The sequence below is a fragment of the Flavobacterium sp. W20_MBD1_R3 genome, assembly GCF_052119725.1.
Lineage (GTDB): Bacteria > Bacteroidota > Bacteroidia > Flavobacteriales > Flavobacteriaceae > Flavobacterium.
The window spans coordinates 1-115343 of the sequence record NZ_JBGQOR010000002.1; the positions used below are offsets into that span (position 1 = coordinate 1).

Annotated in this window: 100 protein-coding genes, 3 tRNA genes and 1 pseudogene (1 of these 104 running past the window's edge); 48 read left to right on the forward strand and 56 right to left on the reverse strand. The window is 34.9% G+C overall.

From position 1 onward, the window contains the following. A partial coding sequence (locus ACEN2F_RS03100; protein WP_441735942.1) for a TonB-dependent receptor plug domain-containing protein occupies window positions 1–988 on the reverse strand: 988 nt, incomplete at its 3' end. 833 nt (window positions 989–1821) lie between these two features. Between ACEN2F_RS03100 and ACEN2F_RS03105 the strand changes: the two genes are divergently transcribed. Next, window positions 1822–2481: a ribonuclease HII gene (locus ACEN2F_RS03105; RefSeq protein WP_441735944.1), complete on the forward strand. Its 660-nt coding sequence runs from the start codon at window positions 1822–1824 to the stop codon at window positions 2479–2481. 131 nt (window positions 2482–2612) lie between these two features. Here the strand turns inward: ACEN2F_RS03105 and lipB are convergent, their stop codons facing one another. Then, window positions 2613–3311, reverse strand: coding sequence for a lipoyl(octanoyl) transferase LipB (lipB, locus tag ACEN2F_RS03110; protein ID WP_441735946.1), 699 nt, complete (start codon window positions 3309–3311; stop codon window positions 2613–2615). Window positions 3312–3393: 82 nt separating this feature from the next. Next, on the reverse strand, window positions 3394–4149 hold the full coding sequence (locus ACEN2F_RS03115) for a hypothetical protein (protein ID WP_441735949.1): 756 nt from the start codon (window positions 4147–4149) through the stop codon (window positions 3394–3396). A gap of 236 nt (window positions 4150–4385) precedes the next feature. On the opposite strand from ACEN2F_RS03115, the gene lysS reads away from it, so the two are divergent. Then, window positions 4386–6095: a lysine--tRNA ligase gene (gene lysS / locus ACEN2F_RS03120; protein WP_441735952.1), complete on the forward strand. Its 1710-nt coding sequence runs from the start codon at window positions 4386–4388 to the stop codon at window positions 6093–6095. A 60-nt stretch (window positions 6096–6155) separates the two neighbouring features. Here the strand turns inward: lysS and ACEN2F_RS03125 are convergent, their stop codons facing one another. The 6 genes from ACEN2F_RS03125 to ACEN2F_RS03150 all read right to left on the reverse strand — a co-directional run bounded on the left by ACEN2F_RS03125 (window position 6156) and on the right by ACEN2F_RS03150 (window position 12595). Next, a complete protein-coding gene (locus ACEN2F_RS03125; protein ID WP_441735954.1) occupies window positions 6156–7001 on the reverse strand; it encodes a glycerophosphodiester phosphodiesterase family protein in 846 nt (281 codons plus the stop codon). 166 nt (window positions 7002–7167) lie between these two features. Beyond that, window positions 7168–8127 (reverse strand): transporter, encoded by a 960-nt coding sequence (locus tag ACEN2F_RS03130; RefSeq protein ID WP_441735956.1) that lies wholly within the window; start codon window positions 8125–8127, stop codon window positions 7168–7170. A 160-nt stretch (window positions 8128–8287) separates the two neighbouring features. Then, window positions 8288–9328, reverse strand: a complete 1041-nt coding sequence (locus ACEN2F_RS03135; RefSeq protein ID WP_441735959.1) for a cytochrome-c peroxidase — start codon at window positions 9326–9328, stop codon at window positions 8288–8290. A 61-nt stretch (window positions 9329–9389) separates the two neighbouring features. After that, window positions 9390–10172 carry an MbnP family protein gene (locus ACEN2F_RS03140; RefSeq protein ID WP_441735961.1) on the reverse strand — a complete coding sequence of 261 codons (783 nt, stop codon included), beginning with the start codon at window positions 10170–10172 and terminating at the stop codon, window positions 9390–9392. Window positions 10173–10308: 136 nt separating this feature from the next. Then, a complete protein-coding gene (locus tag ACEN2F_RS03145; RefSeq protein WP_441735963.1) occupies window positions 10309–10650 on the reverse strand; it encodes a hypothetical protein in 342 nt (113 codons plus the stop codon). Between the two features lie 130 nt (window positions 10651–10780). Then, window positions 10781–12595: a hypothetical protein gene (locus ACEN2F_RS03150; RefSeq protein ID WP_441735965.1), complete on the reverse strand. Its 1815-nt coding sequence runs from the start codon at window positions 12593–12595 to the stop codon at window positions 10781–10783. A gap of 231 nt (window positions 12596–12826) precedes the next feature. Between ACEN2F_RS03150 and ACEN2F_RS03155 the strand changes: the two genes are divergently transcribed. After that, window positions 12827–13291, forward strand: coding sequence for a hypothetical protein (locus ACEN2F_RS03155; RefSeq protein WP_441735968.1), 465 nt, complete (start codon window positions 12827–12829; stop codon window positions 13289–13291). 66 nt (window positions 13292–13357) lie between these two features. Here ACEN2F_RS03155 and hemL read toward each other — a convergent pair whose 3' ends face one another. From hemL to ACEN2F_RS03180, 5 genes are all read right to left on the reverse strand, one after another. Continuing rightward, entirely contained in the window at window positions 13358–14644 is a 1287-nt protein-coding gene (gene hemL, locus ACEN2F_RS03160; RefSeq protein WP_441735971.1) for a glutamate-1-semialdehyde 2,1-aminomutase, read from the reverse strand. A 30-nt stretch (window positions 14645–14674) separates the two neighbouring features. Next, window positions 14675–15580, reverse strand: coding sequence for a glucosaminidase domain-containing protein (locus tag ACEN2F_RS03165; RefSeq protein WP_441735973.1), 906 nt, complete (start codon window positions 15578–15580; stop codon window positions 14675–14677). Next, the gene (locus ACEN2F_RS03170) at window positions 15573–16469 is read right to left on the reverse strand and encodes a 1-aminocyclopropane-1-carboxylate deaminase/D-cysteine desulfhydrase (RefSeq protein ID WP_441735976.1); all 897 of its coding nucleotides are present in this window, start codon (window positions 16467–16469) and stop codon (window positions 15573–15575) included. The genes ACEN2F_RS03165 and ACEN2F_RS03170 overlap by 8 nt, the downstream gene beginning before the upstream one ends. Before the next feature lie 88 nt (window positions 16470–16557). Further along, window positions 16558–18384, reverse strand: coding sequence for a T9SS type A sorting domain-containing protein (locus ACEN2F_RS03175; protein WP_441735979.1), 1827 nt, complete (start codon window positions 18382–18384; stop codon window positions 16558–16560). A 410-nt stretch (window positions 18385–18794) separates the two neighbouring features. Continuing rightward, complete coding sequence (locus ACEN2F_RS03180) at window positions 18795–19130, reverse strand: hypothetical protein (RefSeq protein WP_441735982.1); 336 nt, start codon at window positions 19128–19130, stop codon at window positions 18795–18797. Window positions 19131–19253: 123 nt separating this feature from the next. Here ACEN2F_RS03180 and ACEN2F_RS03185 point away from each other — a divergent pair, with 123 nt between their 5' ends. From ACEN2F_RS03185 to ACEN2F_RS03210, 6 genes are all read left to right on the forward strand, one after another. After that, window positions 19254–19430, forward strand: coding sequence for a DUF5522 domain-containing protein (locus tag ACEN2F_RS03185; RefSeq protein ID WP_441735985.1), 177 nt, complete (start codon window positions 19254–19256; stop codon window positions 19428–19430). Window positions 19431–19509: 79 nt separating this feature from the next. Continuing rightward, a complete protein-coding gene (locus ACEN2F_RS03190; protein ID WP_441735988.1) occupies window positions 19510–21492 on the forward strand; it encodes a urocanate hydratase in 1983 nt (660 codons plus the stop codon). Window positions 21493–21541: 49 nt separating this feature from the next. Beyond that, window positions 21542–22078, forward strand: coding sequence for a DUF4136 domain-containing protein (locus ACEN2F_RS03195; protein ID WP_441735990.1), 537 nt, complete (start codon window positions 21542–21544; stop codon window positions 22076–22078). Window positions 22079–22138: 60 nt separating this feature from the next. Further along, a complete protein-coding gene (locus ACEN2F_RS03200; protein ID WP_441735992.1) occupies window positions 22139–22540 on the forward strand; it encodes a group III truncated hemoglobin in 402 nt (133 codons plus the stop codon). A gap of 20 nt (window positions 22541–22560) precedes the next feature. Continuing rightward, window positions 22561–23718: an esterase-like activity of phytase family protein gene (locus tag ACEN2F_RS03205; RefSeq protein WP_441735994.1), complete on the forward strand. Its 1158-nt coding sequence runs from the start codon at window positions 22561–22563 to the stop codon at window positions 23716–23718. A 224-nt stretch (window positions 23719–23942) separates the two neighbouring features. Further along, the gene (locus ACEN2F_RS03210; RefSeq protein WP_441735996.1) at window positions 23943–25700 is read left to right on the forward strand and encodes an aromatic amino acid hydroxylase; all 1758 of its coding nucleotides are present in this window, start codon (window positions 23943–23945) and stop codon (window positions 25698–25700) included. A 59-nt stretch (window positions 25701–25759) separates the two neighbouring features. Here the strand turns inward: ACEN2F_RS03210 and ACEN2F_RS03215 are convergent, their stop codons facing one another. The 5 genes from ACEN2F_RS03215 to alaS all read right to left on the reverse strand — a co-directional run bounded on the left by ACEN2F_RS03215 (window position 25760) and on the right by alaS (window position 32138). Continuing rightward, entirely contained in the window at window positions 25760–26383 is a 624-nt protein-coding gene (locus ACEN2F_RS03215) for a DUF4230 domain-containing protein (RefSeq protein WP_441735997.1), read from the reverse strand. Window positions 26384–26385: 2 nt separating this feature from the next. Further along, complete coding sequence (locus ACEN2F_RS03220) at window positions 26386–27342, reverse strand: GSCFA domain-containing protein (protein ID WP_441736000.1); 957 nt, start codon at window positions 27340–27342, stop codon at window positions 26386–26388. A gap of 135 nt (window positions 27343–27477) precedes the next feature. Further along, complete coding sequence (locus ACEN2F_RS03225) at window positions 27478–28335, reverse strand: hypothetical protein (protein ID WP_441736002.1); 858 nt, start codon at window positions 28333–28335, stop codon at window positions 27478–27480. Between the two features lie 18 nt (window positions 28336–28353). After that, window positions 28354–29250, reverse strand: coding sequence for a hypothetical protein (locus ACEN2F_RS03230; RefSeq protein ID WP_441736004.1), 897 nt, complete (start codon window positions 29248–29250; stop codon window positions 28354–28356). Between the two features lie 233 nt (window positions 29251–29483). Then, a complete protein-coding gene (gene alaS / locus ACEN2F_RS03235) occupies window positions 29484–32138 on the reverse strand; it encodes an alanine--tRNA ligase (protein WP_441736007.1) in 2655 nt (884 codons plus the stop codon). 320 nt (window positions 32139–32458) lie between these two features. Here alaS and ACEN2F_RS03240 point away from each other — a divergent pair, with 320 nt between their 5' ends. The 7 genes from ACEN2F_RS03240 to ACEN2F_RS03270 all read left to right on the forward strand — a co-directional run bounded on the left by ACEN2F_RS03240 (window position 32459) and on the right by ACEN2F_RS03270 (window position 36980). Beyond that, window positions 32459–33436, forward strand: a complete 978-nt coding sequence (locus tag ACEN2F_RS03240; protein ID WP_441736010.1) for a M23 family metallopeptidase — start codon at window positions 32459–32461, stop codon at window positions 33434–33436. Between the two features lie 98 nt (window positions 33437–33534). Next, entirely contained in the window at window positions 33535–33867 is a 333-nt protein-coding gene (locus ACEN2F_RS03245) for a MerR family transcriptional regulator (RefSeq protein ID WP_441736012.1), read from the forward strand. A 68-nt stretch (window positions 33868–33935) separates the two neighbouring features. Beyond that, on the forward strand, window positions 33936–34523 hold the full coding sequence (locus ACEN2F_RS03250) for a LemA family protein (protein WP_441736015.1): 588 nt from the start codon (window positions 33936–33938) through the stop codon (window positions 34521–34523). 41 nt (window positions 34524–34564) lie between these two features. After that, complete coding sequence (locus ACEN2F_RS03255; protein ID WP_441736018.1) at window positions 34565–35002, forward strand: TPM domain-containing protein; 438 nt, start codon at window positions 34565–34567, stop codon at window positions 35000–35002. Continuing rightward, entirely contained in the window at window positions 35002–35802 is an 801-nt protein-coding gene (locus tag ACEN2F_RS03260) for a TPM domain-containing protein (protein WP_441736021.1), read from the forward strand. Before ACEN2F_RS03255 ends, ACEN2F_RS03260 begins: the two co-directional genes overlap by 1 nt. Before the next feature lie 77 nt (window positions 35803–35879). After that, window positions 35880–36626, forward strand: a complete 747-nt coding sequence (locus ACEN2F_RS03265; protein ID WP_441736023.1) for a DUF2490 domain-containing protein — start codon at window positions 35880–35882, stop codon at window positions 36624–36626. Between the two features lie 111 nt (window positions 36627–36737). Then, on the forward strand, window positions 36738–36980 hold the full coding sequence (locus ACEN2F_RS03270) for a hypothetical protein (RefSeq protein ID WP_441736025.1): 243 nt from the start codon (window positions 36738–36740) through the stop codon (window positions 36978–36980). A 50-nt stretch (window positions 36981–37030) separates the two neighbouring features. Here the strand turns inward: ACEN2F_RS03270 and der are convergent, their stop codons facing one another. Then, window positions 37031–38341 (reverse strand): ribosome biogenesis GTPase Der, encoded by a 1311-nt coding sequence (gene der, locus ACEN2F_RS03275; protein ID WP_441736027.1) that lies wholly within the window; start codon window positions 38339–38341, stop codon window positions 37031–37033. Between the two features lie 41 nt (window positions 38342–38382). On the opposite strand from der, the gene ACEN2F_RS03280 reads away from it, so the two are divergent. Then, on the forward strand, window positions 38383–38946 hold the full coding sequence (locus ACEN2F_RS03280; RefSeq protein WP_441736029.1) for a hypothetical protein: 564 nt from the start codon (window positions 38383–38385) through the stop codon (window positions 38944–38946). Window positions 38947–39102: 156 nt separating this feature from the next. Here ACEN2F_RS03280 and era read toward each other — a convergent pair whose 3' ends face one another. Next, window positions 39103–39984 carry a GTPase Era gene (era, locus tag ACEN2F_RS03285; RefSeq protein WP_441736032.1) on the reverse strand — a complete coding sequence of 294 codons (882 nt, stop codon included), beginning with the start codon at window positions 39982–39984 and terminating at the stop codon, window positions 39103–39105. 117 nt (window positions 39985–40101) lie between these two features. Here era and ACEN2F_RS03290 point away from each other — a divergent pair. Further along, a tRNA-Met gene (locus ACEN2F_RS03290) sits at window positions 40102–40174 on the forward strand. A gap of 35 nt (window positions 40175–40209) precedes the next feature. Then, a tRNA-Met gene (locus ACEN2F_RS03295) sits at window positions 40210–40282 on the forward strand. A 798-nt stretch (window positions 40283–41080) separates the two neighbouring features. On the opposite strand, the gene ACEN2F_RS03300 is transcribed toward ACEN2F_RS03295, so the two are convergent. Both ACEN2F_RS03300 and ACEN2F_RS03305 read right to left on the reverse strand, forming a co-directional pair. Further along, window positions 41081–41935: a leucine-rich repeat domain-containing protein gene (locus ACEN2F_RS03300; RefSeq protein WP_441736034.1), complete on the reverse strand. Its 855-nt coding sequence runs from the start codon at window positions 41933–41935 to the stop codon at window positions 41081–41083. 211 nt (window positions 41936–42146) lie between these two features. Then, window positions 42147–42422 carry a 4a-hydroxytetrahydrobiopterin dehydratase gene (locus ACEN2F_RS03305; protein WP_441736037.1) on the reverse strand — a complete coding sequence of 92 codons (276 nt, stop codon included), beginning with the start codon at window positions 42420–42422 and terminating at the stop codon, window positions 42147–42149. Between the two features lie 97 nt (window positions 42423–42519). Here ACEN2F_RS03305 and ACEN2F_RS03310 point away from each other — a divergent pair, with 97 nt between their 5' ends. Beyond that, window positions 42520–43668 (forward strand): 8-amino-7-oxononanoate synthase, encoded by a 1149-nt coding sequence (locus tag ACEN2F_RS03310; RefSeq protein WP_441736039.1) that lies wholly within the window; start codon window positions 42520–42522, stop codon window positions 43666–43668. On the opposite strand, the gene ACEN2F_RS03315 is transcribed toward ACEN2F_RS03310, so the two are convergent. Continuing rightward, window positions 43661–44551 carry a diacylglycerol/lipid kinase family protein gene (locus ACEN2F_RS03315; protein WP_441736041.1) on the reverse strand — a complete coding sequence of 297 codons (891 nt, stop codon included), beginning with the start codon at window positions 44549–44551 and terminating at the stop codon, window positions 43661–43663. The genes ACEN2F_RS03310 and ACEN2F_RS03315 overlap by 8 nt on opposite strands. A 64-nt stretch (window positions 44552–44615) precedes the next feature. Here ACEN2F_RS03315 and ACEN2F_RS03320 point away from each other — a divergent pair, with 64 nt between their 5' ends. Next, window positions 44616–45584 carry an App1 family protein gene (locus tag ACEN2F_RS03320; RefSeq protein WP_441736044.1) on the forward strand — a complete coding sequence of 323 codons (969 nt, stop codon included), beginning with the start codon at window positions 44616–44618 and terminating at the stop codon, window positions 45582–45584. Window positions 45585–45615: 31 nt separating this feature from the next. Here the strand turns inward: ACEN2F_RS03320 and ACEN2F_RS03325 are convergent, their stop codons facing one another. After that, window positions 45616–47523 (reverse strand): ABC-F family ATP-binding cassette domain-containing protein, encoded by a 1908-nt coding sequence (locus ACEN2F_RS03325; RefSeq protein ID WP_441736046.1) that lies wholly within the window; start codon window positions 47521–47523, stop codon window positions 45616–45618. 73 nt (window positions 47524–47596) lie between these two features. On the opposite strand from ACEN2F_RS03325, the gene ACEN2F_RS03330 reads away from it, so the two are divergent. After that, on the forward strand, window positions 47597–47980 hold the full coding sequence (locus ACEN2F_RS03330; RefSeq protein WP_441736049.1) for a DUF983 domain-containing protein: 384 nt from the start codon (window positions 47597–47599) through the stop codon (window positions 47978–47980). 2 nt (window positions 47981–47982) lie between these two features. Here ACEN2F_RS03330 and ACEN2F_RS03335 read toward each other — a convergent pair whose 3' ends face one another. The 8 genes from ACEN2F_RS03335 to ACEN2F_RS03370 all read right to left on the reverse strand — a co-directional run bounded on the left by ACEN2F_RS03335 (window position 47983) and on the right by ACEN2F_RS03370 (window position 58632). After that, a complete protein-coding gene (locus ACEN2F_RS03335) occupies window positions 47983–49035 on the reverse strand; it encodes an NAD(P)/FAD-dependent oxidoreductase (protein ID WP_441736052.1) in 1053 nt (350 codons plus the stop codon). A gap of 98 nt (window positions 49036–49133) precedes the next feature. Next, a complete protein-coding gene (gene gldN / locus ACEN2F_RS03340) occupies window positions 49134–50024 on the reverse strand; it encodes a gliding motility protein GldN (RefSeq protein ID WP_441736823.1) in 891 nt (296 codons plus the stop codon). Window positions 50025–50074: 50 nt separating this feature from the next. Further along, the gene (gene gldM, locus ACEN2F_RS03345) at window positions 50075–51619 is read right to left on the reverse strand and encodes a gliding motility protein GldM (RefSeq protein ID WP_441736055.1); all 1545 of its coding nucleotides are present in this window, start codon (window positions 51617–51619) and stop codon (window positions 50075–50077) included. A gap of 46 nt (window positions 51620–51665) precedes the next feature. Continuing rightward, on the reverse strand, window positions 51666–52313 hold the full coding sequence (gldL, locus tag ACEN2F_RS03350) for a gliding motility protein GldL (protein WP_441736058.1): 648 nt from the start codon (window positions 52311–52313) through the stop codon (window positions 51666–51668). A 40-nt stretch (window positions 52314–52353) separates the two neighbouring features. Beyond that, the gene (gene gldK / locus ACEN2F_RS03355; RefSeq protein ID WP_441736061.1) at window positions 52354–53757 is read right to left on the reverse strand and encodes a gliding motility lipoprotein GldK; all 1404 of its coding nucleotides are present in this window, start codon (window positions 53755–53757) and stop codon (window positions 52354–52356) included. Window positions 53758–53884: 127 nt separating this feature from the next. Then, window positions 53885–55036: a formimidoylglutamase gene (locus ACEN2F_RS03360; RefSeq protein WP_441736063.1), complete on the reverse strand. Its 1152-nt coding sequence runs from the start codon at window positions 55034–55036 to the stop codon at window positions 53885–53887. A 65-nt stretch (window positions 55037–55101) separates the two neighbouring features. Continuing rightward, the gene (gene topA / locus ACEN2F_RS03365; RefSeq protein WP_441736065.1) at window positions 55102–57630 is read right to left on the reverse strand and encodes a type I DNA topoisomerase; all 2529 of its coding nucleotides are present in this window, start codon (window positions 57628–57630) and stop codon (window positions 55102–55104) included. 237 nt (window positions 57631–57867) lie between these two features. Continuing rightward, window positions 57868–58632, reverse strand: a complete 765-nt coding sequence (locus ACEN2F_RS03370; protein ID WP_441736068.1) for a DeoR/GlpR family DNA-binding transcription regulator — start codon at window positions 58630–58632, stop codon at window positions 57868–57870. A gap of 148 nt (window positions 58633–58780) precedes the next feature. On the opposite strand from ACEN2F_RS03370, the gene ACEN2F_RS03375 reads away from it, so the two are divergent. From ACEN2F_RS03375 to groL, 13 genes are all read left to right on the forward strand, one after another. After that, window positions 58781–60364, forward strand: a complete 1584-nt coding sequence (locus ACEN2F_RS03375) for an FAD-dependent oxidoreductase (RefSeq protein WP_441736071.1) — start codon at window positions 58781–58783, stop codon at window positions 60362–60364. 33 nt (window positions 60365–60397) lie between these two features. Continuing rightward, complete coding sequence (glpK, locus tag ACEN2F_RS03380) at window positions 60398–61894, forward strand: glycerol kinase GlpK (RefSeq protein ID WP_441736074.1); 1497 nt, start codon at window positions 60398–60400, stop codon at window positions 61892–61894. Window positions 61895–61912: 18 nt separating this feature from the next. Next, window positions 61913–62644 carry an MIP/aquaporin family protein gene (locus ACEN2F_RS03385; RefSeq protein ID WP_441736077.1) on the forward strand — a complete coding sequence of 244 codons (732 nt, stop codon included), beginning with the start codon at window positions 61913–61915 and terminating at the stop codon, window positions 62642–62644. Between the two features lie 23 nt (window positions 62645–62667). Then, a complete protein-coding gene (locus ACEN2F_RS03390; protein ID WP_441736080.1) occupies window positions 62668–63453 on the forward strand; it encodes a hypothetical protein in 786 nt (261 codons plus the stop codon). 164 nt (window positions 63454–63617) lie between these two features. Next, window positions 63618–65063: a tRNA (N6-isopentenyl adenosine(37)-C2)-methylthiotransferase MiaB gene (miaB, locus tag ACEN2F_RS03395; protein ID WP_441736083.1), complete on the forward strand. Its 1446-nt coding sequence runs from the start codon at window positions 63618–63620 to the stop codon at window positions 65061–65063. Window positions 65064–65143: 80 nt separating this feature from the next. After that, window positions 65144–65287, forward strand: a complete 144-nt coding sequence (locus ACEN2F_RS03400; protein WP_441736086.1) for a GxxExxY protein — start codon at window positions 65144–65146, stop codon at window positions 65285–65287. Further along, window positions 65256–65516, forward strand: coding sequence for a GxxExxY protein (locus tag ACEN2F_RS03405; protein ID WP_441736089.1), 261 nt, complete (start codon window positions 65256–65258; stop codon window positions 65514–65516). The genes ACEN2F_RS03400 and ACEN2F_RS03405 overlap by 32 nt, the downstream gene beginning before the upstream one ends. Before the next feature lie 62 nt (window positions 65517–65578). Continuing rightward, window positions 65579–66835 (forward strand): sigma-54 interaction domain-containing protein, encoded by a 1257-nt coding sequence (locus ACEN2F_RS03410; protein WP_441736092.1) that lies wholly within the window; start codon window positions 65579–65581, stop codon window positions 66833–66835. A gap of 100 nt (window positions 66836–66935) precedes the next feature. After that, window positions 66936–67439 carry an LptE family protein gene (locus ACEN2F_RS03415; RefSeq protein ID WP_441736095.1) on the forward strand — a complete coding sequence of 168 codons (504 nt, stop codon included), beginning with the start codon at window positions 66936–66938 and terminating at the stop codon, window positions 67437–67439. Window positions 67440–67501: 62 nt separating this feature from the next. Further along, the gene (locus tag ACEN2F_RS03420; protein ID WP_441736097.1) at window positions 67502–68350 is read left to right on the forward strand and encodes a tetratricopeptide repeat protein; all 849 of its coding nucleotides are present in this window, start codon (window positions 67502–67504) and stop codon (window positions 68348–68350) included. A gap of 3 nt (window positions 68351–68353) precedes the next feature. Beyond that, a complete protein-coding gene (secG, locus tag ACEN2F_RS03425; RefSeq protein ID WP_441736100.1) occupies window positions 68354–68698 on the forward strand; it encodes a preprotein translocase subunit SecG in 345 nt (114 codons plus the stop codon). A gap of 140 nt (window positions 68699–68838) precedes the next feature. Beyond that, on the forward strand, window positions 68839–69114 hold the full coding sequence (locus tag ACEN2F_RS03430) for a co-chaperone GroES (RefSeq protein WP_441736103.1): 276 nt from the start codon (window positions 68839–68841) through the stop codon (window positions 69112–69114). Between the two features lie 80 nt (window positions 69115–69194). Next, window positions 69195–70823, forward strand: coding sequence for a chaperonin GroEL (groL, locus tag ACEN2F_RS03435; RefSeq protein WP_441736106.1), 1629 nt, complete (start codon window positions 69195–69197; stop codon window positions 70821–70823). A 73-nt stretch (window positions 70824–70896) separates the two neighbouring features. Here groL and ACEN2F_RS03440 read toward each other — a convergent pair whose 3' ends face one another. From ACEN2F_RS03440 to xrtF, 8 genes and pseudogenes are all read right to left on the reverse strand, one after another. After that, window positions 70897–71577 carry a DedA family protein gene (locus ACEN2F_RS03440; protein WP_441736109.1) on the reverse strand — a complete coding sequence of 227 codons (681 nt, stop codon included), beginning with the start codon at window positions 71575–71577 and terminating at the stop codon, window positions 70897–70899. Window positions 71578–71843: 266 nt separating this feature from the next. Next, the gene (locus tag ACEN2F_RS03445; RefSeq protein ID WP_441736111.1) at window positions 71844–72185 is read right to left on the reverse strand and encodes a heavy-metal-associated domain-containing protein; all 342 of its coding nucleotides are present in this window, start codon (window positions 72183–72185) and stop codon (window positions 71844–71846) included. 15 nt (window positions 72186–72200) lie between these two features. Continuing rightward, window positions 72201–74215 (reverse strand): annotated as a pseudogene (locus ACEN2F_RS03450) (TonB-dependent receptor plug domain-containing protein). A gap of 69 nt (window positions 74216–74284) precedes the next feature. Further along, window positions 74285–74746 carry an HYC_CC_PP family protein gene (locus ACEN2F_RS03455; protein WP_441736825.1) on the reverse strand — a complete coding sequence of 154 codons (462 nt, stop codon included), beginning with the start codon at window positions 74744–74746 and terminating at the stop codon, window positions 74285–74287. Beyond that, on the reverse strand, window positions 74740–76095 hold the full coding sequence (locus ACEN2F_RS03460) for an MBL fold metallo-hydrolase RNA specificity domain-containing protein (protein WP_441736114.1): 1356 nt from the start codon (window positions 76093–76095) through the stop codon (window positions 74740–74742). Before ACEN2F_RS03460 ends, ACEN2F_RS03455 begins: the two co-directional genes overlap by 7 nt. A 43-nt stretch (window positions 76096–76138) precedes the next feature. Further along, entirely contained in the window at window positions 76139–76969 is an 831-nt protein-coding gene (locus tag ACEN2F_RS03465; protein ID WP_441736116.1) for a restriction endonuclease, read from the reverse strand. Window positions 76970–77027: 58 nt separating this feature from the next. Next, the gene (locus ACEN2F_RS03470) at window positions 77028–77471 is read right to left on the reverse strand and encodes an exosortase F system-associated membrane protein (protein ID WP_441736119.1); all 444 of its coding nucleotides are present in this window, start codon (window positions 77469–77471) and stop codon (window positions 77028–77030) included. Beyond that, the gene (xrtF, locus tag ACEN2F_RS03475; protein ID WP_441736120.1) at window positions 77449–77997 is read right to left on the reverse strand and encodes an exosortase family protein XrtF; all 549 of its coding nucleotides are present in this window, start codon (window positions 77995–77997) and stop codon (window positions 77449–77451) included. Before xrtF ends, ACEN2F_RS03470 begins: the two co-directional genes overlap by 23 nt. A gap of 76 nt (window positions 77998–78073) precedes the next feature. Here xrtF and ACEN2F_RS03480 point away from each other — a divergent pair, with 76 nt between their 5' ends. The 9 genes from ACEN2F_RS03480 to ACEN2F_RS03520 all read left to right on the forward strand — a co-directional run bounded on the left by ACEN2F_RS03480 (window position 78074) and on the right by ACEN2F_RS03520 (window position 86880). Further along, window positions 78074–78529: a GAF domain-containing protein gene (locus tag ACEN2F_RS03480; protein ID WP_441736122.1), complete on the forward strand. Its 456-nt coding sequence runs from the start codon at window positions 78074–78076 to the stop codon at window positions 78527–78529. A gap of 112 nt (window positions 78530–78641) precedes the next feature. Then, window positions 78642–78908: a 30S ribosomal protein S15 gene (rpsO, locus tag ACEN2F_RS03485; protein WP_441736124.1), complete on the forward strand. Its 267-nt coding sequence runs from the start codon at window positions 78642–78644 to the stop codon at window positions 78906–78908. Between the two features lie 232 nt (window positions 78909–79140). After that, on the forward strand, window positions 79141–81282 hold the full coding sequence (locus tag ACEN2F_RS03490) for a polyribonucleotide nucleotidyltransferase (RefSeq protein WP_441736127.1): 2142 nt from the start codon (window positions 79141–79143) through the stop codon (window positions 81280–81282). Window positions 81283–81452: 170 nt separating this feature from the next. After that, a complete protein-coding gene (crtD, locus tag ACEN2F_RS03495) occupies window positions 81453–82925 on the forward strand; it encodes a 1-hydroxycarotenoid 3,4-desaturase CrtD (RefSeq protein ID WP_441736130.1) in 1473 nt (490 codons plus the stop codon). Further along, window positions 82922–83548, forward strand: coding sequence for a carotenoid biosynthesis protein (locus tag ACEN2F_RS03500; protein WP_441736132.1), 627 nt, complete (start codon window positions 82922–82924; stop codon window positions 83546–83548). The genes crtD and ACEN2F_RS03500 overlap by 4 nt, the downstream gene beginning before the upstream one ends. Before the next feature lies 1 nt (window position 83549). Continuing rightward, on the forward strand, window positions 83550–84029 hold the full coding sequence (locus ACEN2F_RS03505) for a sterol desaturase family protein (protein ID WP_441736134.1): 480 nt from the start codon (window positions 83550–83552) through the stop codon (window positions 84027–84029). 109 nt (window positions 84030–84138) lie between these two features. After that, complete coding sequence (locus ACEN2F_RS03510; RefSeq protein WP_441736136.1) at window positions 84139–85074, forward strand: class I SAM-dependent methyltransferase; 936 nt, start codon at window positions 84139–84141, stop codon at window positions 85072–85074. A gap of 44 nt (window positions 85075–85118) precedes the next feature. After that, on the forward strand, window positions 85119–85826 hold the full coding sequence (locus ACEN2F_RS03515; RefSeq protein WP_441736139.1) for a DUF3291 domain-containing protein: 708 nt from the start codon (window positions 85119–85121) through the stop codon (window positions 85824–85826). Between the two features lie 190 nt (window positions 85827–86016). After that, window positions 86017–86880, forward strand: a complete 864-nt coding sequence (locus ACEN2F_RS03520) for a sigma-70 family RNA polymerase sigma factor (protein WP_007137700.1) — start codon at window positions 86017–86019, stop codon at window positions 86878–86880. A gap of 182 nt (window positions 86881–87062) precedes the next feature. Here ACEN2F_RS03520 and ACEN2F_RS03525 read toward each other — a convergent pair whose 3' ends face one another. Continuing rightward, window positions 87063–87263, reverse strand: coding sequence for a hypothetical protein (locus ACEN2F_RS03525; protein ID WP_441736141.1), 201 nt, complete (start codon window positions 87261–87263; stop codon window positions 87063–87065). 30 nt (window positions 87264–87293) lie between these two features. On the opposite strand from ACEN2F_RS03525, the gene rpe reads away from it, so the two are divergent. Then, complete coding sequence (gene rpe / locus ACEN2F_RS03530) at window positions 87294–87956, forward strand: ribulose-phosphate 3-epimerase (protein ID WP_441736143.1); 663 nt, start codon at window positions 87294–87296, stop codon at window positions 87954–87956. Window positions 87957–88173: 217 nt separating this feature from the next. Here the strand turns inward: rpe and ACEN2F_RS03535 are convergent, their stop codons facing one another. After that, window positions 88174–88845, reverse strand: a complete 672-nt coding sequence (locus ACEN2F_RS03535; RefSeq protein WP_441736146.1) for a helix-turn-helix domain-containing protein — start codon at window positions 88843–88845, stop codon at window positions 88174–88176. A 552-nt stretch (window positions 88846–89397) separates the two neighbouring features. Here ACEN2F_RS03535 and ACEN2F_RS03540 point away from each other — a divergent pair. From ACEN2F_RS03540 to ACEN2F_RS03550, 3 genes are read left to right on the forward strand one after another with little or no spacing between them, the layout of a single operon-like run. After that, entirely contained in the window at window positions 89398–90291 is an 894-nt protein-coding gene (locus ACEN2F_RS03540; protein WP_441736148.1) for a tail fiber protein, read from the forward strand. Between the two features lie 54 nt (window positions 90292–90345). Continuing rightward, on the forward strand, window positions 90346–98943 hold the full coding sequence (locus ACEN2F_RS03545) for a LamG-like jellyroll fold domain-containing protein (protein ID WP_441736150.1): 8598 nt from the start codon (window positions 90346–90348) through the stop codon (window positions 98941–98943). Window positions 98944–99003: 60 nt separating this feature from the next. Further along, complete coding sequence (locus tag ACEN2F_RS03550) at window positions 99004–99921, forward strand: hypothetical protein (protein ID WP_441736153.1); 918 nt, start codon at window positions 99004–99006, stop codon at window positions 99919–99921. 360 nt (window positions 99922–100281) lie between these two features. Here ACEN2F_RS03550 and ACEN2F_RS03555 read toward each other — a convergent pair whose 3' ends face one another. From ACEN2F_RS03555 to ACEN2F_RS03615, 13 genes are all read right to left on the reverse strand, one after another. Further along, entirely contained in the window at window positions 100282–101091 is an 810-nt protein-coding gene (locus ACEN2F_RS03555; protein ID WP_441736156.1) for a zinc-dependent peptidase, read from the reverse strand. Between the two features lie 84 nt (window positions 101092–101175). After that, window positions 101176–101249, reverse strand: a tRNA-Arg gene (locus ACEN2F_RS03560). A 72-nt stretch (window positions 101250–101321) separates the two neighbouring features. Beyond that, window positions 101322–101771 carry a GatB/YqeY domain-containing protein gene (locus ACEN2F_RS03565; protein WP_441736159.1) on the reverse strand — a complete coding sequence of 150 codons (450 nt, stop codon included), beginning with the start codon at window positions 101769–101771 and terminating at the stop codon, window positions 101322–101324. Between the two features lie 263 nt (window positions 101772–102034). Further along, a complete protein-coding gene (gene ftsZ, locus ACEN2F_RS03570) occupies window positions 102035–103969 on the reverse strand; it encodes a cell division protein FtsZ (RefSeq protein WP_441736161.1) in 1935 nt (644 codons plus the stop codon). Between the two features lie 51 nt (window positions 103970–104020). After that, complete coding sequence (gene ftsA / locus ACEN2F_RS03575; RefSeq protein ID WP_441736164.1) at window positions 104021–105403, reverse strand: cell division protein FtsA; 1383 nt, start codon at window positions 105401–105403, stop codon at window positions 104021–104023. Window positions 105404–105409: 6 nt separating this feature from the next. Then, window positions 105410–106132, reverse strand: coding sequence for a cell division protein FtsQ/DivIB (locus ACEN2F_RS03580; protein WP_441736166.1), 723 nt, complete (start codon window positions 106130–106132; stop codon window positions 105410–105412). Continuing rightward, a complete protein-coding gene (murC, locus tag ACEN2F_RS03585; protein ID WP_441736168.1) occupies window positions 106119–107468 on the reverse strand; it encodes a UDP-N-acetylmuramate--L-alanine ligase in 1350 nt (449 codons plus the stop codon). The genes ACEN2F_RS03580 and murC overlap by 14 nt, the downstream gene beginning before the upstream one ends. 35 nt (window positions 107469–107503) lie before the next feature. Further along, the gene (gene murG / locus ACEN2F_RS03590) at window positions 107504–108610 is read right to left on the reverse strand and encodes an undecaprenyldiphospho-muramoylpentapeptide beta-N-acetylglucosaminyltransferase (RefSeq protein ID WP_441736171.1); all 1107 of its coding nucleotides are present in this window, start codon (window positions 108608–108610) and stop codon (window positions 107504–107506) included. A gap of 39 nt (window positions 108611–108649) precedes the next feature. Then, window positions 108650–109939, reverse strand: a complete 1290-nt coding sequence (locus ACEN2F_RS03595; protein WP_441736173.1) for an FtsW/RodA/SpoVE family cell cycle protein — start codon at window positions 109937–109939, stop codon at window positions 108650–108652. Between the two features lie 70 nt (window positions 109940–110009). Beyond that, entirely contained in the window at window positions 110010–111341 is a 1332-nt protein-coding gene (murD, locus tag ACEN2F_RS03600) for a UDP-N-acetylmuramoyl-L-alanine--D-glutamate ligase (protein ID WP_441736176.1), read from the reverse strand. 1 nt (window position 111342) lies between these two features. Continuing rightward, window positions 111343–112572: a phospho-N-acetylmuramoyl-pentapeptide-transferase gene (gene mraY / locus ACEN2F_RS03605; RefSeq protein WP_441736178.1), complete on the reverse strand. Its 1230-nt coding sequence runs from the start codon at window positions 112570–112572 to the stop codon at window positions 111343–111345. 73 nt (window positions 112573–112645) lie between these two features. Beyond that, complete coding sequence (locus ACEN2F_RS03610) at window positions 112646–114109, reverse strand: UDP-N-acetylmuramoyl-L-alanyl-D-glutamate--2,6-diaminopimelate ligase (protein WP_441736181.1); 1464 nt, start codon at window positions 114107–114109, stop codon at window positions 112646–112648. Then, on the reverse strand, window positions 114106–115343 hold the 3' portion of the coding sequence (locus tag ACEN2F_RS03615) for a penicillin-binding protein (RefSeq protein ID WP_441736183.1). The gene runs 766 nt beyond the window's last position; only the last 1238 of its 2004 coding nucleotides appear in the window; its start codon lies beyond the right edge, outside the window; it ends in the stop codon at window positions 114106–114108. The genes ACEN2F_RS03610 and ACEN2F_RS03615 overlap by 4 nt, the downstream gene beginning before the upstream one ends.

Consider the following 115343-nt stretch of genomic DNA (forward strand, 5'->3'; position numbering starts at 1 on the left):
TCTTGTAAGCTTGCAATACTTCAGGTTGACCATATGAGTTTGTAATTGCTTGACCCATAATCTTAGGGCCCCATGAAGTCGATACCATAAGTCCTGTGGAATTTGATCTATTAGGCACTAAAGCAGAACCAATTTGAGCAGATGTTAACGTACCGTTTAAACCTTGCGCATATTCATTTTGATAATCTGGTAAACGATTTACATTTCCTATATTGAAACTTGAGTCAAAAGTAATCGATGATTTCTCTCCTTTTCTACCTTTTTTAGTAGTAATTACAATAACACCAGATGCACCTCTAGATCCATAAAGAACTGTTGAAGCAGCATCTTTTAAAACAACCACGCTTTCAATGTCTTCAGGATTAATATCGATAGCGCGATTTGACGGCGATGCACCTCTTTGTAATGCAGCACCTCCACCACTATTATCGATAGGCACCCCATCCACAACATACAATGGTTGATTACTACCAGTAAAAGTAGTAAGTCCCCTTATTATTACACTAGATCCCGTAAAAGCTCCTCCTGACCCAGTTACGCGTACACCAGCAACCTTACCTACAAGTTGGTTGGTTACGTTTGTAGCTTTTGCGGCAGTAAGTTCTTTTGCTTGGATTTTTGGTGTAGAATAACCCAGAGATTTTTTATCTCTTTTTATTCCAAATGATGTTACTACAACTTCTTCTAAAGCGTTATCAGCCTGTACTAACCTCATGTTAATTACTGATGCACCTGTAACCTTCATAGTAGCCTCTTTCATTCCAATAAATGAAAAAACCAAAGTTTGTCCAACAGCTGCCTTTATGGAGTACTTACCATCGAAATTAGTTTGCACTCCTGTCTTTGTACCCATAATTAAAACATTTGCACCAGGAACAGGACCAAATGGGTCAGAAACTATACCCGTAATCGTTTTCTCTTGCGCAAACGCAAATTGCATGGACAATGCCAATAGCAATGAAAAAATCCATTTGAATTTTGATCTCATATTAATTTGTTTTGAATTAGTTATTTTACAAAAATCTTAATAATTTCTTAAAGAAACAAATTTATTTCACAAATAAAGAAACTAACATTTGTTAAATTTTCTACTCAAACAAACAGATTTTCTCAAAAATTTGGATAATTAATACCTATTATATGTTGATAATGCTACTAAAAAATACGTTTTTATTAAAATTAATTTAATGTTAATTCATTTTATTTTAACAACATATTTAGAAACATCGCAAATGCAAAAATCAATAACTCCAGCACTCAAGAAGGATTTAATGCTTATTACAAAACTTCGCAGCATTAGATAGTAGACAAAGTATTTAGTAGCATTACTTTATTTCACTATTATAAAAAATCTGTAGATTGTACATCAAAAAAGCTTGTAATGAAACAAATCCCTAATTGTCCCACAGTTTTGTCTTACTCTTTGGATTAAGTGCGAATTCATTCCTGAGATGCATTGTCTACAAAAATTTTAAATTGTCATTCAGAATAGCATTTACAACAGAACAGTCTGAACGCTAATTTCCTATCGTAAAATGCTTCTAAAGAAAAAACCATACTAGAAAACACTCCAGCAATAGCTTTCTCAGACACACCAAATAGTAACATAGAATTTTCATTTTGAAACTGTTGGCCTTTGCAAAGACTGCCTTCTGCCACTTACTCCATTTTAGTTTGAAACAATCCTAGAATAATTTTTGATATAACACACAGCTAAAATTAAAGCTACAGAAACGTTTAATTTTTTCTCAGTACTTTGTTAGTGGGAATAGTATGCTTTAGAATGGATCTGTTTTACTTACTTTTGTCAAAATCAATTTAATGTTAAGTCCTTTCTTTTTAACACAATATTTAGAAGCTGGAACAGATGAAGCAGGTCGAGGTTGTCTGGCAGGTCCTGTCACCGCGGCCGCTGTGATATTACCCGTAAATTTTCAAAATGAGTTATTGAATGACAGTAAACAATTGTCTGAAAAAGTGAGAGAAAAACTAAGACCTGTTATAGAGCGGGAATGCATTTCATTTGCCGTAACGCATCTGGAACCGTTGATTATTGATCAAATCAACATTCTGAATGCCTCCATAAAAGCAATGCAGGAATGTATTATAAAACTAAATCCAAGACCTGAATCCATAATTATTGATGGAAACAGTCCTTTTATTCCAAAAGGTGGAATTAAAAATAAAAACGGGAAAATTTTCACTGATGCTGAAATTGAAATCCTAAATTCGATTCCAAATACTAGTATTGTAAAAGGAGATTCAAAGTACATGAGTATTGCTGCCGCTTCGGTACTGGCAAAAACGTATCGAGATGAGTATATGAATCGGATTCACGAAGAATTCCCAATGTACAATTGGAAACAAAACAAAGGATATCCCACCAAAGAACACCGAGAGGCGATTCGAATTTATGGGGTCACAAAATACCACCGAATGACGTTTCGATTGTTGCCTGAACAATATTCATTTGATTTTTGATTTAAAGTAAATCGTTTGGCATCAAAAACTGATTTAAGATCTTTAAAAAAAATTTCTTTGATGTTATAGCACTATTAAAATTTATAAGTCTATGAGACATCTGAAATGAAAAATCTTTATTCTAAAAATACTCAATTAAACTTCGCTTCAAATAATTGTGCAAAATGTTTCAGGATTTTCTCTTTGACTTCTTCTTCATCAACTTTTTCTAAGCCAAGTTCTACATTCAAAGAAGTTACGGCTTTCCCTCTAATCCCACACGGAATAATATTGTCAAAATAACCCAAATCAGCATTTACGTTTAAAGCAAATCCGTGCATGGTTACCCAACGGGAAGCGCGAACGCCCATCGCACAAATTTTTCTGGCAAATGGTGTTCCTGCGCCTAACCAAACACCAGTCTCACCTTCGCTTCTACCACAAACGACTCCATATTCTTGAAGGGTCAGAATAATAACTTCCTCCAAAAAACGCAAATATTTATGAATATCCGTAAAGAAATTTTCTAAATCTATAATGGGATAGCCTACAATTTGTCCCGGTCCGTGATACGTGATATCGCCACCACGATTGATTTTGTAGAAGGTCGCTCCTTTGGCTTCGAGCTGCTTTTCAGACAGCAATAAATTACTCAAATCACCACTTTTACCCAGAGTATAAACATGTGGATGCTCTACAAAAAGAAAGTAATTTGGAGTTTCCAATTCGAGTTCTTCTCTGCGATTTCTAATTTTTAAATCAACGATTCCTTTGAACAATTCTTCTTGGTATTCCCAAGTTTCTTTGTAATCTTTAGTTCCTAAATCTTGAAGTTGGATTGTTTTGTTCATTTCTTGAAAGATGCAACGGTTAAGAGCTACAAAGGTACAATGTTTTTAAGAGAAGTTACCGAGAACAAAAGCTTCCACTGAATTACTCTAAAATAACTTCCAGATTAGTGCTCTCCGGATCTACCAAACAATCCGCTATCAGAAATTGTAATTCTAATGATTTTTTGTCATCGCTGATTTTTACATCTGGATTCGATACTGATTTTATTTTTCGAGGGAAATGATATTTCAAAATAAAATTTTGAACGGCTTTAAATTTAGAGAAGCGTATTTTTAATCTTTCAATTTCTTCTTGTTGCTTTTTTAATTCTACTGCGTCAGTAATTTTGACAATTCTTTTAAATGTATTTCCATCAAAAGTAAAGAACACACTATAATAATGTTCTTCGGCAACCAATGCATAATTATTTTCTATATCATCCGCATATTCTTCGGTCTTGTATAAATCCGCAACTTCTTCTATTGTGCTGAAATTTTGAGTGATTGCTGTGCTAAATTCTTTCTCGAAGGAGCTTTTCTTGAGGTGTACTATTACCGTGTTGAATTTTTGAAAAATAGCTTTTTCAAATGCTGGTAGTCGCGAAAATGTTTCTGAATATTTAGCGATCAAATCTTTGAAAACATAGGTTGTATCTTGAAATATTTCTTCTGTAGAATAGTCCTCTCCCAGCAATTGCATATAACTGTACTCTTCCCGTAGTTTGCTGACTTCAATTTCTCCGCTGCCATTTTCCTCTAAATGAATTGTTTCTGTGACTTGACAACTGGTTAAGAATAGGATTAGAAATAAGGTGATGTATTTTTTCATTGGGCTATTTACGTAATGATTTAATTTCAAATATACAGGTTTTGTACTATTTTTCACGTTCTTAAGTAAGATAAAAGTTGTGACCTAGCCCCGATAGTAGCAGCATCCTTTTTTTCTTGTTTTTTTGAACAAGGAAAAAAGATAGAGCGAATAGCGGGACGAATCGTCTTGAAAAAACAAAATTTTCTGCTCCAAAAAACGGTACATTTTAAACTTTAAATTTTAAAACTTATATAGTATCTTTGCGCTCTTAAAAACAGCATAAAATGGCATTATCCGAACAAGAAATATTACGCAGAGAAGCTCTTACTGAATTACGTACTTTAGGCATTGAGCCTTATCCTGCAGCCGAATTTATCACAACCGCTTATTCCAGCGAAATCCTTGCTGATTTCGACAAGTATGACGGAAAAGAAGTAGTTTTAGCGGGCCGTTTGATGGGAAAGCGTATCATGGGGAAAGCGTCATTTGCGGAATTGAAAGATGCTGAAGGACGGATTCAAATCTATGTTTCGAGAGATGATATTTCGACGGATGAGGAGAAAACCATGTACAATGTAGTTTTCAAAAAACTGTTGGATATTGGCGACTTTATTGGGGTTCGCGGAACGGTTTTCAAAACGCAAGTGGGAGAAATTTCGGTTCATGTTTACGGATTGACGGTTTTGGCAAAAGCCTTGAAACCACTTCCTGTTGTAAAAACGGATGCTGATGGAAAAACGTACGACGCATTTGCTGATCCGGAACAAAGATACCGTCGCCGTTATGTAGATTTAACAGTAAACGATCATGTGAAACAAACCTTTATCAAAAGAACCAAATTGTTCAATGCGATGCGTTCGTTTTTTAACGACAAGGGATATCTTGAGGTAGAAACACCTGTTTTACAACCGATTCCAGGTGGTGCTGCAGCACGTCCTTTTGTTACGCACCACAACTCGCTTGACATTCCGCTGTACATGCGTATTGCAAACGAATTGTACTTAAAAAGATTAATTGTTGGTGGTTTTGAAGGGGTATATGAGTTTTCGAAAAATTTCCGAAATGAAGGAATGGATCGCACACACAACCCAGAATTTACCGCTATGGAAATATATGTGGCCTACAAAGACTACAACTGGATGATGAAATTTGCCGAAGACCTTTTGGAGCACTGCGCTATTGCCGTAAATGGTAGTTCCGAAGTTACTTTTGGGGAACACACTATCAATTTTAAAGCGCCTTATGCTCGAGTAACAATGACAGACTCTATTAGGCATTTTACTGGTTTTGATATTTCAGGAAAAAGTGAAACTGAGTTATTTGACGCCGCAAGAGAGATGGGAATTGATGTTGATGCAACCATGGGAAAAGGAAAACTGATTGATGAGATTTTTGGCGCGAAATGCGAAGGAAATTACATTCAGCCTACTTACATCACGGATTATCCAAAGGAAATGTCTCCGCTTTGCAAACAACACCGTGACAATCCGGAATTGACAGAGCGTTTTGAATTAATGATTTGCGGTAAAGAAGTAGCCAATGCGTATTCAGAATTGAATGATCCAATTGACCAAAGAGCCCGTTTTGAAGACCAAATGCGTTTGGCTGAAAAAGGAGATGATGAAGCTACCGGAATTATCGATGAAGATTTCTTGAGAGCGCTTGAATACGGAATGCCCCCAACCTCTGGAATGGGAATAGGAATGGATCGATTGATTATGTATTTGACAAATAATGCCTCTATCCAAGAAGTATTATTGTTTCCACAAATGCGACCTGAGAAAAAACAGATCAAAATTGAACTAGAAGATGACGAAAAATTGATCGTTTCCTTATTACAAGGAAATGAAAACCAAATGGAGTTTGGTTTACTAAAAATCAAATCGGAATTGAGCGGTAAAAAGTGGGATAAAGCCATGAAAAACTTATCTTCTTTGGGATTGACTGAGGTTATCGTGAATGGCGATACTAAAGCGTGTAGATTGAAAGAATAAATTTATTCGAGAATAGTACATTTATAAAAAAAGGAGCTTCAAATAAAGCTCCTTTTACATTTATCTTCTTATAATTTTGATATGTCTTGATTTTAGCTTTTTGTCGTTAGTGAATTTTGCTACTTGTTTTCCTGCTTGAACAGGCCGATCAGACGAAAGTATAGTTGCGCCATTTTCAATTAATTTATAATATAAAGCATCTCCATTTGCGGCAGCGCTTTTATCGATATTGCCCATAGTACCTAAAATACAAGCTATTCCTCGGCCATGTAAATACTGATACACTTCTGCCCTTGGCTCTGCCGTACCCACAAACGCAATCATTTTATCTACTTTGACACCAAGATTTTCCATACGCTCCACATCTTCTTTTCCTCTTGCCGAAACCGAAATCATTAAATCGGGAGCCAGTTGCGCTACTTCGGCGGCTTGAGTTGCATTGTATGTAATAATAACGGAGTAGGCTTCCGCATTATTCCTGCGCACTGCATCTACAATCATTTTCATTGGAACTCCTTTTTTAACGTCAAGGTTATAAATTACTTTGCCTTTTCCCCATTGTAAAACCTGATCTAAAGTTTCTATTTTATAAAGGGTTTGATTGCCTTCATTATCCTCCAGAAATAATTGTTGCAGTTCTTTGTAAGTGTAGTTTTCTATCTTACCGGTACCTGTAGTGGTTCTATCCAGCTTGTTATCATGCATCATAACCAAGACAGAATCTTTACTCAGCGCAATATCCGTTTCTATAATTGTAGGATTGTATCGAATAGAATTTGCAAATGTTCCTATACAATTTTCTGGAAATCCAGTCGTTGGACCTCCTCTATGCGCACTTATCAAGGGGATACTTTTATTCGAATATTTTAAAAAACGATGCAATTCTGATGGTGTTTTAAATTGCAAAACATATTCTTTTGCTTGTGCAAAACTGAGAGCGCTAATTATTAAGAAGCAAAACGAAAAACAAAAATTCTTATTTTGAAACATATACTTTTTTTTAATTGGACTGTAAAAGTAAGGATTTGGAATGGTATCAAACGGCATCTCCAACTTAAAAGAAACTTAGTAACTACAAACTATAATTCAAATTTACACTCCATCTGTAATTTGCTTCAACATTACCGCCAGTAAGATTTTGATTGATGGGTAACATGGCATTAGCTCCAAAAGAAAGTCTGTCTTTCCCAACCTCAAAACCAACTTTCCCGAAAAAAATATCACCTTTTGTATTTCGTAATTTTTGATTGTACTGGTAATTGCTTTCATAGACTTCACCGGCAAAACCAAGTTGCGGGACAATAGAAAAACTATTTTTTTCGTATAAATAGAAAAAAGTTCCGGCGTAATTCAATTGATTTCCAAAACGGTAACTCTTTTGGTTTTCTGTTTTTATCACATAATTCAGCATAGAGTTTAAACCAAATTGTTTTCTTTTAACGACATATTCGGTTGCCAAAAGATAATCCCAACTTCCCGTTCCTACCTGAAAACTTGGATTAATACTCCCTGAATTTGCCTCATTAAATTTTCCGGTCGGCGCTTTTATCCCACCTCCCAATTGTAATGTATGTACCAAAAACGTACTGTCTTTATGGGTTTGATACAAACGATACATTGCCAAAACAGTAATATCGCCAATCCCATTAATGCTTTTGTTGCCAGTTGCGGTTTCTCTTTCATGAAAATGAAAGGGCAATAATGCCGAAACCTGAACCTTTTCGCTAAGCGGGATTCGGCCCCAAACCTGAACGGTATTGAAATTTTCTTTGTACCAAGGTGAATTGCTGTACAAGCCATCCATGGATTTGTATTGTTGATTGAAATACCGAATCCCAACGAAATTAGAATTCAACATCGAGGCGAATCCCATGCTTCCGCCACTGGCGGAGCAACCGCAGGCATCGCAGAAATCCTCTTCTTCAAGGAAGGAATGGTATTTTGTAAATGGATTTACGGTATTTAAACTGTCTTTTTCGGTGGCGCTTGCCAATTGAAAAAGAAGTACTAAAAGCAATGTGTATTTTTTCATGTTTGTTGTTTTTAGCCCTGATGGAAACGTAAAGCCCGGAGCGGTAAAAGCTTGTTTTTCTTGTCCTGAAAAAGCGACCGGAGGAAGCTCTTTTCAGAACATAGAAAAACGGCTTTTGTAGCGAGGACTTGCAGAGTACAGCAGGAAATAGTTTCTAAAATTAATATTCAGAAAAGCGCTTGTCTGTTAGGTATTGCGTGTCCGTCAATGTCTTTAGAAAAGCAATAATTTTTAATTTTTCTGTCGCTGTCAAAGGGATTCCGAGTGACCCGTTTTTATTCAAAATTGGGTCTAAAGTTGCTGAATTGACTACACCGGAATTGTAATGATCCATCACGGCTTCTAATGTAAATAAGCGTCCATCATGCATGTAAGGCGCTGTTTTTTCTATGTTTCTAAGACTTGGCACTTTAAATTTATACTTATCCTGAGGCAACTCCGTCACGCGAAAACGACCGATATCATTGTACGCGGGATCAATTGGCAAGCCATTGTTTCTAAAAGAATTGTCCGTAAACAAATCCGTGGCGTGACAACTGGAGCATTTTTGGTTGAAAATGGCATAACCGTCCTTCTCGTCTTGTATGAGCGTTCCGCCAGATTCATTGCGGCGGTACTTATCAAAACGGGAATTCGAGGACGTTACCATAACCATAAATTGTCCCAAGGCTTTGAGCATGTTTTCGGAATTGATTTGTCCATCCGTAAAAGCAATTTTGAATAGCTTTTGATAGGCTGAATCGCCTTTCATCATAGCAATCGCTTTCGCAAAATCGCCATTCATTTCTATAGGACTTGTGAACGGAATAATAGGCTGCAAATCCAAATGTGTGGTTGCTCCATCGTACATAAAAGTGGTTTGATAGGCCAAATTCTGGATTGGTGGCGTGTTTCGGGTTCCAATAGCGTCATCTACTCCATGACTCAAAGTATGGCCGTGATGCGTAAATGCATCTTCCTGAATGTGACAAAATCCACAGGAAACAATCCCATCCGAGGCCAATCGACCGTCATAAAAAAGTTTTTTCCCAAGTTCAAATCCTTTTTCGGTGGGTGGATTATTCGCCAGATCGTATGCCAAAGGCGGGAAATTTGCCGGAACCTGAAAGTTCAGAGGAACGTCCTGATAGTCTTCGCTTTCATCAGCAGAACAAGACCACAGCAACGGAAAAATGAGCAATATGATATATTTTGCTTTCATTTTATATTTTTTTAAAAAAGCGGTCGGAGATTTAATTTCCAACCGCTTTTTGATTAAAAAATTAATCGTTGTGAACGTGATCTATTTTGAACATAGAAGAAACGTTAGTAGTAACCAAAGCCAGTTTAGCGCCACCCATAACGGTTGCCGCTTCCGTAAGATTGATTTTATTAGTTCCATCTATAACTTGAGACAAGTCAGTCATGATGTGTACTTGAGGCGTAATTGTAGTTCGTACCAAAGCATTTTCAGGAAAACTCAAAGTAACTTCAGCATAATTATAATCGGTTCCGGTTTGTCCGGTATGTACTTTAAATTCTTTTGCCGTTGTTACCGTAGGAGCTGTAAAAGTACCTTCGAAAGCAACAAACTTATAACCTGCACTCCATGACCACATCATTCCTGCGGTTTGGGCTGTTGCCAAGAAATCTCCTTGACCCGTTGCTCCTGCTTCCCACTGCGTTTTATCGACTCCAATTCCGTATTTTACTTTAGTGTAATTTCCGGCCGGAATATTTGAAAGATTCAATAGTAATGTTGCAGGCGTCGCTTCATCTACAATAAAATAGCTTTGACTTTTTGGGTACGTAAAGGTAGTTCCATCCTCTTTTGTCAAGACAATATTACTCACGATGTACTTCACTTTTGAAACCGCTACAACCTCAGCATTCGAATTGGTGTAGTTCGTATTAAAAGCAAAATTAGCCGATTTGTATACGTTGTCAAATTCTAATTTTAAATTTCCGTTTCCGGTAATCATTTCATTATCATCGTCATTAGAGCAAGAAAACAAGGTAACTGAGATAGCCATTACAGCTAGTATATTTTTTAATTGAAATTTCATTTCTTAAAGTTTTTTATTTTGAATATAAGTACTGTTTCGCATGCTATTTTTGGGTTATTATTTCCAAAAAAAGCAAACAAATTTTCATCTGTTGTATAGAACAGAAGAAATAAAGCATACTACATGCTTAAAAAATTTATGAAATGAAAGTGGGTGGGTGAAAAATAGAAGCACTATTCAAATGAATGTATAAATTAGAATAGTATGGGTTTATTTTTTCTTTCGTATCAAAAAAAACTGTTGCAATTTCGAAAGATTTGATTTCCTCAAAAATGATCACATCAAGTATAGGAGCATTTCCTTTTTTATCGGAAGAAAGTGGTTTTTCAGCCTCAGAAGCTTTGGCTAATTCTTTCATCAAATGACATTTTCCGTTACATTGCATTTTAGGTTTGTCCTTATTGATACAAAGAACTTTTGAAATGTATTCATAATTCACGACATACTCTAAAACCGGAAGAACGGGTTTTACAAGCATGATTAATACAATTATGAATATGATTTTTTTCACCGTGCAAAATTACTAAATGATTGTTTGATAAAAAATAGTTTTGAATAGAATAATCATAAATAAAATCACTCTATTCAAAACCAAATACTTGAATGCTTTACGTCAATTTTAATTCGGGGATTTCAATCTCGTTTAATTCCGTTTTATAGCAATCAAACTGACTCAGAATCTCATTTTTAGTGCTTTCGAAAAAAGGAGTTGCTGCGAATAAATCCTCATAATATCCGATTCCTGAGAGCAAATTATTTTTGAACGAATTCCATTTTTTGGTTTGTCCCAAAGTTATTTCTTCAGTAACCGCTGAAATTTCATTTTTCAGATAATCCAAATACATTTTTAACTCCTTCACAAATAGATTTGGGCGATTAGTAACCGTCAATACTGATGCGTTTCCATAAATGTGCTGCACCATTTTAGACAGCGAAACTTCTTGATCAAAATACGCCATATTAGGTCCCGGACAAATGATTACTCCTTGCGCTTGCCCTTTTATTTTAATGTCGTTTTCAAGATAGGAAGCATTGGCTAAACCCACACAAAGACAGGCTTTCTCCGTAATACTGTTTTTCTTTTTTTCGAAAATTTCAGCAGTTAAAATATCTTTTTGAAGCAGTAATTCTTCCAGTTTTAAGTCTTGGTATTTCTTGGAAGATGTACAAATTCCTTGTGCATCGTATTCTTTGCTTAGCGCCAAAAATCGTTTTGGACACGAACTTCCCGCTTTGCTTTCCTCAATTCGTTTCAATTTCAACTTTTCATTCGTCGTTCCTCGTAACGTATTGAAAGGAATTCCCAATGGCGAAATGTGACTTAAATATAAATCATCTTCTTTGGCTCCAGCCAATAAATCTCTCGTGTGTTTATCTACCGAAGTGGCTTCAGGAACCAATAAAAATGGCGAACCCCAACCCACAGAATCCACTTCATAAAGATCCAATAGAAAATCGTGTTCTTCAGCAGTTCCTACTCCGCCCTGAACTGTGATTTTCAAATCCAAAGGCTGTTCTGGAACATGCATTTCTTTTTGTCCCAATGCTTTCACCATCAACTCATGTGCGGATTGAATCAATTGCTCCTTTTTCTGTTTGAATTCTTCTAGAATCGGTCCTAATAAATAGCCTTCAGTCGCAAAAGCATGACCTCCACAATTCAGTCCGGATTCGATTCGATATTCAGAAACCCAAAGTCCTTTTTTAGCTAAAAAATTCCCTTGAATCATCGCCGAACGAAAGTCGCTTACTTTCAGGGTAATTTTCTTTTTCAATACATTATTCACATCCGGAAAAAAAGCCGAAAAACTTTCGAAATAGCTGTATAATCTTGGATTCATCCCTGCTGATAAAACTACCGAAGATTCTAATGTGCTATTCACAAAACCACGAAGCGCCGCATGTGCATCATTAAAAATAATGGGTAATTGTTCGTCTTTGATGAAATTATCCTTATCCAATTTGGTCATAATATTGACATCAATATCGCCCGAATAAAGATTTTTCTCCAGATAATTCTTGATGTTTTCTTTGAAAGCGAAACCGTCTTCTATCAAGTTTTGTAAACCGGATTTAATCTCAGATTTATTGGGCAGCATGGCGATGTAATTTTCTAAAGCGGATTTGCTTTCGGATAATTCCGTCTTAAAGTTTTCGAATTTTTCCTTCACGATTTTGTCTACCAAATTCAGATAAGAAGTAATGCGTTCTGCGCGGTAATCATGTATTTTTTGGGTAATTTCCTGATATGGTAAATCGAATTTCTTGCTGTAAAAAGCATTCATTTTTTCGATAAGTTCATCATCCATAATTGAAATCACAGAAGAAATTCCATATTTGGCTACTCGTATCGGACTATCAATTGTGTAGGCAAGTCCCATAACGGGAATATGAAAAGTATGAAGTGGATTAGTCTTTGTCATGCTGAAATAATTTAATAAATAAACCACAAAAGTCGAGAAACAAAACTGTAAAAAAACTGATAAATGTCATGCTTTAGTATCTCTGAAGTTTCCTTTTTTAGAATTTTAGAGCACCAAAAAATCAAATAGATGCATTTTTAAACAGTACGAATTAAACGATAAATTTTTGTTAATGATTAAACTTTTAAATAAAAACATGGTCTTATGTCGATAAAACTTAAAACACTCAAAATGAAAAAATTATTTATCGTAGCATTATTGGTTGTCGGAATGACAAGCTTTGCACAAGAAAGAAAAGCAAAATCAGAAAGAGTTCAAATGGAGCAAATGACTTTAGAACAAAGGAATCAATTGCATCTAAAAAAAATGACTTTAGAATTAGATTTGAATGCTTCTCAACAAAAAGAAATGAGTACACTTATCGCTGAACAAAGTACAAAAAGAGAAGCTAGAATAGCGGAGAGAAAAGCGACTAAAGATTCTGCTAAAAAACAACTTACTTCTGATGAACTTTTTGCCAAAAAAAGCCAAATGTTAGACGATCAAATTATGATGAAAGGGAAAATGAAAAAAATTCTTTCAGCGGATCAGTATAAAAAATGGGATGACATGAAAGGAAAAAGACACAACGGAATGAAAAAAAGAATGATGCATCATAAAGATAGAAAAATAGCAAAAATGGGAGATAAAAAATAATCCATCCACCTGAAATATTTCATCTTATTTCACAAAAAAGCCCCAAATTTTTGGGGCTTTTTTCATTTAAAATGTTTTCGATATTTTATCTATGGCTCGGATGGTAAAATCCAAATCCTCATAGGTTAAAGCATCAGTAATAAACCATGTTTCATAAGCGGAAGGCGCAATATAAATTCCCTCCTGCAATAATCCGTGGAAGAATTTCCTGAATGTTTCGTTATCACCGTTTGCAGCCGTTTGAAAATCAACCACACGGGCAGCGTCAAAGTGAATCGAAATCATTGAGCCAATAGTGTTTATTGTAAACGTAACGTTATTTGCTTTCAGCACTTTGTCAATGCCTGCAGCCAAATACGCTGTTTTGTCTTCTAGTCTTTTAAAAATAGCACGATCACTATCTAAAGCTTGCAACATGGCTAATCCTGCAGCCATTGCCAATGGATTTCCAGATAATGTTCCTGCTTGATAAACAGGGCCTAGCGGAGCCAAATAATCCATGATTTCTGCACGGGCAGCAAAAGCGCCAACAGGCAATCCTCCACCAATTACTTTTCCGAAGCAAACGATATCAGCATTTACATTTAGTAATTCTTGAACTCCACCTGCAGCTAACCTGAATCCTGTCATAACCTCATCAAAGATTAATAGAATATCGTTGTCAGTACACATTTGGCGTAAGCCCTCTAGAAAGCCTTTGTTTGGCGGAATACAACCCATATTCCCTGCAACTGGTTCAACTATTATCGCTGCAATTTCATTTTTATTCGCTTCAATTAAAGCCGCTACATTTTCTAAATCGTTGTATGTTGCCAGCAAAGTATCTTTGGCCGTTCCTGCAGTAACTCCCGGACTATTTGGCGAACCAAAAGTGATTGCTCCACTTCCTGCTTGGATTAAAAAAGAATCCGAGTGACCGTGATAACAACCTGCAAACTTGATTATTTTATCTTTTTTGGCAAATCCACGAGCAAGCCTGACTGCACTCATACAGGCTTCGGTACCGGAATTTACAAATCTAATTTTATCGATATTTGGAACCATCGCAACAGCTAAAGCTGCAATTTGGGTTTCCAATTCTGTTGGCATTCCAAACGAGGTTCCTAGCTTTGCTTTCTCAATCACGGCTTGTACAACTGGTTCGTAAGCGTGTCCTAAAATCATTGGTCCCCAAGAATTGATATAATCAATTAACCGGTTTCCGTCTTCATCGTACAAATAAGCCCCTTTGGCACTTTTTACAAAAATTGGCGTTCCGCCTACTGCTTTAAATGCTCTTACCGGCGAATTCACGCCTCCTGGAATTACTTTTTCTGCCTCAGCAAAAAGCTGACTACTTCTTTTATATAACATTTATGAATTATGAGTTATCGTTATTTTTATTTAGTTTACTACTAACCTTTGTCCAATCGAAAGTGTATTGTCCGAAAGATTGTTTTTTTGTTTTAGATCTTCAATCCTTAATTCGAATTTTTTCGAAATAGAATACAGCGTATCGCCTTTTTGAACGACATAAGAAGCCAGGCTATTACTGACTATAGTTCTGGATTCAATTGTTAATTCCTCCACCAGTTGTTTTTCATTCGAAACATAATTGACATCTAAAACCTGATTGTCATATTGATCCAAATTGTAGCGCTCAATATAAGAAATTAATTTATCCGGATATTTCGGGTCTGTTGCATATCCTGCTGCTCTTAGGCCTTTTGCCCACGCTTTATAATCGCCTTTTGAAAATCCGAAGAGCTTAGCATACCTGCTTCTTCCCGTTAGGAACAAAGCGTGATCTTTGAATGACTCCGAAGGATTATCATATTTCCTAAAGCATTCCTGCGCTGAATCATCATCGTGTTTCACACTTTCTCCTGTCCAGCCAACATGGCATTTTATGCCAAAATGATTGTTTGCGTCTTTTGCTAAATCACCTCTTCCGGCTCCTGATTCTAAAATTGCCTGAGCTAAAATAATACTTGCCGGAATACCATAATTTCTCATGTTTCCCATTGCAATATCCTTAAATTGATAGATATAAGTTGTAATCACATCATTGGTGACAGCTGTTCTTGAAGTTGAAACGATAACTTCCGTTTTACCATTGTTGTGTTCTTTCCCTGCTGATTTTTCAGTGACAGGCCTAACTGTTTTAGTTTTTTTTCCATACCCTTTTTTAGTGGTCGAAGTAACTTTTGATTTTGAAGGCGCTTTTTTTGTAGTTACAATAACTGGTTTAGTGGCATTACAACTTACCAAGGTTATTAGTATGAATAGCAGTAGGATTTTTTTAATCATTGATCTCAATTATTGGTAATTTTTTGTTTCGCAGTTTCATATTCATTCCCTGAATTCCCTGAATTCCACCCGTATGAATTAGTAAAATTTTTGATTGAGCGGGAAAAAAATTTTTTTGTATTAAATCAATAACGCCAAAAACCATCTTTCCAGTATAAATAGGGTCCAAAGGAATTTTATTTTTTTGGTAAAAAGAGTTTATAAATCCGATTAATACTTCATTTACTTTTCCGTAGCCTCCAAAATGATAGTCCGTTAATAGTTCCCAATTCTCCTTATTGACAAAACTACGAATTTCCTCTTTCAAAAAATCACCTTTTAAAGCCGGAAATCCTAAAACTTTTTGATGCGGCAAAGCGCTGTTTATAATTCCGGAAATAGTTCCTCCAGTTCCTATTGAGCAACAAATATAATCAAATTCAGCATCTTCCGGAGTTAGAATTTCTTGACACCCTTTGATTGCTAGCGCATTTGTCCCGCCTTCCGGTATCAAATAAAAATCGCCAAATTTTGCTTTTAAATTTTCGATAAAAGACAATTCACTTTTCAATCGATATTCTTCCCGAGATATAAATTCCAATTGCATTCCGCAATTTTCAGCAAATGACAACGTAGGATTCTCCGATATTTTACTCCCTAATTCATCGCCACGAATTATCCCGATGGTTTTAAATCCCTTTTCTTTTCCTGCATAAGCTACTGCTGCAATATGATTCGAAAAGGCACCACCAAAAGTCAGCAGTGTTTTGTACTGCTGCGTTTCAGCTTGCAACAGATTGTATTTCAGTTTTCTGAATTTATTTCCGGAAACAAAAGGATGAATCAAATCCTCTCTTTTGATAGTCAAAGAAATAGCGTTTGGAAATAATAGTGGTAGCTGTTGATTCAATCGAAATGGTTTTGGGACAAAGATAAAGTTTATATATAAAAAAATGCAACCTTTAGAGATTGCATTTTTTTATCCTTTTCAGGTTGTATTAGTTTTTAACGATAATTTTATGTCCAACCTCTATTTTATCTTTTGTAACCAATTTTACGATGTAAATTCCATCACGAAGTCCTACAGTAGAAAACTCATAGTTTGCACTTGTTTCTAAATTTTCTTTACTGAAAATTAATTTTCCGGCGACATCGTATAAACCACAAGTAGAAAGATCCAACAGCAATGGATTATTGATTTTTAGTTTCTTAGCTGCATTATTTTGATAAATCACAAAATTTTCACGTGCTTCCTCATCAACTCCTAAACTAGAATTATTTTTAAATGTAATTTCAAACTGGGTGTTGTTGACACCGGCTGGCAATGACAATTCATGAAAATTATTTTTGATATCAAAATAACTATCCGCTTCTTTGTCATGCAAATAAATAGTTTCAGCCTCTGTGAAATTCAAAATTTCTTTCACCGTAATTTTATAACTGGCTGGTTTGTCATTTTTAAAACCTATAGGAATTTTTTTATCCCTGTCAAAACGAATTGCACTTATAACAAACTCAGAATCTTCCAAGACAAAATAAATATCTGCCGGAGTACTGTCACTAGAAGACATGGCATCCATAGCCCGATCAATACCATCAGTAGCTTCAGGAATTAATGCCAAAGCCAATTGACGTACACCTTGATTGTTCATCAATGTATTAAATCGGATTTGCGGAGTAATTACTAAACTATCCGTTGCTGGATCTAATCTGGACTCTATTGAAGTCTTACGTTCTGTATTATTTTTTGTTTTAGAAACACCCATTGTTCTTTGAATAGCCTCATTACTTGCTATTTCTTTAACAAATCTTCTGTAGCTGTTTTTCATCTCAACAAAACCGTTTGCTAAGCCATCAATCAAAAAACCTTGTCCAATTGGAGAAAAACGTCGCTGATAATCTCCTCCTGTTACTCCGGCAGTCCCTTCATTTCCAGAACCGTCATACGAATAAAAAGTAGCTGGCACATAAATTCCCGTACTTCCTAAATCACCTGGAGAAAAGGCACCATAACCTCCTTTATAATCCGCTATATAATGTGAATTCACTGTCGCATCTTGTTCCCAAAAATAGGCGATTCCGGTACAGTTTGTTTCAGCCAGTAAAAAAGCTGATAAATCAATTGCGGATGGGTACGGATTTCCAGTCAATGTAAATTGCTCAACTGCAACAGGTATTGCAATCGTTCCGTCATTTGGTTTTCCTCTAAAATCATAGCGCTGTTGACTTCCCGGATTATTTTGAACGCCGTTTACAGTAAATCCATTTGTCCCTGATGTTCCTTTCATTGTAAAACCTTCCCCTGCGTTCAAACTGGCACTAGATCCTACTTGAACCCAATTAGAATATTCTGAAGAGGCTATTAATTTATTGATCCAAAATGGCGCGATCGCTAAAGGACTTGCCATACCATTATAATTATTCATTGACAAAATTGACGGTTCTTTAAAAGCAATTAAACCATCAACATCCTTGAGCTGAGTTATTCCAAAAGGGGAATTCCCTACAGCATCAATAAATCCGCCTACCGGCGAACACCAATAGTCATATTGAAAATTATTAGTTGTTCCCTCCTGAAAAACAGACAAACTACCCGACCCTTTATTTGTCCCCGTTGAAGTTGCCCCTTGTATTAACTGTCCGTTTTCCCTCAAATAGAAATTACTGTTGGCAGCGTTCAATTCTAATTCATGTTCTATGTAAACAACTTCATTATTCGCAAAAACATAACTCGAAGGACCAACATACATTTGAGCATTTAAATTGTTTTGCAAAAAAATCACAGCAATAACTACCACGACCTGTTTTAGTATATTTGAGTTCATAAGCATATATATTAAATTGATTTCTAAACTATTTGTTTTAAAATGAAATTCGTGCTTACTATCTTAAAAGAACAAAGAAGAATACTTTCTGCAGAATAAAAATATTTAAAATCAAGGTTTTTGCCACCCTTAAATCCAATCTTATCTATTTTCATATAAAGTTACAAAAAAAACAACATAGGTATCAATATAAAAATCGATAAAAAGTATAAATAATCGATTAAATACATCTTTTTTAATTTTAAATAATCTATTTCTTTCAAAAAAATAAAAACACAAATCGATGGTTTTACAAAAATGATTACCGATAAAATTTTCAAATAAAAGGTTGCTTTCAGTATACCATGCTGGTTTAAAGTAGAGCATTTGAATGCAAAAATCTTAAATAAAAATTCAGAAAGTAGTCAAAATTATTTTTTATACAAGTATTTCAAAAAATCTAAAAAAGACCTGTTTTTCAAATGTTCGAAGTCATTTTCCTTACCATAAGCTTCTCTTTCAAAACTGATGTTTCTGTAGGCCAAATTTGCATTACGATACTGAACTAACCGAACAAGATATTCTACTAAATACCACATAAAAAAAGGAAGTATTAATAATTCAAGCTGTTGACGAAGATGGATTCTTTCGTGATTGACTAAAATTATATTTTGTTTGTCTTCCGGGTATTTTACAAAAACAAATGGAAATACTGTTAAACCGCGAAATCCTTTGGGAATTAAATATTTAGCAACAATCAGAAACATTCGCTATAAAATTTATAAATTTGTATTGATAAAATGGTTGTATTTAATGACAAAATCAACGGTTTGAGTTGACTTTGCTGAATCATAAAACCATCTGAATTTTACGATAGAACATTCCCAAATATGATTGACCAAAGTAATGAAAATAAATTGACAGAAGGCGAAGATTTCTACTACACGCCTGAAGGCTACAAATGTTTTACTGAAAAATACCATTTAAAAAGGGGTTATTGCTGTAAAAGTGGTTGTCGCCATTGTCCGTACGGTTTTGATAAAAAAACAGGAACAAATAAAAAGTAAACAGTGTTCAGTCGCAGTTCTTCAGTTTAATTAACTGATTCAAAAACACATTTACCATAATAAAATACACACCTAACAAATGACCTTCCAAGAACAAATACAACAAGGAATTCCAGTGGTTTTACCAAAACCAAAACCATACGAAACAGACATCAATCACGCACCAAAGCGTAAAGAAATCCTTTCGACAGCAGAAAAAAAACTGGCGTTGCGCAATGCCTTACGTTATTTTGAACCGCAACATCACACTGAATTAATCAAAGAATTTTTGCAAGAATTGGAAACCTACGGCCGTATTTACATGTACCGTTTGCGTCCGGATTATAAAATGTATGCACGACCAATTGCTGAATATCCTGGAAAATGCGAACAGGCCAAAGCAATTATGCTGATGATTCAAAACAATCTGGATTACGCCGTAGCACAACATCCGCATGAATTGATTACCTATGGCGGGAATGGAGCCGTTTTTCAAAACTGGGCACAGTATTTATTGACGATGCAATATTTATCGGAAATGACTGATGAGCAAACCTTGACCATGTATTCCGGTCACCCAATGGGATTATTCCCTTCGCACAAAGAAGCTCCACGAGTTGTCGTGACAAACGGAATGGTAATTCCTAATTATTCTAAACCGGACGATTGGGAAAAAATGAATGCATTGGGCGTTTCTCAATACGGACAAATGACGGCAGGAAGTTACATGTATATTGGTCCGCAAGGAATTGTACATGGGACAACCATAACCGTTCTGAATGGTTTTCGTAAAATAAAACGCAGTCCAAAAGGCGGCTTATTTGTCACTTCCGGTTTGGGCGGAATGTCTGGAGCGCAACCTAAAGCCGGAAATATTGCTGGTTGCATCACCGTTTGTGCCGAAGTAAACCCAAAAATAACGCACATTCGCCACAGCCAGGGTTGGATCAATGAAGTCATTGATAATGTAGATAAATTGGTACAAAGAGTCACTTTGGCGCAAGCCAATAATGAAATTGTTTCCATCGGATATCTTGGAAATGTAGTAGACGTTTGGGAAAAATTTGATCAGGAACATATTCATATTGATTTGGGATCCGATCAAACTTCCTTGCATAATCCTTGGGCGGGCGGTTATTATCCTGCTGATATTTCCTTCGAAGAAGCAAATAAAATGATGGCTACTGATCCTGATGTATTCAAAATAAAAGTACAGGAAACATTACGCAGACACACCACTGCTATCAATAAACATACTGCCAAAGGAACATATTTCTTTGATTATGGAAATGCTTTCTTACTGGAGGCTTCCCGAGCCGGTGCTGATGTCATGGCGGAGAATCAGATCGATTTCAGATATCCTAGTTATGTACAGGATATCATGGGACCCATGTGTTTTGATTATGGTTTTGGCCCTTTCCGATGGGTTTGTGCTTCGGGGAAACCGGAAGATTTAGCCAAAACAGATGCAATCGCCTGCCTAGTCTTGGAAGAAATGGCAAAAACTGCTCCCGAAGAAATTCAGCAGCAAATGCAGGATAACATTCATTGGATAAAAGGCGCTGAGGAAAACAAACTGGTGGTGGGTTCTCAAGCCCGGATCTTATATGCGGATGCCGAAGGGCGTGTGAAAATTGCTGAAGCATTTAATCAGGCTATTGCCAAAGGCGAAATAGGGACTATCATTTTGGGTCGCGATCACCACGATGTTTCCGGCACGGATTCTCCGTACAGGGAAACTTCAAATATCTATGACGGCTCAAGATTTACAGCTGATATGGCAATACAAAACGTAATTGGAGACAGCTTTCGAGGTGCCACTTGGGTATCCATTCACAATGGCGGTGGCGTAGGCTGGGGAGAGGTAATTAACGGCGGTTTTGGTATGGTTCTTGATGGTTCCAAAGAAGCCTCAAGACGCTTAGCAGCAATGCTTTTCTGGGATGTGAACAACGGAATTTCGAGAAGAAGCTGGGCCAGAAATGAGGGTGCCTTATTTGCCATAAAAAGAGCGATGGAGACACAACCTTTATTGAAAGTAACCATCCCTAATATAGTTGCCGACAATTTGTTGGATTTTTAAAAATTTGAACGTATCTTTAGTAGACATTTAGTAATCAAAAAAACTGACCATGAAAGCAATGAAACTCCTCCCCGCATTTCTACTTTTAGTATTTGCCTCTTGCAGTTCCGTAAGAGTATATTCTGATTTTGACAACAAAGTTGATTTCAGCCAATACAAAACCTATGCTTTTCACAAACGAGGTATTGATAAAGTAGAAATATCAGAATTAGATAAGAAAAGAATTCTTAATGCTATAGATAAAGAACTAAGCCGTAAAGGAATGACCAAAAGTGAAAATCCGGATTTACTGATTAATATACTTACCAAAGAAAGAGAACGAATAGACGTAAACCAATACAACGCCGGTTGGGGTTATGGATGGGGTTGGGGATGGAATCCTTACTTGTGGGGAGGTCGCAGCAGTTTTGTTTCTTCATCAACCGAAGGGACTTTGTATATTGATTTAATTGATGCCAAGAAAAAAGAATTGGTTTGGCAAGGCGAAGGAGTTGGTTATTTGACAGAAACACGTAGTGAAAAAGAAAAACAAATCAACGAATTTGTAGCCAAAATTTTAGAGCAATTCCCGCCTAAAGCAAAATAGTTTCCGATTGCCTTTCAACATAAAAGCCTACCTTTGCGTAGGCTTTTTTTATACCCAATCATGGCAATACAAACAGACATTACTACGCTCGAAGATATCAAATTACTGGTAGATACTTTTTATTCCAAAGTTCAAAAAGACGAATTTATTGGACCTATATTCAACGAAAAAATAGGCGATCGCTGGCCGGAACATCTGGAAAAAATGTACCGTTTTTGGCAGACTATTTTACTCGAAGTACATTCGTATTCCGGAAGTCCATTTCCTCCTCACAAACAATTACCGGTTGCCAAAGAACATTTTGACCGCTGGATGGAAATTTTTACGGAAACTACCAATACTTTATTCGTTGGTCCATTAGCCGAAGAAGCCAAACTACGCGCTAAAAACATGGCTGAAATGTTTAATTACAAAATTGACTATTTTCGCAATCTTGAAAAAAACCAAACGAACAATTCATAATTTTTAAAATCTGTTCCTTTTTGCAAACAGCAACCCATTCCTTTATGCGTAAATTATTATTTCTTGCAGTATTTCCAGCTTTTCTATTTTCTTGTTCCAATTTAAAACAAACCGCTGAGAACAAGGCAACGCCAAGTTTAAAGCTAATCAGTTCGATTGAAATTCCTTTTGATGAAACAGTCCAGAACACAAAAGTGGGTGGTTTATCCGGAATAGATTATGATGCAAAAAACGATTTGTACTATTTAATCAGTGACGATAGATCGATGTTTAACGATTCCAGATTTTATACCGCAAAAATTAATTTGTCTGAAGACAAGATAAAAAGTTTTGCTTTTCAAAACGTAACTTATTTGAAAGATGAAACCGGAAAAGCGTATGAAAATTGGAACACCATGCCATCTACTTCGGCAGACCCGGAAGACATCCGATTCAATCCAAAAACAAATACTTTAATGTGGAGTAGCGAAGGTGCACGAGTAATAACTGCACAGAAAGAAGTTTTACAGAATCCTTCGTTAAATTTCATGGATTTAAAAGGTAATTTTCTTGGAAATGTTACACTTCCTGAAAATTTAAAAATGCAGCAACAAGAAAAAGGTCCGAGAAACAACGGCACTTTAGAAGGAATAACTTTTGATAAAGACTACAAGAATATTTACTCCAACATTGAAGAACCTTTATTTGAAGATGGCGACCAGGCCAATACCAGCAAGGGAGGTTTAATCCGATTATATCAATTTGATACCAAAACAAAAAAGAACATCGCTCAGTACGGTTATCAACTAGAACCTATTGCTCGTGAACCCAATCCTAAAGGAGCTTTTGCTGTAAATGGCGTTTCGGCAATTCAGTATTATGGTAAAAATCAGTTATTGGTAATCGAACGCTCCTACTCGACCGGAACGCAAGCCTGCACGGTAAAAGTGTTTTTGTGTGATTTGAAAAAGGCAACGAATGTAAAAAATTACAACTCATTGCAAAATCAAAAACTGGAATTGGCTTCTAAAAAACTGATTCTAAACATGGATGATTTGGGGATTTTCATTGATAATATTGAAGGACTTACTTTTGGACCGAAATTGGTAAATGGCAATCCATCCATTATTTTTGTTTCGGATAATAATTTTTCTGATAAACAGAAAACACAGGTTTTGGTGTTTGAGTTAGTGAAGTAGTAAATCCAAAAAAATATCTTTCAATACCCAACTCCCCTAGCCCCGATTGCAATGAAAAGCTTTTTGCGAAAGCCGTTTTTATTTTTCTTATTTATAAAAAGCGACCAAAGGAAGCTCTTTTATGAACGTTAGAAAAACAAACGGGTTTGCAAAAACTTGCAATGAAAAGCGGGAAATCGCTCCTGAAATTCGTACTTTTGCAGTAGAACTACAACGTTTTCGATATGAACTCAACTATAGAAAGCAATCCGTTATTAGACCGATTGCCAAAGCACTTAAAACAATTCATTAAACCTCAGGATTATAGCGATTACACGCCCATAAATCAAGCAGTTTGGCGTTATGTGATGCGCAAAAATGTAGCTTATTTATCAAAAATAGCTCACAGTTCCTACTTGGAAGGATTGAAAAAAACAGGAATCGAGATTGACAATATTCCTAGTATGTATGGTATGAACCGTATTTTGACCGAAATAGGCTGGGCAGCGGTTGCGGTTGACGGATTTATTCCACCTAACGCTTTTATGGAATTTCAAGCCTATAATGTGCTTGTAATTGCATCTGACATTCGCCAACTCGAACATATAGAATATACGCCTGCACCAGATATTATACATGAAGGTGCTGGTCACGCGCCCATTATTGCCAATCCTGAATATGCGGAATACCTGCGCCGTTTTGGAGAAATAGGTTGTAAAGCAATTTCTTCGCATAAAGATTACGAAATGTATGAGGCCATCCGACTACTTTCGATTGTAAAAGAAGCCGAAGGAACACCACAAGCTGTTATTGATGCTGCAGAAAAAGCGGTGGAAGATTTACAGAATAATATGGGCGAATTATCAGAAATGGCACAAATCAGAAACCTGCATTGGTGGACTGTGGAATACGGACTAATTGGAACGGTAGAAAACCCTAAAATTTACGGTGCCGGCTTGTTGTCTTCCATTGGCGAAAGCGCACATTGCATGACAAACGAGGTCAAGAAAATCGCCTACGACTTATCAGCAGCTAATCAAAATTTTGATATTACCAAGCTCCAACCACAACTCTATGTCACACCAACATTTGCCTATTTAAATTTGGTTTTAGAGGAATTTGCTAATAAAATGGCACTAAGAACCGGAGGCTTATCCGGAATAGAAAAATTGATAGACTCAAATGCTCTGGGAACTATTGAATTGAGTACGGGTTTACAAATTTCAGGTGTTTTCAGTTCCGTAATTGCAAACGAAGGCAAACCAATTTATATACAAACCATAGGAAAAACGGCTTTAGCTTCACGCGAAAAAGAACTGGTTGGTCATGGAACTGCTGCACATGCGAAAGGTTTTGGCAGCCCCATTGGAAAACTGTCAGGAATCAATCTAGCGATCGAAGATATGAGTCCAAAAGACTTGAATGCCTACGATATATTGGAATCTAAAAAAGTCAAACTGGAGTTTGAAGGCGGAATTACTGTCGCAGGCACAATTATAACCGGGTCCAGAAACCTACAAGGCGAAATTATTTTGATTCGTTTGAAAAACTGTACCGTAACACACGGAGAAACAATTTTGTTTCAACCAGAATGGGGCATTTACGATATGGCTGTGGGTAAAAAAGTAATTTCGGCGTTTTCAGGTCCTGCTGATGTGAATAGTTTTGATTTGATTTCGCATCTTCCCTCCAGCAAAACAATCAAAGTGGAACAAACAGTTGAACGCACAAATCTAGAGGTTTTATACCAAACGATTCGAAACATAAGAAAAACTAAAGATACAGAAACATCCTTGGAACCCATATTCAAAAATTTACAAACTAATCATCCAAAAGATTGGTTGGCAACTGTTGAAATTACAGAACTTTTGAAGGACAGAAACGAACCACAATTGCTACAGGAAACTTTGGTTTATCTGGATCACTTGAAAACCATCAGACCCGAAGTAGCGCATTTGATTGCAGGTGGTTTGGATTTGATTTTTGATAAGGAGAAAGCGTAAAAAAATACAACACGAATTTTCACTAATTAATTTGTGAAAATTCGTGTTTGAAAATTTTATTAAAGTTTTATTTGCTTTCTAAAATCTTTCTCGCTTTCGATTACTTTTCCTTCATATTGTAACTTCCAACCCATAGTATTGGTCAAAATTAATATTTTAGATAATTCACTTATCAAGCGATTTTGAGCATTCGTCTTAAGGGATGACTTTTCTATTTTTTTAGCTAAATTTGACTTTACGGATTTGTTGATTCTATTGTAGTCATCTCCCGTAAACGGATTTAATTTGCTTTGCTCGACATCATAAAATTGAATATCAGGGCTGATTTTTATTTCTTCTTTTGGAATACTTACAATCGTAATGGTTTTGTTTATTTCATCAATATCGTATTTCATTTTATGCAAATCGTATGCGACCGTCACATCGGCATTGACAACAATCAGCGCTTTTTTCTCAAAAGATAGCATATCCATTAAGTACTTTTGCTGATTTTTATAAGTAATCACTTCAGAGAAATGACCTTCTGTAACCACTAATTTTCCAACATTTAAAATTTGTTGTTGTATGAGATTCGTGTTGTATTGAATATCATCATCTTCATCATTCTTTTTGAAATCACAAAACTTGAACAATAAAAATATTCCACCAATAACTCCTATTCCAATAAGTATTTTTCTAAGCATAATTAAAATTTCATGAATGAATATTGTGATTCTAATGTACCAATTTTTTTTCTGAGATTGGAGGTAAATTTTAAGTGACTTTCAGAATTTGGGTTAAAAGGTTTGTGCGAAAGGCTCTTCTGAACGACCTCTACCTCATCCATCGTAGCAAAAGCAGTTTCAGAAATGGTAGTCTCCTTAAAACGTTTCCAAATATAATTGATTGCCACTTGATTGGGATGTAACATATCTTCTGCATAAAAACGATAATCCCTAAGTTCATCCATCATAATTTCGTAAGAAGGAAAGTACTCAGTCTTCAGTTTGCAGTGTTCAGCGCTCAAAACCCTGTGAATAGCCGAAATCGCGTTAGATTTGCTCCATTGATTTTCAATAAAACCGTCTTTGATGTGACGCACCGGCGAAACCGTGAAGATAATGTTGCAACTAGGATTTATAGAGTGGATTAATTTTATTGTATTTGAGATACTTTTTTCTATTTCTTCAACAGAAAGTAATTCTTTCTTGAACTGTTTTTGTGGCACTTTATGGCAATTGGCCACAATAGAATCACTTTCTATATTTCGATACACCCATGAAGTTCCGTAAGTGATGACTAAATGTGTTACTTCAGTTATTTGTTGGTTTGTTGATTTTATTATTGCGTTTAATGACGCTAATAATTCCTCATTACTTGAAGTACTCAAATCTGAATGTACATCAAAACAATGCCAACGCTCATTGTGAAAAAAAATATCGTTTTCTGTAAATTGCTTTCCGGAAACAACGAAATCTATCAATTTTTCAATTGCCAACGGATGAAATAAAATTCCAACTGGATTACAACTATTTTGAAATTTAAAATAGTCCAGTTTCTCCGCCATATTTACCGCAAAACAGGAACCTAAAGACATAATTTTCGAATTATAATCTATTGGATAAGTAGTTTTAAGAATGGGAATTAGAGTTCTGAATTGCATTGCCTTTGTATTTACTGCAAATTTCAATAATTTTAGCGAATTAAATGAAGTTTAGTGATTTTTTCATCACCATTAAAAAATCCTTTCAGCGTATAAAATTCTGAAAGGGTTTCTTAAACCTATAATCTTAAATGCTTATTCGTAAAAGTATTGAAAAGTTACATCATGGATATTATTTCCATTATAAATATAAAACTCTTTCATCTCACTTGGATATCCATTAGCACTATAAGTATATTGATTGTATCTAAAGAAAGAGCCTGAAATGTTAGATTTCAGAATGTTATTAAACCTATTCAAATGGTATCGTAATGTGGAAGCATTATAAAGAGGAGCAATCTCTTGAAACATAATTTTATTTAAACCTAAAACATCTTTCTTGGGGTTCGATTTTATATCGTACTCAAAACTGCCAAAAAGAGAATTAGCATCCAAAGACTCTGATTTAACAAGATTTTTATTTGTATCAAAAGAAAATTTACCTTCCCATATTTGAGTTTCTATATTATCTCTAGAATCACTGGAATACATTTTACAACTAACCGTATTAGCATCTAGTTTATTATAAACCAATCTCAAAATACCTTTAAACGTATCAAAATATTGTTCTCTGGTCGAAGAAATTAACTCTTCGTTACTGTTGTACAAAAAATCTGTTTTAAGAACAAGCTTATCTTGATTACCAAAAATATTTTTTACTTTTATACTGGTAATTAAATTACCACTGTAGGTGTATTCAGTTTTGTATTGATACAAAAAGCCTATATTTCCGACTACCGAAAAATCTTTTTTTGCAGTAACTTCACTAACAATTTTATTTCCATTATAAACAAAATCAGTCGTGCTGATTTCTTTTCCATCCTTATCTAATTCAATAATTTTTTTAACGAGCACAGCTGATGGAGTTGCAGGTGTATCAGTTTCACCACTATCGCTTGAACAAGATGATAAAACTAACATCAAAACACCTAAAATTAAATTTATTATTTTCATTTTATAATTTTTAATAAATTAACTGATAAAAAAACAATTTAACACTATTAATTGCATAAAAAAACTCAAATATCCTGTTCCTAAGATATTTGAGTTTTGATTTACATCGTGTTTTATAAGTAAATATTTGTTACAATAACACCAGTATTCTGTTTTCAAATAACCAACATTTCCATCATCAAAAATTGCTGTTTCTGAAACCCGTTCCGTAGGGTAATTATCTAAATCGTATGTATAAGAGCTTTTATATAAAATAGCTGACGATGCTATGTGGACATCTTTTGAAACACTTGTAATCACGGTACTAATTATATTATTATTCAGTGAAATTTTTTCGTTTTGATTTAATAATTCTTTGAAACCCTTAATGTGAAACAATGGTTTTTTCTTGAGATCATAATCATAACTTACGCTGTAATTCGCAATAACACCCGGGTTAGCCTTATCTAATATTCTATCGTCTTTAATTAAATTTTCATTTTCAAAATACAATGTTCCGTGAAATTCTTTTACTTGCTGGTTCGCTGAAATAATCGTGAATCTTTCATAAGACACCGTGTTGTCGGAGTTATGAATATAGTTGATTCTGTAATTACCTAAAGATTGAATTCCGGACAATTTACTTTTTAGATAACTGTATTCAATCGTCTCTAAAAGCTGATTTTTTTTATCTAAAGTTATAGTTTTTGTGATTAAACCATCGCTATATGTAAAGGCAGTACGTTTCTGAGCCCCATCAATACTCACGATCTCATTGTCATTATAAGTGAATACAGTAGTTTCTGAAGTGCCTTTCTCATTTGTCTCCACAACTTTTATTAGCCATTTCGAATTATCTTCAGAATCATTTGAACACGAAGAAAGTGTCATTACAAAAACCGACAAAACCCAAAGTAGCACTATTTTATTTTTCATAATAAACCAATCACTCCTAGCATTTAATTTTTGGCACAAAAGTCTGCAAACCTAATCTAATGAAATTTCTACTACAAATTCATCGTTATAATCCTTATTTTTCGGTTAAACTACTCCTTTTTAAACGTGCCCCAGTGCCAGATAAATACTCAAAACAAGATTTCTAGCAAAAAAACAAACCCTTTTAAAACTTAAGTCTTAAAAGGGTTTATCAATATAAAAATAAATTTGTTCTACTTTACAAACTCAACTGCTTTTTCCAAAGCTTGTTGAATTCCTGCGACATTCTTTCCTCCTGCTGTTGCAAAAAATGGTTGTCCCCCGCCGCCACCTTGGATAAATTTACCCAATGCACGAACTACCTGTCCCGCATTTAGGTTTTTCTCCGCCACTAATTCTTTAGAAACATAACAGGTTATCATTGGTTTTTCATCGTCAGCTGTAGCCAAAACCAAAAATAAGTTGTTCCCTAATTTCCCTAATTCGTGAGCCAGATCTTTTGCTCCCTCCGGATTCAAATCGACTTGTTTAGCTAAGAATTGAACACCGTTTATTTCCTGAATTTCAGCAACTAAACTCGCTTTCAAATTTTTGACTTTATCTTTTACCAAAGCCTCAATTTGTTTCGCTAATTTGGTATTTTCTTCTTGCATCGAATAAACGGCTTTCAGAATATCCTGAGGATTTTTCAAAGCTGTTTTCACTTCATTCAATGTGTTTTCATACGAAGCAAAATGTGCTTTAACCGCATCACTTGTAATCGCTTCGATACGACGAATTCCTGCAGCAACCGCTCCCTCAGAAACGATTTTGAAGTGCCAGATTTCAGCGGTGTTTTTCACGTGAATTCCTCCACATAATTCAATGCTTTCGCCAAATTTAATCGCACGAACCTCATCGCCATATTTTTCTCCAAAAAGTGCCATTGCTCCTTCTTGAACTGCTTGCGCAAAAGGAATATTTCTCCTTTCGATAAGTGGTAATTGTTCCTGGATTCTTGCATTTACAAAATCTTCCACTTGTTGTAATTCAGTTTCTGTCATTTTAGCAAAATGCGAAAAGTCAAAACGCAAATAGTTTGGATTTACCAAGGAACCTTTTTGTTCTACATGTGTTCCTAAAATACTTCTCAAGGCTTGGTGCATCAAATGCGTAGCCGAGTGATTTCTAGAAGATAAACTTCTCAAATCCTGATTCACTTTAGCCACAAAACCAGCGTTTACATTTTCCGGTAATTTTTTTGCATAATGCAAAATCAGGTTATTTTCTTTTTTTGTATCAATGATTTCAATCGTTTCGTTTGCAGAAACCAATGTTCCTTTATCGCCTACTTGTCCACCACCTTCAGGATAGAATGGAGTATTATCTAAAACGATTTGATATAAAACCCCATCCTTTTTACTATCCACTTTACGAATACGAGTAATTTTTACATCACTTTCTGATTGATCATAGCCTACAAATGTTTCCACATTTCCAGGAATCAATACAGACCAATCTTCAGTAGAAACTTCTGATGCAGCACGAGAACGATTTTTTTGTTCTTGCATCGCTGCGTTAAAACCAGCTTCGTCCAATTCAAATCCTTTTTCTCTTAGGATTAATGCGGTCAAGTCAATTGGAAATCCGAAAGTATCGTATAATTCAAATGCTTTTGTTCCTGAAATCCTCCCCAACCCTTCCGCAGGAAGGGCTTTTTCCTCTTCGATAACTTTATCTAATAATTGTAAACCTTGGTCTAAAGTTCTTAAGAAAGAAGCTTCTTCTTCACGAATTACATTTGTAACCAATTGTTGTTGCGATTTGATTTCCGGAAAAAACTCCCCCATTTGATTTGCTAAAACACCAACCAATTGATTGATGAAAGGTTCTTTGATATTCAAGAATGTAAATCCGTAACGAATTGCACGACGCAAAATTCTACGAATTACATAACCAGCGCCAGTGTTAGATGGTAATTGACCGTCAGCAATAGCAAAAGCTACCGCACGAACGTGATCGACCACTACACGAATAGCAATATTAGTTTTATTCTGATCTTCGGTAATATTTAAAACTTCGTTTAAAGTGTATTTTAATCCTGTAATTTGCTCTACTTTTTCAATAAGCGGTGTAAAAACATCGGTGTCATAATTCGAAGTTTTTCCTTGTAATGCCATACACAAGCGCTCAAATCCCATTCCGGTATCCACGTGTTTTGCAGGTAATTTTTCAAGAGATCCATCGGCTTTACGGTTGAACTCCATAAATACATTATTCCAGATTTCAACAACTTGCGGATGGTCATTGTTTACTAAACTTTTTCCTGAAACTAACGCTTTTTCTGCTGCAGAACGAATGTCAACATGAATTTCTGAACAGGGTCCGCAAGGTCCTTGATCTCCCATTTCCCAGAAGTTGTCTTTCTTGTTTCCAAGGATAATTCGGTCTTCGTCGATCAATTCCCTCCAAATATCCCAAGATTCCTGATCAAATGGTACGTTTTCGCTTGGATTTCCTTCAAATACGGACACGTATAAATTTTCTTTTGGGATTTTATACACTTCTGTCAAAAGTTCCCATGCCCAGTTGATGGCTTCTTTTTTGAAATAATCACCAAAAGACCAGTTTCCTAACATTTCAAACATGGTGTGGTGATAGGTATCAAAACCTACATCCTCTAAATCATTATGTTTTCCTGAAACACGAAGACATTTTTGCGTATCGGCTATTCTGGTGCTTTTTGGCGTTCCGTTGCCCAGAAAATATTCTTTAAACTGCGCCATTCCTGAGTTGTTGAACATCAATGTTGGATCATCCTTGAGAACAATTGGTGCCGATGGAACGATCAAATGTCCTTTTGAAGCGAAAAAATCCAGAAATTGTTTACGTACGTCTTGTGATTTCATTATTAATTTTAGTTTAAAGTTTAAGGTTTAAAGTTAATTAGCCCAGAAACTATATCTTTTTACTATTTATTTTATGCCCCAGATAAAAGTGAAAAGCTTCGAGATTTATACCTCACCTTTTTCTTGAGATGGCAGAGCGACCGGAGGAAGCTCCTGCTGGCTCATTAGAAAAAAAGAGGTAGGAACGAGAACTTGCAACGAATAGCTGGAATAGGCACATTATTTTATTTATTCCTAAAAAAAGGAGGTAACAAATGAAACATTTCTTAAATTTGTTAATCTAACCTTTTACAAAGTGCAAAAATAGGGTATTTTAAAATATGTCGAAAGTAAAATATTATTACGATTCTGAAAATCTAGCGTACAGGAAAATAAAAACACGAAAAAGAAGAAAATTTGGTGTTATTGTCCTGTTTTTGTTAGCATCAGGCTTATTTGGTTTTTTGAGTTTTGTTATTTTATTAAACACTCCTTATTTTGAAACGCCAAAAGACAGGTTACAAGCACGTGAAATTGAAAATTTACGATTGAATTATGCAATTTTAAATAAGAAAATGGATCAGGTAAATACGGTAATTGAAGCTATTGAGGAGAGAGATAATAATTTGTACCGTGTGTATTTTAATAAAGCTATAATTCCTGATTCGATACGCAAAGCAGGGTTAAGGGGAAAAGATAGGTATCAAATATTAGAAGGGTACGATAATTCCCAATTGGTAACAAATACCACAAAAAGGATTGATATTCTTAGCAAGGAACTTGCAATCCAATCTAAATCATTGGATGTTATTTTGAAATTGGCCGTTGCTAAAAGTGATTTTTTGTCAGCCATTCCTGCCATTCAGCCAGTACGTAATGAAAATTTAAAACGATTAGCATCTGGTTTTGGTTATCGAACAGACCCATTTACAAAAGTGAGAAAAATGCATGAAGGAATGGACTTTACAGCTAAAACAGGAACTCCAATTTATGCAACCGGCGATGGAATAGTTGCACAAGCAGACAATACCGCCTCGGGATATGGAAATCATATTGTAATTCGGCATGGATTTGGATACGAAACGCTGTATGCACATTTGAGCAAATACAAAACACGAGCTGGACAACGGGTAAAACGGGGTGATGTGATAGGTTACGTAGGAAGCACCGGAAGATCCGAAGCACCTCATCTGCATTACGAAGTTCACAAAGATAACAAAGTGGTAAACCCACTTAATTTTTATTACGGAAACATTTCGGCAGTGGAGTATGTTGTTATTGCAAAATTAGCAAACCAAGAAAATCAATCACTCGATTAGTCCAAAATAGTATTCAGTGTTTAGTTTGCATTATTTAAACAAAAGAAAAAAATAGTATTCAGTGACCATTCAATTGAACAAAAAAGGAAAAAACAGATATGCACATTGCTCTTTCTAAAGATAAAAGATATTACAGTATTGGCGAAGTAGCCAAGGCTTTTGCCGTAAATGCATCACTGATTCGTTTTTGGGATAGTGAATTTGATATTTTGAAACCAAAAAAAAATGCTAAGGGAAATCGAATGTTTACACCCGAGGATATTACGAATTTACAATTGATTTATCATTTAGTCAAAGAAAGAGGATTCACCTTAGAGGGAGCCAAAACCCATTTAAAAGAAGGGCAAAAGAAAACCTTAGATAAATTTGAAATAATTAGAAAATTAGAAACGATACGCACACAATTAACTAACATTAAAAACGAACTTTAAAATGCAATGGCACATAAAGTTGCAAGAAGTCAATCAAAACTAAATAACAAACATTAAATTAAACAAACATGAAAAGATTTTTGCCTTGGATTATCGTAGGAGTTATTATTATTGGACTATACAGTTGGGTTAAAGGAATTAACAATACTGCGGTAACGATGAATCAAACAGTAGAACAATCATGGGGTGATGTTCAAACGGCTTACCAAAGAAGAAATGACCTTATTGGAAATTTAGTAAATACTGTAAAAGGAGCTGCTGACTTTGAAAAAAGCACCTTAACTGCGGTTATTGAAGCACGTGCAAAAGCGACCTCAACTACTATTGATCCCACCAATATTACACCGGAACAATTAGCGGAATTCAATAAAGCACAAAGCGGTGTAAGCAGTTCTTTGTCCCGATTACTTGTATCGGTAGAGCGTTATCCTGAGCTGAAAGCCAACCAGAATTTCTTGAAATTACAAGATGAATTGGCTAGTACTGAAAATCAGATTCTAACGGCAAGAACGCGTTTCAACGAAGCAGTGAAACCTTATAATTCGCATATAAAAACGTTTCCAAATAGCTTATTTGCAGGAATGTTTGGCTTTAAAGAAAAAGCATATTTCACGGCTGTAGAAGGAGCGGACACCCCTGTCGAAGTACAATTCTAAAGTCGCTAATCTGCTTAGGAAAATTTAAATAAAAATAAAAAATGTCAAAAGCAACAGAATTATTAACACGTGAAGAAGAGCAAGAAATTGTTGAAGCCATACGCATGGCTGAAAAAAACACTTCTGGTGAAATTCGTGTTCACATAGAAAAAACAACTTCCATGGATACATATGAACGTGCTATGGAGGTTTTTCATGAACTTAAAATGGATGAAACCGAACTTAAAAACGGTGTTTTAATTTACTTGGCAGTAGATGATCATAATTTTGTAATTTGTGGTGACCAAGGTATCAACAATGTTGTTCAGGATGACTTTTGGAATAGCACCCGAGACCTAATGATCGTTCATTTTAAAACCGGCAATTTCAAACAAGGACTCATTGATGGAATAATCAAGGCCGGCGAACAATTACAAAGTTATTTTCCTTGGCTAGAGGGAGATACTAATGAATTATCAAACGAAATATCAAAAGGATAATGCTATTACAAAAAAAGAATACCTTAATTCGCTTAACGTTATTTGTTTTTCTGTTATTCACACAAATTAGTTTTGCGCAATTTACCATTCCTGAAAAACCAACTTTACAAACCTCTGTATATGATTATGCCAAGGTTTTAAGCGCAACGGAAAAAACACAATTAGAAGAAAAACTGATCAAATATGCTGATTCTACCACAACCCAAATTGTAGTAATCACAATCGAGAACCTTAAAGGAGAAGATGTAAGTCAAGTAGCAACGCGATGGGCGCAGACATGGGGAATTGGAGGAACTGCAAAACAAGATAATGGTGTCATTATTTTACTCTCTAAAGCCGAAAGAGCAATAGCTATCAACCCAGGATATGGACTAGAAGATCGATTAACAGCTGGTATTGGTGGAGAAATAATCAGAAATATTATTATACCTGAATTTAAAACCGGAAGTTATTTCAGTGGACTTGACAAAGGGACAGATGCATTAATTGATGTTTTCAAAGGCAAATATAAAGGAGTCCGCAAACAAAATCAGAAAGGAAAAGATTTTCCAATTCTTCCCATTATAATCATCGTAATTGTGATTCTGGTTTTAATATCCAGAAATAAAGGTGGTGGTGGAAATTCTGGAAATTCTGGCAGAGGCGGTCCAAGCTTGCTCGATGTCATTATTTTGAGTAGTCTTGCTGGTGGCCGAGGAGGCGGTGGTTTTGGAGGAGGATCTTCAGGAGGTGGCGGTGGTTTTGGCGGCGGTTTTGGCGGTGGAGGTTTCTCTGGCGGCGGCTCAAGCGGTAACTGGTAATCTCTATTTTTAAAAAACACGAATACCCTATCAAATTGATAGGGTATTTTTTTTATATTTACTGCAAAAATAAAAAGATGAAATATTATTGTTTTCTCCTTTTCGTTCTGCTAAGTAATGTTGCCTTATTTGCTCAAAAAGATAGAAATATAGATCATCAAAGCATACTTTGGACACGTTATACTAATCAATTGCAATTAAATGGAAAATGGTCTTTGCATGCTGAATTTGACAATCGGTTTTTTATAAAACCCATGCAACAGAATTTATTTGTAATTCGAATACAAGGACGTTACAAACTCAGCAATCCTTTAGAAAGCGGCGCTGGCTTTGCCTACTTTTCTGTTGATACACAAGTCCCGGAAGTCGCTACTACTGTCAACATACCCGAGTACAGGGCCCAACAAGACATTACATGGAAACTAAACGTTAAACAAGTAACATTGCTGCAACGATTTCAAATAGAAGAGCGATTTATTCATAATGCGAACAAAGAAGAACTGTTGCCAGGAAGTACATTTTCATGGAGGTTCAGGTATCGGCTGCAAGCACAATATACTTTTTGGAGAAAAGAAAAAAAAATAGCCAAAGCAGTACTATCCGATGAAATCATGTTCAATTTCGGAAAAAAAATCATCAAAAACACTTTTGACCAAAACAGAATTTACATCGCTCTACAATATGGTTTTAACCCAAATATAGCATTAGAACTCGGTTACTTAAACAGCTATCAAAGACGAGCTAATGGAATAGATTATTTCAGTAGAGATATCATCCGATTTAGTATTTTTCACAAAATTAAAAAAAGGTCTAGACGGCTTTAAAACCCTTAAGTGATCAATAAAAAAAAATTATATTTATTTTAAATATTGATTATCAATATATTAACTAAATTTTTAGACTATACGACGTACCTTTAATTAAAAGATATAGCCATGAAAAATTTAGCAATTAAACTAGTGTGGTTTACCACCATTTATGTTTTTGTATTTGCCGGTTTATGTCAAACCAATGTTGCTTTACCAATATTAATGACTTTATATTGCATTGGTATACCATTAATCCTCTTTATGGTGTATACCGTTATAACCGACGATTACAAAACTACAAAAACATTCAAAGATTGGTACGGCGACAATCCTAGGGAAACTTTGCAAGACGAAAAAGAAGAAAGTTAATCTTTCGAATCTGTTTTAACCAAAAAAATCCCGATTGCTCGGGATTTTTGCTATTTTTCTCTGATATAAATATCAATAGGCACTCCTGAAAAGTCCCAGTTTTCTCTAATTTTATTTTCCAAATAACGTTTGTACGGTTCTTTTACATATTGTGGCATATTGGCAAAAAAGACAAACTGAGGTGTTGGAGTTGGCAACTGCATGCAATATTTAATTTTTACATATTTACCCTTCGTTGCCGGCGGCGGATATGCTTCAATCACTTTCAACATAAATTCGTTGAATTTTGAAGTCGTAATACGTTGTTGTCTGTTTTCAAAAACTTTTACGGTTGCTTCCAATGCTTTCAATAAACGCTGTTTTGTTAATGCAGAAACAAAAAGAATAGGCACATCCGTAAATGGCATTAATTCTTCTCTGATTTTAGCTTCATAATCACGAGTTGACATCGTTTCTTTTTCGACTAAATCCCATTTATTCACTAAAATCACAACGCCTTTACGGTTTTTCTCGGCCAACCAAAAAATACTTTGATCCTGACCTTCAAATCCACGTGTAGCATCAATAATCAAGATACAAATGTCAGCATGTTCAATGGCACGAACGGAACGCATTACCGAGTAAAACTCTAAATCTTCCTTCACTTTTGCTTTACGACGGATTCCCGCAGTATCCACTAAGTTGAATTCGAAACCAAAACGGTCAAATTTTGTATCTATAGAATCACGAGTTGTTCCCGCAATGTCCGTAACAATATATCGGTCTTTACCAATCAATGCATTGATAAAACTTGATTTTCCAGCATTAGGACGACCAACCACTGCAAAACGAGGCAATACCACTTCTTCCTGTGTTGGCTCTGGTTTTATAGGGAAAGCATCAATCAATGCATCCAATAAATCACCTGTTCCACTTCCAGAAATACTGGCAAAAGTATAATATTCTCCTAAACCAAGGTTATAAAACTCAATTGCATCTTTCTCACGCATCGCATTATCCACCTTATTTACAGCAAGTAAAACTGGCTTTGTCACTTTACGCAACAATCTCGCAACGGCATCATCCATTGGAGTAATCCCCTCTTCTACATCAACCACAAAAATAATTACATCAGCTTCATCAATGGCCAGTTCTACTTGTTTACGGATTTCTCCTTCAAAAACATCATCAGAACCACGCACATATCCGCCGGTATCAATTACAGAAAACTCTTTTCCGTTCCACTCGCTTTTACCATAGTTTCTATCACGGGTCACCCCCGATACTGAATCTACAATAGCTTCTCTTCTTTGTATCAGCCTATTAAAAAGGGTCGATTTCCCTACATTAGGTCTTCCTACTATCGCAACAATGTTATTCATAATATAAATTCAAATATTTTGCAAAGGTAGTGTTTAAAACCATGATTATCAATTTTTTTGATATATTAGCAAACCCTTATCCGTTTAACACTTATAAGTTTACTGCTATGGATTCTAATAATGAAATCAGACTGCGCTTACGGTTCTACAAAGATATTCCGCAAAACATAGATGCTTTGCGTGTTAAATTTGCTAATTATACCCATATTAAGTCCAAGGATTACTTCGTGAAAATTCGTGGTTATCACATTTGGTTAAACATAAAAGGACCCAAAAAAGCGTATTGGTCGCCTCATTTGCATATCGAAATGGAATCAAAAGACCAAAACGAAACGCACATCAGAGCACTATTTGGTCCTGATCCAACCTTATGGACACTTTTTATGTTCCTCCACTTTATAATTGCGGGAATCTTTTTGATTTTTTCGGGAATTGCTTATTCTAATTATATCTTGAAAAATTCCATCACATTCGATCTGGTCGTAATGGGATTAATGATTTTTGCGTGGTTATTACTCTATATCGTAGCCAAACAAATTCGAAGTAACGGGCACAACCAAATGAATGATCTGGAAAACTTATTTCTGGAAATTATCGAATCTTAGTTTTTATTTGGAGCAATTCCGGCTCTTCGCTATATCTTTTGTTGAATCCCGAAGTTTCGGGACTAAACAAAAGGATGCTGCTGCTATCTGGGCTAAAAAAAAATCAATATCAGAAATTGAATTCCAATATTGATTTTAAAAAAAGATCAGAAAAAATTACTGATTGTATCCAAAACGCTTTAACATATTAACGTTACTTCGCCAATTTTTATTTACTTTCACTACCAATTCGATATGAATTTGTTTTCCAAAAAACTTCTCTAAATCGACACGGGCTTCCATTCCTACTTTTTTCAAAGCAGCACCTTTATGCCCTATTATAATTCCTTTTTGGGTTTCGCGCTCCACCATAATTAAAGATCGAATTCTAATGATATTCTCATCTTCAAAAAACTCTTCGGTAACAATTTCTACCGCGTATGGGATTTCTTTGCTGTAATTTAATAATATTTTCTCGCGAATGGTTTCATTTACAAAGAAACGTTCCGGTTTGTCTGTCAATTGATCTTTTGGGTAATATGCAGGAGATTCTGGTAACAATTCAATGATTCGTCCAAACACTTCTGGAACATTAAAATTCTGCAAAGCTGATATTGGAAAAATCTCTGCATTGGGAACTTTCGCAGTCCAGAAAGCCACTTGCTCTTCCAGTTGTTCTTGGTTAGAATTATCTATTTTATTCAATAATAATAGAACAGGAATTGTAGCGTGAATGATTTTACTAAAAAACGCTTCGTCTTTCAAATCTTGTTCACCAATTTCTACCATATAAATTAAGATGTCAGCATCTTCAAAAGCCGACTTTACAAAATTCATCATCGATGCCTGCATTTCGTAGGCTGGCTTAATGATTCCCGGTGTATCAGATAAGATCAATTGAAAATCTTCCCCGTTTACAATTCCTAGAATTCTATGACGTGTTGTTTGTGCTTTTGATGTGATTATGGATAATCTTTCTCCTACAAAGGCATTCATTAATGTTGATTTACCAACATTTGGATTCCCGATGATGTTTACAAAACCTGCTTTATGTGACATTTCTATTATAATTTATTTTGCAAAGGTAGACATATCAAGTCAATAGATGAAATAAAACATTTTTTAAAATTTTTATTGGAAATACGGAAATTCGTTGTACATTTGCACCCGAAACAACGCGGGATAGAGCAGTAGGCAGCTCGTCGGGCTCATAACCCGAAGGTCACAGGTTCGAGTCCTGTTCCCGCTACTTAGGTATCCTTATTGAGATTACAAAACGCACATCGCGGGATAGAGCAGTAGGCAGCTCGTCGGGCTCATAACCCGAAGGTCACAGGTTCGAGTCCTGTTCCCGCTACTGAGAAAAACCCATCAATATTTTGATGGGTTTTTTCATTTTCAATAACTTCCTTAACCCATATAAACACTGAGATTAATTCAGAAATTCTATTCACTTTTTTGGTTAGATATTCCCTATTTTCTGCCCTCAAGGACAATCTTGTGGAAACACTAAATTTTGGATTATTATTCCTTAGTTACTTTCTTCGCTTCCCTGTTGTTTACCGCCAATTTACTTGAATACTTGCTTATTTGCTTACCAAAAAGTTCTACGATCCTTTTATCTGATATTTTGATTCCTATCGTTTAGATTTCCTTTGGTGGTAACTGCTACCAAATCTTGCTTTAACAAGGTCAAAATAAAGATGTTCAAATTTTCAGATTAAGCAGTTGGACCTATTTAATGTCATACTAAAAAATGAGTGAAATAATATTTAACATATAAGTCATATAAGAATTAAACCTTAAATGACCTTATGATTGTGATAGTTACATAAGGCTAACACAATCTAAACTTAAACTTACATGACTTATATGGCAAAAAAATGCAACATTGTTTTATCCTTATTACTTAGTTTGATAATTTTATAAGAAATTAAATTTTGAAATCAATTAAGAATTCTGAAATAGCCAACAGGTTAAAATCTTTCATGGCTTAAATGACTTAAAGCAAAAAATAAGTAAAGCACGCAAATCAACAAAAAAACCTGTGAAACAAGTCTCACAGGTTTTTTACCAACTACGTTTATTTAGAAAATAACCAAAAATCAACTAAATTCTGATTCGCTAAAATAGCTTGTTGTTTTACATTTGAAATTTAATCTTCTGAAACAATCGCTGAATTAACGCCGATACTGACATCCAGTAACACCGTAATTCCTTGCTCATTTAACATCGTCATATTCAATGTGTCCAATGCTGCCAAATCCCTAGATACGAAACCTACAAATTTGTTGTAAGAAATATTCATCTCTTTCAAATTTCTTAATTTCTCCAACTCAGATGGAATTTGTCCAATCATATTGTTATCAAACAAACTAAGGTTTTCTAGTGCAGTCATATTCTCTACATCACGACTTAATTGTCCCACAAGTTTATTACTATTAAGAAGTACTACTTTTATGGCTTTTAAGTTATAAAGTGAATTAGGAATCTCTCCTACAATTTCGTTATTGAACAGTGACAGTGTTTCTAATTGCTGTAAAGCCCCAATTTGCATTGGTATTTCACCAGAAAGTGTATTCATAAACAACTCTAAATCCTTCATATTACTCATCTCACAAATTGAAGATGGTATTGTTCCCGACAATTTATTGAAAGAAAGATCCAATACTTCTATTTCTTTTAATTTTCCAATTTCAGCTGGAATATTTCCTGATATTCGGTTTTTGTGTAAGTCTAATGCTTGCAGGCTAACTAAATTAACAATTTCAACTGGAATTTCCCCTACCAAATTATTATCGGGCAAACGTAATGAAATCACTTTATCATCTTGCACTACGACTCCATACCAAGTAGAAACCGGCGCTGATAAATTCCATTTTGTATGCCATTGGTTTCCATTTGTTAAGTGGTATAACTTAATCAAAGCATTTTTCTCCGACTGCGATACAGCAGCAAAAATCGAAAGAGAAAACAAAAGAGTCAAAAATAAAGTATATAGTTTTTTCATAGGGAATGTTTTTCTTTTACACACCTAAAACTACTTACATTACAGCTAATCAGCAAATAAAACCGACCAACTACATAACATTATATATTTAACAAGGTAATTTCTTTCAAAAAATACTTTTTCATAGATACATAGTTGCGGTTAAAATTTGTTTACTAAGCTCGAAACCAATCGTCTGTGTAGCGATTTTTCAATTATATGAACGCCAATTTTATAGTTGTTCTATAGCTCGTGCTAGGTCCAGATCCTTATCTGTTACACCACTTGCATCGTGAGTTGTTAATCTAATTGTAACCTTATTATACACATTGAATAATTCCGGGTGATGATCTCTTTTCTCTGCTATCACTCCTACCCTTACTATAAAACCCAAGGCTTGCGTAAAATCTAGGAACTTAAAATTTTTTTCGATCCCATTATTGATAAAAGTCCAGTCTTTTAGGTCTTTCAACAGGGGTTGCAATGATTCTTCTGAATAGGTTTTCATAATTTGTTTTTTTATTTATCTAAAGTTAGTTAATTTCGAGTCATACTGTGATACTTTAACTTTATTAACTAATTTTGCAAAAATATTGCTACCCAATTTGAATACAGTTTATTCCTTTACAATTTATAATTCAACAGCTCAACTTCCTACAAACTGGGATGATTTAGCAGTTTCAACCATTTTTTTATCCAAAAAATATCTGGAGGTTTTAGAGAAATCATCTCCTGATAACATGACCTGTCATTTCATAGGAATTTACGACGGCACTGCTTTAGTTGGGATTGCACTTTCTCAATTTTTGAATTTGAATTTACTTCAATCTTTTGGAGAACGTGACACATGGGTCAAAACTACAATACGAAATCTGATCTTCGGTAAATTTGCTTCTCACGTCTTAGTCATTGGCAACAATATGCTGACGGGCCAAAATTCATTTGCCTTTTCTAATTCAGTCAATCCAGCGAAAGCATTGCTAACACTTCGTGCAGCGACAACGCAATTAAAAAAAAATTTCAAGTCAACAGGTGTTACAATTCACATCACCACTTACAAAGATTTCAACCAAGAGGAAATTAAGGGTTTTGACATTCCGGAATTCAAAAAGGAATATCTATTCTCGACACAGCCCAACATGGTTTTTGCTATAAATGAAAATTGGAAATCAGAACAAGATTATATTGATTCCCTCTCTAAAAAATATAGAGATCAGTATAAAAGAGCTCGAAAAAAAGCAGTTGAAATAGAGAAAAAAAAATTACATCTCGATGATATTATTGCTTTAGAAGATACAATTTATGACTTGTATCTTCACGTTGCTACAAATGCGCCTTTTAATACCTTTTTTCTACCAAAAAATCATTTTAGAATTTTCAAAGAGATTTTTAAGGACAAATTCCTTTTTTATGGCTATTTTATTGATGGTAAACTTATTGGATTTAATACTTTAATAAAAAACGGCAAAGTTATGGATACTTATTTCCTTGGGTACGATGATAGTATTCAACGTGAAAAAATGCTCTATCTCAATATGTTGTACGACATGATCGCATACTCAATAAATAAAAATTTTAAAGAGATTATCTTTGCAAGGACAGCATTAGAAATAAAAAGTTCCGTAGGCGCAAAACCAATAAAAATGTATGGATTGATGACTCATAGTTCCCGTTTAGTGAATATATTTCTCCCAAGGATTTTCAAATACTTAGAACCGGAAACAGTCTGGCAGCAACGCAATCCCTTTAAATAATCTCACTTTCTGGGTTGGGAACCGCCACTTTCAGTTGTTTGGGTAAAATTTCAATACTCAGTTTGGTTTCTTTATCGCAATATTCACCATCAATTTGAAAACTAACGGGAATATTAGTAGTGACAAAAGCTTTTTCCGTTGAAATAATTTCTACATCATTGACATCAATAGGCATATTTCCAGTTATAATCTTGCCAAGCACTACTAAATCCATGTTTTTTAGGATTACCAATTCAAACTTACCATCGTTCATCACGCCATTTGGATTTATCGACACTCCTGTGCCATACTTTTGCGAGTTCGCAATGACAATCATTCTTGCCTCACACTGAACTGTTGGGAAATTTCCGGTAATGGTAACAACAAATGGATCTTCTAAATCAATCAATGTAGATATTGTTTGTAAGGCATATCCCCATTTGCCACGAATACTGCTGTTCTCATAATTTTTAATCATTTCTGCGTTGACACCCAAGTCACTTAAATGGATACTTTTTTTACCATTAATTGAAATCATGTCTATTTCCATGTAATCGTTGTGAAAAGCAATTTCTAAATTCTCTTCAATTTCAAGGGGCAAATTTAAGTCTACTGCCAAACCATTAGCAGAACCAGCGGGCAGAATACCAATTATAACATCATGTTCTTCCATGGCTTCGGCGACCATTTTGATTGTTCCATCTCCTCCGGCAACAATAATTCGTTTGGGGAGGTACGTATCGTACAAAACTTTTATGTTGTCCACATCAGTAATTCCAGAAGTGCTATAAATCACAAGATTCAAGTTTTCCTTTTCAGCAAAAGCAGTCGCAGCCTCAATAAGTTCTGACTTATTTACGCCACCAGAGATAGGATTTACGACCAACATGATATTCTTTTTCAAAATTTTTCTTCTTTTATTGATTAAAAACTATTAAATTCCACCGCTATCAAAAGTAGTACAATATATGAAACCAATTTTAAAATTATACCGAGGCTATGCAAATGAACAAGAATTAATTGTCATGGGCCATGTTTTCAAACCAACAACGCTTGAAGAATATAATTTTCAAAAAAAGAACCTAAAAAATGCCACTTCTGTTATCAAAATGTTTCAAATAAAAACACAATCTAATGCAGATGTTTACTTGAAATACAATAATTCCAAAATTCATACCAAAACACTAAATGATGGTTATTTTAAGTTTTGTGTTCCACTAGATCAGGACACTAATTATGGCTGGAATGATTATGAAGTAAGTATTGTGTATAAAAATGGAACGATTACCACTAAGGATAGTTACATTCGACCACACAAAGGGAATCTTGGAATCATATCTGATATTGACGACACTTTTTTAGTATCCTACACGCTGAATCCGTTGAAAAAATTGTATGTTTTGTTATTTAAAAATATCAATAAAAGAAAAATATATGATGATGTAGTGACCCATTATCAAGCTTTAAGTTCTGCAGGAAGGACAAATAATGATGAATTAAATGCTTTTTTTTATGTTTCCAGTAGCGAATGGAATTTGTACCGTTTTATTATAAAATTCACTGAGCTTCACAAATTACCCAAAGCCGTTTTATTATTAAAAGATATTAAGACAAGTCTTACTGACTTTTTTATGACCGGAAGTGGCAATCACAATCACAAATTTGACAAGATAAAACATATTTTAGAATTTTATCCCAATTTAGAATATGTGCTTCTTGGTGATGATTCGCAACACGATCCGTATTTATATGAAGCGATCTGCAAAATTTTTCCCGTTACCGTAAAAGCGGTTTATATCCGACAAACCGGCTCATCTAAAAAAGAAAAAATAATTACGGTAATGAAAAATTTAGAAACCTTGAAAGTTTCAATCTGTTATTTCAAAGATAGCAGTGAAGCTATTGCACATTCTAAATCAATTGGAATTATCCTATAAAAAAAGAGTTCCGTAAAGGAACTCTCATTTTTTATAAATTGTCTATTTCTTCCTGAACATGTTCCCAATCTAAGAGAAATTTATCCAACTCCGCTTTTTTCTTGTTGTAAGCCATAAAAAACTTAGCATCCTCAACATGCTTATCATAATTAGAAGCTAACATCTTATCATCCTGCTGAATTTCACGTTCTAATTGTTTGATTTGACTTTCTACTTTACTCAATTTGTTTTGCAAAGCTTTTCCCTTCTTCTGATCTTCGTAAGAGGCTTTGTTGCTCTCTTTAGGTGCCGCTGCCTTGGCAGCATCTTTTTTCTCTACTTCACGCATGTTTTCAAGATTGCGTTGTTCTAAGAAATAGTTTATGTCACCTAAATATTCCTTTATTTTCTGATCTTTAAATTCATACACTAAATTAGACATTCCTTGCAAGAAATCTCTATCGTGAGAAACTAACAATAAAGTACCATTAAATTTTTGAAGGGCCGCTTTCAAAACATTCTTAGACTTTATGTCTAAGTGATTGGTAGGCTCATCCATCAGCAAAACATTAATGGGTTGCAATAACAGTTTGCATAAAGCCAAACGGTTTCTCTCGCCACCAGAAAGAACTTTTACCTTTTTCTCAACATCATCGCCTCGAAATAAGAAAGAGCCTAGCATATCGCGTACTTTCATACGATTAGTATCTGCTGCTGCATCTTCCATGGTTTGCAGTAATGTAATTTCACCATCCAGATATTCTGCTTGATTTTGCGCAAAATAACCCAGTTGTACATTATGACCCAACTTAATATTTCCTTGGTATTCAAATTCGTCAACAATAGCCTTGATAAAAGTCGATTTTCCTTGACCATTTTGTCCAACAAAAGCAATCTTGCTTCCACGCTCCACTAACAAATTGATATCTTTCAAAATTGTAGTTTCACCGTAGCTTTTAGTCACATTTTCAGCTTCAATTACCACTCTTCCTGGCTCTTTTGATACTGGAAAAGAAATATTCATCACTGAGTTATCATCTTCATCAACTTCAATTCGTTCTATTTTGTCGAGTTTTTTAATCATCGATTGCGCCATAGAAGCTTTAGAGGCTTTGGCACGAAATTTTTCGATTAATTTTTCCGTTTCTTCAATTTTTTTTGTTTGGTTTTTTTGCGTTGCCAATTGCTTTTCACGAATTTCGTGACGTAATTCTAAATACTGAGAATACGGTTTATTAAAATCGTACGCTTTGCCAAGAGAAATTTCAATTGTTCTGTTTGTTACATTATCCAAAAACATTTTATCGTGCGAAACAATAACCACTACTCCCGAATAATTACGCAAGAAGCTTTCTAACCAAATAATACTTTCTATATCTAGGTGATTTGTGGGCTCATCCAGTAACAACACATCATTAGCTTGCAATAGTAATTTGGCTAATTCAATACGCATGCGCCATCCACCGGAAAATGTCTCGGTTTGATTGTCAAACACTTCTCTTTTAAAACCCAAACCTAGCAAAATTTTCTCAGTATCACCAACATAATTATACCCCCCTAATAATTCAAAACGATGGGTATTCTCAGATAAATCTTCAATTATTTGGCTGTATTCCTCACTTTCATAATCGGTACGAGTCACTAAAAGGTGATTGATTTCTTCTAGCTTCTTTTCAACAATTTTAATTTCAGTAAAAGCTTCGTATGCTTCCTCTAAAACTGTTCTTCCTTGTTCAAAATCAATATCCTGACGCAAAAACCCCATTCGGATATCTTTCTCTTGAGATATGACACCTGAATCAGGAGCAAAATCTCTAGCCAACATTTTAAGCATAGTCGATTTTCCCGCTCCATTCTTGCCAACAAGACCCACACGGTCTCCTGCTCCCAGACGAAAGGTAACTTCTTCAAACAAATAAGAACCACCAAATGAAACGGATAAATTGTGTATATTAAGCATGTATTGTGATTTTATTCCTTTTCGAATGTGTAAATTTGTAACTCCAAAAAAGGAAAAATTAAATTTTTTGCAAATGTTAAAAAAAGGATCCAAATTATATAGCATTTTAACAGGAACTTGTCCTAAATGTCAGAATGAAAGTATGTATTTCGATAAAAATCCACTTCATCTAAACAAAATATTGAAAATGCACGAAAATTGCAGCCATTGCGGTTTAAAATACCAGATTGAACCTTCCTTTTTTTATGGTGCCATGTATGTTAGCTACGGATTAAATGTCAGCATCGGAATTGCCGCATTCATAACTTCTTTCGTAATCTTCGACTCTAGTCTAAAAGTTGCATTTATTTCGATAATTGCATCATTAGTTATTTTATTCCCATTTGTTTTGAGATGGTCAAGGAACATTTATATCAATATGTTTGTTTCATACAACCCAAAACTAAATAAAAAATAATCCTATCTATTTCCTTTAGGTAGAAATCGATTGATATTAATTGCAGTATCTAAAGGAATTTGATTTTCTATAAGGTCAAATAAAGCGTTTGCCATTGCTGGACCTAACATCACACCTCGAGTTCCCAATCCATTCAAAATATGAATTAAATCGTGATCCTGATGAGTTCCTACTAAAGGGCGTCTATCTTTAACTGTTGGTCGCACCCCTGCAAAATGCTCTACGATTTCAAAGTTGCAAGTAATAATTTCTTGTATCCTTGCCACCAATTCTATTTTCCCTTCTTCAGTAGGCAAATCTGTTTTATCTTTCCAATTATAGGTAGCACCAACTTTGAATAAGTCATTGCCTAAAGGCAAAATAAACACGCTGGTATTCACAATTACGCTTAAATCTAACTCAGGGGCTTTAATTATAAAAAGTTCGCCCTTGGTGCCGTCTAATGGCAAATAATTGAAATAGGGATTCAAATGCATCCCAAAACCTTCTGCAAATACAATATGTTTAGCCCGAATACCTTTATAAATAACATGATCATCTTCTATTTGCAAAATGCTGTAGTCAAATGATTCTTCCATAAAAAGTTTTTCTTGCTTCAAATAGCTCCTATATTCTTGCAGCAAGGAGGCAGTATCCACATAACCTGTTTGCAAAACTTCTCCATATCCAAAAGGAGAATCTATCCCAGAAAATTTATCGTATATTAATTTAGTTGATAAAAATGGAGCAAGTCCTGCTTTATCGGAAGCCGAAAACCAATTATTTTGTTCTTCTACAGAGAAAAACTTTCTAAAAATTGGTCTTTTGTAATCTACTTTACATTTCAGTTTTTCTTCTAATACAGTATAAAACTCGTTCATCAAAACTAACTGCTCTTGTGCTTTCCAAACTTCGCTAAAGCGTTTAAGGATTACCGGATTATACAACCCACCGGCAATCTTGGAAGAATTTTGAGAATTATTATCTAAAACAAGAATAGATTTATCATTTCGCAAAGCAACCTCTGCAAACGAAATACCTGCTAAACCAGAACCAACAATTAAAAAATCAATCATCCAAAAAATCAATTAAAACCTATTACAAAAAGAGCCTTTAAAAACAAAAAAAACTCTTACCACTACAGTAAGAGTTTTGCTAGCTAATATAAATGAAATTAATAATTCCACATATCAGATTCGAAATTGCGAATTTTTTCTTTCACTCGTTCCGATTCTAATAATTGATTCTGAGCATTATCTTTCATATATTCTTCAATGGACCTGTCACCATAAACATTTTCTTCTCTGTAAATAACACTACTAAAACGTCTTGAATTTAAGATTTGATCAAACGAAATAGGCATTGCTGAGTTCTTTTCGTTAAAAGCTTTCGCATCGTGTAAAACATCTCTTGCTGCTGGAAAAAATACCCAAAACAATTCAATATAATCCTTTTGATCGCTGTTCATCGTATAAACATCTGGAGTCACAGGACAAATACCCAATAATCGATACTTTAATTCACTCTGACGTTTATCAAAATACCAATACCCTTTAATCTTATACTGTGTTACATCTTGCGCTGATAAATCTTGTCTTAAAATGTACTCTTCTGAAATTTGATTCCCCGCATTTATTTGTTCTCTACCAGCGTCAGTTGTATCAACTCGGCTAAGCGAAGCTTGAATGTCTTGCAAAGATTTTTTGGTGTTAAAATAACTATCCGTATACACCTCAGTCAATTCGCCACTTTTCATTGCCTTAGTTAATACATCATACAAAGACCTTCTATCTGAACCAATATTTGCTGTATCAATTGGAAAATACAGTGAAAAATTTACCTTTTCGTTCAAATCGATTATTTCCCATACTGTCTTACCCATCAAAACATCTCGATCATGCACATATCCATAAGACAAGGGCGTATCATTATCTGAAATTAATTGTGCTGCAGATTTAAGACCTATTTCATCTGGAGTTTTTGCATTCAGCAAATTAGATTGTGCAACCGAAGCAAGACTTCCTGTAAAACAAACGATGGCGACTAAAAAATTTCTTACATTCATCATAGTATCATTATAAGATATTAAAGTAGGTTGACATACAGCCGTACTTATTATTGTATTTCAAAAATTACCGGAGCAGTTCGTGGCAATAAATAATTACCTGCACCAACAAGTTTGGTTTTGATCTCAGAAATTGTCACCTGATCGCCTCTACCTGCTTTTGACAAAACGGCTTTGCATTGTGCATTTAATCGGTTTCCTGAAACAACAATTGTAGGCTGTCCAGTCACTTTTAAATTAAAACCAACTACATTTAAACCAACCTCAAAATCAAAGTCTTCTAGTTGAGCTCCAATAGTTGCAATTTCAAGATTTGATTTAGGTCCTTTAACAACTCCTGTTTCTCCTCTAATAGTTCCTGTTGGACCTGGTATTCCTTTTATTCTGAATGCTCTTTTATCAACAACTGACTTTCCATCAGCCATTTTTCCTACTACACTTATGACAACTTGATTTCCAGATTGCGGGCTCATAGTATATTTTCCCTGACCTGCTGCTTTAGACAAACCAGGAGCTGAAGCACTAACATTTGCATCCGGCACTCCTGCAAAAGAAATTGTCATCGGATTTACAACACCTCTATAAACAACGTTCATTTTATCTGCAGAAATCGTTGCAGATACAGGACGAGATACTACAACATATTTCCCTTGAAATTTAAGCGGAATATTTTTACCATCTTCCAGAAAAGTAAATTGTCCGTTTATGGTTTGTTCTCCTACACTACCTGCTGTCATTGAAATAACGGCTTGACCGTTTACAATTTTTCCAGGACCAGAAAATGAGGTAGGTTTAGTATTTTCATCATATCGTCCTAAAACAACTTTACCCGTAATTTGCTCCCCTTGAAAATAAGCACTTTTATCAAGTACGACAATGGCTTGATAATTACTGTATGATGCGGCAGCAACAGCCGCTTTACCTAACAACGTATTATAAACATCTGTTTCCGCTTTTTGGACATCGTTCTGCCACGCTGATAACTTTGCTAATGACGCTACAGCCGGAAAACCTTTAAAATGATAATCTAAATAAGCTACTGCGATACCATCTTTATTTTTAACATCAGTCAAATCAAATTTTGTATCAACTTCAGACAGAATTGCAGAGAGCTTTTTATTGCTTCCCAAAGCCAATTTCATATCTGCTTTATACTTTTCAATTGCTGAAATAACTTCGTTACCTTTAGCTGAATATCCTGCAGGACTGAACCATAAGTTATCAATATTATCTGCTTTGTCCATCTCTTCATAAGGCAATTTACCTGTTTCAGGATCCACATCAGTTCCTACTAAAACTTCAGATTTTATTTTTCCAATATAATCAAAAAAGTTTTTCGTTATTGTCTCTACTTTGTGTGCCGTTGCTGATGCAGCGGTAAACTCACCACCTGCTTCTGCGGCTTTTGCATCTAAACCAGCTAACATCTGACTGTTAGATTGTTGCGCTGCGACGTTTGAACCTTCAAATTTTTCATTCATCAATCCAAAAGCAGACAATACTTCTTTGGACATATTTAATGCTAACATTGCGATAAAAACCAAGTACATTAGGTTAATCATCTTCTGTCTGGGGGTTAGTTTTCCTCCTGCCATATTTTCTAAATAATTAGTTTAATATTTTTTTATAGTTTGAAACTAATTATCCTTTATTATTCATTGCAGAAAGCATTCCACCATATACACTATTTAAAGAGGACAGGTTAGAAGTCAAAGACTGCATTTGATCTTTTAATTTTAGATTATTTTCAGCAACTTCTTCGTTAATTTGAGCATTTCTAGAAGCGCTTTGTAATTGAATTTTATATAGACTGTTCAAAGACTCCATTTGGGCTGCCGCCAAAGTTAATTCTTCACTGTATTTTTTAGTTGATGCAATAGAATCTACTGTTGGGGCAATACCTTTAGCTGCAGATTCAAAATTTTTGATGCTGTTTCCTAAACTCGCCATTAGTTCCCCATCAATTTTGGCATCTTTCAACATCACATCTAATTTTTGAGACAACAAGCCTTGTGCATCTGAAGGTGCCTCTACTTTTTTAGCCATTGGTTTGGGTTGACCATTAGCTAATTCAGGATATACTAAAGTCCAATCCAAGTCGTCATCAACTGGTTCAAAAGCAGAAAGAGCAAAAATTGCTGCTTCAACAACAAGACCAATTGTTAGCATCCGATTACCAGTAATTGGACCAAATTCAATGTGGGTAATTTTGAATAATGCGCCTATAATTACTACAGCAGCTCCCATACCGTATGCGAAATTCATTGCTTTTTTGCTTAATAATGCCATAATACTGTTTTTGAAAAGTTAATTGATTTGGTTTTTTTTGTTATCTTTTTTTTCCGATTCCGGTAGTTTGAACTCCCATATAGTCCTGTACGGTTCTAAAACCAATATAACTTCGTGCTGAATCAGCGTATTCATAGTCTCTTGTCCCCACTTGCAAAAAGTAAGAAACATCTTTCCAAGAACCGCCACGAAGTACTTTACGTTTATTTGAAGCATCTAGTACATTTGGATTCATTGAAGATACATATTCATACGCATTAGGATCGTAAGAAGAGTCAGTCCATTCCGAAACATTTCCTGCCATGTTATACAAATTATAACCATTTGGCTCATACGATTTTGCTTCAACAGTGTATAACGCTTCATCCGCGGCATAATCACCTCTATTGGGCTTGAAATTAGCTAAGAAACAGCCTCTATCATTTTTAGTATATGGTCCTCCCCAAGGATAAGTAGCAGACTCTAAACCACCTCTTGCTGAATATTCCCATTCTGCTTCAGTTGGTAATCGGAAAGAATTGATTAAATCTTGTCCTTTCTTTTTTGATTTTACGTAGCTGTTTTTATTTAAAGTTCTCCAGGCACAAAATGCTTTAGCTTGAGTCCACTTTACCCCAACCACAGGATAATCTCCGTAGGCTTTGTGCCAAAAATAATCATTGTGCATTGGCTCATTGTAAGAATAGGCAAAGTCTTTAATCCAAACAGTAGTATCGGGATATACGTTTACTTCTTCGGTTTTGATAAAATCTTTTCGTCTTCCGACTTTTGCTTTGGCAGCAGCCTGAATATCCATCCAAGAATAACGGAATTTCAATTTGTTAACATCAATAGTTCTTAAACCATTGTATGATTCTTCTATAGGCAAGTACATAGAATCCATTACCTCAGCATAATATTCATCTGGATACAACTTTGTATCTTTGATCAATTTTACTTTTTTATTTAGCTTTCTCCCTGCATAAGGATCATCAGCCGTTCCTATGCTGTAATAATTATCATACATGTACTTGTCATAAGCCGTCATTTTTTCTGGATCAGAATCATTGAATGCAAAATCACCTATACTGCCCGCGTTTTTGCCTTTACCAGTTGCGGCATCAGCAGTCATTCCGCTCATGTCAGCCATAATTGCTAATCTCACTCTCATTGTAGAGTCTTTTACCCACTCTACAAATTGACGATATTCGCTATTGGTTATTTCTGTTTCATCCATATAAAAAGAACGAACCGTAACAGTTTTAGTTGGAGCATCTTCAACATTAGCTATATCAGCATCTGATTTACCCATTATAAATGCACCACCTGGGATCAAGGCCATCCCATAAGGCTTTTCAGGATGCCATTTTCCTCCATTAATACCAACTAATTCTCCTCTGTCGCTCGATTTACTACAGCCAATTAAAAGGGTCAAAATTGACGTAAATGCAATGAACTTCTTCATATAAATTTGGTTATAAATTCATTATTTTTAAGGGTGTAAACCTATTTATTATTTTCTTAAAAAGCAATTTTTTTAAACTAAACAACCTCTATTTTATAAAAAAATAATAAATAAGTAAAAAATTATCCTAAATGACATTTTTTCTCTGTGCTTTCCACCATCTTTCGGGTAGTTCCTGATTGCAAGCCATTAAATATTCTTCATAAGAACATGGTAATAACGTGTTTCTTTTTAATTTATTATTACCATTTGATATAAATGGAATTTCTATCCACCATCGGTCCGTTTTGTCACTTTTAAAAAAAACAAGATCTTGCTCTTCCATTGGAACGATATACTTTAGGTAGTTTTCTTTGCTTCCAAAAGGGTACTCGTGCGAGCGGTAATGAAACCCTTCGATAAAATACCAAATGATTTGCGCTATGACTACTGCTTCTTGTGCAGAATTATTATGATTAAAAATTCCTAATGCAGAAACTTTATCACTTATTCCAGCATATCTGGATAGTGAGCAAATTTCCTTCCCGTTAAATCCATTGGGTGCAAAGGAAATAAAATTGCCAGAATCAGATGATTTTATGGAATTTAGATCAATACTAACCAAATCAGCATCTCTAAAAACAGGTTCGGATATGGAAATAGTATTTGAAACTTCTCCTAAGCGATAGGCATCAAAAAACAATTTCTCTACTAAATCAATTTCTTCCTGTGAATTAAAATAGGTTTGGTACCCAATATTGCAATAGTTAAATAAATTATTAGGCTCATCAATAATTATTTTTGTCAAATAGGAAGAGGCCGAAACCTGCTCATTTTCCTTTCCAAAGTCGAATTTATTATCAATAGAAACCAAATTGACCATTTGCTCTAAATCATCATACGCTCTGTAAAGCGCGTAAGTAAGATCCTGAGAACCACCTAGAACTATAGGAATAATCTTTTTTTTAATTAAACTTGCTGTGACTTTTTTCAGGGCAAAGTACGTGTCTTCTGCAGAGTTTCCTGCAGGAAGATCCCCTAAATCAGCGATAGATGCATCCCAGTTTCCAGGAAACAAGCCGTATAATTCTTTCCTAACCGGCACTAAATCAACAGCTGACATCTCAGAGCCATTGCCACGGTTTTCTAGAACCCCTATTACGGCAATTTGAATTTTGTTCAAATCAGGGAATTGTTCCAAAGTGTGCAATACAATTTTACTACCCAATTGCTGGGAAGTTAATCCATTTATGTATTCGAGGATTTCATTGTCAACGGGCTTAAGAAAATCAAATTCCATTTTTATATTTTTTTCTTTAATCACACCTCTTTACACAGAGCAATGAAAACAGAATTAGTGACTCATTATTTTTTAGCAACAGGTTTCTTTACCGCTGTTTTTTTAGCAGCTGCTTTCTTTGCCGGAGCTTTTTTGGCGGCTACTTTTTTAGCAGGTGTTTTTTTAGCAATCATTTCCTGTACTTCCGCCAACGTTAATTGGGCAGCATCCACATCTTTACTCAATTCAATTTTGAGTTTTCCCTTAGTGATTACAGAGCGTCCCCAACGCGCTTTTTCGACAAGAATTCCTTCATCTTCCCAATTGTGCAACACTTTATCAATATTTTTTTGCAATTTATCTTCGATCAAAGCCTCGATATCAGCTTGTGACAAATCATCAAAATTATATTTCTTACTCACATTTATAAACAAGCCGTCCCATTTGATAAAAGGACCAAAACGACCCGTTCCTTTTTGAACGCCTTCGCCTTTATAAACTGCAATTGGAGCATCAGCTATTGCTTTTTCATCGATTAATTCTTGTGCTCTTTCAAAATCAACATCCAGTGGGTTTTCGCCTTTTGGCAAAGAAACAAAAGCCGCTCCGTGTCGGATATAAGGCCCATAACGACCATTACTCACCTCAACTTCTTCTCCTTTATATTCACCCAAGTTTTTTGGCAATAAAAACAAATTCAACGTTTCCTCTAAAGTGATGTTTCCAATGTTTTGATCCGTCATTAAACTAGCAAACTTTTTCTCTTCATCATCGGCAGCTCCAATTTGAGCCATTGGTCCAAATTTTCCCAAACGTACCGAAACCGGTTTTCCTGTTTTTGGATCGGTTCCCAGAATTCGTTCACCGCTTTCTCTCTCTGCATTAGCTTCAACATCTTTCACTATTGGGTGAAATTTATCGTAGAACTCCTGCATCATTTTTGTCCATTCAATATTTCCCTCCGCAATTTCATCAAAATCTTGCTCGACTTTAGCTGTAAAATTATAATCTAAAATATTTCCAAAATTTTTAACTAAGAAATCTGTAACAATTGTTCCAATATCCGTAGGAACTAATTTTCCTTTATCAGAGCCTGTATTTTCTTTTAGCAGCTTCTCGCCTACTTTTCCGGATTGCAACATTAATTGCGTATAATTTCTTTCTTGACCGTCAAGATTTCCTTTTTCGACATAATTCCTGTTGATAATTGTAGAAATTGTTGGCGCATAAGTAGAGGGACGACCAATACCTAACTCTTCTAATTTTTTTACCAAAGAAGCTTCGGTATATCTTGCAGGCGCTCTTGAATATCTTTCGGTTGCTGAGATATAATTATTTAGTAATTTTTCATTCACTTTCATCGCAGGCAACATTCCTTCTTGCTCTTCTTCATCGTCATCATGCCCTTCTAAATACACTTTCAAGAAACCTTCAAAAAGTAAAACTTCTCCCGATGCCGTGAATATTTCAGCATGATTATTTGCTTCAATTTTCACATTGGTACGTTCTAATTGCGCATCACTCATTTGCGAAGCCAACGTTCTTTTCCAAATCAAATCATACAAACGCGCTTGATCTCGGTCAATATCTACCGTATGTCGGGACATATCCGTAGGACGAATTGCTTCATGCGCTTCCTGTGCTCCTTTGCTTTTATTGATAAACGTTCGCGGTTTTGAGAATTCTTTTCCGTAGGATTTGATGATTTCAGCCTGAGCAGCTTCCATAGCATCTTTTGATAAATTCACGCTATCGGTTCTCATGTACGTAATTAGTCCGGCTTCGTAAAGGCGTTGCGCCAGCTGCATGGTGATTCCCACCGGCAAATACAATTTACGGGCAGCTTCTTGTTGTAAAGTCGAAGTTGTAAATGGACCTGTTGGTGTTTTTTTGGTAGGTTTAGTCTCTAAATCGGCTACTTTATATGTTGAACCTATATTTTTATTTAAAAAATCTTCAGCTTCTTTTTTTGTATTGAAATTTTTAGGAAGTTTAGCTTTGAATGTTTTTCCGCCTTCGTTAAGAAATTCTGCGACAACAGAATACGTTGCTACGGCTTTAAAGTTTTGAATTTCCCGTTCTCGCTCTACAATCAAACGAACAGATACTGATTGTACACGACCTGCAGAAAGACCTCCCTTTATTTTTCTCCAAAGTACAGGAGATAATTCATAACCAACTAGACGATCTAATACACGACGTGCTTGTTGTGCATTGACTAAATTATAATCTATTTCTCTAGGATTATCTATTGCTTTAAGAATTGCCGTTTTAGTGATTTCGTGAAAAACAATACGCTTAGTTTTGGTTGCGTCTAACTTTAATTCTTCGGCTAAATGCCAAGAAATAGCTTCACCCTCGCGATCCTCATCACTTGCTAACCAGACCATTTCAGCTTTTTTTGCTAAACCTCTTAATTTGGTTACCAATGCTTTTTTATCAGCAGAAACTTCGTATTTAGGTTTGAAACCATGTTCTACATCTACGCCAATTTCTTTGGAAGGTAAGTCGGCAATATGCCCGTAACTGGACTCGACTTGAAAATCTGCTCCTAAAAATTTTTCGATTGTTTTTGCCTTTGCAGGTGATTCCACGATAACTAAATTCTTTGCCATATCCCTATTGTTTGTGTTGGCAAAAGTATAAGATTTTTTTAAGTTTTAAGTTTATTAAATTTTAAAAGTCAATATAATCGTTGAATTGCAAGTTTTGAATGTTTTGAATTCTCTACACTAAAAGCAAATAAAACGGTCTGATTTGATCTACAATAAAAGTTGTTTCCGTTCAATTTCTTAAAGTATCCTTCGTATTAAGTAGTTAAATTAAATAAATCGTTCTGAAATTTTATATTTTTACACCACAACAACGTTCAAACCCATATCTTCCAGTTTAGTTTTAGTTTCGATATCGATACCAGAGTCCGTGATTAAAACATCAATTTTTTCGACATTACAAATTTTTCCAAAACCTCTGACATTCATTTTAGTCGAATCTGCTAACACAATAACCTTCGCAGCAACATCAATCATCGCCTGATTCAAATGAGCTTCCATTGCATTTGACGTACTTAAACCAAACTCCAAATGGAGCCCATCAGTACCAATGAATAATTTATTGCACGAAAACTGACTCAAAATACCCTCCGCAATAGCACCTACAACTGAAGTTGATGCTTTTCTAATATCACCACCCAACTGTATGGTGTCAATTTCTGGATGTTTGCAAAGTTCTAAAGAAACTTTGAGCGAAGGAGTTAGAACGGTCAATTTCTGAAACCCGCCCATTATTTTAGATAGATTATGAATTGTTGTTCCAGAACCCATGATAATGTAATCATTTTCTTTAATGTAATCTAATGCTGCTTTTGCAATGAGCTTCTTCTGTTCCACCTGAAGCAATTCCTTATCACTTACGTTTCGTTCGAAAGCATAAATAGGCTGCTTGCTAGCACCTCCGTGAGTACGATGCAACAGATTTTTATTTTCTAAAAAACTCAAATCTTTTCGTATCGTTACGGACGAAACCTTGTGTGTTTCACACAGTTCAACTACGGTTACATATCCTTTTTGATTTAACTCCTCCAGAATAAGTTCCTGTCTTATATTGATGATAGCCATACTACTGTTTAAAATATTAGAATAAAGATAGGGATTCTTTTAGAAATAAAAAATAAAATCAGTTATTTCGAAAAGTTTCGATTTATTTCGTTTTATTTCGTTATGTTTGTAAAGCGTAAACATTAGGTTACGATATAAAAACAATAAAATGAAAAGATCAGAACAACTAACGCAACTTGCACAAACCAAAAATTGGGATGTAATAATTATTGGTGGAGGTGCTAACGGATTAGGCATAGCATTAGATTCAGCCAGTAGAGGGTTCAAAACCATACTGCTAGAATCAATAGATTTTGCCAAAGGAACCTCAAGCCGAAGCACAAAGTTAGTTCATGGAGGGGTTCGCTATTTAGAACAAGGAGATATTGCTTTAGTCCGCGAGGCCCTAAAAGAAAGAGGCTTAATGGCGCAAAATGCGGGGCACTTAGTAAAAAACCAATCTTTTGTGATTCCAAATTATAACTGGTGGGGAGGATATTTCTACACAGCGGGACTAACATTATACGATATGTTAGCTGGACGTTTAAGTTTAGGCGCTTCTAAATACGTTTCCAGAAAAAAAACAATCGAATTACTGCCTACCATAGTACAAAAAGGATTAGTGAGCGGAGTAGTATATCAAGACGGCCAATTTGATGATTCCCGTTTAGCGATCAACATTGCACAAACAGCCGTTGAAAAAGGAGCTACACTTTTGAATTACGCAAAAGTAACTAATCTATTAAAAGACGATAAAAATCAAGTTACGGGAGTAGAATTTGAAGATAAAGAAACTGGTACTAAATATGAACTGAATGGAACTTCAGTTATAAATGCTACCGGCGTTTTCACCAATTCTATTATGAAAATGAACGATTTAGAATACAAAAAATATATTGTTCCAAGTCAAGGAATTCATCTAGTGTTTGATAAATCATTCTTACCTAGTCAACACGCATTAATGATTCCAAAAACAAGTGACGGACGCGTTTTATTTGCGGTGCCATGGCATGATAAAATTGTAGTGGGAACAACGGATACTTTAGTTAAAAAATCAAGCTTGGAACCAATTGCTTTGGAACAAGAAATTGATTTTGTTTTAGAAACAGCACAAAGATTTTTAGCAAAAAAACCAACAAGAGCAGATGTTTTATCTGTGTTTGCCGGTTTAAGACCTTTGGCTGCGCCAGAAAAAAAAGGACAAAGTACCAAAGAAGTTTCTCGAAGCCATAAAATAATTGTTTCAGATACTGGATTAATTACCATTACAGGAGGAAAATGGACTACTTATCGAAAAATTGCCGAGGACGTAATTGGCAAAGCAATCAAAGTTCATAATTTACCTAAAAATGAATGTAAAACAGAACACATTGCCATTCACGGAAATAAATTAACTTCAGTAACAGATCGAGAAAATCATCTCTATATCTATGGAACCGATATTCCTAAAATACTGAAATTACAAGAAGATGAGCCTTTATTAAAAGAGAAACTGCACCCTGACTATGAATACACCATGGCCGAAGTAGCATGGGCAATCCGTTTTGAAATGGCCAGAACTATTGAAGATGTATTGGCCAGACGGGTACGCCTTTTATTCTTAGATGCCAGAGCGGCGATTGATTCTTCTGAAAAGGTTGCTCAATTATTAGCCAAAGAACTAGGCCATGATAGCACTTGGGCAGAAGCTCAAGCGGCTGAATTTAGAGCTCTTGCCAACGGTTTCCTATTGACAGAATTTCAAATAAAATAACCTATAATCCTATTAACTTAAAAAACGCCAAAAATGAAAAACAAACTAATTCTTGCCCTTGACCAAGGGACCACATCCTCTAGGGCTATTGTGTTTAACCACGATGGGGAAATTGTCAACGTATCTCAAAAATCTTTTGAACAAATTTTCCCAAAGCCAGGATGGGTAGAACATGATCCAAACGAAATTTGGTCCTCACAAATGAGTGTAACTGCTGAAGTTATTGCAAAAGTGGGGATTTCTGGAAAAGAAATTGCCGCTATTGGTATCACCAATCAAAGAGAAACCACCATTGTTTGGGACAGAGAAACCAGCAAACCCATTTATAACGCCATTGTTTGGCAAGATAGACGAACTTCAAAATATTGTGATACATTAAAGGCAGAAGGCCATGGAGATATGATCAAGGAAAAAACAGGACTTGTTTTAGATGCCTATTTTTCTGCCACCAAATTAAAATGGATACTCGATAATGTAGAAGGAGCTCGTGAAAAAGCAGAACAGGGAAAATTGTGTTTTGGAACTGTAGACACTTGGTTAATTTGGAAACTAACCCGAGGTAAAATGTTCATGACCGATGTTTCCAATGCAAGCAGAACGATGTTGTTGAATATCCACACTATGGAATGGGATCAGGAATTATTAAATTTATTCGATATCCCGCAATCGATATTGCCAGAAATAAAACAAAGCAGCGAGGTTTATGGAGTAACCTCAACCACTTTATTTTCAACAAAAATTCCTATCGCCGGAGTCGCGGGAGACCAGCAAGCAGCTCTTTTTGGACAGCTTTGCATCAATCCAGGAATGGTAAAAAACACCTACGGAACAGGCTGTTTTATGCTTATGAATACTGGAGAGAAGCCCGTTTATTCTAAAAACAACTTATTGACGACCGTGGCTTGGAAAATTAACGGAAAAACAACTTACGCCTTAGAAGGCAGCGTTTTTGTTGGCGGCGCAGCAGTACAATGGCTGAGAGATGGTGCAAAAATGATCGATGCAGCCCATGAAATTGAAGAATTAGCAGCCAGTGTTCCAGACAACGGAGGTGTATATTTTGTTCCTGCACTAACAGGTCTGGGAGCTCCTTACTGGGATCAATATGCCCGAGGTGCTATAATTGGGATCACTCGAGGAACCACAAACGCGCACATTGCCAGAGCTACTCTTGAAGGAATCGCCTATCAAGTATATGACGTAGTAAAAGCTATGGAGGCCGATTTTGAAAAAAAAGGAACAGAATTAAGAGTAGATGGCGGAGCAGTAGCCAATAATCTATTAATGCAATTCCAATCAGATCTTTTTAATTTTAAAGTTATACGTCCAAAAACATTAGAAACTACAGCCTTAGGAGCCGCTTATTTAGCCGGTTTAGCGATAGGATATTGGGACAGCGTAGATGAATTACAAAAACAATGGACGATAGACCGTGAATTTTCACCCGAAATGCCCAGAGAAATAGTCACTGATTTAGTAAAAAACTGGGACAAAGCGGTAGGTAGAGCAGGAAACTGGATAGAAGACTAATGACTAAAACCATATATTATGACTCCATTTATAGCAGAAATTCTCGGTACTATGCTTATGATTTTATTAGGTAATGGCGTAGTTGCCAATGTCGTTCTCAAAGGAACCAAAGGAAACAATTCAGGTTGGATTGTCATTAGCACAGCTTGGGGCTTTGCCGTATTTGTAGGCGTTGCTGTAGCTGGTCCAATTAGTGGCGCGCATTTAAATCCAATTGTCACCTTAGGCCTTGCTCTAATAGGAAAATTCGCTTGGTCTCAGGTTGCTTCCTATATCTTAGCTCAATTCATTGGAGCTATGCTGGGAGCGTTCTTAGTTTGGCTTTCCCATAAGGATCATTTTGCCGCTACAGAAGACGAGGGAGGAAAACTTGCTTGTTTTTGTACCGGACCCGCAATTCGGAATTACTCCTCCAATTTGATGAGTGAAATCATCTCCACTTTTGTTTTAATTTTTGTAATATTCTATATCGCAGGCCCAGAACTGATAATGACTTCTGATACTGGTGCTGCAATAGGGCTTGGAACTGTAGGAGCTTTACCTGTTGCTATTTTAGTTTGGGCTATAGGATTGTCACTGGGAGGGACCACAGGCTATGCCATTAATCCTGCCAGAGATTTGGGACCGCGAATGATGCATGCTATTTTGCCTATAAAGGGCGGTAGCGACTGGAGCTATGCTTGGGTTCCCATCGTTGGTCCTATAATAGGTTCCTGTTTGGCCGCAGCCTTGTATATGTTACTTCTCTAACCTTCACTTTTAAAAGTAAAATCATGCGAAAATTATTTTTCACCTCTATAATCACTATTATAGGGTTAGCTGGATACGCCCAAGAAACGCCTGTTTCCGATACCATTCCGGCAGCTATAATAAATAAAAAACCAAATAGACTAGACTTCGATGTAGAATTAAAAACGAGCCACCTTTGGAGGGGACTGGTCATCAACGGAAGCATGACTGCCATGGGCAACATTCATTATGCTTTGGATAAAAAACAAAATCTGACCGTTGGCCTTTGGGGCGGAAATGGGTTTGACGGAGACTACAAAGAAATTGATTATTACATTCAGTACCAAAACAATGGTTTTTCAATTGCTGTATGGGATCTATTCAATACCACAAATATTGAGAACCCTGCCGTTTTTAATTATGATCGAAAAACAACCACGCACATTATTGACTTGAGAACATCCTATCAATTTCCTGATCGATTTCCTTTGCGCATAGAAGCTGATTTTCTGCTTTACGGCAATGACCGCGAATTGATGGATAACCTCGATTATAAAAACAGGTATTCAACCTATGTAGAATTAGGATATCCGTTATTGAAAAATCAAAAAATCAGTTTAGATGCTTATTTAGGAGCAGGATTTGCTCTAAACGGAGCCTCCCATTTGTATACAAATGATCCCAACAGTAATTTTGATATTGTAAATACTGGAATCAGGGCGTACAAAAACATTCACATTTTAAATTACAAACTTCCTGTTTCCGCAGTTGCAATGTGGAATCCGGCCCTTAAAATTGCCCGAATTCAATTGGGTGTGGTATTGTTCTAGCCACCAACACAACGACACCCGGTTTGCTAGTAAAAACGTTCTTTTAGAAATAAAAGAACGTTTTTTTTATTCCAAAATTAAAACACAAAACATTGTTAATTCTTAATCTGACATCTTGTCATATTTATTTGAATTGCGTTATCTTTGCGCTTTGAAAACAGAGAATGGAAAAGATAATAGAAGAAAGCAAACAAGGAGAAAGTCTTGTTTTAGAAAATAGACCGGAGAATACTAAAAAACTTTTTATAGAAAGTTATGGCTGCGCAATGAATTTCTCAGATAGTGAAATCGTAGCTTCCATATTATACACGAACGGATACAATACAACGCAAGTGCTGGAGGAAGCTGATTTAGTTTTGGTCAATACCTGTTCGATTAGGGACAAAGCAGAACAAACGATTCGCAAACGTCTGGAGAAATACAATGCCGTAAAACGCATCAATCCAAAAATGAAAGTGGGCGTTTTGGGCTGTATGGCCGAGCGTTTGAAAAGTCAATTCTTGGAAGAAGAAAAAATTGTGGACCTCGTTGTAGGGCCTGACGCATACAAAGATTTACCAAACCTTTTGCAAGAAGTAGAAGATGGACGCGATGCGATTAATGTGATTTTGTCAAAAGATGAAACTTACGGTGATATTTCACCGGTTCGATTGATGAGTAACGGAATTACGGCTTTAGTTTCTATCACCCGTGGTTGCGATAATATGTGTACCTTTTGCGTGGTGCCTTTCACCCGTGGTCGTGAACGCAGCCGTGAACCGCAAAGTATCATGACCGAAATTCAGGATTTATGGTATAAAGGGTTTAAAGAAATTACACTTTTGGGACAAAATGTGGATAGTTTTCTTTGGTACGGCGGCGGACTAAAAAAAGATTTTGAAAACGCTACCGAAATGCAAAAAGCCACAGCGGTTGACTTTGACCAATTACTGGAAATGGTCGCGGTTGGTTTTCCTAAAATGCGCATTCGATTTTCGACATCAAACCCGCAAGACATGCATGAAAGTGTTTTGCACGTGATTGCCAAACATCCTAATATTTGTAAACACATTCACTTACCAGTTCAGTCCGGAAGCAATAGAATCCTAAAAGAAATGAACCGTTTACACACGCGTGAGCAATACATGACTTTGATTGACAAAATCAGAACTATTATTCCTAATGGATCTATTTCTCAGGATATGATTTCGGGTTTTCCAACGGAAACCGAAGAAGATCATCAAGATACCTTAAGTTTGATGGAGTATGTAAAATATAACTTTGGGTATATGTATTCGTATTCTGAACGTCCGGGAACATTGGCAGGAAGAAAAATGGAAGATGACGTACCAGAACAAACGAAAGCCCGAAGATTACAAGAAATTGTCGATTTACAACAAAAACATGCTTGGTTCCGCAGCGAAGAATTCATTGGTCAAACCGTAGAAGTATTGGTAGAAAAAGTTTCAAAAAAATCAACCGAAGAGTTTTCTGGAAGAAATTCGCAAAGTATCACTGTGGTTTTCCCAAAAGAAGATTATAAAATTGGAGATTTTGTAAATGTAAAAATCACTTCTTGTACTAGCGGAACTTTGAAAGGAGAAGCCGTTAGTTTAAGTGAGATGAATTAATAAAAAGTTCGCCACGAATTTCACTAATTTTTATTTTAATTTTAATTTTGTAAAAAAATTGAAAACAAAAATGATAAAATATGGAGCTATATAAAAAGGAAGAATATTTTAAAATTATAGGGCTTTGTATGGAAGTTCACAGAATTCTTGGCGGTGGACTTCTTGAAATTGTTTATAAAGATGCTTTGGAATATGAGTTTAAAAAAAACAACATTCCTTTTTGAAAGAGAAAAAGAATACAACATACAATACAAAGATGTCGTTTTAGCTCATGAATTTTATGCCGATTTTGTCGTTTACGAAGAAATTATATTAGAAATAAAAGCCGCAAAAGAAATTGCAGATGAACATACAGCCCAAACTTTAAACTATATAAAGTTAGCTGAAAGCAGTTTAGGAATTATTGTAAATTTCAATAACAAGTCACTACAACACAAAAGGATTGTCTATTAAATTGATTCGAACTATTAAAAATTCGTGGAAATTTGTGTAATTCGTGGCTAAATAAAAATAAGATGGAATCAGTTCAAAACATAAAACAACGATTTGAGATTATTGGAAATGATCCAAAACTTAATCGTGCTATAGAAAAAGCAATACAAGTTGCTCCTACTGACATTACCGTTTTAGTAGCTGGAGAAAGCGGTGTGGGAAAAGAAAATATTCCTAAAATCATTCATTCACTTTCGCACAGAAAACATGGGAAATATATTGCCGTAAACTGTGGAGCCATTCCCGAAGGAACCATTGACAGTGAACTTTTTGGACATGAAAAAGGTGCTTTTACCGGAGCAACAGGAACTCGCGAAGGTTATTTTGAAGTGGCTAATGGTGGAACTATTTTTCTGGACGAAGTAGGTGAACTGCCTCTTACAACTCAAGTCCGTTTATTGCGCGTTCTAGAAAACGGTGAATTCATAAAGGTAGGTTCTTCACAGGTTCAAAAAACTGATGTACGAATTGTGGCTGCTACGAATGTCAATTTATTTGATGCCATCGAAAAAGGGAAATTTCGTGAAGATCTCTATTATCGTTTAAGTACGGTAGATATCACCTTGCCTCCTTTACGAGATCGAAAAGAGGACATTCATTTATTATTCCGAAAATTCGTTGCTGATTTTGCTAACAAATATAAAATGCCTCCGCTGAAACTAGATGAAAGTGCTGTTCAATTATTGCAAAAATTTCGTTGGAGCGGAAACGTACGACAATTGCGGAATGTAGCAGAACAAATTTCAGTCTTAGAAACCAATAGGGAGATTTCTGCTGTGACAATGCAGTCCTATTTGCCAGCCCAAGGAAGCAATTTACCATCTGTAATTAAAGATAAAAAAAGCGAAAGTGATTTTAGTACCGAAAGAGAAATTTTGTACAAAGTACTTTTTGACATGAAAAGCGATCTAAATGATTTGAAAAAACTGACTTTAGAACTGATTCAAAATGGCACTTCTAAAGTACAAGAAACCAATCAAAACTTAATCAAAAAGATATATGGTTCTAAGGAAAATGATAGTGAAATAGATTTTGAAGAAGAACCAAGAGCTGCATTATTAGCCGCTCAAAACAATGACAACAACTATCAGGAACAAGACGAAAATTACTTGTTTACTGAAACTGTAGAAGAAGAGGAAACATTGCGCTTGGAGCAAAAAGAAATAGAAATGATTAAAAAATCATTAGAAAAAAATAAAGGAAAACGAAAAGCTGCAGCAGATGAATTAGGAATTTCCGAAAGAACTTTATACCGAAAAATCAAACAATTTGATTTGTAGGTTTTTATACAAAACACCAAGATACCAGCATTTTAATTCAAAATTAATATCTTTGACCTAGGCGAAAGCAAACTGACGTAGCAATTTTTTAAAAAATAAAATGAAACACTTAAAACTTATACTGCTTTTCATTATTATAATGAGCATAAACAGCTGCTCTGTGTATAACTTTACCGGTACAGGCAAAATTGATGCAGAAACATTTCAGGTTGGCTTTTTTCAAAATAATTCAGAACTGATTGAGCCGGGAATTGACCGAACATTTACACTCGAGCTTCAAGATTTGATTCAAAATCAAACCAATTTGAACTTGGTTCAGAATGGCGCCGATTTAACCTACGAAGGAGAAATCGTCGATTACAGAATAAGTCCTATGACCGCTACGGCAGACCAGCAGGCATCTCAAAACCGTTTAACAATTCGAGTAAATGTTCGTTTTACCAATAAAAATAAAGAAACAGATGACTTTGAAAAACCTTTTACGTTTTTCTTTGATTATCCAGCGCAGCAACAATTAACTGGAGCAACGTTGAACACCGCTTTAGAAGATATTTTTGAAAGAATAACACAAGATATATTTAATGAGTCTCTGGCTAAATGGTAAATTAAAGTTGAACTGTTCAATCGATTACACAGTTCAAACAATTACACGATTAAACACTAAAAATGAACGTATCCGATTATAATTATTTGATTAACAAACCTAATACTGTCCATCGTGAGCACACGGCTGCTTTAGAAAAAATATTAGAAGAATTTCCTTATTTTCAAAGTGCGAGAGCGCTTCAGTTAAAAGGATTGTTTAATGAGGATAGCTATAAATACAATGGGGAGCTAAAAATAACAGCGGCCTTTACAACGGACCGATCTGTTTTATTCGACTTCATTACATCCGATACTTTTACCTCTATCACTAAAAGTCTCTATGATGCAAAAGCTCGTGAGATCCTTAACCTATCTGTAATTGAGAGCGAAATCATTCCATCTCAAGAAAAAAAAGAGTTAAAATTAAATCCTGCAGAACAATCCATTCTTACGTTAATAAAAGAAGCTACACCTGCTGCTGTAAACTCTGAAACCACACCTATAACCGAAAAAATAGATCTTGGGAAACCTTTGGATTTTTCGGCAAGGGAACAACATTCCTTTCAAGAATGGCTTCAACTCTCGCGCACAGAACCTATAGAAAGAGAAAAAGAGGATTCTGAAAACCCGTCTGCCCCGCTGAATGAAGAAAAAAGAAAAAAACTAGACCTAATTAATAAATTTATCGAAACAAGTCCAAAGATTTCTCCCGTAAAACACGGCATACCATCCTCAGTAAATTTAGATCTAAATGCCGCTGATAATTCGTATTTGATGACCGAGACTTTAGCCAGAGTTTACTTGGAACAAAAAAAATATCAAAAAGCCATACAAGCATATGAGATATTAATTTTGAAATATCCAGAAAAAAGTAGTTTCTTTGCAGACCGCATAACGGATATTAAGATTTTACAACATAATAATAATTAAACAATGAGCACATTTTCAATTTTTTTAGTTTTAATAACTATAGTTTGTTTTCTATTAATCGTAGTTATCATGGTTCAAAATCCTAAAGGTGGTGGATTATCCTCTACAATAGGTGGTTCTCAAATGTTAGGCGGAGTACAAAAAACAACTGACTTTTTAGACAAAAGTACTTGGACATTAGCAACTATATTAATTGCGCTAATATTACTGTCTACTTTAAGCTTTACAGGAACATTAAGTGATACCGATTCTAAAATTATTGACAATATAGGAACTCCTGCACCAAGCACAACGACTCCTGCAGTTCCTGCTCAAAATACACCAGCAGCTGCAGATCCAGCAAAATAAATTGATTACACATATTTTAAATGCCAGCTTGTCAAAGCTGGCATTTTTTATAAGAAAATATGTCAGATTCAATAGGTTGGCACAATTTCTGAAATATTAGACTTTAATACTTAATACAGAACAATAAAAAACATAAAATCATGGATTTAAACATTAAACCACTTTCGGACAGAGTTCTTATCGAGCCTGTTGCTGCTGAAACAAAAACAGCATCAGGAATTTTTATTCCTGATACTGCCAAAGAGAAACCACAAAAAGGAACCGTAATCGCCGTAGGAAACGGAACAAAAGATCACACTATGACAGTAAAAGTTGGTGATTCTGTTCTTTACGGAAAATATGCTGGCACTGAATTAAAATTAGAAGGCAAAGATTATTTGATCATGCGTGAAGATGATATTTTAGCAATTATCTAAACAGTATTAAGTCCTAAGAATTAAGTATCAAGACAACTTGAAACTTTAAACAAATTAAACTTTAAACAAAAAGCAAAGAAATGGCAAAAGATATAAAATTTGATATAGAAGCACGTGACGGATTAAAACGCGGCGTTGATGCATTAGCAAATGCTGTAAAAGTAACACTCGGGCCAAAAGGACGTAATGTTATTATTGGAAAAGCTTTTGGAGGACCAACCGTTACTAAAGATGGTGTGACCGTTGCAAAAGAAATTGAATTGAAAGATCCATTGGAAAATATGGGTGCTCAAATGGTGAAAGAAGTAGCCTCTAAAACTAATGATTTAGCTGGAGACGGAACAACAACTGCAACTGTTTTAGCTCAAGCAATCGTAAAAGAAGGATTAAAAAATGTTGCTGCTGGAGCCAATCCAATGGATTTGAAACGCGGTATTGACAAAGCAGTTGATGCTATTGTTGCTGATTTAGCTAAACAAGCTAAAGTAGTGGGAACAGATTCTGAAAAAATCAAGCAAATTGCTTCGATATCAGCTAATAATGACGAAATAATTGGTGAACTAATCGCCGCTGCTTTCGCAAAAGTTGGAAAAGAAGGAGTAATCACTGTTGAAGAAGCTAAAGGAACTGATACGTATGTTGATGTTGTGGAAGGGATGCAATTTGACAGAGGATATCTTTCTCCGTATTTTGTGACTAATTCAGAAAAAATGGAAGTAGAACTAGAAAATCCATACATCCTTTTGTATGACAAAAAAGTTTCTTCTTTAAAAGAATTACTACCCGTTTTAGAACCTGTTGCTCAGTCCGGAAAACCATTATTGATTATTGCTGAGGATGTTGATGGTGAAGCATTATCGACATTAGTGGTAAATAAATTGCGTGGAGCCTTGAAAATCGCTGCTGTTAAAGCACCTGGTTTTGGAGACAGAAGAAAAGCAATGTTAGAAGATATTGCCATCTTAACTGGTGGAACTGTAATTTCAGAAGAAAGAGGATATACTTTAGAGAACACAACGATTGAAATGCTAGGAACTGCTAAAAAAGTAACTATCGACAAGGACAATTCTACAATTGTAAGCGGTGCCGGTGAAGCGGACATGATCAAAAATCGTGTCAACCAAATCAAAGGTCAAATGGAAGCTACAACTTCTGATTACGATAAAGAAAAGTTACAGGAGCGTTTGGCTAAATTAGCTGGCGGAGTTGCTGTACTTTACGTTGGTGCTGCTTCTGAAGTAGAAATGAAAGAGAAAAAAGACAGAGTTGACGATGCGCTTCACGCAACTCGCGCTGCTGTTGAAGAAGGAATTGTTGCTGGTGGTGGTGTAGCTTTGTTAAGAGCTAAAAATGCACTTAGCGCTATTAAAGCTGACAATGCCGACGAAGCAACGGGAATCCAAATTGTATCTCGTGCAATAGAGTCTCCATTAAGAACTATTGTTGAAAATGCTGGTCTTGAAGGTTCTGTTGTAGTTGCAAAAGTTGCTGAAGGTTCAGGTGATTTTGGTTACAATGCAAAAACTGATGAATATGTTGATATGCTTAAGGCAGGAATTATAGATCCTAAAAAAGTAACACGCGTTGCATTAGAAAACGCAGCATCTGTTGCAGGGATGATCTTGACTACAGAATGTGCTTTGATTGATATTAAAGAAGATAATGGCGGCGGAAACCCAATGGGTGGCGGTATGCCAGGAATGATGTAATAACATTTTCCTCCAAATAAAAAACCGTCCCGATATAAAAATCAGGACGGTTTTTTTATGAATTGTACTATAATTATTCTTGAACTTTTGATTTTTTACTGAACTTATAAATTACTGGTAAAACGGTAATTCCAACTAAGATCAAGACAATTACTTCAATGTGCTCTTTTAAATCTATTTGATAATTATCAAGTAAAAATCCGTACAAATAGTGTCCTGCAAAAATAAGAGTGAAGGACCAAATAAAAGAACTCAAAATATTATAAGTCATAAACTTTTTCTTGTCCATAGAGACAATTCCTGCTACTATTGGCGCAAAAGTCCTTAAAATTGGCAAAAAACGGGCAAAAATGATTGCTTTACCCCCGTACTTTTCAAAGAAATCTTTAGACTGAACCAGATATTTTCTTTTAAACCAAAAGCTATCTTGTTTGTTGTACAAATAATAACCACTTTTAGAACCAAACCAATATCCTACAACGTTCCCTAAAATTCCTGACAACGCCACAAGTGTTGACAAAAGAACAACATTTATAAAATCATTCTCAATAAATAAAATATTCTCTATTAATTCCCTACTGTAAATCCCAGCCAAAAAAAGCAAACTATCACCTGGTAAAAAGAAACCTGCAAAGAGACCCGTTTCTGCAAATACAATAAATAAAACTATATAAATTCCCAGTTTAATCCCATTAATATCAAAATGAATATAAAAAAGTGGGTCAATTAAATTCTTCCAATCAAAATCGTTCATTCTACGCTATTTTATGCTACAATTATTCGTGCGTGAAAGTACGGATAATATATCTGAACCACAATTTATGATGCCATTTTAAAGTTTTATTAACTATTTAAATGACCCTAATTAACTTTACGTTACTCGCGGTCAAATATTGTTTTTAATATTCTCACTTCTAGTTCAATACAAAAATTAATTTTACAATTAACAACTGAGGCTTTACCCATAAATCAACAAATAAAACATAAAAAAACCAAAACTTTCGCTTTGGCTTTTCAAAATTATTCTCGTTCGTATTGACAACAGTCAGGGAGACCTTCATAGTCTTTCAGCGATGCCTTAAATTCCTCTGTATCGTGGCCCGCATTTGCGATCGCTTTTTGAATTGAAATTGCATTTGTCTTCATTTCGTTTACAATTAAATACAACGAAGCAGTATCCACGTCCCAATTAGCAGTTTTCACACCCGAAACACTGAAAGCCGCTTTTTCAATTCTCATTTTACACATTTCACAATTTCCACTTACGTGAAATTTAATTTTAGCATTTTTACTTTTGGTCTCCTGAGCCTGAACTGAAAACCCGATAAATATTAAAAACAGTACTGCTACAATATTTTTCATTATTGCTTTTTTAAATTATTTAATTTTAAAACGTAAACCCGCATAATACATTTGTCCAAAAACCGGACCATAAGCAATTGAAGCATCAAAGTTAGGTTCAAAAGGATCGTCATTACCCAAAATAACATTGTCTTGTTTGTAATTACCAATGTTTTCTCCGCCAATATATATTTCAAATGCTGATGAAAAAGATCGGGTAACTTGAACATTCATAACAGAAAATGAAGGTGAAAATTCAGATAGTCTGTCTTTGTCTGGATTTGTTGTTGTATTGGGCAATTGTTGTTTTCCCAGCCAGTTAGCAGTATAATCAAACTTCCATTGTTTTCCGTCATCTAATGCACGTGTTTCAAATCCAAAATTCCCAAAAAAACGATGTTTTGCCTGTAAGGGTCGTTGATAGGTTCCAGATAAATAATCTGTTTGAATATCATAATATTTATAGGCCGTTCTCAAATTAAAACGTTTTATTGGTTCATAATTGAATTCTACTTGCAAACTATTCGCATACGATTTTCCTTTAAGGTTATAAAACAAAACCTGCTGCGGACCTTGCATTATATCAACAATTGCTTGGTTTTGAAAAACAGTTTTGTAAAAATCAAAACCAACATCAGCACTTTTGCCGAAAAGCAAAAAACCCTGCATAAAACTCAATCCGTAATTCCATGCAATTTCAGGATTCAAACCGTATATTTTTCCATTACTATCTAAAAATTCAAAAGTTCTTGAACTTGCTAAAAGCTGTTGGTTTTCTGCAAAAACATTAGCACTACGTTTCCCTCTTCCTGCGGAAAACCGCAAAACACCTTTCGCCCAAGGATTGTATCGCACATGTAATCTTGGTGTTACAAAAGTCCCTAAACGATTGTGATTGTCTATTCTACCGCCAAGAACTGCACTAAAGTTATCTGTATTGTCATACGTATATTCAAAAAAAGCACCGACTGAATTGTCAATTCTGCTAAAATCATTCACATTGACAAACTCACCATATTTATCATACGTAAAGTTTAAACCTGTAGAAAATTTATGCATCGTATTGTTAATAATCGAATTGAAAATCAGGTTCGAATAATAACTTTTTTGTTCAATATTATATTGATTTAATCCAAAATAAGAATTTTGATCATGACTGTTAAAAGCATTCTGAAAACCGATACTTTGATACGGCATATCAGGAAAAACATAGCCCAATTTAGCTGAAACATCAAAACGTTCCGTATTGATTTCGGAACCCCAATAATTAGTCGTCCCTCTGTTTCTATCCGGATCAAATTTTAATTCTCCTGTTTGTTTTTGATCATTCATATATCGAAAGTTAATAAAACTAACCCACCCTTTTTTGGCATCGGTATATTGCCAACGGTTTAAAACATTGATTTGCTTTGCTAGTGGATTATCAAGAAATCCATCATCGTTCATATCGTTTTTTGCAACTCTGGTATTTTTCCATGTACAAATAAACTACTGCTCCATTTATCAGAAATTTTAGTGTTGAAATGTGCATTTAATTCAAATCTGGAATCTGAAGAACCATAAACATTTAGAAAAAATGGAATATCGTTGATTGGTTTAATTAACTCAGTATTGATTTGTCCCGAAATACTTTCGAAACCATTAATAACACTCCCGGCTCCTTTAGTAATTTGGATGCTTTCAACCCAAGTTCCCGGTGTAAATGATAGTCCGTAGGCTTGAGAAGCACCACGAACTGAAGGAATATTTTCTTCGGTAATCATCAAGTAAGGACTCGTTAACCCCAGCATTTTTATTTGTTTCGTTCCCGTCAAAGCATCTGAAAAATTGACATCAATTGAAGGATTTATTTCGAAACTTTCTGCCAGATTACAACAAGCAGCTTTCAGTAGTTCTGTGCTTGTTAGTGTTGTAGTATTAGCTGTTACCCGATAGGATTTTTTTAAACTTTTACTGCTAGCTTGTATTTTTACCTCTTGTAAAGTGTCTTGCGAATAAGAATTAAAAGCACATAAAAGGGACAATAAAAGTATTGAAATTTGTTTTTGCATGATTGATTTTTAATGTTAGAATAATATAAAATCACAAAATTGTGACTCAAGTTTTATTAAACATTAAAACTAAGCGTAGAAAATATAATTGTGGTATAATTTAAAAAAGGGTGGCGCATTTGCATTGCAATAATAGGCAGTGACTTGCGTATTTTTAAAATTTGAAATGAATGAAAAAACAGAAGGATTCCATTCTTCGATTGAAAAAATATAATCTGCATTGGCAGAAACTATTTTTTGGATTAAATCATCCGTATTCTTTTGAAAATTTGACTCTTTGTCTTTGCAACAACTTGTTTTATTTTCAACAGCACGACAACACTTTTTAACTAATTTTTGATTTTGAACAGGAGTTTTAACAGTAACAGAAGAAATTTCATTTCCGCAATAACGGACATTAAGTGCTAATCCCATATTGGAAACCAACAAGAAAAAAGCAATAAGAAGACAAATAAGTCCTTTGAATTTCCTACACCTAAAGTAGTGATTTAATTGAACTCTACAAGCTGAATAGATGTTAAAATCTACAATTCAAATTCTTGCCCCATCAAAGGAACTTTACAATCAAAACCATATTTTTCATGCACTTTTATTCGGAGTTCATCCAGCGGTTCATTTTCACCGTGAACTAAAAATACTCTGGTTGGTCTATTTTCTAATTTAGATAACCAATGGAGTAAATCATTTTGATCTCCATGTGCTGAAAGCCCTTCTATTTCTAAAATATTTGCTTTTACCGGATAATAGTTTCCGTGAATTTTGATTTCTTTAGCTCCTTCCAGCAACTTTCGTCCACGTGTTCCCTCGGCTTGGTATCCCACCATAATTAAAGTGGTTTGTGGCAAAACAATATACTTTTCTAAATAACTCAATACCCTTCCTCCTGTAACCATTCCGCTAGCAGCAATTACTACTTTAGGTCCATCATCAAGAATAATGTTCATCGTTTCCTGAAAATCTGAAACTAATGAAAACATTCTACTCATTTCAGTACATTCTTGTAAGGACAACTTATGCCATCTTGGGTTATCAGAAAAAATATTTAGCGCATTAATTCCCATGGGAGTATCAATAATGTAAGGGATATTAGGAATCCTTCCTTCTTCCCTGAGTTGCCATAATAAGTACATGATTGTTTGAGCACGCTCTACGGCAAAACTCGGAATAATAATGGTTCCGCCTTTGTCAACAGTATTATTGATGTACATTTCTAGTTCTAATTTGGTATCCGTTTTAGGATGGATCCGATTTCCGTAGGTACTTTCGAGAAAAACATAATCGGCTTTTTTAGGTTTAGTCGGCGGATACATCAACACATCATCATCCCGACCAATATCTCCCGAAAAAACTAATGTTTTATTTTCGAGGGTTAAAGCAATACTGCAAGCGCCCAAAATATGCCCTGCATTAGTGTAAACCGCTTCAATTTGAGCATCCAAAGGTAGTGGCTCATTAATTTTGATTACTCTAAATAACGGGAAAACTTTCTCTGCTTGTTCTACTGTATAAAGAGGTTCAGCAATTTCGTGCTTCGAATATTTTCCTTCATTCGCATTTTTGGCTTCTTCCTCCTGAATTTTAGCACTATCTAAAAGAATAAGTTTCGTTATATCTTTTGTGGGACTGGTGCAATATATTTTTCCAGAAAATCCTTGATTGACTAATCTGGGCAACCAGCCGCAATGATCTAAATGTCCATGAGTCAACAACACAAAATCTATCGTAGAAGGCAAAACTGGCAACGGATCCCAGTTGAGTTCCCGCAACGGTTTTAATCCTTGAAATAATCCACAATCAATCAAAATCCGAATCCCCTTGCTTTCGATTAATGTTTTAGAACCGGTCACAGTTCCAGCTCCACCTATAAATTTAACTTTCATTTGATTTGAATTTAAAATTAAGCATTCTCAGCAATCATTCCTTTTAGATATACCTGCACAATTCTGACGCTTCTTTTAAAACGTTTTTCATTCGATTCGGGCTCAACCCTATTCTGTTTAAACAATCTGAATTGTTTATAATTTCTTTTACTAAAATAACATCTAAAATCAATAATTTATCTTTTTCAGCGAGAGACAAGGTTGTTAAACAGGTTACGGGATATAGAGAATTACTATCATTTTTCGTTTTCAAATTGTTATCTTCAGGATAATTCCAACTCAACAAATTCAATCCTGAGCATTTTGCAAAAGTGATTGCATCTACCGTAAACCGGTTGTTGGTAACAATCCAACATTTAGAGACTATGTCTTTTCTATCAAAAATAGGATGATTTCTTTCCTTAATGTCATTAAAACGGGACAGAATATACATCGGAACTTTTACATCTGAAGCAACATCTCTGCCGGCATGATATTTACATTCGACCATGGCGATAATTTCATTTTTTTTGACCAAAACATCTATTTCGTGTGAAACACATTTTCCTTGTAAAGTCAAATTGGTTATTGTTTTATAATTCTCCGCAGAAAAAAGTCTTCCTACGTATTTTTCAAAAAAGAAACCTGCAGGACCTAAAAGCCGAATTGCTTCTCTCAAATTATAACGTGCCGCATGGGAATTAGCCGTTTTCTTTAATAATGAAAAAGCCATTTTATAGATTTGTTTGGTAGAAATTCCCTCAAACATTTGCTTTTTTATAGTATACAAAATCGTATCTACTTCCAGAGCACTAGCACCAGACTTTAGAAGTGATTTTTTAAGTTTATCCGAATTAAATTCGACAATATCTCCAGAATGTTTCACTATTTTCATATTGACAATAATTTGATAAACAAATACTTAAATCAACATTAAAGATAGATAAAAAAGATTATCTATTTTGTTTTTGATAATAAAATCCAGGAACGAACAACAGTAAAAAAATAGGTTGAATTAAAAACCGGCGGATATAAAACAGAATCCAATTATGGTTTTCACGAGTGAAGAAAATGATATAGAAAAAAGCAACAATTAGAATCATAAAAAGAAAATAATACAAAACAAAAGCGAATTTCACCATCATTATTTCTTTGAAAAGCACATAAATAATACCCAATGAAATAGCGGTATTTAATGTGTAACGAAATAATAATCCTAAAAATAAATGAAATGAATTGACACTTGGCAACCTTAATTCAGCAAAATCCCTTTTGAAAAAATCTAAAAAAGGATCATAAAACAACTGATTTTCAAAAGCACGAACAAGCACTAACAATGCAACCAAAAAAAGGAATTGTATTAGTCTTAGTTTGTTATTTAATATCTTTTGAAGCATATCTTGAAAATTTACGTACCCAAATTAACCACAAAATAAAAACTACACCATAAATATACAAAGGAAAAAGGACACCGTGTAGAAATGGTTCTTGTTTTGGAAAATAAAAAATAAGCGCACTCAAAGCTGCAATTCTCAAAACATTCAATCCATAAATAAGCAGGCTTCCGCCAAAGATAAAAAGTAAAGTAGTTTGCAATTTCCCGGAAAAAGCGACCACAAATGAAATAAACAAAATAATTACGCTGATCGCATTACAGCCTTCTACAATGCGAGCAACATATTTTTGTTCATAAAACAATTTCATATAAGGATGTTCAACACTTTCTTCTATTGAAGATGGGGCATTAAAAAGTTGCAAGACCTGCTCCGTGTTTTCACTCACCATCCTTGTGATAGCATCTATTTTATTTTCTTCAAAACTACTAAGATATTGCTGATACAAAAAAGCCATTGCTATATAGGTCAAAAAAAAAGTGCCTATAAAAAGCAAAAATGGTTTGTAGAGAATAAAATATTTTTTCAAAATCTATTTTTTTAACAAATTTATGTAATTTTTGAAACTGTCTTTAAATACTTTTGCATAAATAAAAATAAAAAACATGACATTTCAAGAATTACAACCAAAAGTAACCGAAATCATATCAAATACAACGCAATCCAGAGACGAAAAACTATTATCTATTTGTCAATTGCTAAGCAACTCGATCGATTATTATAATTGGGTTGGATTTTATTTTGCAAATCACGAATCTAAAATGTTGCACCTAGGCCCTTACGTAGGAGCCCCTACGGACCATACGATAATCCCTTTTGGAAAAGGAATTTGCGGACAAGTAGCCGTTTCTAACGAAAATTTTGTGGTTCCTGATGTTGCAGCGCAAGATAATTATATTGCTTGTAGTTTTACTGTAAAATCAGAAATTGTAGTTCCCCTTTTTGTAAACGGCGAAAATATAGGCCAAATTGATATTGACAGTCACGTCATAGATCCATTCACTAAAGAGGATGAAAAGTTCCTAGAGTTTGTCAATGAGGAAATTGCGAAATTATATTAGGATTTAAAATAATTCATATTTCATAATTCATAATTGATAATTATTTTTTACTTTTGCACCCGTCTTACAATGGATGTATGGCATACATAAAAATCATTAAACAAATATTGGAATGTATTTAACTAAAGAGATTAAAGAAGAAATCTTCGCTAAACACGGAGAAAAAACAAACACTGGAAAATCAGAAGCACAAATTGCTTTGTTCACTTTCAGAATTAGCCACTTAACGGAGCACTTGAAAAAAAATCGTCACGATTATAATACAGAGCGTTCATTAGTATTGCTTGTAGGTAAAAGAAGATCTTTGTTAGATTACTTGAAGAAAAAAGAAATCAACAGATACCGTGAAATTATCAAAGTATTGAATATCAGAAAATAATCAATAGAAAAGAGGCGCGAGAGTGCCTCTTTTTGTTTTTAGAATATAGCGTCTAAATTCGTTTCACAATCCTGACACAAAAGGGATTAGAATCGAGACCATACCGCAAAGTCAGTACTAACAATATTGGCAAATAAAAAAGTTCGTTTTTCATTGGGTTTTAGGCATTAACTACGCAAAACAATAACTACAACACAACTAAAATCCATTGTTTAATCAAGAAAAAAGAATTATGATTCCAAAAGTTTCAAGAGAAATTATCGATTTAGGAGATGGGAGAAGCATCTCAATCGAGACCGGAAAATTAGCTAAACAAGCTGACGGTGCCGTAGAAGTACGAATGGGAAATGCAGTGTTGCTAGCAACAGTTGTGTCAGCCAGAAAAGCAAGCCCAGGAATTGACTTCTTGCCATTAACATTAGATTATCGTGAAAAATTTGCTGCTGCCGGACGTTTTCCTGGTGGTTTCTTTAAGAGAGAAGCAAGACCAAGCGATAATGAAATATTAACCATGAGATTAGTTGACCGTGTGTTGCGTCCACTTTTTCCAAAAGATTATCACGCAGAAACGCAAGTGATGATCCAATTGATGTCTCATGACGAAAATGTAATGCCAGATGCATTAGCAGGATTAGCCGCATCAGCAGCTTTGTCTTTATCTGACATTCCATTCTCTACTTTAATATCTGAAGTTCGTGTCGCCAGAGTTGACGGTACATTTATCATTAATCCAAGTCGCACTCAATTAGAATTGTCTGATATTGACATGATGATTGGCGCTTCAAAAGAGTCTATCGCAATGGTAGAAGGAGAAATGAAAGAAATTTCAGAAGCAGAAATGGTTGAAGCAATCAAATTTGCACACGAAGCGATCAAAATCCAAATTGCAGCTCAAGAAAGATTGGTTGCTGCTTTTGGAAAAAAAGAAATAAGAACATACGATCAAGAAAGAGAAGACCTTGCCATTTACGAAAAAGTAAATGCAGCAGCTTATGATAAATGTTACGCCATTGCAAAAGAAGGCACAGCAAAACAAGAAAGAACTGCTCAATTTGCAGAAGCAAAAGAAGCAGTAAAAGCTTTGTTTACTGAGGAAGAATTAGCAGAAAATGGAGATCTTGTTTCTAAATATTTTGCTAAATCGAGTAAAGAAGCCGTTCGTAATGTAACCCTTGATTTAGGCACACGTTTAGACGGTAGAAAAACAAATCAGATTCGTCCTATTTGGGCTGAAGTTGATTACTTACCTTCTGTTCACGGCTCTGCTTTATTTACTAGAGGAGAAACTCAAGCATTGGCAACAGCAACTTTAGGTACTTCCAGAGAAGCAAACCAAATTGACTCTCCATCACAACAAGGAGAAGAAAAATTCTACTTGCATTATAACTTCCCTCCTTTTTCTACAGGTGAAGCAAAACCATTAAGAGGAACGTCAAGAAGAGAAGTAGGTCACGGAAACTTAGCACAACGTGCTTTGAAAAACATGATCCCTGCTGATTGTCCTTATACAATCCGTATTGTATCTGAAGTATTAGAATCAAATGGATCTTCTTCCATGGCGACAGTTTGTGCTGGAACATTAGCACTTATGGATGCTGGAATTCAAATGACCAAACCCGTTTCCGGGATTGCAATGGGATTAATTTCTGATGAAAAAACAGGTCGATTTGCTGTATTATCTGACATTCTTGGTGATGAAGATCACTTAGGAGATATGGATTTCAAAGTAACCGGAACTGCTGATGGAATTACTGCTTGTCAAATGGACATCAAAATTGAAGGATTGGCTTACAACATCATGGAAGAAGCTTTAGCTCAAGCTCGTGAAGGTCGTTTACATATTCTTGGAAAAATCATAGAAGTTTTAGCTGCTCCAAAAGCAGATGTAAAAGCCTATGCTCCAAAAATTATCACAAGAACAATTCCTGGAAACTTTATTGGTGCTTTGATTGGACCTGGTGGAAAAGTAATTCAAGAATTACAAAAATCTACAGGAACCACGATTGTGATCAATGAAGTAAATGAGCAAGGAGTTATCGAAATTTTAGGTACAGATCCTGCCGGTATTGAAGCTGTACTAGCTAAAATTGAATCCATCACATTCAAACCACAAATGAACGAAGCTTACGAAGTAAAAGTAATCAAGATGCTAGATTTTGGCGCTGTTGTAGAATATACAGCCGTTCCCGGAAACGAAGTTTTATTACACGTATCTGAGTTAGCTTGGGAACGTACAGAAAACGTTTCTGATGTGGTAAATATGGGAGATGTATTCATGGTGAAATACTTAGGAATGGATCCAAAAACCAGAAAAGAAAAAGTGTCTAGAAAAGCACTTTTGCCAAGACCTCCACGTGAGGAAAGAAAAGAGTAATCAGATCTTAAGTTTACTAAAGGTTTATTTATAAAAAACCCCAATTCAAATGAATTGGGGTTTTTGTTTTTGGTTGTTAGTTTACTATTGATAGGATTTTTTTTAACTATTGTTAAACAATTTTCCTCTTAAAAAAAACTAAATTTACACTTTTAATTTAATAAATAAAGATGACTAAAACCGTTGGTGTGATTGGAGCTGGGATAGGTGGTCTTGCGTTATCAATTCGACTAGCAAATCAAGGGTTTAAAGTAACCATTTTTGAAAAAAATAGTTACCCAGGAGGTAAATTAAGTGAACTTAATATGAATGGATTTCGATTTGATAAAGGTCCATCATTATTTACAATGCCCACGCTAATAGATGAGTTGACTAATTTGCAAGGGAGCTCGCATAAATTTGAATACCAGAAATTAAAAGTCATAACTAACTATTTTTATGCGGATGGAACGCAACTAAAAGCATCTGCTAATGTAGAAGAATTTGCAGCGGAAGTACATTCAAAATTAAATGAAAATAAAGAAACTGTTTTAAAACACATAAAGCGCAACGCTTTTTATTTTAAAACTACCGAAGATTTGTTTTTGAAACAATCGCTACATCAGCTGAAAAATTTTATTAATCTTAAAACAGTAAAAGGTATATTATTTGCCCCGTTCTTGGGCTTAATGAGTACTATGCATAAAAAAAACGAAAAAACTTTTTCGAATCCAAAAACGGTACAGTTGTTCAATCGCTTTGCAACCTATAACGGTTCTAATCCTTATAAAGCACCTGCCTTAATGAATATGATTTCGCATTTAGAATTTAATCTTGGTGCTTACTTACCTAAAAAAGGCATGCATCAAATTACAACACATTTGGTCAAACTAGCTGAAGAAGCTAATGTGGAAATTAAATATAATACAACTGTCGAAACCTTAAATGTTGAATCTAATAATAGGATTGCCTCCATTAAAAGTAATGGTATTAGCTATCCCTTTGATATTGTGGCAAGCGATATAGATATTCACGCACTCTACAAATATTTATTGCCAAATTCTTTTACCCCTAAAAAGCTACTACAACAAGAAAAATCTAGTAGCGCTTATGTTTTTTATTGGGGAATAAACAAAGAATTTGCAGCATTAGGACTGCATAATATTTTGTTCAGTGATGATTATAAAAAGGAATTTGATTATTTGTTTTCAAAACAATTTCCAACAGAAGACCCTACTGTTTATATCAATATTACTTCAAAACATTGCAAAGATGATGCACCAGAGGGTTGCGAAAACTGGTTTGTAATGGTAAATGTACCGCACAACAAAAGTGAGAGTCTAAATTATGCAGCAGCTATTAGAAAGAATGTTGTTGACAAAATTAATATGATGCTGAAAACAGATATCGAAAAATACATTATTAGCGAAAGTATTTTAAGTCCAATTGATATAGAAAACCAAACATCTTCTTTTGGCGGATCATTATATGGCAACTCTAGCAACAATAAATTTGCCGCATTTTTACGACATGCTAATTTTTCGTCAAGTATTAAAAATTTGTTTCTTGTAGGAGGAAGCGTGCATCCAGGCGGAGGTATTCCACTATGCCTTTTTAGTGCAAAAATAGCCAGTCAACTTATAGTAGAACAAGAAAGGAAATGAAAGAAACATACAAATCATATTTTTTATATTTTTTAATTCTGGTCTATATTTCAGGCTCGATTGGGTTTGTAGTTAATCCTTCTTTTTTTAGTCCTTTTACACCTTATACATTATTACTTACTTGTTTCGTTTTTTTGATTCATACTCCCTTAGCAGACAAAAAATTTATAATTGCGTTTTTTTCTATTGCATTTTTGGGTTTTATTATTGAAGTAGTTGGCGTAAAAACTGGATTAATTTTTGGAAAATATTCTTACGGTAACGGATTAGGCTATAAATTTCTTAATGTTCCTCTGGTCATTTCGATCAATTGGGCAATGCTTATTTGTGCTGGGATCAAAGTGGTAAGTCGTATCTTTACAAACAAAATAATTGTTTTGGTTTTAGCTGCTTTACTCGTAACGGGTATTGATCTAATTATTGAACAAGTGGCACCGAAACTTGATTTTTGGCAATTTGAAGGGGGATTACCTGATTTACAGAATTATTTGAGTTGGATTGGCGTCGCTTTCTTTACCTCTTACTTTTTTTACCCTACAATTATCAAAGGTAATCACACTGTGTCTTTAATAATATTGATTTTACAAGTTATATTCTTCACCTTTTTATTTATATTTATTTAATATGGAAATAATAATTAATTTTAGCATAGTTTTAGTCACTTTTATCTTAACAGAGTTTTCTGCTTGGGCAAATCACAAATATATAATGCATGGCTTTATGTGGTATTTTCATGCTGATCATCACAAAAAAGACCATAAAAGTTGGTTTGAACGAAATGACTTGTTTTTTATCATTTATGCTGTGCCTAGTTGGTTACTCATAATGTTTGGAATGATGAACCAATATGCCTGGTACACATGGGTTGGTTTTGGCATATTACTCTACGGTTTAGCTTATTTTTTTGTGCATGACCTTATCATTCACCAACGCTTCAAAGTATTTACTAAAACAAAAAATGTATTTGTTTTAGCATTGCGCCGTGCGCACAAAATGCATCACAAAAATACTGGAAAAGAAGGTGGAGAAAGTTTTGGAATGCTAATTATTAAGAAAAAATACATTCAAGCTGCCTCAAAACAGTCTAAAACTCTTTACACCTAAAGCATTATACATATGAATAAATACCTTACTCATTAGTTTAAAGTTAGCGCTTTAGCTTTTGTTTATCGTATCGACTATTCATTGGCTTTATACAATATTAAACTATCAAATGGAAAATACAAATGTTGTCAATTGCCCGATTTGTAAAAAAACCGAAACTTCTTATTACATATCAACAAATGCATTAATGCATGAGCCAAATAATGAGCTTTATGTTTTTAATGTTTGTACTAATTGCGAAACAGCGTTTCTAACAAATCCCGTAGTGACTGAAAGATTAGAGGAGTACTACACCGAAAACTATTTACCCTACAGAGGTTCTTTAGCGTGGGGAAAGTATTTTTCCTTTGTAGAAAACAGTCAAAAAAACTTAGATTTAAGGCGAGTTAATTTTGTAAAAAAAAATCTTAAAAAAAACCAGCCTAATCTTAGTGTTTTAGATGTAGGATGCGGTAATCCGAGTTTTTTAGAATCTTTGCAACAAAACTCAAAAGTAAAATGCAGTGGAATTGATTTTTCAGATTCGGGTTGGAGGGACAAAAGCTACCCCAACTTAGAACTTAAAAAAGTTTCTATTGAAGATTATAATACTAAAACACAATTTGATATAATCACGCTATGGCATTATTTAGAGCACGATTACAACCCGCATCAAACTATTGAAAAACTCCATAATTGCCTAAATCAAGGTGGAAAAATAATTATTGAAATACCTAATTATAAAAGTATTAGTGCAAAAATTCAAAAATCACATTGGCAAGGATGGCATAGTCCAAGACATCTGTCATTATTAACAAATAAAGGTTTTGCGCTTTTGTTTCCTAAAGATAAATGGAAAATTAAAAAACATTTGCTATACGGCACCCTTGATGCCTTTACCCTATGGTGGCTTGGTAGAATGGAAAAAAAAGGGATAGATTGGTCGGGGAACATGTCTAATCATTTTTGGATGCTTGTTCTTTTAAAAGTGGTTACATCCCCTATTTTTGTATTTGAAAAACTTTTCCCTTTGGGCGTTCAAATTTTAGTGGTTGAAAAAAAATAATCTGATTTACAATCACAAACCCATTCAAAATATAATATAAACTCATGAGCCAAATAACCACTTGTACTTTTTTTAAATTGGAAAGCTTTTCCAGTAAACTTTGGGCGTTTTCGCAAATGCAATTAGGACACGCCCATTTCAAAAATATTGAAGGATTAGTATTCTACAAATTATTGGGCTCAGGAGCTGAAAATGGTTTTAGTTCAAAACCAAACTTTGGTACTTATGCATTATTATGTATTTGGGTGTCAGAAATAGATGCAAATAATTTTTTTGAAAAAAATTCCTTTTTTAACAACTATAAATCTAGAAGCTCGGAATCATTCACCGTTTTTGCACATGCAGCAGAAGCCCACGGAAAATGGGACGGAAGGCAACCTTTTATTTCTCATGCCTCTTTGGCTTTAGATCAGCCCGTTATGGTTTTAACACGAGCGAGTATTCGGCTTTCAAAATTGATTTCTTTTTGGAGGAAAGTTGGTGATGTGAGCAAAAGTTTAGAGAATTACGATGGATTAGCACTATCGATCGGTGTTGGCGAATGGCCTTTAATACAGCAAGCTACACTAAGCATATGGAAAACCCAATCCGAAATGCTTAATTATGCGTATAAAAATGAAAAACACAAAGAGGTCGTTCGTCTTACCAGAAAACTCAAATGGTATAAAGAAGAGCTGTTTGCAAGATTTATTCCATATAAATTTTCAGGCCAGTGGAATGGTAAAAATGTTGAAAATTTTTTAGATCTCTAATTTTATTTTTTTCAACACTATGATTATGAAAATCAATGATTTTTAAACAATCGCTATTTTGGCAAACTCTTTTTATAGTCTAAATACTGTTTCTGGAACAGGGGTTTTAACTATTTTATATTTTTTGTAACTTTTTTGATATTCCATACGTATAACACTTGTACACTTAAAATTTAGGAGACAAAAAAACATGAGACAACTAAAAATCACCAAGCAGGTAACCAATCGTGAAACCGCTTCATTAGACAAGTATTTACAAGAAATTGGTAAAGTTGACCTTATTACCGCAGACGAAGAGGTAGAATTAGCACAAAAAATTAAAGCCGGCGATCAGAAAGCATTAGAAAAATTGACAAAAGCCAATTTACGTTTCGTAGTATCTGTAGCCAAACAATACCAAAATCAAGGATTAACACTTCCCGATTTGATCAACGAAGGAAATCTAGGATTGATAAAAGCAGCACAACGTTTTGACGAAACACGTGGTTTCAAATTCATTTCGTATGCCGTTTGGTGGATTCGTCAATCGATTCTTCAAGCATTAGCGGAACAATCTCGTATTGTTCGTTTGCCTTTGAACAAAATTGGTTCTATCAATAAAATCAACAAAATGTACGCTTTATTAGAGCAATCTAACGAGCGTCCACCATCTGCTGAGGAAATTGCAAAAGAACTTGATATGACCGTAAATGACGTAAAAGAGAGTATGAAAAACTCTGGCCGTCACTTATCAATGGATGCGCCTCTTGTAGAAGGAGAAGATTCTAACCTTTACGATGTATTACGTTCAGGGGAATCACCAAATCCAGACAGAGAATTAATCCACGAATCATTGCGTACTGAAATCGAACGTTCTCTTGAAACATTAACTCCAAGAGAAGCTGATGTTGTTCGTTTGTATTTTGGTCTTGGCGATCAACATCCAATGACATTAGAAGAAATTGGAGAAACATTTGACCTAACGCGGGAACGTGTACGTCAAATCAAGGAAAAAGCAATCCGTAGATTAAAACATACTTCTAGAAGTAAAATACTAAAAACGTATTTAGGATAATACAGTAAAATGCTAAAAGTCAAAAATCATATCGTCTAACAACAGTATGATTTTTGACTTTTAGTTTTTGACTAACAAGTAACGACGGTCTGATTAACTGTTCGTTTTTTGATTGATGATTGAAACTCCGGCTGATTACCGGAGTTTTATTTTTTGTCATTGCGAGGAACGAAGCAATCTCATTATTCTTCTTTTGGGCGTAACCCTCCGTAAAAACTTCGGGTCGGGCTTTCGGCTTTATCTCTCCGTTGCACTTCGAGGATACCGCCTCTATCCCTTACGCAAATCGCCAAAGCATTCACGTATTGAATCCATAAAAAACTTTCTTCAATTGCTGCAAAAAAACTACTTTTGCACAAACTACTCAATCTGTAAAGTTGCACTGCAGTGCATCTCTACATAACAACTATACAATGAAGGACACACTAATTGCACCATCAATGCTTGCTGCCGATTTTGGCAATTTGCAACGCGACGTCGAAATGATAAACAACAGCGAAGCCGATTGGATTCATATTGATATAATGGATGGCGTTTTTGTTCCAAACATTTCTTACGGAATGCCTGTCCTGGAAGCTATCAACCGTCATGCAAAAAAAACAATTGACGTTCACTTGATGATTGTTGATCCTGACCGTTACATTAAAACTTTTGCTGAATTAGGCGCTAATATTCTAAGTGTACACTATGAAGCTTGCCCGCACCTTCATAGAACACTACAAGCGATAAAAGCTGAAGGAATGAAAGCTGGAGTTGCCATTAATCCACATACGAATATCGACCTATTGGAAGATCTAATTATCAATGTCGATTTGGTTTGCATCATGAGTGTAAATCCAGGATTTGGAGGACAATCCTTCATTGAAAATACGTACGCAAAAGTCAAAAAATTAAAAGAGTTAATCGATAGAAAGGGCGCAAAAACACTTATCGAAGTTGATGGTGGTGTAACCAATAAAAATGCCAAACAACTTGTCGAAGCAGGAGCTGATGTCCTAGTGGCCGGAAGTTTTGTTTTCAAAGCAGAAAATCCTATTCAAACCATAAAAGAGTTAAAGAAATTAACTTGTTTTTAAAACAAGAAGACTGTTAAACACATTCCAGAATGACTTTTTATTACGTAAAGAAAAGACGGTTGTTGTTTAATCGCTTCTACTGTTAGCAATCGCCAGCATCATTTTAAATTTTTATTGGTACAATTTAATTGTTTTTTATTCCTAATCATTCATTTTTAAGGCGCAAAAATCTTCTATGTGCTTTAATACAATATTTAGAGAACTTCTTTCAAAAGTATCAGTGAATATTTGTGTTTACAAAATCACTAACAGAGACTCCAATAAATTTTTTAAAATTTTTGGAAAATGTAAATCGTGAATTAAATAAACATTTTTCACCTAAGGACTCTACCGTATAATTATTTAGGTATCCTCCATTAATGAGCAATACGGCATAGTTAATCTTTACCAGATTACTGAAATCATTGCTTGAATAGTGACAATAATATTTGAACACAAACTCTAAGTGGCGTCTGGGTATTTTTAGTTGTTTTGCCAGAGTATCTGCTGTAAAAGTAGTTGTTGACAACACTTTATCCGATTTTTGTAAGATTTGGATATCTGAAATAATAAAATCAATTCTTTTCAAAATAGTATTGTACACTATTTTATCTTTTTCGTCGATTGTTTTTAATCGTTTTCTACTCCATATTAAAAACTCTGGTGTCTCCTTCAATTCGATTTTTTTCAACAAATAGTGTTCTCCAAAAATGACAATCGGATTTTTAAACATATAAATAAGCACTAACAACCAAAGAAAAGAAGAGTACTTATAAAAAGAACCTAAAGTCATCTGAGAACTCGATTCACTAAATAAAAAATAATTAGAATAGACGATTAATGCAAAAGTTAAAATAAACATTAATAATAACCAAGTCTTTATCTCTCTAAAACTTATTTTTTGAAGCATCGAGATGTTTTTCCTAAAAATAAAATCCTTCAACATAATAAGTATTAATATAAAATAAAGACTAGAATAGATTAAAAAAAATAAGGGATTAATTTTTGAATTAAAAAACACTAAGTTAATTACAATCAATGCGGTTGGAAAAATAAAATGTAAAAGCTCTTTTTTAAGTTTTTCAAACCCTTGAATAAGTCTTTTAAAAAACAAATAATAAACTGGTATAACAAAAAAACCAAGACGTAAATTTTTTTTTAATGGACTATAGGTTTCATGAACAAATCCTAAAATTTCAAGGGCATAAATAAAGCGCTGCACCCCAACAATAATCAAAATAACTATAAAATAGACATTTGTTTTATGATTTCTGCTAGAATTAAAAATCATAAAAACTACGATAAAAAGAGATAAAAAACCGACGAACAACGATAACAGGTTAAAAAACATGTGTCAAATATTCAAAATTTGTAGCAAATATAGGAATTACAACAAATGAACACTGCTTGTTTGTTATTCTTTTTCTTAATTTGCTTCTAATTAAATTAAATCCCCTTTTTTATGAAAAAAATCTACTTTATCCTGTACATCGTTATTGGACTTCTTATCACCGTAAATGCAAATGCACAAACGAATGTGACTTCTTCAGGAATGTCTATTCAGGGAATTGCCCGTGACGAAACCAATGCCGCGATAGCTAACATTGATCAACTGCCATTGATATTTACCGTATACTATTTAGGTACAGGTAATAGTGAGCAAGTTATACTTACTAAAACAGCCAATGTAAGGACTGATAATTTTGGTGTTTTTTCGTATGTTCTAGATATAAATCAAGGGCAATATGCTCTAATAAGTAGCCAATCTGCTTATTTGAAAGTGGTTCAGCAAAGTATCGTTTTTTCTAATGAAAAACTGCAAGCAGTTCCTTATGCTATTTTTGCGCAAAACGGAGTTCCTACTGGCTCTATAATGCCTTTTATAGGAACGACAGCACCTAATGGATGGCTGCTTTGCGACGGAAATGGTTTCACCGATGATGTAACTACCGCAAGTTTGAAAGCATTATTGGGCAGTACGAATACGCCTAACCTAAGTGGAATGTTTTTGCGTGGAGCTGGATCAACATCATCAGGACATTCAGGCCCGACTCTAAAAACAGTGCAACAAGACGATATGAAATCGCATTTGCATAACGTAAATTTAAATACCAATACAACAGGTCAACATGACCATAATACTACTTTCGCAAATGATGATTATAATAACAGTGGAGGACCTACTCCCGGTACTGGCTTATTAAAAGATGCTCCTTTTTCTTCTACTACTAGTCATACACTATCAACGAGTACGGATGGTCAGCACTACCATAATGTTTCTGGTAATACTGCTACAACAGGAGGAACTGAAACCCGCCCTATTAACTACGGTGTAAACTATATTATCAAGATATAATCCACATAGTCAGCGTTGCTTTCCTATTTCTTACTATTCTAACAAAATCTACACATGACGAAATACATTTATGTGCTATGCTTACTGTTGTTAAGCTATAGCACGCTATTCGGTCAAGAACAAAAAGGGGTTGCCACTGTAATTGGTGCTGCTGCTTCTGCAAAAGAAAATCTTAATCACAAAGTAACCCAAAAGGTAAATGGCGTAGACAAAACATTTATCATACAAAGAGTAAGTTTACAGGTGGGGATGCCTTATATGGGGGTAACTGATAAGCCATTTACCAATAATCCTACCCAAAAATATAAACAAGATTTAGGTTTTCCTTGGGGAATTCGTTATCGATACAATACTTTTTCGGAAGACGCTTTTACGGTATCAAAAGGCTATTTCAGTGATAGAATAGAAATCAACTGGGCTGTGAAAATGAACCAAACAAAAATTATCAGTATATCGGTATATCGGACAGAGGATATTGACAGCCCAAATCCAAATTGGGGAAAATCACTAAAAACACTTGCCGCAGATGCTGGTACCTATGTAGATACCAATACTGAAGGAGGCAAATTATATAGGTACAAAATAGACGCAAAAGGAGTTGAAGTAGATGGTTTAGAAATTTTATACACTACTTACATTACGGGCATAGGCTACAGAAATCCAACAGGTGTAGTTACTGGTAACATCACTTTTACAGGTGGAAACCCAGTAAAAGACGTATTAGTGGTCGCTAACCCTACAGGTAGCCAACTAAGTATCGGTAGTTCGTTAAAAGTACCTTCGGGTGGCTATATTTCTGTACCTAGATTGAACACAAGTTTGAAAGATTCTATCACTTTACAAGCATGGGTAAAACCTGAAAGTAGTTTTAACAATGATTTTTTAACTTTATATAGATTAGAGAGTGACGCCAATCAAGCTTTGGATTTCAAGGTGAAAATGGCATTAATAAGCGGAAAAAATGTATTGACCGCATCTATTGGAGCCAATGTGATTACACTGAATAATTATATTCCAAGTGGCGAAATTGACAATAAAGGAGATGATGTTTTAGTACCCATTACCAATATAAACACTTCATTTACCCATTTTAGCACGGTAATAAGAGATAATAAAATACCTGAAATTTATATCAATGGTCGATTAATTTCTGCGACTTATGCGGCTAAAATGAACAGTATTTTTGCCCAAAACACCTTGACTGGAACACCTCCAACAGTTACTTTTACAAGTACAAATACCCTAGTAAAACTAAACACTACAGCTAGTGGGCAACCACAAACTTGGACTCATTTTAGAATAGGAGGTGGTAAAGCAGCTTATTTAGATGAGTTTAGAGTTTGGGAAACCGCACTTAAATTTACTCAAATTCAACGTGATTACCGTCTCTATTTAAACGGAAACGAAGCATTTTTGAACACCTACCTCAGTGCTAACGAGAAAATTGGCGATTATGCGTATGACATGGCCCATACTGGCTTTAATTTTCATGGGAATAATGCCAAACTAAGCAATTCATTATTAACCACTGCTCAAACACCAACATTTGACAATACAGGCAACAACATCCCAACTAGCAGTCAATTGGGTGTTTTAGGTGTAACAGATGAGTTTGGTAATTATGTAATATCAGCTGTTCCCTATAGTGGTAATGGCGATTCTTTTACCATTGTACCTTCACTTGGAAAGCATGAATTTAATCCTTCGCAGCAAATAGCCTTTTTAGGCGTAGGCTCTACAGTGGTAAATAAAATAGACTTTATTGATAATTCTTCTTTTGTATTTAAAGGGATTGCTGTTTATGATAGTAGAGGTGTTTTTCCTACTACTTCTGATGCACCAATAACAGGAGATATTAAGGATAATGAGGTATATAATGCCTATGTAAAAGGGACTGTAAAATACCAAAAAGGAGAATATTGGGCAGAAAAAGATGCTACGGGGAAAATCACAAAACTGTATAGATATGCGCAAATACCTGTTCCAGGAGCCTTTGTAAGCATTGATAATGTACAAGCAATTGACGCCAATAATGTAGCCATTCAAACGGATATTAATGGTCGATTTACTATAGAAGTACCTATAGGAAAACACGCCATTAGCATAACCAAAAGTGGACATACTTTTGATTTTGACGGAAGATATCCTGCAAAAGAGGCTTCTGTAGCGAACGGAGTGACTACATATACCAATACTTATCAAGACTTTTTTGAAGACCGTGATGAACCCATTACTTTTATTGACAATACAAAAGTAATTGTAGTAGGAAGAGTCGTGGGTGGAACCGTACAAGCCGATAGAAAAATTGGTTTTGGTTACGATGGTAAAAAAACATATTCCTATAAAGATGCAAACGGAGTTAGTCGATCTACAATTTATACTTCTGAAAACAATATTGGAAAAGCACAATTAACCCTCGGTTACCTACCAACGGGGTCGACTAGTGTTACACCAGAATATAAAAGCAGCTTTTTGACTAATATTGAAACAGGAGAATACCGTGTTTCTTTATTGCCCTTAAATTACATGCTGTCTAAAAACGATTTAACATTTACCAGTGGCAAAAATCCGGACAACACTCCAATTTTAGACGCAGACAGAACTATCAATTTTATGGCTATAAAAGGATTACAATATCCAACATTTATTCAGGGAAAAGATACTATCACAGGACAACCCTATCAGGAAGTGCTTAAATTTGCTCATATCGCAAACCCGACGCAAAAGGTATTAAGCCAAACTTCTGATAAAACAATAATCGCTGGCGGAATTACCTACACGGTATCGGCACAACAAAAAACTCCAATTTATACCCAGTTTGGAGAGTATAGCGTTCAGGTTCAAGGACAGGAACTATATTATAATTATGATATAAGTGCTAGTTCACCTGTCATCAACACCGTTCCAGTTGAAGGAGGAACTTTAATTGCCACAAATAATTTGGCTTTAGAAGACAGTGAGAAGATTGTGGTTTCTGCTACAGATCCAAGTATTTTGACTTATAGTTTTAAAGGAGGAACACCCAATACAGATGCAGCAACAGGTTTTAAGCGAACTATTGATTTAAAATTCAGATCAAATGGAGTTGATTATCCGTTAACGGGTTATAATAAAGACGGAATTTTATTTGGTGGCGTTGCTGATGGTTCACAAACTTTTGTAACTGCAGGCCCAGAATTGCCGGATATTATATTAAGAGATCCACCTGGATCGGGTAGTTCTGCAACCATAGAGAAAGGTTCTAGTTTTAGTTTTTCTAAAGAAAACACATCCAGCTCCAGTAATGGTACAGATTTGAATACTACAGTTTCACTTGGATTTAAAATGAGTGTAGGAGGAGGATTAGCAGGGCCTGTAATGGAAACAGAAAGCACTAACGATTTAACAACTGGTGTTAGTACGCAGCAATCTTCCAGCAACGGAAAAAGCGTAAGCACTACTTATAGTTTTAATCAAACCATTTCTACCAGCGATGAACCTGATTGGGTTGGAGGCGATGCCGATTTGTATATTGGAGCTTCTGCCAATCAATTTTACGGAACCTATGATGAGTTAATAACATCAACAACAATCAATTCAACCCCTATTAGTGTAACTTATCTTAATGGTACGAATACGGTAGCAAAAAAAATATATCCCAAAGTGAATAAGGCGATGTATTTTAATGAGTCACCAGAAAAAACGGTGTTCATGTACACTCAACATCATATTCTAAATGAAATTATACCACAATATTTAGATATTATTAGTCAAATTGAATCAGGAGCTTTGGTTGAAAATCAGAATGGTGTGCTTTCAAAAAGTGCTTATACTTCCTCGATCAATCTTTGGAGAAAGATAATTCTGAACAATGAATTGACCAAATACCAAGCACTTAAAGATAAAGACCAACTAAAAGCATCTTTAAATGCCATTATAGAAAGTTTGAAAGACCCAGTTACAAATACTTTATCCCCATCGGCTAAGGAATTGAAAGATTTATTAAATAAAACTTTTTTCGAAAACCTTTCATTCGATTCTGGTATTGGAGAATTGACAAAAGGGTATGAAATAGGACGCTTAAGTGCCAGCACTTATTCTTACGAATTACAATTAGATGCTGCTGTTGTTGCGTCTGTTGGGGCAACATTTAATGAAACTGGTTTTGGTATGGAAAGTACCACCAGTAGCGGGTCTGGTTCTGGAAGTTCAAGTGAAGATAACTCTGAAGAAACCACAAATATCAGCTATACGTTAAAAGATGGTGATTCAAATAACACCTTCAGTATTGATGTAATCAATGCTTTTGATGGCAACGGGCCCATCTTTATTACAAAAGGGGGACAAACTTCCTGTCCTTACGAGGGAGCAGAACTATCTCATTTTTACAACCCAACGCATGCCAATGTTACCAATCCATCAGCTACAATTATGGATTTACCTGAACCAAATCGTGTACCGTTGACAGTAGCAACCATTGCGTTAGAAAAACCAGAAATAACCGTAGAAGCAGCCGATGTAGCAGGAATATTTGACGGTAGAAACGCAGAGTTTGTGCTCCAATTGCGCAATACAAGTACTGCTAACAAAGATGCTAGTTTTAAACTTTATGTAGATCAAGCTACAAACCCTGATAATGCAGCCATAAATATTGAGCCTAACGGAACTATCGTAAATATTCCAGCTGGTAAAACAATAGCATATACTATGACACTTAAAAAAGTTAAACAAGACCAGTTTGACTATAAAAACATAAAAGTGTCTCTAGAATCAACTTGCGATGGAAATGCAACTGATAGTGTACTAATATCGGCAACTTTTGTACCTGCTTGTTCTCCAGTGGCCATCATTGCGCCATCAAACAACTGGCTATTGAATAGAAATACCGCCTACAATGGAAATGAAACAAAACCGGTAAACATAAAATTGGGCGATTTTAACACTAGTTTTGCCAGTTTCCAAAAAATTAATTTAGAATATAGATTAAAAGGAACACCCGATTGGATTGGATTAAGAACCTATTATAAAAATCAACAAGATTATGACATTGCCTTTACTGGTGGAGATACAAATATCGAATTGATTGTAGGAACTGAATTAAACTATGCCTGGGATATTGCCGCACTGGGATTAGCTAATGGAAGTTATGAGCTACGAGGCCGTACAAGTTGCAATAACCAAACTGCATTCGAGTCTGCCATTATAGAAGGACACGTAGATCTTACTTCTCCAGTTCTTTTTGGTACACCAACACCAAAAAACGGTATTTTAGGTTTGGGGGATGATATAACCTTACAATTTAATGAACCCGTTAAAACCAATGGTACAGTTACTAAATTTGAATTTTTAGTCCAAAAAAACCAAAGTCCAGTAAAACATGAAGTGTCTTTAGCTTTTAATGGCTCAAGCAATACAGCTACCATTAACAAACCAGCTATTAACACTGGCGATTTTAGTATCGAATTTTGGTTAAAAAACTCGAGTCCTTCTGGAACATCTGTCCTGTTAAACCAAAGTAATGGAATTAAAATAGAATTGATAGATAGTGACATAAAATACACTATTGGCGGTCAAAGCATTAGTGCCACAATCGCTAAAGACAACACGTTCAACCATTATGCTTTTTCTTATAGTACTTCGGCAAATACCTTGAGAATCATTGAAAATGACATAGAAAAAAAGGTACAACAGCTTACCGCAAAATTAAACTTCACTAATGAGAATTTAATCACAGTAGGAGGAAACACTTTCAAAGGAAACCTCCACGATCTCCGATTCTGGAAGCGCAATATAACAAGAGAAGCTGCGGTAGCCAATATGAATAGCATTTTAAACGGTAACGAAACAGATCTTTTAGGGTATTGGCCTATAAATGAAGGAAACGGATTAATTGCCAATGATTTGGCACGATACAAACATCTTGCTATTACTAATACCAATTGGGACATTAGTCCTAAAGGTACCGCTTACAATTTTAACGGGACTAATTACCTTTCCATATCAGAAGCAGCCAAAGTAATTATATCTAAAGAAATGGATGCAACACTTTCTTTTTGGATGAAAACCAACCAAACGGGAGCTGCAACACTATTATCTAATGGTAAAGGTGATGCTAGCGATGCCATCGAAAGCAATGGGTATAGAAACAAATGGGCGATAAGTCTAACGGATGCTGGTACTATTGAATTGCAAGCAGAAGCTAATAATTTTCCTTTTGGTAGCATCAAAGTAAATAATAATAGTTGGCATCATGTTGCATTAAGCTTGACCAGAAATGGATCTATCAGGATGTATATTGACGGTAATCAAGTAGAATCCTATGCAAGTAATGATTTAGGTGGATTTACATCAAGCACTATTTTCGTTGGTGCCAGAGGCAAAATAAGTCCTTTAAGCATTGACCAAAATTATGTAGGTTTAATGGATGAATTATGTATTTGGGGAGCAGCAAGAGATGCTGAACAAATAAAATCGGATCAGTACCACGAACTCGATTTTAACAGTACGGGATTACTGTTATATACTACATTTAATAAACCAGAAACAGCAAATGCTTTTGGACCTAAATATTATTACCCATTAAACACTTTTGAAAAAACAAGTAGTTATGCTTTATTAAACAATAAACCACTTGCTTTTTCTGATGAAACTCCTGCTATTAAGCCCTTTCGTCCTACAGAATCCATTGTTGTGGATGGGGTAATAAATGGAGATAAAATAGTATTGAATCCACAAATCACAGACTGGTCAAGCATAGAAGGAAAAGTAGCTTACATAACGGTTTCTAACCTTAATGACATGGCCGATAATAGACAACAATCTCCAATCACATGGAGCGCCTTGATCAATAAAAGCCCTATGAAATGGTTTGTAGAAGGACATACAGATGTGGTGAATTTAATAAAAAGAACCAATGAAAATCTCTCATTTGACATTACCATAATTAATCGAGGTGGAACAAACCAGCCATACATCGTTGAGTTGCCTAATTGGCTAACATCATCTACAAACTCAGGAACCATCGCGCCTAACTCTAAGATGACAGTAACGGTAACAGTGGATAGTGATCTGGCAATTGGAAATTACAATACTATTTTATCTCTTGATACTAATTACGGTTATAATGAAAAAATACAATTAGACTTAAGGGTATTGGAAAAAGAACCTATATTAGAAATTGATCCCAGCAAGTTTAGCCAATCAATGAGTATTATTGGAAAAGTAAAATTAGGTGCTTTTTTTACGGATGATCTTTATGACAGGGTGGTTGCGACAGTAAACGGTGAAGTTCGCGGAAAAGCAAGTGTTATATATGATGCAAGTTTTAAGGAATACCTTGTATATCTGACGGTTTATAGTAACGAAGTTAGCGGAGAAAATATCTCATTCTATATTTGGGATGCTTCCGATGGAAAATTAAAAGAAGCCACTTTAAACAACGAATTCACTATTCCATATATGGCAGATGAAGTTATTGGAACCTATACCAGTCCCGCAATTTTTAATAATACAGAGGTAACTGGTCAGCAAATCTCCTTCAACCAAGGCTGGACATGGACCTCTTTCAACGTAACTGATGCTCGATTCGGAAATTTAAATGCGCTTACCAAAACTCTCGTCCTCAACACTTCGGATTTGATAAAATCAAATGCTCCGGCATTATTTGATGCTTATCAAGTTAACTCAGCCAATCCAGCTGAAAGTGGATGGTCAGGAACGGTGTCAAGTAACGGTGGTATTTCAAACAATAAAATGTATAAAATAAAATTATCATCAGCACAAAAATTAAATATTAAAGGTGTTCCTGTAAATTTAAATACGTGGTTTTTTGATTTAAATCAAAATTGGAATTGGCTCCCATTTGTAGTTTCAAAAAATGTGACCGTTTCAGATGCTTTAGCTAATCTCAATGCCAGTGAGGGTGATTTTATAAAGTCTCAGTCCCTATTTGCAATCTATAGCGAGTCAACGGGTTGGAAAGGATCTTTATCTTATTTAAAAGCGAGCGAAGGATATATGTTAAAAACAAATAAAGCCCAAAAGTTTACGTATCCTGAATATTTGAACTCATCAAGTGGTAAAATGAGTACTCAAAAGACAGCTTATGTTAGCAGTACCGAAAATGAGTTGTTATCCTTCGATTATGCACAATTCCCGAATACGATGAGTGCAATTGTAAAATTACCTAGCGGCTTTGAAAGCCTTGCTTTTTACAATGAGGCTGGCCAATTAAGAGGAAATACTATGACTCAAAATATTGACGGTACAGATCTGGCTTTTATAACTATTTATGGCAATCAACCAGAAACACTCATTGCTTATATTGGTAAAGGAAAAAGTAAGCGAACGACGACCAAATCGATTCCTTTTTCTACAGATGCTATCTTGGGTAGTATTGCTAATCCAGTGTTAATTGATTTATTGGAAGAGAAAATAAGTATATACCCAAATCCTTTTTATCATGATCTAGAAATTGCAATTGAAACCAAAGAAAGAGGAGATGCAAAAGTAGTAATTTACAATGTGCTTAGTCAAGTTGTATTCGAGGATACTTTTAAAATCAATTCGGATGCTTCAGTATTGAAAATCAGTCCTGCGGTACCTAGTGGTGTTTATCTCCTTCAAGTACAAATTAAGGGTAAAGTAATAACAGAAAAAATAATAAAAAACTAAAATAATAATTCCGGAAAAGCCCTATTTTAAGAATCCTTTTCCGGAATAAATATCTTATTTATGAAAAAAACAGCATTTTTATTTATACTATTTTCACTTTCTGTCCAAGCCTCACTAGCTCAGGTTCCCACTTGGTCAGTAAATGAGAATGACTACCAATACACCATGACTTTTGTGGCAAAACTTAATGTGGATGGAAAGCAGTTAATTGGCAAAAATGACAAAGTTGCTGCATTTGTCGGCAGTAGCTGCCGAGGAGTAAGTGGCGTTACTTATGTTGATAGAGAGGCAAATTATTATGCCTACCTCACCGTGTTTTCTAATTTACAAGGAGAAAAGATATCCTTCATATTATACGACAGTTCAACTGATAGAACATTGGCTGTAAGCAACCAAGTAACATTTGAAGTAAATGAGCATAAAGGAAATTTATTTCAATCCTATAGCATTGCTGCACCTTCGCTTAATGATAAGGCAGAAATTCTCACGTTTAATTTTCAAGATATCAAAAGTGTCTCCTCAGTTATTAACGGTGGTAAGATCAACATAAGTTTGTATGACAGTGAAGCTTTAACTGCACTAAAGCCTGTGTTCAGCTTGAGTAAAGGGGCGAAATTGTTTAAAAATAAAACTATACAAAAAACGGGCGAAATTACAGATAATTATACTTCAACAATAACATATGAAGTTCTGTCTGAAGATGAATCAAGCCTCATTAATTATGTAGTTACTGTCACCACGACCACTACTCCCACATTGTTCTATAAAAAAGATGCTGTTTGCAATATTGATGGTGTGGTAAAAGTGATCTCTACACAAGAAGGAGCTTCAGTAGTAATAACAACCAACGGCGAAACTATTTCGACCAAACAAATTTTTAATGGAGAGGCTATTTTTTCAGATTTAGAAATAGGAACTTATATTGTAACAATAGGTAATGAGTGGAAGCTAATAAATATAATATTAAAAGAAAAATAACTATGAAAATTTTAAAAAAAAGCTTTAAGATTATTGGAATTCTAATTGTTTTGTTTTTATTCTCAGGGTGTAAAGCAGAGTCAATACCTTGTAATAGTGTTCCTCAAGAAGATTTTGTATTAGTGAAATAAGTTTTTTAATGAAAAGGTCTATTATAAACATATTGTTTTTCATTCCACTGCAGTACAATAAACACAAAAGTATGCCAAGGCTAAGAAAACGCAAAACAATTCAGAGTTCGGAGCAAATGTCTTTATAGCCGGAAGTTTTGTTTTCAAAGCAAAGAATCCAATTCAAACTATACAAAAGCTAAAAAAATTAGCAAACTTCTAGAAAAAATGGCGCTTATTGCGCCATTTTTTATTTTAAATATTCCTCCTTAAAATTAATCATTCTTGAAATATGTATATAAAGATCCGGATGCTGCGATTGAAAAACAGTAGGTGTTTCAAAAAAATGTTCTAAGATTACCGATAAAAATTCAAACTGATTTTCATAAGCATACGCCCTAAAATAACCTTTTTGAAGCAATATGTTGTTTAAACTAGGATTGCTATAATATTGAAGAACTTCATTAAACTCACCTTGAAAAATAACAGTATTGGGATCATTTATTTTCAAACAATGAAAATGCAGCACATGAGAAAACTCATGCAACCCCAGATTGATGTTATTATTTGATACTGAGTGTCCCAAAAAAAAGTCTTCCCAGGAAAAAACTACTGCTTTCATTTTGGGATTAAACTCTCCTTTGTGATAGGTTTGATTCACGGTAGAGAAGTAACTGGTAGGATAGATTATTATTTTATCAAAGAAACTCACAAGATAATTCCTCATGCCAAAAGTTAACATTACATAAGTTCCAGCCATTAGCATTTGCATTTGTTCTGTGACCACAATGTTCTTACCAAGAAACTTATACTTGGCGATAAATTCTATTATGCGATGCTCAAAATACATTTTCTTTTTAGAAGAAAGCCTACTGTAGAATGGAAACTCGTTTAGTAAGATTTGATATTGGCTCGCCTTTAATTTCTTTGTAAAAGGATACCAATGAATATATAATGGTTTGTTGAATACAAATACACACACTGGTTCTACAACTCTAAAAATTATAAAAAAGAGAAATAGCGCACCTACAAATACCCAAATAAAAATCTGAATTGACATATATTACAGCTATTTTTAAATAAAAAATGCTTCAAAAAGAGCCAAGTTAACTTGAATCCTTTTGAAGCATTTTATTCGAGTTTGTGACCACGGCAGGGTTCGAACCTGCAACCCTCAGAGTCGAAATCTGATATTCTATCCAGTTGAACTACGCAGTCAATAGTAGCTTAGATCACTGAATAACGTTTTGTAATCATTATATAAAAAGCGTTACTCTTGAATCTTTACTCTTATGTCAATAATTTCTTTACGATTGTAGAAATAGTCTTTCCTTCAGCAGTTCCGCCTAATTGCGCTGCAGCCAATCCCATTACTTTCCCCATTGCTGCTATTCCTGTCGCTCCGGTTTCAGCAATTATTTTTGCAATTACAACTTCAACTTCTGCTTCGCTTAATTGAGCTGGTAAGAATTTTTCGATTACTGCAATTTGAGCTAATTCTGGTTCGGCTAAATCCAAACGATTTTGTTCTGTGAAAATTTTAGCACTATCCTTGCGGGTTTTAACTAATCTTTGAAGTAATTTTATTTCATCATCTGCTGAGATTTCCTCTTTTGAACCTGTAGCGGTTTGTGCCAATAGAATTTCAGACTTAATAGCTCTTAAGGCTTCTAAGGCAACTGTATCTTTGGCTCTCATGGCGGTTTTAATTTCGTCCATGATTTGTACTGATAAACTCATATTCTGTATTGTTAATTTGTCAATCGACTATTGAAATTCTAATTATAAAAAAAAAGACTGGTTTTGTTCTATTCCAGAGCACTATGATTATCGCAATTTGCAGCCTTTTCTTTTTCGTGACCCAGCACAGCTCGCACATTAATGCTTGGCAAATTTAATTAAATTTACTGGATTTAGCAACTGATTGTATCCTTCAGATTTCACAAAATAAAAGATCCGAAAACCTAAATAGATTTTCGGATTTTTATTGTTTAGCATGTGCCTTAGTCTACATTATCATGTAAATAGGAATTATTTGAACGCAACTGTAAATCGTTATTACTGTCCGTTCCAACAGAAATTCTAGAATTTGTATTATTAGTTTGATTATTTGAAATGTCTATTCCTAATCTTTTGTAGGCTGGTTCTTTTTCATATTCATCAATTTTCGAAACATTATTATGAAACTTGTAATTGAATTCCTTTAATTTTTTTCTTCTCTCATCGGCTCTCATTCGCAAGGATTCTTCTATGGTCATCTCCGTTGGCGAAATTGCTTCAAAGTCAACAGGAGCTTTCTCAAGACTCTCAACTTGTTTCATTGTGATATTGAGCTCAGCCGGAACAACAACTTCAGGCGTTTTAACTGCTGTCTTCGCCATAAAATTAGGCTCATCTTCCATAAATTCCTCCAGTGAATATTTAATGATTCCGTTATCAGTCAATTCCGTTACCGGGACAAACTGAACAGCCTCATTTACTTTTATATCACGCGTTTCATTATTTAATTCTAACGAGACTTTATTTTCTTCTAATGCTGCAACTGCTTCCGTTTTAAAAAGTGGCAGGTCAAAGGAAAATGTTGTTTGCTCTTGTCTTTCAGCAGCTTTAGGCTGACTTACTTTGGCCTCTGCCACAGGAGATGAAATTGTAAAATCAACATTTGTGATTGGTGCAACAATTTCAAAAGTTACGTCTAGATTTTTAGCAAATTCAGACACAGTCATCAAATCTTCTTTATTATCAGTTGGCGCAATTAGAAGTGCTTCAGCAGTATCAGCTTGATCTTCTATTAAGTCAAAAACAACTCTGTCATTTGAATTTGTCGCTGGCGATTCCATATTCAAATCAAATGCAGATACCGTTTTATTTGTTAAATTATGTACACTTTTTTGTTCGTCTTCCAGTGTATGTATTATTTTTTTAGGCTCTGTGTTTACGATTTCATTTTGTTGTTCAACATCAAATCCAGTAGCTATTATGGTCACAGCGATAGCATCTCCAAGTGACTCATCCTCGCCAACTCCCATAATTATATTTGCATTATGACCTGCTTCTACTTGGATGTGATCATTTATTTCTCCAATTTCGTCGATAGTTATTTCATTAGTTCCAGAAACGATAAGCAACAATACGTTTTTGGCACCTGTGATTTTATTATCATTTAATAAGGGTGAATCTAAAGCAGCAATAATCGCTTCTTTAGCTCGGTTTTCTCCCGAAGAAACGGAGGAACCCATAATGGCTGTTCCGCTATTAAACAATACGGTTTTAGCATCTCTTAAATCGATATTCTGAGTATAGTGATGCGTGATTACTTCAGCAATACCTCTTGAGGCTGTAGCCAAAACTTCATCTGCCTTTGAAAACCCTGCCTTAAAACCAAGATTCCCATATACTTCTCTTAACTTATTATTGTTGATAACGATTAACGAATCAACTTGCTTGCGTAATTTTTCGATACCAATTAGAGCTTGTTCCTGACGCACTTTCCCCTCAAACAAGAAAGGCAAAGTCACAATTCCTACGGTAAGAATATCTCTTTCTTTAGCCAATTGTGCAATAACCGGCGCAGCACCTGTACCAGTACCACCACCCATTCCGGCTGTGATAAAGACCATTTTTGTATTGCGATCTAACATTTTTTCAATCTCAGAAATACTTTCTATCGCTGACTGTTGCCCTACATCGGGGTTTGCTCCTGCTCCAAGTCCCTCTGTTAAATGTACCCCCAACTGAATTTTGTTAGGTACAGAACTACTTTGTAATGCTTGAGAATCAGTATTACAAACGATAAAGTCTACGCCTTTAATTCCTTGTTTGAACATGTGATTTATAGCGTTACTTCCGCCTCCACCTACACCAATAACTTTAATCACATTTGATTGGTTTTTTGGTAAATCAAATGAAATACTTCCAAATTCTGAGTTGCTCATCATTTTATTTGGTTTTTGATATTTATTATTAATTCTTGTGAATATTTTTTCTTTTTATTCAGCGTTATCTAAAAAATCTTTGATCTTATCTACGTAACGATCAAAGAAATTTTTCTGAATTCTGCTAACAGTAGAATTCTGCTTTTCTTTAGAACTCTTATCTTCCTCTTCTTCGTTCTTTTCCGGTGCTTCATACACAGGGCTTTCAACAACTGCTGTTTTAAAGCCTGTGATTCGCGGTTGTTCTATAGCATCAATACGGAATGCACTTTGTGTATTATTCTCAATACTTTTCATTACTAACCCAACTGCTGTGGCATATAACGGGCTTGAAATTTCTTCCTCTGAGTTTCCTGCTAAATGCTCATTTGGATATCCAATTCTGGTATCCATCCCGGTAATATATTCTACTAACTGTTTGATGTGTTTTAATTGAGCTCCACCACCAGTAAGAACAATTCCTGCTATTAGTTTCTTGCGAGGATCTTCATGACCGTACGCTTTTATTTCTGTAAAAACTTGGTCCACGATCTCAACAACACGAGCATGAATTATTTTAGAAAGATTTTTTAACGAAATCTCTTTTGGTTCTCTACCTCTTAAACCTGGAATAGATACAATTTCATTATCTCTATTTTCTCCTGGCCAGGCTGAACCAAATTTAACTTTCAATAATTCAGCTTGCTTTTCTATTATGGAACATCCTTCTTTAATGTCATCGGTTATGACATTTCCTCCAAAAGGAATCACTGCTGTATGCCGAATAATACCGTCTTTGAAAATAGCTAAATCAGTCGTTCCGCCACCGATATCGATTAACGCTACTCCTGCTTCTTTTTCTTCCTGACTCAAAACTGCATCTGCTGAAGCTAATGGTTCTAATGTCAATCCTGATAACTCAATACCAGAACTTTGAATACATCTCCCCACGTTACGTATTGATGATGCCTGACCCACTACAACATGAAAACTAGATTCTAATCTTCCGCCGTACATTCCTATGGGCTCTTTAATTTCCGATTGCCCATCAATTTTGAATTCTTGCGGCAAAACATGGATGATCTCCTCACCGGGCAACATCGCTAGTTTGTTAACTTGATCAATCAAAAGCTGAATATCATAACCACCTATAACTTCCTCGGGATTACTTCTGCTAATGTAATCAGTATGTTGAATACTGCGAATATGCTGTCCTGCTATTCCCACTACCACATCTTTTATCTTGTAGCCTGAATTATTTTCGGCTTCTTGAATCGCTTGTTGAATGGATTGTATGGTTTGCGTAATATTATTTACAACACCCCTTGCAACTCCTAAACTTTTAGATTTTCCCAGACCTAAAATTTCTAGTTTGCCATATTCATTCTTCTTGCCTATCATGGCAACTATCTTAGTTGTCCCAATATCTAGACCTACTGCAATATTCTCTTTTTCCATTATCTATTATTTAGTGCAAACTACTTGTTCCGTAAATCGGAGGTCAATTTTCTTATATTTATACAACGAACTGTCTAAAACTGCTTTTTGGAAAAAAGCTTTATAATTTTTAAATTTTCGCTCCACATTTTTCAATTTACCAAAATCTATTTGATAATCAAAATTTCTGTTTAGCATTTTCAAGCTTCCATTTGGCATAATTTGTATTCCAATAATATTTTTTTTCAAAAACTCATCATCATAAACCATGCGAAGTAAACCAGTTAAATCTTCGTTATTTTTTTTATTTAAATCCCCCGAAACAAGCGGAACTCTTGCTGTAAAATTAGTTGATAACGGCATTCTATTCCCTTCGAAATCAATGTAAAAAGAGCCTTTGTCTCCAAAAAACCTAGCAATAGGATTTTTTTGTTTTACTACAGCTTTTAGAACACCATCAATTGTTACAAAAACGTGTGATTTTTCAATCATCGGTTGTGCATCCAGAGTAGATTCTAGCTTGTTCAAATCTAAATTAAGTTTTTGAATGCTTGATGCCTCTCTTTTATTTTCTATTAACAATTTATTAACCGTTTCTTGTCGTACAAAAGGAGCGTTATCCCCTACAAAAACAACAACAGATTTAGTCAGTTTTCTATTATTATTGCGATCTGAAGTAAATGAAAACAGAAAAATCACTACCACAAACATTAACAATAATCGAATATTAGTCCAATTAAATACTTTCATATATCGCGTTTTTTATGGATGGTACTAATTCTCCAATATCTCCCGCCCCAATGGCTACAATAATAGTTGCATTGCTAGCTAAGATTGTTGAAATTAAATCCTCTTTAGAAACTACATTTTTATGCTCATTAGTCATTTTTTCTATCAACATTTGTGAGTTAATCCCTTCCATAGGTAATTCACGAGCTGGATAAATATCTAATAAAACAACCTCATCAAAAGCAGACAAACTTTTAGCAAAATCATCAGCAAAATCTCTTGTTCTGCTAAACAAATGGGGTTGAAAAACGGCTAACACTTTCTGCTGTGGATACAACTCACGAATCGCCTGATACACTGCGTTTATCTCTGTTGGATGATGGGCATAATCGTCTATAAAGACTTTCGCATCTGTTTTTATTTGATATGAAAATCGTCGTTTTATCCCTTTGAATGATGCAATGCCTTTTGCAATGGCGTCGGTTGGGGTGCCGAATACGTTTGCCATTGCAATAGCCATTAATGCATTCATTAAATTATGTCTACCCGGTAAACTAAAATATAAGTCTTTGATTATATCCGTAGGTGTTTGCACATCAAAAACATAACTACTATTTTGCACTCTAACATTCAACACTTTGTAATCAGCTACGTCATTTATAGCACAAGTAACGCCTTCCAAGGGCAATTCTTTTGTTACAAAAAGATTGTTTTTATCTTCAATTTTAGAGGCGAATTCAAGAAAAGATTCTTCTAGTGATTCACTAGTTCCATAAATGTCCAGATGATCTGCATCCATTGACGTAATACATGCAATATTAGGGTGCAAATATAAAAAAGAACGATCAAATTCATCCGCTTCAACTACGGTTACTGTTGTGCCATTTCCTATTAAATTTGAATTGTAATTTTCGACTATACCACCAATAAAAGCAGTGACATCAGCGCCACTTTCATGTAAAATATGTCCTAAAATCCCAGAAGTAGTTGTTTTTCCATGCGTACCGGCAACCGCAAAACAAAAGGTATCTTTTGTAATCAACCCTAAAACTTCGGCTCTTTTTTTGATTGTATACTCTCTTTCCATGAAATAAATCCACTCTGAATGCGTCTTAGGAACAGCTGGAGTCACGATCACTAATGTGTTTTCAAGATAAAAATCTTTCGGAATCAAATTAATACTGTCTTCAAAATGAATTGAAATACCACTTTCGCTTAACTCATCCGTAAGAACAGAACGGGTTTTATCGTAACCACAAACCTGCTTTCCCAAGTTCTTGAAATAGCGAGCTAAATTACTCATCCCTATTCCTCCAATTCCTATAAAATAGACGTTATGTATTTGATTTAAGTTCATGTTATTATGTGTTGAAGTTTTGAAATATTAGAATTTTAAAGTCGCTTTTTGATTTGAATTAATTTGATTATTTCGTCAACAATTTTCTTTGTCGCCTCCGGCAGAGCCAAACATTTTATATTTTCGCTCAGTTCTTTTTGTTTTTCTGGATCATTAATCAAAGACTCAAAAACAAGACTGAATTGTGTGTCCAGCTGATTTTCTTTAAGCAAAATTGCTCCATTTTTATCTACAATAGCCTGTGCGTTTTTAGTCTGATGATCTTCTGCAACATTAGGTGATGGGACAAAAATTACTGGTTTCCCCACAATACATAATTCTGAAACAGAAGAAGCTCCTGCTCGAGAAATAACAATATCTGCAGCAGCATACACTAAATCCATGCGATCAATAAAAGAATGAATTTGAATATTTTCATTTTCCTCAAAATGTTTATATTCGTCAAAATATAATTTCCCACATTGCCATATAACTTGTACATTATAGGCTGAAAAAGTTAAAATTTCTTTAGCAATTAATTGATTTATTCGTCTTGCACCCAGACTTCCGCCTAACACTAACAGCGTTTTTTTAGTAGAATCTAACCCAAAATATTGAATAGCTTCTTCTCTTTTGCTATCAATACTAATCAGATCTTTACGGACAGGATTTCCAGTCAAAATCATCCTTTCTTTTGGAAAAAAGCGTTGTAAGTTCTCATAAGCTACACAAATTGTGTTAGCCTTTTTACTCAACAATTTATTGGTAATTCCCGGAAAGGAATTTTGTTCTTGAATCAGTGTTGGTATTCCAGATAGCGCTGCTACTTGCAGTAACGGACCACTGGCAAAACCACCGGTTCCTATTACTACATCTGGTTTAAATTGTTTAATTATAGTACGTGATTTCAATAAGCTACTGATCAATTTTATTGGAAAAAGAGTATTATCAAGGGTGAATCTTCTTTGTAATCCTGCAATCCATAACCCGATTATTTTGTAGCCCGCTTGGGGCACTTTCTGCATTTCCATTTTATCCTTGGCCCCTACAAAAAGGAATTCAGCCTCTGGAAAACGAGATTTTAATTCATTTGCGATAGCAATTGCAGGATAGATATGTCCACCTGTTCCTCCACCACTTAATATGAATTTATAATGTTTCATTTTTGATCAAATACTCGCTGTTCTGTTTAATAAAACAACTTATTTATTTATAACTGCCTGCATTGGATTTTTCGCCTTATCTTCAATAGAATAGGATTCTTCAACTGCCGTTTCCTCCTCTAATTCCCGATCAATTAATTTCTGAAGTGCTTCTTCCCTTTTAGCTGCATCCTTTAATTCCTGGGCAACCTCCTCTTCTTTCTTAGTCACACTGATAATGATTCCAAGTGCAAAACAAGTCATCCAAATAGAGCTTCCTCCGCTGCTTATTAAAGGCAACGTTTGCCCCGTAACAGGCAATAATTCTACTGCAACAGCCATGTTGACCATGGCTTGAAATATCATTGGAAAACCTAAACCTATGACGACTAATTTACCAAAAAGCGTGTTGGCTTTGTGCGAGGCAATAACAAATCTAAACAGCAACAACAGGTACAAAGTCAGCACTCCTATTCCTCCTATAAGTCCATACTCTTCAACAATAATTGCAAAAATAAAATCAGAAGAAGATTGTGGCAAAAAGTTCTTTTGAATGCTTTTCCCAGGACCTAATCCGTAAATTTTCCCAGATGCAATTGCAATTTTTGCTTTTTCAATTTGGTAATCATCTTCATCTGGTTTATCTGTGGTAAAACTTTCAATTCTATTCCCCCAAGTCCCAACCCTGCTAAAAAACTTCGAATCAGGGAATGCTTTCGCAAGCAGAATAAAAAAGGCCAAAAATACAATTCCTGAACCCAATATAACTGCAATGTATTTAATGGGATATTTTCCAATAAAAACCAACATCAACACCATCGAAAAAATCAATGCTGTTGTTGAAAAATTGGCAGGTAAAATAAACATTAAGGTAATGAACACAGGAGTCCAAAGCTCCCAAATAGAAGACTTAAAAGTGATGGGTACTTCTCTGGTTTTAGACAAGTATCGCGCCACAAAAATAAACAGCACCATAGACGCTAATGTTGACGTTTGAAACGTGACTCCAATAAACGGAACCTGAATCCATCTACTTGCGTTTGCACCGGCAATAACTGTTCCTTTAATTAAAGTGTAAGCCAGTAAGACCCACACAACAGGTAAACCTACTTTAGAAATAGCCCGAAAATAATGATACGGTACTTTGTGAACCCAGTAAATAATTAAAAACCCAATGCAAATATGTGCTAAATGCTTTACTAAATAACCTAATGTGTTTCCGGTTCCTCGACCAAGGTAAGCTAGATTACTACTTGCACTAAAAACAGGCATAAAGGAAAACAAAGCCAACAAAGCCACGAATGACCAAATCACTTTATCTCCTTTTAAATTGTTAATTAGTTGCTTCATTGTGGGTTTTGGATTTTGGGTTTTGGGTTTTGGCGCTAAAACCTAGCACCTAGAACCTAAAACCTTTTTTCTATAAATTTTTAACGGCCTGTTTGAATTGATTTCCTCTATCTTCGTAGTTTTCAAATAAATCAAAACTGGCACATGCTGGAGACAACAGCACTACATCTCCTTTTTCTGATAACCGCTGCGCCATTCTCACTGCATCGTCCATAGTTGAAACTTCGATCATCATGTCGACTACATTTCCAAAAACATCAATTATTTTTTTATTATCCACACCAAGACAAATAATCGCTTTTACTTTTTCACGTACTAATGACATCAATTCATTGTAATCATTTCCTTTATCAACACCACCTACAATCCATACTGTAGGAGCATTCATGCTGTCTAATGCAAAAAAAGTTGCATTGACATTCGTTGCTTTAGAGTCATTAATATACTGCACGTTTTGGATTTTTAAAACTTTCTCCAAACGATGTTCTACTCCTTGAAAATTAGAAAGACTCTCCCGAATTGTAGCTTTTCTTATTTGCATTAATTTTGCCACAGAGGTTGCTGCCATTGCGTTTTTCATGTTATGTTTTCCTTCTAGTGCAATGTGGTCTGTATTCATTGTAAATTCTTCCTGATTAATCTTTATTTCCATTTTGTTGTTTTCTATATAAGCTCCTTCGCTGAACGTTTTTGTCAATGAAAAAGGAATTAATTTTGCTCTTGTCGTGTGCGTTTTGAACCACTCGTTTATCGCTTCATCATCTGCATCATAGATAAGGTAGTCGTCCTCCGTTTGGTTCATTGTAATCCTAAATTTCGCATCAATGTAATTTTCATATTTGTAATTGTATCGATCCAGATGATCCGGACTTATATTAGTAATTATGGCAATATGTGGTTTGAAATTTATAATCCCATCTAATTGAAAACTACTCAATTCAAGCACGTAAGAATCATATTTATTGTCCGCCATTTGCCAAGCAAAACTCTTTCCTATATTACCTCCTAATCCTACATTTAACCCTGCCGCTTTTAGCAAATGATACGTCAACATTGTTGTGGTTGTCTTACCGTTACTTCCAGTTATTCCTATAATGGTCGCGTCAGTGTAAGGAGCAGCAAACTCAATTTCAGAAATTACAGTGATTTTTTTCTCTAACAATTTTTTTACAATTGGAGATTTATCAGGAATTCCGGGACTTTTCATCACCACATCAGCATTCAAAATCAATTCTTCCGTATGCATCTGCTCTTCCCATGCAATTTCATTTAGAAAAAGCACTTCTTTGTAATTCTCTTTTATCTTTCCAAAATCAGACACAAAAACATCATATCCTTTTTTCTTGCCAAGAATTGCAGTTCCTACACCGCTTTCGCCTCCTCCTAAAATTACTAGCCTCATGTTATCTTAATTTTAAAGTAACGATAGACAAAATGGCCAACATAATAGCAACAATCCAAAACCGAGTCACAATTTTACTTTCATGATATCCTTTTTTTTGATAATGATGATGCAAGGGAGACATTAAAAATATTCTTCGGCCTTCGCCAAAGCGTTTCTTGGTATATTTAAAATAACTTACTTGAAGAACTACCGATAAATTTTCGACAAGAAAAATTCCACACAATAAAGGAATCAACATTTCTTTTCGAACTGCAATAGCCAAAACAGCAATAATTCCACCAATGGTTAAACTTCCCGTATCGCCCATAAAAACGGAAGCCGGATACGAGTTGTACCACAGAAACCCAATTAAGGAGCCAACAAATGCCGCTATAAAAACCGTCATTTCTCCTGAATTAGGAATATACATGATATTCAAGTAATTAGAGAAAATAATATTTCCCGAAACGAAGGTGAATATTCCTAGCGCAAGTACTGAAATAGCCGATGTTCCTGCCGCCAATCCATCTATTCCATCAGTCAAATTAGCACCATTAGAAACAGCCGTAATTATAAAAATAACAACTGGAATAAAAATCAACCAAGCCCATTTTTCATATCCCTCGCCTGTCCATGCTAATAACTCCGCATAATCAAATTCATTATTTTTGAAAAAAGGTATAGTGGTTGCAGTCGATTTTTCTTCCAGTGGCACTTGAACAATTACATTTTCCGCAGTCGCTTTGAAAACATTGGTTTTACCCGTATCAGTTCTTACGGTAACGCCCGCATGATAATACAAAACGGTCCCTACTATAAGTCCTAAACCTACTTGCCCCACCACCTTAAAAACCCCTTTTAATCCCTGTTTATCTTTTTTGAAAATTTTTATATAATCATCAATAAAACCAATCGTACCCATCCAGAGTGTAGTAACTATCAATAATACGATATAAATATTATGCAGTTTAGAAAACAATAAAACAGGAACGAGCGTAGCAAAAATAATAATCAATCCTCCCATTGTAGGCGTTCCCGCTTTTTCATTTTGACCAGCTAAACCAAGCTCTCGCACAGTTTCTCCCACCTGCTGTCTTTGTAAAAAGCGAATTATTATTTTTCCGTAAATTGTTGATAACAACAACGAAAGCATTAATGCTAATGCAGATCTAAAAGTAATGTACTGAAAAACACCCGTTCCGGGAACATCCAATGTTTTGTCTAAATATTCAAATAAATAGTATAGCATATATCTTTGTTTTTTGGCAAATTGTTACTTTCTTGATTTTGGTCCTCTTTAAATAATCAAAAATTCATTAACCCTATTTTCCAAGTTGATCCAGCATTTCTTTAACTATTTTCATGTCATCAAAATCAAGGCGAATTCCATTTGTTTCCTGATAGGTTTCGTGTCCTTTTCCCGCTATTAAAATAATATCGTTAGGCTGAGCCAGTTGACAAGCAGTTTTAATTGCCTGTTTCCTATCGGTTATCGTCAATACTTTTTTATAATTTTGCGCGGCCACCCCCTGTTCCATTTCGCTGATGATTACATCCGGGTTTTCGTTTCTAGGATTATCCGAAGTGAAAATCGCTTTATCACTCCATTCAGATGAAATTTCAGCCATAATTGGACGTTTTGTTTTATCCCTATTACCTCCACATCCCACAACCGTAATCAATTGTTCATTTTTTGTACGGATGTCATTAATTGTTTTTAGTACGTTTTCTAAAGCATCCGGAGTATGAGCATAATCTACAATAGCGGTGATATTTGAATTTGAAACAATAAATTGAAACCGTCCCGATACACTTTCTAAATCAGATAATAACCGGAGCACTTCCATGTGTTCAATTCCTAATTCGACTGCAGCGCCGTATATCGCAACTAGGTTATAGGCATTAAATGTACCAATGAGTTTTACCCACACCTCATTTCCGCTGATTTTCAACAACAAGCCCGATAATTGATTTTCCAGGATTTGCGCTTTATAATCTGCGTAGGATTTTAAGGCATACGTACATTTTTTTGCTGCAGTATTTTGCAACATAATCTGTCCATTTTTATCATCAATATTAGATAGAGCAAAGGCCGTTTTGGGCAAATTATCAAAGAAGGACTTTTTTACATCTCTATATTCTGCAAACGTTGGATGGTAATCCAAATGATCATGGGATAAATTAGTAAATATACCACCTACAAAATGCAAGGCTTCGGTTCTTTTTTGGTGAATCCCATGTGAACTTACTTCCATAAAACAATATTCAACTCCGTTTTGCACCATTTCACTCAAGTACTGATTTAGAGTAATCGAATCTGGAGTCGTATGTGTGGCTTTGTATTCAATATCATCAACTAAAATTTTAACCGTTGAGAGCAATCCAACTTTAAAACCTGCTTTTTTAAACAATTGGTATAACAAGGAAGCAATGGTTGTTTTGCCATTTGTGCCTGTAATTCCAATCAATTTCAAGTTTTGAGATGGATCACCAAAATAATTAGCCGCCATAAATGCTAAGGCCGAATTCGTATCTTTTACCTGAACATATGTGATCCCCTTGGCAATGTTGTCTGGAAACGTATCACATATAATTGCTACGGCTCCTTGTTGAATTGCTTTTTCTATAAAATCATGACCATTTGATATTGTACCACGAATGGCTACAAAAACATCATTGGACTCAATTTTCCTAGAATCAAAATCTATTTTGTTAATCGCGATATCCGTTGAGCCCTTTATGGCTTCAATGGCTACTTTGTATAATATGTCTTTTAGTATGCTCATGATAATTCTAATAATATTGTTGTGTTTTTTAGAATATTTTGCCCCGCTTCGAGCGATTGTGTTTTTACTTTACCAACGCCCGTTACCTTTACCTTAACTCCCAAATTTTCTAATAAAGCAACAGCATCCATCCCTGACATTCCTTTTACATTAGGTATAAACTGTTGTTTGTTTTGAGATTTAACAAAATAAGAATCATAATTATTTTCTTGTTTTGGTATCTTTCTATCTAGGTTTTTAATCTCATTCGTTGATGGCGCATCTGTAAATATCTTCTGCGCAATACGCTTAAAAACAGGACCAGCTACATCAGCACCATAAAAATTATTAAAAGCAGTATTTGGTTTGTGTACCACCACAATACAGGAATATTTAGGTTGATCCGCTGGAAAATAACCTACAAATGATGATGCATAATACATTTCAGAGCGGCCATTTTTACCATAATTAACTTGTGCCGTTCCCGTTTTTCCTGCCATGGAAAAATCCTTTGAATATAATTTTGAACCCGTTCCTTTTTTGACAACATTTTCGAGAACTGCTTGCAATTTCAATATAGTTTCTTGGGAACAAATTCTTGGATTCAAAACTTCCTTCTCGTATTTTTTAATCGTTTTATTCCATTCTTTAATTTCAGAAACAAATTGAGGTTTTACCATTTCCCCATCATTAGCAACTGCGTTATAAAATGCTAATGTTTGCATTGGAGTAATATGAACTCCATACCCAAAAGCCATCCAAGGAAGCGAAATATTAGACCAATTCTTATCCGTAGGCTGAGGAATATAGGGCACGCCTTCCCCTTTGATTGAAAGTCCCAAAATTTTATTTAAACCAAAATCATTAAGATGATTGACAAATTTTGATGGATTATTTTTATACGCTTCATACACTGCCTGAACCATAACTGTATTTGACGAAAGTTCAAAACCTCTTGCTAACGAAATTTTTCCATAACCACCTTTGTGGGAATCACGTACTTTTTTACCTGAATACGCAACAACTCCACCATTACTATCATAAACAGTACTCGTATCGGCTTTTTTATCCTCAAGAAGCGCCATCAAATCAGCTAATTTATAGGTAGAACCCGGTTCATGGGACTCTGCTACCGCATAATTTGTGGTTTCATAATAAGTCCCGTCTTTTGCTCTTCCTAAATTAGAAATTGCTTTCACATGCCCTGTTTTAGTTTCCATAACCACCACAGAACCATGATCTGCCTGATATGATT

What these genes read in the sequence shown, in the direction of transcription:
- ACEN2F_RS03105 (WP_441735944.1), top strand. Translation starts at nt 1,822, where the DNA reads ATGTTAAGTCCTTTCTTTTTAACACAATATTTAGAAGCTGGAACAGAT.
- lipB (WP_441735946.1), bottom strand. Translation starts at nt 3,311, where the DNA reads ATGAACAAAACAATCCAACTTCAAGATTTAGGAACTAAAGATTACAAA.
- lysS (WP_441735952.1), top strand. Translation starts at nt 4,386, where the DNA reads ATGGCATTATCCGAACAAGAAATATTACGCAGAGAAGCTCTTACTGAA.
- ACEN2F_RS03130 (WP_441735956.1), bottom strand. Translation starts at nt 8,127, where the DNA reads ATGAAAAAATACACATTGCTTTTAGTACTTCTTTTTCAATTGGCAAGC.
- ACEN2F_RS03135 (WP_441735959.1), bottom strand. Translation starts at nt 9,328, where the DNA reads ATGAAAGCAAAATATATCATATTGCTCATTTTTCCGTTGCTGTGGTCT.
- ACEN2F_RS03140 (WP_441735961.1), bottom strand. Translation starts at nt 10,172, where the DNA reads ATGAAATTTCAATTAAAAAATATACTAGCTGTAATGGCTATCTCAGTT.
- ACEN2F_RS03145 (WP_441735963.1), bottom strand. Translation starts at nt 10,650, where the DNA reads ATGCTTGTAAAACCCGTTCTTCCGGTTTTAGAGTATGTCGTGAATTAT.
- ACEN2F_RS03150 (WP_441735965.1), bottom strand. Translation starts at nt 12,595, where the DNA reads ATGACAAAGACTAATCCACTTCATACTTTTCATATTCCCGTTATGGGA.
- ACEN2F_RS03155 (WP_441735968.1), top strand. Translation starts at nt 12,827, where the DNA reads ATGAAAAAATTATTTATCGTAGCATTATTGGTTGTCGGAATGACAAGC.
- hemL (WP_441735971.1), bottom strand. Translation starts at nt 14,644, where the DNA reads ATGTTATATAAAAGAAGTAGTCAGCTTTTTGCTGAGGCAGAAAAAGTA.
- ACEN2F_RS03165 (WP_441735973.1), bottom strand. Translation starts at nt 15,580, where the DNA reads ATGATTAAAAAAATCCTACTGCTATTCATACTAATAACCTTGGTAAGT.
- ACEN2F_RS03175 (WP_441735979.1), bottom strand. Translation starts at nt 18,384, where the DNA reads ATGAACTCAAATATACTAAAACAGGTCGTGGTAGTTATTGCTGTGATT.
- ACEN2F_RS03180 (WP_441735982.1), bottom strand. Translation starts at nt 19,130, where the DNA reads ATGTTTCTGATTGTTGCTAAATATTTAATTCCCAAAGGATTTCGCGGT.
- ACEN2F_RS03185 (WP_441735985.1), top strand. Translation starts at nt 19,254, where the DNA reads ATGATTGACCAAAGTAATGAAAATAAATTGACAGAAGGCGAAGATTTC.
- ACEN2F_RS03190 (WP_441735988.1), top strand. Translation starts at nt 19,510, where the DNA reads ATGACCTTCCAAGAACAAATACAACAAGGAATTCCAGTGGTTTTACCA.
- ACEN2F_RS03195 (WP_441735990.1), top strand. Translation starts at nt 21,542, where the DNA reads ATGAAAGCAATGAAACTCCTCCCCGCATTTCTACTTTTAGTATTTGCC.
- ACEN2F_RS03200 (WP_441735992.1), top strand. Translation starts at nt 22,139, where the DNA reads ATGGCAATACAAACAGACATTACTACGCTCGAAGATATCAAATTACTG.
- ACEN2F_RS03210 (WP_441735996.1), top strand. Translation starts at nt 23,943, where the DNA reads ATGAACTCAACTATAGAAAGCAATCCGTTATTAGACCGATTGCCAAAG.
- ACEN2F_RS03215 (WP_441735997.1), bottom strand. Translation starts at nt 26,383, where the DNA reads ATGCTTAGAAAAATACTTATTGGAATAGGAGTTATTGGTGGAATATTT.
- ACEN2F_RS03220 (WP_441736000.1), bottom strand. Translation starts at nt 27,342, where the DNA reads ATGCAATTCAGAACTCTAATTCCCATTCTTAAAACTACTTATCCAATA.
- ACEN2F_RS03225 (WP_441736002.1), bottom strand. Translation starts at nt 28,335, where the DNA reads ATGAAAATAATAAATTTAATTTTAGGTGTTTTGATGTTAGTTTTATCA.
- ACEN2F_RS03230 (WP_441736004.1), bottom strand. Translation starts at nt 29,250, where the DNA reads ATGAAAAATAAAATAGTGCTACTTTGGGTTTTGTCGGTTTTTGTAATG.
- alaS (WP_441736007.1), bottom strand. Translation starts at nt 32,138, where the DNA reads ATGAAATCACAAGACGTACGTAAACAATTTCTGGATTTTTTCGCTTCA.
- ACEN2F_RS03240 (WP_441736010.1), top strand. Translation starts at nt 32,459, where the DNA reads ATGTCGAAAGTAAAATATTATTACGATTCTGAAAATCTAGCGTACAGG.
- ACEN2F_RS03245 (WP_441736012.1), top strand. Translation starts at nt 33,535, where the DNA reads ATGCACATTGCTCTTTCTAAAGATAAAAGATATTACAGTATTGGCGAA.
- ACEN2F_RS03250 (WP_441736015.1), top strand. Translation starts at nt 33,936, where the DNA reads ATGAAAAGATTTTTGCCTTGGATTATCGTAGGAGTTATTATTATTGGA.
- ACEN2F_RS03255 (WP_441736018.1), top strand. Translation starts at nt 34,565, where the DNA reads ATGTCAAAAGCAACAGAATTATTAACACGTGAAGAAGAGCAAGAAATT.
- ACEN2F_RS03260 (WP_441736021.1), top strand. Translation starts at nt 35,002, where the DNA reads ATGCTATTACAAAAAAAGAATACCTTAATTCGCTTAACGTTATTTGTT.
- ACEN2F_RS03265 (WP_441736023.1), top strand. Translation starts at nt 35,880, where the DNA reads ATGAAATATTATTGTTTTCTCCTTTTCGTTCTGCTAAGTAATGTTGCC.
- ACEN2F_RS03270 (WP_441736025.1), top strand. Translation starts at nt 36,738, where the DNA reads ATGAAAAATTTAGCAATTAAACTAGTGTGGTTTACCACCATTTATGTT.
- der (WP_441736027.1), bottom strand. Translation starts at nt 38,341, where the DNA reads ATGAATAACATTGTTGCGATAGTAGGAAGACCTAATGTAGGGAAATCG.
- ACEN2F_RS03280 (WP_441736029.1), top strand. Translation starts at nt 38,383, where the DNA reads ATGATTATCAATTTTTTTGATATATTAGCAAACCCTTATCCGTTTAAC.
- era (WP_441736032.1), bottom strand. Translation starts at nt 39,984, where the DNA reads ATGTCACATAAAGCAGGTTTTGTAAACATCATCGGGAATCCAAATGTT.
- ACEN2F_RS03300 (WP_441736034.1), bottom strand. Translation starts at nt 41,935, where the DNA reads ATGAAAAAACTATATACTTTATTTTTGACTCTTTTGTTTTCTCTTTCG.
- ACEN2F_RS03305 (WP_441736037.1), bottom strand. Translation starts at nt 42,422, where the DNA reads ATGAAAACCTATTCAGAAGAATCATTGCAACCCCTGTTGAAAGACCTA.
- ACEN2F_RS03320 (WP_441736044.1), top strand. Translation starts at nt 44,616, where the DNA reads ATGAAACCAATTTTAAAATTATACCGAGGCTATGCAAATGAACAAGAA.
- ACEN2F_RS03325 (WP_441736046.1), bottom strand. Translation starts at nt 47,523, where the DNA reads ATGCTTAATATACACAATTTATCCGTTTCATTTGGTGGTTCTTATTTG.
- ACEN2F_RS03330 (WP_441736049.1), top strand. Translation starts at nt 47,597, where the DNA reads ATGTTAAAAAAAGGATCCAAATTATATAGCATTTTAACAGGAACTTGT.
- ACEN2F_RS03335 (WP_441736052.1), bottom strand. Translation starts at nt 49,035, where the DNA reads ATGATTGATTTTTTAATTGTTGGTTCTGGTTTAGCAGGTATTTCGTTT.
- gldN (WP_441736823.1), bottom strand. Translation starts at nt 50,024, where the DNA reads ATGAATGTAAGAAATTTTTTAGTCGCCATCGTTTGTTTTACAGGAAGT.
- gldM (WP_441736055.1), bottom strand. Translation starts at nt 51,619, where the DNA reads ATGGCAGGAGGAAAACTAACCCCCAGACAGAAGATGATTAACCTAATG.
- gldL (WP_441736058.1), bottom strand. Translation starts at nt 52,313, where the DNA reads ATGGCATTATTAAGCAAAAAAGCAATGAATTTCGCATACGGTATGGGA.
- gldK (WP_441736061.1), bottom strand. Translation starts at nt 53,757, where the DNA reads ATGAAGAAGTTCATTGCATTTACGTCAATTTTGACCCTTTTAATTGGC.
- ACEN2F_RS03360 (WP_441736063.1), bottom strand. Translation starts at nt 55,036, where the DNA reads ATGGAATTTGATTTTCTTAAGCCCGTTGACAATGAAATCCTCGAATAC.
- topA (WP_441736065.1), bottom strand. Translation starts at nt 57,630, where the DNA reads ATGGCAAAGAATTTAGTTATCGTGGAATCACCTGCAAAGGCAAAAACA.
- ACEN2F_RS03370 (WP_441736068.1), bottom strand. Translation starts at nt 58,632, where the DNA reads ATGGCTATCATCAATATAAGACAGGAACTTATTCTGGAGGAGTTAAAT.
- ACEN2F_RS03375 (WP_441736071.1), top strand. Translation starts at nt 58,781, where the DNA reads ATGAAAAGATCAGAACAACTAACGCAACTTGCACAAACCAAAAATTGG.
- glpK (WP_441736074.1), top strand. Translation starts at nt 60,398, where the DNA reads ATGAAAAACAAACTAATTCTTGCCCTTGACCAAGGGACCACATCCTCT.
- ACEN2F_RS03385 (WP_441736077.1), top strand. Translation starts at nt 61,913, where the DNA reads ATGACTCCATTTATAGCAGAAATTCTCGGTACTATGCTTATGATTTTA.
- ACEN2F_RS03390 (WP_441736080.1), top strand. Translation starts at nt 62,668, where the DNA reads ATGCGAAAATTATTTTTCACCTCTATAATCACTATTATAGGGTTAGCT.
- miaB (WP_441736083.1), top strand. Translation starts at nt 63,618, where the DNA reads ATGGAAAAGATAATAGAAGAAAGCAAACAAGGAGAAAGTCTTGTTTTA.
- ACEN2F_RS03400 (WP_441736086.1), top strand. Translation starts at nt 65,144, where the DNA reads ATGGAGCTATATAAAAAGGAAGAATATTTTAAAATTATAGGGCTTTGT.
- ACEN2F_RS03405 (WP_441736089.1), top strand. Translation starts at nt 65,256, where the DNA reads ATGAGTTTAAAAAAAACAACATTCCTTTTTGAAAGAGAAAAAGAATAC.
- ACEN2F_RS03410 (WP_441736092.1), top strand. Translation starts at nt 65,579, where the DNA reads ATGGAATCAGTTCAAAACATAAAACAACGATTTGAGATTATTGGAAAT.
- ACEN2F_RS03415 (WP_441736095.1), top strand. Translation starts at nt 66,936, where the DNA reads ATGAAACACTTAAAACTTATACTGCTTTTCATTATTATAATGAGCATA.
- ACEN2F_RS03420 (WP_441736097.1), top strand. Translation starts at nt 67,502, where the DNA reads ATGAACGTATCCGATTATAATTATTTGATTAACAAACCTAATACTGTC.
- secG (WP_441736100.1), top strand. Translation starts at nt 68,354, where the DNA reads ATGAGCACATTTTCAATTTTTTTAGTTTTAATAACTATAGTTTGTTTT.
- ACEN2F_RS03430 (WP_441736103.1), top strand. Translation starts at nt 68,839, where the DNA reads ATGGATTTAAACATTAAACCACTTTCGGACAGAGTTCTTATCGAGCCT.
- groL (WP_441736106.1), top strand. Translation starts at nt 69,195, where the DNA reads ATGGCAAAAGATATAAAATTTGATATAGAAGCACGTGACGGATTAAAA.
- ACEN2F_RS03440 (WP_441736109.1), bottom strand. Translation starts at nt 71,577, where the DNA reads ATGAACGATTTTGATTGGAAGAATTTAATTGACCCACTTTTTTATATT.
- ACEN2F_RS03445 (WP_441736111.1), bottom strand. Translation starts at nt 72,185, where the DNA reads ATGAAAAATATTGTAGCAGTACTGTTTTTAATATTTATCGGGTTTTCA.
- ACEN2F_RS03460 (WP_441736114.1), bottom strand. Translation starts at nt 76,095, where the DNA reads ATGAAAGTTAAATTTATAGGTGGAGCTGGAACTGTGACCGGTTCTAAA.
- ACEN2F_RS03465 (WP_441736116.1), bottom strand. Translation starts at nt 76,969, where the DNA reads ATGAAAATAGTGAAACATTCTGGAGATATTGTCGAATTTAATTCGGAT.
- ACEN2F_RS03470 (WP_441736119.1), bottom strand. Translation starts at nt 77,471, where the DNA reads ATGCTTCAAAAGATATTAAATAACAAACTAAGACTAATACAATTCCTT.
- ACEN2F_RS03480 (WP_441736122.1), top strand. Translation starts at nt 78,074, where the DNA reads ATGACATTTCAAGAATTACAACCAAAAGTAACCGAAATCATATCAAAT.
- rpsO (WP_441736124.1), top strand. Translation starts at nt 78,642, where the DNA reads ATGTATTTAACTAAAGAGATTAAAGAAGAAATCTTCGCTAAACACGGA.
- ACEN2F_RS03490 (WP_441736127.1), top strand. Translation starts at nt 79,141, where the DNA reads ATGATTCCAAAAGTTTCAAGAGAAATTATCGATTTAGGAGATGGGAGA.
- crtD (WP_441736130.1), top strand. Translation starts at nt 81,453, where the DNA reads ATGACTAAAACCGTTGGTGTGATTGGAGCTGGGATAGGTGGTCTTGCG.
- ACEN2F_RS03500 (WP_441736132.1), top strand. Translation starts at nt 82,922, where the DNA reads ATGAAAGAAACATACAAATCATATTTTTTATATTTTTTAATTCTGGTC.
- ACEN2F_RS03505 (WP_441736134.1), top strand. Translation starts at nt 83,550, where the DNA reads ATGGAAATAATAATTAATTTTAGCATAGTTTTAGTCACTTTTATCTTA.
- ACEN2F_RS03510 (WP_441736136.1), top strand. Translation starts at nt 84,139, where the DNA reads ATGGAAAATACAAATGTTGTCAATTGCCCGATTTGTAAAAAAACCGAA.
- ACEN2F_RS03515 (WP_441736139.1), top strand. Translation starts at nt 85,119, where the DNA reads ATGAGCCAAATAACCACTTGTACTTTTTTTAAATTGGAAAGCTTTTCC.
- ACEN2F_RS03520 (WP_007137700.1), top strand. Translation starts at nt 86,017, where the DNA reads ATGAGACAACTAAAAATCACCAAGCAGGTAACCAATCGTGAAACCGCT.
- rpe (WP_441736143.1), top strand. Translation starts at nt 87,294, where the DNA reads ATGAAGGACACACTAATTGCACCATCAATGCTTGCTGCCGATTTTGGC.
- ACEN2F_RS03535 (WP_441736146.1), bottom strand. Translation starts at nt 88,845, where the DNA reads ATGCTTCAAAAAATAAGTTTTAGAGAGATAAAGACTTGGTTATTATTA.
- ACEN2F_RS03540 (WP_441736148.1), top strand. Translation starts at nt 89,398, where the DNA reads ATGAAAAAAATCTACTTTATCCTGTACATCGTTATTGGACTTCTTATC.
- ACEN2F_RS03545 (WP_441736150.1), top strand. Translation starts at nt 90,346, where the DNA reads ATGACGAAATACATTTATGTGCTATGCTTACTGTTGTTAAGCTATAGC.
- ACEN2F_RS03550 (WP_441736153.1), top strand. Translation starts at nt 99,004, where the DNA reads ATGAAAAAAACAGCATTTTTATTTATACTATTTTCACTTTCTGTCCAA.
- ACEN2F_RS03555 (WP_441736156.1), bottom strand. Translation starts at nt 101,091, where the DNA reads ATGTCAATTCAGATTTTTATTTGGGTATTTGTAGGTGCGCTATTTCTC.
- ACEN2F_RS03565 (WP_441736159.1), bottom strand. Translation starts at nt 101,771, where the DNA reads ATGAGTTTATCAGTACAAATCATGGACGAAATTAAAACCGCCATGAGA.
- ftsZ (WP_441736161.1), bottom strand. Translation starts at nt 103,969, where the DNA reads ATGATGAGCAACTCAGAATTTGGAAGTATTTCATTTGATTTACCAAAA.
- ftsA (WP_441736164.1), bottom strand. Translation starts at nt 105,403, where the DNA reads ATGGAAAAAGAGAATATTGCAGTAGGTCTAGATATTGGGACAACTAAG.
- ACEN2F_RS03580 (WP_441736166.1), bottom strand. Translation starts at nt 106,132, where the DNA reads ATGAAAGTATTTAATTGGACTAATATTCGATTATTGTTAATGTTTGTG.
- murC (WP_441736168.1), bottom strand. Translation starts at nt 107,468, where the DNA reads ATGAACTTAAATCAAATACATAACGTCTATTTTATAGGAATTGGAGGA.
- murG (WP_441736171.1), bottom strand. Translation starts at nt 108,610, where the DNA reads ATGAAACATTATAAATTCATATTAAGTGGTGGAGGAACAGGTGGACAT.
- ACEN2F_RS03595 (WP_441736173.1), bottom strand. Translation starts at nt 109,939, where the DNA reads ATGAAGCAACTAATTAACAATTTAAAAGGAGATAAAGTGATTTGGTCA.
- murD (WP_441736176.1), bottom strand. Translation starts at nt 111,341, where the DNA reads ATGAGGCTAGTAATTTTAGGAGGAGGCGAAAGCGGTGTAGGAACTGCA.
- mraY (WP_441736178.1), bottom strand. Translation starts at nt 112,572, where the DNA reads ATGCTATACTATTTATTTGAATATTTAGACAAAACATTGGATGTTCCC.
- ACEN2F_RS03610 (WP_441736181.1), bottom strand. Translation starts at nt 114,109, where the DNA reads ATGAGCATACTAAAAGACATATTATACAAAGTAGCCATTGAAGCCATA.